The following is a 115,060-nucleotide window of genomic DNA, read 5'->3' on the forward strand; positions in this document are numbered from 1 at the left end:
TTTGAGTTGGGCGGGTTGGTCCAGCTTCATCGACAGAACAGCGCCGGCAACTGCCTGTACCGAGGGCTGAGTGGCGGTTGCGGTCACCTGCGGTGCGCGGGCGCTCGAGGTGGCGTTGAGCGCGGGGCCGACCAGGCTGGCGTACGCCTGCTGGCCGGGGAAGTTCGGGTGGTAGGAGTCGCCGACGGGGAAGCTGAGGCCATTGATCCAGGGAGCCGCAGCGCACGGTGTATGCCCGGTGAACTGCGACCGTGGGTCCACGAAGTCGAAACCGTACGACGTGGCCGTGGTCGTCAGGAGCGCGTCGAGCTGGTCGACGGCCTTGTTCAGGTCGGTGCGGTCCGGGCCGCTGAAGAAGGTGAGCGCGTCACAGTCGCGGGTGCCGAAAAGATGCGGATAGCCCACGATCGTCACTTTTGCTCGTGGTGCCCGACCCCGGATCTGGGCGAAGAGTGATTTCAGACGGCCCGGAAGCTTGGTTTGCAAGGTAGTGCGGCCGCGCGCGATGGCACCGGTGCAGTCACTCAGCCAGGACGGTGCTCCGCAGGTGAAGAGCACGAAGGCGAAGCCGACATCGTTGCCGCCGATGGTCATCGAGACCCGCGAGGTGCCCGCGCCGAGAGTTCCCAGCTGATTGGTCAGCACGTCCTGGGTCATGGCGCCGCTACACGCTTGGTAGCTCAGTTGCAGGCCGTAGTGTGCTGCGACGAGCGGTGCGTAGCCGCGCTGGGACCGGTAGCAGGAGTCGGTGGAACCGCCCGCCCCGACCCCCGCGGAGTAGGAGTCGCCCAGCACGACGTACGACGATGTGCCGGTGGCTGTTCCCGTCCCGGGAGGTATCACCGTGGCGCTGACCGATGATGGCGCGCTGGTCGTACCCGTCGAAGAGCTCGACGAGGGCGTGGGCGAACCGCCCGAGCACCCGGCTACGACGACAGAGGCGCCAAGCACGACGACGGCGCCGAAGCGCAACCGGTGGGGGTTTCGCTTCGGCGCCGTGATCACTGCGTCATCGTGCCTCAGGCAGCTGGCCGATCCGTCAGTGGCATCCGCCCGGCGCCGGCGCGACGTCGATACCGGGGTTCTGGTTGAAGAAGCCACTCGGCTTCAACCAGAAGGACACGATGTCGGAGGCCATGACCGGCCACTCCTCCGGGCGCGGCACGTGGTGGATGCCGAAGGTGTACCAGAGCACCACGTCGGTGTCGGCTATGTTGCGGTCCGCCTTGGTCCACATCGGCAGGCCTTCATCAATTTTGCTCTGGTTGACGAATTCGCCGCAGGGCCAACGTTGTTCGGAGTCGTACGGCGTCACCCACAGGGAGTGCTCGATGACCCCGGCGCGCGCGATGATCGGCGAGCTGGAGTCCATCATGGCCGGAACGGTCGCCCCGGGCGCGAGCTTGTACGCCACCGGGGTGCCCATCTTGTTGAACCGGTTGGGGTTGGTGACCTTCCAGGCGCGTTGCGTGGACCACTCGTAGTCCTGGATGCCTTCGGACTCGGTCTTCAGCGGCACATTGCGCTGGGTGAGCGCGAGGCCATGCGGGTTGTCCGGGCCGATCGGCACCTGGTATGTCTCCGACATCACGACAGTGTTTCCGGCGGTTGCGCGGTCACCATCGGCGTCCACCGACATATCCAGCCGCGCAGTGATGAAGTGCTGGTGGATCGGCGCATAGGTCTGGTGATCCACGACCGTGCCGTACGGCGGGGGAGTGTCGCCGGCGAAGGGCGTGGTGACCATGATGCCGGTGGCGCGCACCTCGCACTCGATGTTGCCGTCCTCGTAGAAACGCCAGTAGGTGAGGTACTCGTAGTTGGCTACGGTGAAATGGCAGGACACAACCATTCGGCGCATTCGGCGTACTTCGGCGCCGGCGCGTTCGTCGACGTGCTTCCAGAGCACAGCCGCATCTTCTTCGTGCAGGCAGATCGCCTTGGGGATGTCGTAGGGCTCGCCCGCCGTGTCGTGCAGCGTCGCGTCCAGGTAGACGATTTCGCCGAGGCAGTCGCACCCCAGCTGCAGGGACTGCGTCATGAAGCCGATGCCCCACTCGCCGATGTCGTATGCCGTGCGCCGGGCGTGATCAGGCGTGGGATCCCGGTAGGGCACCACCATCTCGGCGAACGACATCCGGTCGGCAATCGAGCGGACGCGGGTCTCGCCGTTCTCGTCCACCCCGTCCTCGTAACCCACGCGGTGGATGACCGGACCCTCGCGGTAGTTGAAGCCGAGCCGCATCCGCCAACGCTGCCAGCGCAGTTCGTTACCGATCAACTCGAAACTGACACCCTCGGGTTGGGTGATCTCCAGCGGTTTGCGATCGGTGCGGACCTGGTAGCCCTCGATGTGCTCTGGGACGTATTCGCCGTCCACCGGGGCGAAGCCACCCGGCAGGTCCGGCGCGCCGTGGTCCTCGATCTCCAGCAGCTCCATCGAGTTCATGTCGACGATGAACTTCAGGCCGCTGACCATGTTGGCGTACGGGTTGGACGTCTCTGCCTTGCGGACCCACACGTCGCACCAGCCCAGGCGTCTGCCGCGGTACTTGTCCGGGATCAGGAAATCGCCGTAGGTCCAGAGGTCCATCAGGACCAGCGACAGGTCGTGCAGGCCGCGACCCGCCAGAGCAGCTATCACGTCGGGGTTCTCCCGCAGTGCGGCGTCGCAGTCGTGGAACTCGTCGTTGGTCGCGTTGGGCTGGTGGCCCGGAATCGCGTCCCAGGAGCTCACAGCGTCATCGGTGATCGACACGATCCCCTGATAGGCGATGTTGTCCTCGCGGTTCCACACGACAACGCGTGCGTCGCGCGCGATGGCGTCGCCGGGGGTGAAGTCACGGACGAGCGCTTTGTCGGGCTCACGCAGTTCGATTGAGGCGACACGCCAACCCGGCCCGACGCTCTTGTCTCGCCGCAGGATCGCGGTCACCGCACGGAATTCGTCGCTCGAGAGCGAATCCAGCGGGTGGTCGGTGGGCAGGTTGGTGTCGGTCACGGGGACTCCTTGTAACGCCAATGAGTGTGCTGCATCACAGCATGACACTGCTGCGATTATTTCGAAAGGAAAGTACCAAGTTGACTCCAGGAGGCCGCAAGGAGGTGCCGATGAGTGATCCAGCGCTGGTAATACCGCGGATTTCGCAATGACGCGGTCACGTGCGGTTGGAGCCAAAACCTGAGGTATCAGCTCTAGGGATCAACGCGCGACCGGAAATATCGGTTATCAGCCGCTCGACAGCATGAGGCGATCTTTTCGTAAGCGCCTCGGCGCAATTTGTCACCTCGATGGAGGCGGCCCGTCGGCGGAAGCTTCATATAACGGCCTGCCAGGGGCGCCCGACTATTGTGGTCCCATATGAGCGAGCCAGCGGTGCGACCCCTCGATCGAGTGGCCGCTGCCGGCGTGCACCTTTACACCTCTATCGGGGTGGTGCTTGCTCTGCTCATGGTGCATCTGGCGTACGCGGGCGAGGTCAGGTGGGTGCTGTGGCTCTTCCTCGCTGCAATGGCCGTTGACGGCACAGATGGTTTCCTGGCCAGGCACTTCCGGGTCAAGGAGGTGATGCCCGGCTTTGACGGGGCGCTGCTGGACAACATCGTCGACTACATCACCTACGCATTTGCTCCGATGGTGCTGCTCTGGAGTGCCGGTTACCTGCCGCATGGATGGGGCGGTGGGGCAGTGGCCTCGGTGCCGCTACTTGCGTCCTGCTATCAGTTCTGCCGCACGGATGCGAAGACCGCCGACCATCTCTTCCTCGGCTTCCCCAGCTACTGGAACATCGCCGCGTTCTATCTGATCGTGCTGGGCGCCAATGTGCTGGTCACCTCGGTCCTGCTGATCCTGCTGTCGGTCATGGTCTTCGTGCCCATCAGCTATGTCTACCCTTCCCGCACCGAGACCGCCTGGCAGCTGACGATGGCGCTGACGGTTGTCTGGTTGGGGCTTTACGCGGTACTGCTCGTCCAGTACCCCCATGTCAGCTGGTGGGCGTTGGTGCTGTCCTTGATCTACATCGCCTACTACGTCGGACTGAGTCTCCGCCTCACTTTCAGGCACGGCCGATCCTGGCGCGGCGACCCTCAAAGTTGAGCGGAATGCACTCAACGTCTGAGGCGTTGCACTAGCCAGACGAACGACGGCGCTCGGACCATCCCTTGTGGACGACGCCTTCCGCCAGACACGCGACCAGGGAGATGACGTGGACCTGCAACTCACGACCAAGGCGCAGGAGGCGGTTTCAGCCGCAGTCCAGAACGCCACGACCGCCGGCAATCCGCAGGTAGAGCCTGCTCACCTACTGCTCGCGCTGACTGAGCAGACCGAGACCACCACCGCGCCCTTGCTGGAAGCGGTCGGTGCGACGGCGGCGGCTGCCGGTGCCGCCGCGCGCAAACTCATCGCGTCGCTGCCCGCAGCGCAGGGTCGGTCGGTAGCCCAGCCGTCGATGTCTCGTGCCTTCGTCAACGTGCTGGAGCAGGGCCGCGCAGCAATGACGGCGATGGGCGACACCTTCACCTCCACCGACCACCTGCTGCTCGCGCTCGCCCGAACGGGTGATTTCGGTCTGGATGCGGAAGCCATCGGGGCCGCCATACCGACCACGCGAGGTGGGGCCAAGGTGACGTCTGCCCAGCCCGAGGGCACGTTCGAGGCGCTGGAGAAGTACGGCACCGACCTGACAGCCGTCGCGCGCGAAGGCAAGCTGGACCCGGTCATCGGGCGTGATTCGGAGATCCGCCGGGTTGTGCAGGTGCTGTCTCGGCGTACCAAGAACAACCCGGTGCTGATCGGTGAGCCCGGGGTGGGCAAGACCGCCGTCGTCGAAGGACTCGCTCAGCGAATCGTCGCCGGTGACGTGCCGGAGTCGTTGCGGGACAAGCGCCTCATCAGTCTCGACCTCGGCGCGATGATCGCGGGCGCGAAGTTCCGCGGTGAATTCGAGGAGCGGCTGAAGGCGGTGCTGGAGGAGATCAAGAACTCCGGTGGCCAGGTCGTCACGTTCATCGACGAACTGCACACCGTCGTGGGCGCCGGCGCGACCGGCGAGGGCGCCATGGACGCCAGCAACATGCTCAAGCCGATGCTGGCGCGCGGTGAGTTGCGGCTGGTCGGCGCGACAACGCTGGACGAGTTCCGCGAGCGCATCGAGAAGGACCCCGCACTGGAGCGACGTTTCCAACAGGTGTACGTCGGTGAGCCGAGCGTTCCGGACACGATTGCAATCCTGCGTGGCCTCAAAGAACGCTACGAGAGTCATCACCGCGTCGCCATCGCTGACGCGGCGCTGGTCGCGGCGGCGTCGTTGTCCGATCGCTACATCACCGCCCGTCAGCTGCCCGACAAGGCGATCGACCTGATCGACGAGGCCGCCTCGCGGTTGCGGATGGAGATCGACTCCTCACCCGTCGAGATCGATGAGCTACGCCGCTCGGTGGATCGCTTGAAGATGGAGCAGCTGCACCTGGAGAACGAGACCGATGCCGCGTCCATGGACCGGTTGGAACGGCTGCGAGCCGATCTGGCCGACCGGCAGGAGCAGCTCGCAGCGCTGAACGCGCGGTGGGAGGCCGAAAAGGCGGGCCTGAACAAGGTTGGCGACCTCAAGGCGCAGATCGACGAACTACGCACCCAGGCAGACCGGTTGGAGCGCGAGGGCGATCTGGGCCACGCCTCCAAGATTCGCTTCGGCGACCTGCCCGCAATGGAGTTGCAACTGGCGCAAGCCCAGGCAGCCGAGGCGACATCTTCGACTGCTGGCGCGGCCGGCGAAGGTCTGATGGTGAAGGACGAAGTGGGCGCCGACGACATCGCCGAGGTCATCTCGGCATGGACAGGTATCCCCGCCGGGCGGCTGCTGGAGGGCGAGACCGACAAGCTGCTGCGGATGGAGCAGTTCCTCGGTGAACGCCTCATCGGGCAAGCCGCCGCCGTCGGGTCCGTGTCGGACGCAGTGCGACGTTCGCGCGCGGGCGTGTCCGATCCGGACCGCCCGACCGGGTCCTTCCTTTTCCTCGGACCGACCGGTGTCGGCAAGACGGAGCTGGCGAAGTCACTTGCGGACTTCCTCTTCGATGACGAGCGCGCGATGGTGCGCATCGACATGTCGGAGTACTCCGAGCGGCACGCCGTCGCTCGGTTGATCGGCTCCCCACCCGGCTACGTCGGTTACGAGGAGGGCGGCCAGCTCACCGAAGCGGTGCGGCGTCGCCCGTACTGCGTCGTGTTGCTGGATGAGGTCGAGAAGGCGCACCCGCAGACCTTCGACATCCTGCTGCAGGTGCTGGACGACGGACGGCTGACCGACGGGCAGGGCCGCACCGTCGACTTCCGTAACGTCATCCTGATCATGACCAGCAATCTGGGGTCGCAGTTCCTGATCGACCCGACGCTGTCCGCGCAGGCGAAACACGAGTCGGTCATGACGGCGGTGCGCACGTCGTTCAAGCCGGAATTCCTCAACCGGCTCGACGAGGTGGTCATCTTTGATCCGCTGAGCAAGCCCGAGCTCGCCAGGATCGTCGACCTTCAGGTCGCGGCAATGGGTCGACGGTTGACCGACCGTCGGATCGAGCTGAAGGTCAGCCCGGCCGCACGCGAGTGGTTGGCCGACGAGGGGTACGACCCGGCCTACGGCGCCCGCCCGCTGCGTCGTCTGGTCCAGAAGGAGATCGGGGACCGCTTGGCGCGGGCCCTTCTCTCCGGCGCTGTGCTCGACGGGCAGACAGTGCACGTCGACAAACCCGACGGTGAGTCCGCGCTGACCCTCACCTGAAGCCAAGCCAAGCCGAGTGGCAGGCATATGTTTCGAGCGGCGCACTCATGAGTGCGCCGCTCGAAATTGTCTTATGCCACTCGGCGAGTGGTTATCGACGTCGAAAGACTTTCTTTGCCACGACCTCGACGAACGGGACCAGGGTCCGCACTGATCCAGGGCGGACCGCGCTGTTACCGGTGACGAGGCGCCCGATCACGGAATGCTCACCGTGCCCGAGGCTGATGACGGTCCCTCGTGGACCCTCGATAGCGAGATGAACCCCCATGTCGGACATGGTCTGCGCTGCTCTGCCCACCGAACGTAGCCCGCTGAGGTTGCCGACCTCGTCGGGCAGAGATGCCTGGGTCAGGCTTGACCACATCAGATGAGGGACGTCGCTGCGCAGCACCAGGTGCTGCCCGTGCCCTTCGAGGTGGGCCGAATGACCATCCACGGTGATGTCGAGGTCAGCGGTCACGGAGAGGACCGCTGGGGACGGCAGTCCACTGCCGCCCCCAGGGATGGTCACTCCGTTGATGCGTTCTCAGAAGTGGTGATGCGCAACGTGCCGTGCAGTCGCCACGTGGCCCGCTCCGAGTCGGCGCCGGTGCTCTTCGGGACCTCGACGAGCATGTCGACGAACTGGTAGTTGATTGCGGCCCCCCTACCGGTGAGGTAGGACCACAGTTCTTTACCGAAGTCGGCGAAACTGGTGGGTTCTTTGGTTTCACTGGAGATGTTGCTCGTGTGCTCGCTCAAGGTGTGCTCCTGGTGTGCGGAATCTTGCGACGGAGAACTGCCGAACTGGCGCTTGGTAGCGCCAGTTGTATCCTCCACCACCCCCTGCGGCTGCATGCAGGGCGGGGGGCCACGACCCGGTTGGTCCAGCGCGCCACTTCATCCCGACTCGGGCCCGCCCCGCAGGATCGTGGCCAGCAACTGGGGTACCTCGTACGGCGTCATGTGCCCGACACCCTCCACGACGCGTAGTTCAGCGCCCGGGATGGCCTCTGCAAGGACCGTGCCCAACCGCGTGGAGGTCAGTCGATCGCGGGTGCCCACCACAACCACTACCGGCACCTTCGCAAGAGTTGCCGCTGCTGCGGTCTCGTCGTGCATCATCAGCGCACCGTAGAACGATCCGAACGCCCGCAAGCTGGTCCTCGACGTGACCGCCCGGGACGCTTCGAGTAACGCCGGGTCGGGGTGCTCGCCGTACAAGGTGGCCTGGTTCTTGGGCGTGACCGCCCGCCCGAGCCGCCCCGGGGTATGCGCCAGGATGCGCGTTGCGGTTTTCGCCCCGCGCACCTTCACGCCGTTCAGATTGCTGATCGCGGTTGAGGCCAGCAACACCCGCTGCACGCGGTCGGCGAAGTAGTAGGGATGCGCGCCGGCAAACGCCATCACGCTCATGCCGCCCATCGAATGCCCGCCCAACACCAGGGGCGAATCGTCCGGTACGCATGATGAGATGACCTCAGCGAGGTCGGAGCCGAGGCGGCGTACCGACTCCCGCTGCGGCCTGTCGGCCCCACCGCTGAAGGTCGACGTTCCGTGACCACGCTGGTCATACGTCACGACTCTTATTTCGTCCGGTAACAAACGGGCGACCTGGTCCCAGGACTGGTGCGCCAAGGTCCACCCATGGGAGAGCACCACGGTCGTTGCGGACGATGCACCGGCAGGTTCGCGGATGTATGCCGCCAGCCGGGCCCCGTCGGTGGTGGTCACGGTACGGAGGGCGAAGTGCGATGTGGACATCGCCACAGCACACCACACCCGGTCCGCTGAAATCCCAGCTGACGGAACCCACCATCCTGCGCCACGCGTCCAAGGCTGTGATCCGCACCTACCAGCGCGTATAGGTTGGCCCGCATGCAACGACGTTCGTTCCTCTCCGCCGCAGCTGCCACAACGGTTTCGGCCGCGGTCCTGCTGACCGGCTGCAGCAGCACCAGTGCCAAGAAGACGGCAGCGTCAACCGCGGGTGAGTCACCGACGCAGCGGTTGACGACAGCGAAAAAGGTGGTCGACTCGACAGCGGGCTTCCACCTCGATGTGACGTCCAAGGATGTACCGTCCACAGCCGGTGGCCTGTTGACTGCTTCGGGCGACGGCTCGAACAAGCCCGTTTTCAAGGGCGACCTCACCGTTCAGATTGCGGGCGCGAGTGCCAAGGTGCCAGTGGTGGCCATCGACGGCAAGGTGTACGCACAGCTGCCGATTGCGCCCTCGTTCACGGCTATCGACCCCAGCACGTACGGGGCGCCGGACCCCAACGTGTTGCTCTCCTCAGGTGCCGGCGGGCTCTCCTCGTTGCTGCCGATGACACAAAATGCGAAATCCGGTCCGCCACAGCGCAACGGCAGCGAGACGGTTCAGGTCATCAACGGCACGCTGCCGTCCAGCGCGGTTCGTAAGACCTTGGGTTTCGGCAAGGAGTCCACCGGCCTCAGCTATGTCGTGCAGTACCAGATCGGCAGCGGCAATGAGCTACGTCAGGTGCAGTTGAGCGGTCCGTTCTTTGCGGCGGGCGATAAGACCACCTACGTCTTGAAACTGACCAGGTACGGCGAGAAGGTCAATGTCACCAAGCCGTAGCGTCTCCGCGACATCATCTGCCGAAGTCGCCGGCACGAACCCGCGGGCGCTGCTCGCGGTCGCCTCCATCGCGGTCGCGTTGGCCGCAGCCGACACCTACGTGGTCGTACTGGCGTTGACCGACATGATGACCGGTGTCGGAGTCGGCATCGAATCGTTGCAGAAAGCAACGCCGATCATTTCCGGATTCCTGCTGGGGTATGTCGCAGTGCTCCCGCTGATCGGTCGACTCGCCGATGTGCTGGACCGCCAGCGCATCCTGCTCGCCTGCCTCGCGATCTTCGTGGTCGGCTCGGCGATCACGGCGATGGCCTCGGAGCTGTCCGTCCTCGTAGTGGGGCGGGTGCTGCAGGGCCTGGGCGGTGGCGGTTTGGTCCCCGCGACCCTGGCGCTCGTCGCACAACTTTGGCCGCCGGGGGAGCGCGGCACCCCGCTCGGAATCGTGGGCGCGGTCCAGGAGATCGGCAGTGTGCTCGGCCCGCTCATCGGCGCCCTGATCCTGACGATCTGGGACTGGCGGGCGATCTTCTGGGTCAACGCTGTGGCAGGTGTCGCACTCGCAGTGGCGATCCGCATCGTCGGTGGCGCTCCCGCCCCGACGACGCGGGTGAGGCCCTACTGGTGGCGTCCGGTCGCGGTGGTGACGGCGGTGGCCGGGCTCATCGGCGCAGTTCTGCTCACCCTGGCGCTCACTGCACCCTCGGCATTGACATCCTCCATCCGCTGGGGCGCCCCCTTCGTGCCGTACGGCGCACATACCTCGCGGATGCTGACCCCTATCGGGGTGTGGTCGATGATCGCGCTCGGGATCGCTCTGATGCTGGCGGTGCTCCTGGTCTGGCGCGTCTTCGCAAGCGTCGACCTGCCCGGCGCAGCACTGATCGGGCTCGCCCTCGGCGCGTTGATCCTGACGTTCGCGACGTCCGACCCCTCCCGACAGGTCATCGGTCCGCTCGGCCTGTGGCTGCTCCCGATCGCGGTTATCGCGTCCGGGCTCTTCGCCTGGCGGCAACGGGTGATCGCTGATCCCCTCGTGGCCCGCGGCGTCATTCGCGGCAGGGTCACCCCCGCGCTGGTCTGCTCGCTGTTCGCGGGTACGGCCCTGGTCTCGATCATCGTCGACATTCCGCTGCTGGCTCAGTTGACGATCACCGGCAACACCGAGCGTGACGGGGCCTTGATCCTGTTGCGCTTCCTGGTGGCCGTGCCGGTCGGTGCGCTGGCCGGTGGACTGCTGTTGCGTCGTTTCGGTCCTGGCTTGATCGCGCCGGTGGGCTTTGCGTTGACGGCCGCCGGGCTGCTGGTGATGTCGACCTGGGGCAAGGGATCGCTGCAGAGTGCGTCCGCCTGGATCGTGTTGATCGTGGTGGGGTTGGGCATCGGTCTGTCCATCGCGCCCATCAACGACGCGGCGCTCTACGAGGCCACGCCGGATCAGCAGGGCATCGTTTCGGCGCTGGTCGTGGTCAGCCGGATGATCGGCATGGTCGTCGGCCTCGGCCTGCTTACCGCGATCGGACTGCACCAGTTCTACGAGCGGGTCGCCGGTATTACGAATGCCACGGATCGACAGATTGCCGACGCAGCGATCGTGCAGGTGCAGACAATCTTCCTGGGCGCCGCGATCGCCGGATTCGTTGCGGCCGCAGTAGGAATCGCGCTCGGAGTGCGCAAGATCGCGGTGCACCATGTGCTCGGCGAAAGCGTCCCGCGTGAGTCGGTCGAATCCTGAGGGTCCTCGCTTCGGCACAGGACAGCACGCTGGCGTGGTGCGCAGCAACCAGATGCCGATCGAAGATCAGGCAACCGTCGCGGTGTTCGGCGAGCCGGTGAATTCGTAGTCGATCATCTCCGGACGTCGGGTGCGGCGTTCGTACTCCGGCACCGATCCGGGCCACAGCGTGCGGTTGCGGCCGAGTTCGTCCAGGTACCAGCTGTTGCATCCGCCGATCGCCCACACAGTCGAGGAGGTCCGACGATCCAGGGTCGCGAGGTGCGCCTCGGCAACCGCTTCGCGTACTTCGATGGCCCCTGCACCGCGCTCATCCCGTTCGTCCAGCAACTTCACGGTGAGAGCGATCTGCGCCTCGATCATCAAGACGACCGAGTTGTGCCCGAGTGCTGTATTGGGCCCGAGCAGGAAGAACAGGTTGGGAAAATGCGGCACCGTGACCCCGTAGTAGGAGGTGATGCCGCGGTCCCACTCGTGGGCGAGGTCGTGTCCGCCCGATCCGGTGAATCCGAGGTGCCGGTAGGAGCCGGTGACGTCGAATCCGGTGGCGAGCACGAGCACGTCCAGTTCGTGACGGGTGCCATCGACAGTCGTCAGGCCCATCCCGTCAGCAGTAGCCACGGACTCGGTCTCGACGTGCACGTTCTTGCGGGCAAGCGCGGGGTAGTACGTGCTGGAGAAGGTCACCCGCTTGCACCCCAGGGTGTAGCTGGGCGTGAGCTTCCGGCGTAGCACCGGATCTTTGACGGCCTTGGCGATATTGGCTCGCGCCAGGAGCGAGTAGGCCTTCAGCACTGGAACCGCCCGTGAGAACGCGTATCCGCGGATCTCGTTCCACGTCTGGATCTTTGCCCGGTGCGCTTTCATCAACCAGGGGCGCTTCTCGTATGCATCGTGCAGCGATTCGGGGTACTCAGGGTCGATCTTTGGTAGCACCCACGCCGGGGTGCGCTGGAAGACGGTCAGGTGATCGGCATCCTGCGCCAGGTAGGGAATCGCCTGCACCGCGCTTGCTCCGGTGCCGATGATGCCCACCTTGCGACCGAACATGCTGGCGCCCGGATCCCAGGTTGCGGTGTGCATGATCTCGCCGGCGAAGTTCTCCAGACCCGGTATGTCGGGCAGCGACGGGTCGTGCAGCGCGCCGACCCCCAGGACGACGGCTCCCGCGACGAGATGCTGTTCCTCGTCGTCGGCACCGAGCACGGTGAGGTGCCAGACAGACAGGCTCTCGTCGTAGACGCCCCGGGTGACCTGGGCGTCGAACTGCACGTGCTTGCGGACGTCGTACTTCTCCACCACGTAGAGCAGGTAGTCCTGGATCTCGTCGCTGGTGGCGTAGGCGCGCGACCAGTACGGGTTGGGCTCGAAGGAGAAGGAGTAGAGGTGGCTCGGCACATCGCACGCGCACCCGGGATAGCGGTTGTCGCGCCATGTCCCGCCGATGTCGTGGGCCTTCTCCAGCACCGTATAGCTGCGGCCACTGGCCTGCAGCGCGACGGCCATCCCGATCCCGGAGAAACCGCTACCGATGATGACGACGTCGTAATCAACCTGGGCGTCCATGAGCTGACGGTACCTGCCCTGCCAGACTGGGCGCCTGCCGCGAGTGGCTCGGGACCGGCTCGGAGAGGAAGCGCACCCATGGGCGATACCGGGATGATGATCGGCGCCACCGCGTTGCGGGCACAGTTCGCCCGGCGGCTCTCAGACCTGTACGGGCGCGAGGTCCCGGCGTACACGACGTTGCTCCAGGTGTCCCGCGAGGTGAACGACCAGGTGTTGTCCCGCGATGCCGCAGCGGCCCAGCAGTTCGGCTCGATCGACCGGGTCACGGCCGAGCGGCACGGCGCGATCCGGGTGGGTACGCCCCGCGAACTGCGGCAGGTCACCCGGATCTTCGCGGCCCTGGGCATGTACCCGACCGGGTTCTACGATCTGCGGACTGTCGGGAGCCAGCCCGTGCCGGTGATCTCCACTGCCTTCCGCCCGCACGACCGCGACGAGTTGGCCGCCAATCCGTTCCGGGTCTTCACCTCCATGCTGGTGCCGCAGGACCGCCGGTTCTTCGATGCCGACCTGGAGCAGCGACTGCTGCGATTCCTGGACGCGCGCGAGCTGTTCGCGCCGCAGTTGCTCGCGCTGGCGGATCGCGCCGTAGCCGCCGGTGGCCTGTCCGCGGATGACGCCGGAACCTTCATGGAGTTGGCCGCCGCAGCCTTCGCGTTGTCGCCCGAGCCAGTGGATCGCGGCTGGTACGAGGAACTGCAGGCGGTGTCCGGGGTTGCTGCCGACATCGGCGGGGTGGGCAGCACCCATATCAACCACCTGACGCCGCGGGTGCTGGATATCGACGACCTCTATGCATCGATGCAGACGCGTGGGGTGCAGATGATCGACCAGATTCAAGGCCCGCCGAGGTGGAGCGGCCCGGACGTCCTGCTGCGCCAGACCTCCTTCAAGGCGCTTGCCGAGCCGCGCACTTTTCGTGAGAGCGACGGCCGCGTGACGGGCGGTGCATTGCGGGTCAGGTTCGGTGAGGTCGAGGCGCGAGGAGTCGCACTGACGGCACGTGGCCGTGACAGGTACGAGCGGCTCGGCGCCGAGGTGGACCGCCGCTGCGGAGAACGGCCCGATATGGACCGGTCGCAGGTTGCGCAGGATGTCTGGTCCAACGGCTTCCCGGTGACCATGGCCGGGTTGGCGCGCACCGATCTGGCGTACTTCACCTATGACGTGGCGCAGCGCCCGGGCGACGGGACACAGCCACCGGCGTCGCTGACCCAGCTGTTGGACGGTGGCTGGCTGCGCCCGAATCCGATCGTCTACGAGGATTTCCTGCCACGATCGGCGGCGGGCATCTTTGCTTCCAACCTTGGTGGGGAGGGCGACGACAACGACCGGGTTACCCGAGAGGGCGGTGCTCCCCGTGATCGAGAGTGGCTGGCAGCGGCGATCCGGTCTCCAATCTTGCAGCCGGACTCGGCGTATACGCGTGAGCAGGCAACATCATTGGACAGCGCCGCGCAGGCGCTGGGGCTGGACCCGTCGCTGCTGGGATCGCGGAGATGATGACTGCGTCTCAGGGCAGAACATCGCGGCAGCTACCCACGTCGGCGTCCGTGGTCATCATCGGCGGCGGAGTCATCGGGGTCAGCGCGGCCTACCGGCTCGCGGCGGCGGGTGTTGACGATGTAGTGCTGTTGGACAAGGGTGCGCTGGGGTCGGGCTCGACCAGCAAAGCGGCCGGCGGCGTGCGGGCGCAGTTCTCCGACCCGGTCAATATCGCGTTGGCGGCCCGGGGGTTGGAGACGTTCGAGCACTTCTACGAGATGTACGACCAGGAGATCGACTTCCACCAGGTCGGCTACCTTTTCCTGCTGAGTACGGCGCAGACCGTTGAGGCATTCGAGGCCAATGTCGCGCTGCAGCAGCAGATGGGCGTGCCGTCCCGCATGCTCAGCGTCGCCGAAGCCGCCACACTGTCGCCCCTGATCAGCACGGATGGCCTACTGGCCGCGGCTTACTCACCGACGGACGGGCACTGCACCCCTGAGTCCGTCGTTCTCGGTTATGCCTCGGCGGCCCGGCGACACGGCGCGAATCTCCTGCCGAACTGCGCCGTAACGGGTATCGACGTTCGGGACGGTCACGTTCACGCGGTGCACACGGGCAGCGGGTCGATCCGCACCGACGCGGTCATCTGCGCGGCGGGCGCGTGGTCGGCGCAGGTGGGCGACTGGGCCGGTGTCGCGCTGCCGGTCCAGCCGGTGCGCCGCCAGATCCTGGTCACCGAGCCGATACCGGATCTGGCGCCCGACACGCCGTTCACTATCGACTTCGAGACGAGTTTCTACTTCCACGGTGAGGGCCGGGGCCTGCTGATCGGGATGTCCGACCCCGACCAGCAGGCGGGGTTCGAGATCGGCCGCGACGACAGCTGGCTGACCGGGCTCGGCGAGGCAATGGAGCATCGTGCTCCTGCGCTCGTTCAGGCCGGTATAGCGAGCGGGTGGGCAGGGCTGTACGAGATGACCCCCGACCACAATGCGCTCATCGGGCGGTCCGATCAGGTTGACGGATTCCTGTACGCCACCGGGTTCTCGGGGCACGGTTTTCTGATGGGGCCGGCTGTCGGGGAGGTCCTGCGCGACCTCTATCTGCGACGATCGCCATTCGTCGATGTCTCGGCGCTGCGTGCCGAGAGGTTTGCGAGCGCCGATGTGCGCCCCGAATTGAACATCGTATGAAGCCCGCGGCACCTGTCCGCCCGCCCCGAATCTCACGACGGAGTCAGTCATGACGACCACCTCTCTACCCACTGCCGACGAGCTGGCCGCAGCTGCGCAGCGAGCATCCGTTGCCTGTGGTGTCGACCCGGCATCGCTGCAGGGCAACCACGCCATCCTCTCGCCGGTGAATGGTGAGCAGCTCACCACGGTGTCCTGGAGTAATGCCGGAGACGTCGACGCCGCCGTACAGCGCGCGAAGATCGCTTTTCAGCAGTGGCGCACCGTCCCGGCGCCGGCGCGCGGACAGGTGGTGCGCCGGCTGGCTGAATTGCTGCGCGAGCACAAGGAAGACCTCGCCACGCTGGTGACGCTGGAGGTCGGCAAGATCGGCTCCGAAGCAGCGGGGGAGGTGCAGGAGATGATCGACGTCTGCGACTTCGCGGTCGGGCTCTCCCGCCAGCTGTACGGAAAAACGATCAGTTCCGAGCGTCCCGGTCACCGACTCAGTGAGAACTGGCACCCGCTGGGCGTCGTCGGGGTGATCAGCGCCTTCAACTTCCCCGTCGCGGTGTGGTCCTGGAACACCGCGCTCGCGTTGGTCTGCGGCGACCCGGTCATCTGGAAGCCGTCGGAGAACGCCGCTTCGTGTGCGCTCGCGGCCGCCGCGCTGCTCGACCGTGCGATTGCGGACTGCGACGCCCCGGAGTACCTGAGCCAGGTGCTGATCGGTGGATCAGAAACCGGGCAGGCGCTCGTCGATCACCCAGACGTGGCGTTGGTCAGTGCCACCGGCTCGTCACGGATGGGGCGCGTTGTCGGACCGCGTGTTGCGCAGCGGTTCGGGCGGTCTCTGCTGGAGCTCGGCGGAAACAACGCCGCCATCGTGACGCCGTCGGCCGATCTGACTCTGACCACGCGCGGCATCGTCTTCTCCGCGGCCGGCACCGCCGGTCAGCGCTGTACGACGATGCGCCGGGTCATCGCACACGAGAGCGTGATCGACACGTTGGTGCAGCGGCTCGCTGACGCCTACGGCAGGCTGCCGATCGGTGCGCCGACGCAGCCCGGCACTCTCGTCGGCCCGCTGATCAACAAGGCGTCCTACGACGCGATGCAGGAGGCGCTGCAGGTTGCAGTCGCGCAGGGCGGCGAGATCGTCGCGGGTGGCGGCCGCAGGCTTGCCGATGACGCGCCGGATGCCTACTACGTGCAGCCGGCCATCGTGCGGATGCCGCGGCAGACACAGATCGTGCAGCGGGAGACGTTCGCGCCGATCCTCTACGTGCTGCCCTACCGCGATCTGGCTGAGGCGGTTCGGATCAACAACGACGTACCGCAGGGCCTTTCATCGAGTATCTTCACGTCCGACCAGGCGGAAGCCGAGCGGTTCCTGGCTGCCGACGGATCGGACTGCGGCATTGCCAACGTCAACATCGGCACCTCAGGAGCTGAGATCGGCGGTGCATTCGGTGGTGAGAAGGAAACCGGCGGCGGTCGCGAGTCCGGATCGGATGCCTGGCGCAGTTATATGCGGCGTGCCACGGCGACGGTCAACTACTCCGGTGAGCTACCGCTCGCCCAAGGTGTGGAATTCTCCGTCTGATCCGATGAGTCACCGGGTGCCACCGCGGGCTCTACAACAAGCTCAGCGGTGGTAGCCGGGGCCGTACTGGTGGTTCTGCTGGATCATCACAACTGGCTGCGGTTCGGATGAGCAGGCCATGACCAGCGCGACGACCCAGCCGATGAACGACCAACCCAGGAAGAAGTTCAGTAGCCCGATCGCGCCCTGGTTGGACTTACCGCGCGTTGCGGCTACCGCCCAGGGCAGCATGTACAAGAACGTGAAGACCGCGACGATCCACGCGACCACGACGAGCGCCCCATTGGGTGCCGGCCGCACCAGCGTCGTGGTGGAGGAGTACGACGGGCCGTAGGCCGGCTGCTGTGGGTGGTTGACCGGTGGCTGCCCGTAGCCGTTCACGGGTGGGCCGCCGTACCCCTGCGGATTCTGGTAACCCTGGTGCTGCTGCCTGCCATATCCCTGCTGTTGGGCGGGGGGCGCGTACCGGATCGGCGGTGCTGACGGGGGAGCGGACTGTCCGGGGTAGGGGCGTGGCGCCGGTTCCGGCAGATTCGAGGACGGCTGCCCCGGCTTCGACGGGTGCCCGGGCATTGCCCGGGTGTCCGGTCGCTGCGGGATGGATCGGGTGTTGTCGTCGTCGCTCATCGAAGTCCCCTGCGGTAGTGGCGGTCCCCGAACTGTAGGCCACCGCGCGTAGCAGCGGCCGGTACGAGCGCACTCGGGCAGTCGGCTGAACCGGCTGGGTCTCAGTTCAGGTCGACGATGACAGGTGCGTGGTCGGACGCGCCCTTGCCCTTGCGTTCTTCGCGGTCGATCGATGCGCCGGTCACCCGGGCGGCGAGGGCGGGGGAGCACAGAGCGAAGTCGATGCGCATGCCCTGCTTCTTGGGGAAGCGCAGCTGCGTGTAGTCCCAGTAGGTCCAGGTGCGCGGCTCGGCGGTGTGCGGGCGTACTACATCTGCGTACCCCGCGTCGATCATCGCCTGGAACGCTGCCCGTTCAGGTTCGCTGACGTGGGTCTTGCCCTCGAACAATGACGGATCCCACACATCGTCATCGGTCGGTGCGACATTCCAGTCGCCGGCCAACGCGATCTGCGCCTGCGGGTCCTCCACCAGCCAGCGCACGGCATCGACGCGCAGTTTCTCCAGCCAGTCCAGCTTGTAGTCGTAGTGCGGGTGTCCGAGCTCGCGGCCATTGGGTACGTAGAGCGACCACACCCTCACCCCGCCGCACGTCACGCCGAGTGCGCGCGCCTCGGGCACGATCGGGTCGCCGTACCCCGGCATGTCTGTGAAGCCGATCTGGACATCCTCGATCCCGACACGGGAGATGACGGCCACGCCGTTCCACTGGTTGTAGCCGACCTCCGCCAGCTCGTACCCAGCAGCCTCCAGCTGCATCCGGGGGAACTGGTCGTCGCGGCATTTGGTTTCCTGCAGCATCAGCACGTCGAGGTCGTGTCGCTCCAGCACCCCCACCACGCGGTCGATACGGGAGCGGACGGAGTTGACGTTCCAGGTAGCAATACGCACGGTCCCAACCCTAGATGCCTACCTTCGATGAAGTGAGTCACGCCAGATCCACCCCTGCTCTGCATAGACTCCGAACTCATGAGCAGTCCACGCAAGACCGCACTCGTCACCGGAGCCAGCGCGGGGATCGGTAAGGCGTTCTGCAGCCAGCTCGCCGCGCGCGGTTACGACCTCATCGTGGTTGCCCGTTCCACGGACCGGCTGGAGCAGCTCAAGGCCGACCTGGAGAAGCAGCACCAGATCAGCGTCGAGGTCATCACCGCTGACCTGACCGACAGTCTCGATGTGCAGAAGGTCGCGTGGCGGCTTTCCGAGCCGCGTCGGGCAGTCGATCTGCTGGTGAACAATGCGGGCTACGGCTTGAAGAAGCGTTTTCTGGACAACGACGTGCAGGACGAGATCACCGCTCTCGACATCCTCGTGCGCACAGTGATGGTCCTGTCGCACGCGGCTGCCGGCTCGATGAAGGAACGGGGGCACGGAGCGATCATCAACGTCTCATCGGTTGCCAGTTTCATGGCGTCGGGCACCTACGCCGCAGCGAAGTCCTACGTGACCGTGTTCTCCGAGTCGCTGGCCGGAGAGCTGGCCGGCACCGGCGTCACCGTTACTGCACTATGTCCCGGATTCACCCGTACCGAGTTCCACGAGCGCGCTGGAATCAACCACCAGGGCAGCCCGGATTTCATGTGGCTGGAGGTCGACCGGTTGGTTCGGGACTGCCTCTCGGACGTGGACAAGGGCAAGGTCGTGTCAGTGCCCGGTCTGCAGTACAAGATCATCACCACGCTGCTGCGGGCCGCGCCGCGCCCCCTCATCCGCGGCGGTCGACTCGCCAAGACGCACCGCCCGCAGAAGTAGCATCCGCCTGCCCCTGATTACTGAACTAAACTCGCCCACCGTGACGCACTCTGTGGAAGTCGACCGACACAATCTGCTGCAGGAGATCCGCGAACGTGCGATTGTGCGCGGCCGGGTAACTCTGTCCTCGGGCAAAGAAGCCGACTGGTACCTCGATCTGCGGCGCATCACGCTGTCGGGTCAGGCCGCCCCGATGGTCGGTCGCGTCATGCTCGACCTGACTCGCGAACTCGCCTTCGATGCGGTCGGCGGGCTGACGATGGGCGCGGACCCCGTGGCGACGGCGATGCTGCATGCGGCATCCGCTGACGGTCAGTCGGTCGATGCCTTCGTCGTCCGCAAGACCGGCAAGGCGCACGGTTTGCAGCAGCGCGTGGAAGGGCCCTCGATTCAGGGTCGACGAGTGCTGGTCGTCGAGGACACTTCCACCACGGGTGGCTCTGCCCTGGAGGCGGTCGAGGCTGCGCGCGAAGCCGGTGCCGAGGTAGTCGCCGTCGCCGTCATTGCCGACCGCGCGACCGGCGCCGCCCAGCGCATCGAGGCTGAGGGCGTGCCCTACCTGTGGGCCTACGGTCTGCAGGATCTCGGTATCTCCTGATCACTACGCAGATGCCGCCCCTTGTGCTGTGTGCGCACGGCACGGCGAATGCTGCCGGGCAGCAGGTGGTGCTCGACCTGGTCGCACTGACCCGAGCTGAGTTGCCCGGCACGCGGGTCGAGGCGGCATACGTCGATGTCCAGAGCCCCGGCCCCGGTGAGGTGGTGTCCGGTCTGTACGACGCCGCCGATCCACCGGTCATCGTGCCGCTGCTGCTGTCGACCGGTTTCCATGTCGAGGTGGACATCGAGGAGGTCGTGCAGGCCTACCCCGGAACGTTGGCAACCGACGCGCTCGGGCCGTCGGCGCTGATTGCCGACCTGGTGCTCGACCGGCTGGCAGAGGTAGGTGCCATGTCGACCGATGCGGTCGTTTTCGCGGCGGCCGGTTCCAGTCGCGCCCGCGCAGCGCGCGATGCCGAACAGGCTGCGGGGATGGTCCGTGCACGACGCCCTCGCGACGCCGCGCCGTTGATGCTCGGTTACGGGTCGGCGAGCTCACCGACCGTGCCCGAAGTCGTAGCTCGGTTACGCGAACGGGGAGCGCAACGGGTCGTCGTTGCCTCCTATCTGTTGGGCCCCGGCCACTTCCACGACAAACTCCAGCATGCGGGCGCCGACCTGGTGACCGCACCACTGGGCGCTGATCATCGAATAGTCGCCCAGGCCATCGCCCGCTACCTCGCTGTCCTCGCTCAGGTGTAACCAGCCCGCCGGTCTGCTTCCACGTTTCGGTCGCTGGCGGCCCAAATGCCGCGCCGACGTGTCAATACGCCCCACGTTTGCGCCGCCGGCGGCGCAAACGTTGTATCACCCGCAGGGCTGGAACCCGAGGAAACGGTCAGCATCGGCGCGCATAATCTCGGCGTGCAGTTTCCTCTGGTCAACCTCGGCGCGGCCCTGCTGCTGATCACAGCCGCCGTCCTGGTCCTGGGCGACATCACCTACCAGGCCCAGCTGACAAAAGTCAGGATCCAGTTGGACCCGGACGAGGACATCGCTGCCGCGAGCCAGTATCGGCGCTCCGGCGCGCGCCGCGGCCCACAGCGGTCTCAGCAGCACGCGCTCGAAGCCCGGTTCCGAGACGATCCGCAACGGTGGCTGCGGTACACCTCAGCGCAATCGCAGATAGCTGCCTGGAACTGGATCGGGGTCCTGTGCGCGATGACTCTGATAGCTGCGATGGTCTGGTTCATCGACGCATACCCCGGCTGACAGGTTGCCCGGTCCCCTGGTGCAGCGCCGAGGTCAGGGCCCGGACGACTGCTCACCGGGGGCGTTGATCCAGACGATCCGGCGCCTCTCGGTGGCCTCATCGTCCAGCATGTCCCGGTCGCGGAAATTCTGTAGCAGTTGCGAGATCTGGGCGTTCAACTCATCGTTCGCCCGCTCGGTCAGCGCGATCGTCGACCGGTACATCGTCAGAGAGTCGTCGGAGCCGATGTTGCTGGTAGCGGATTTGACGAATCGCTGCAGCAGCGTCTGAGCCTCGGCAGCAGGTAATGATCCGTCGGTCCCGGAGATGTCGAAGCCGTCGGCGGTTTTACGCCACGGGCGGGTCCGACCGTCCACAGAATCGACGCGCTCGACCATCCCGTACTTCTCCAGCGCCCGTAGGTGGTAGCTCATCGCCGACGGGGTGATGTTGCACTGCGCGGCAGCCTCGGTCGCGGTGAGCGGTCGCTCGGTGGATAGGACGTCCTCGATGAGTCGCTGGCGTACCGGGTGCGCGAGCGCGCGGAAGGCCCCTACGTCATCAAGTTTGCGGTAGGTGCGCGGCTGCCTTGCCATGCTCAATCGACCTGCGGCAGCACGTCGGAGGCAATGACCTCCAGATGATCCAGATCGTTCAGGTCCAGCATCTGCAGATAGACCCGCTGGACGCCTTGCTCTGCGAAGGTGCCCAAGGTGTCGATCAGTTCGTCGGGTGTCCCCGCGAGTCCGCTATCGCGTAGCTCGTCCACGTTCCGGCCGATGGCCGACGCCCGACGTGAAAGATCCCCTTCGGTTCTACCGCAGCAGACGACCTGCGCCGCCGAATAGGTCAATTCATCGGCGTTCCTGCCGTGCGCGGCGCATGCAGCGCGTACTCGGGCATACATCTGAACGGTGTCGGACAGGCTGGCGAAGGGCACATTGAACTCGGTGGCGTAACGCGCCGCAAGTTCGGGCGTGCGTCGTTTCCCGTGTCCGCCGATGATGATCGGCATCGGATGCTGCACCGGCTTCGGCAGCGCTGGCGAATCACTGATGCGCACGTGTTCGCCGTCGAAGGAGTAGCGCTCGCCGAGCGGGGTGCCCCACAGGCCGGTGATGACCTCGAGGTGTTCTTCCAACCAGTCGAAGCGCTCCTTGACGGGTGGGAACGGGAGCCCATATGCGGCGTGTTCGGCAGCGAACCAGCCTGCGCCATAACCTAACTCGACCCGCCCACCACTCATCTGGTCCACCTGGGCGACGGCGATTGCCAGCGGTCCGGGGTGTCGGAACGTCGCCGAGGTGACGAGTGTGCCGAGTCGGATGCGCGACGTCTCGCGCGCCAGTCCGGCAAGAGTGATCCACGCATCGGTGGGGCCCGGTAGGCCGTCACCGTCGCCCATTGTCAGGTAGTGGTCGCTGCGGAAGAAGGCGTCGAAGCCCAGTTCTTCAGTAGCTCTGGCTACTCGCAGCAGATCGTCGTAGGTCGCGCCCTGCTGCGGTTCAGTGAAGATGCGTAGATCCATGTCGCAACTGTTGCAGATCAAGATGTGGAGCACTACCTTCATAATATGAAGCAAATGTTTCACGATTCTGTATGGCAGGTCCGCGACTTCCGTCGGCTGGCGCTGGGTCGCTCTGTGGCTGCAGCGGGCACCGGCCTGGTCACGGTCGTGCAGCTGTTGAGGGCACATGGGGGCGGGCCGGACGTCATCATGCTGTTGTTACTGGCCGAGGCAATACCTCCGATTCTTTTCGCGGGCCTTATCGGACAGATTGCGGATCGGCGCGATTCCCGGTCGGTGCTTGCCATCGGCATCGCGGCCCAGACGGCTGCGTGCCTTCTGCTGGCAACGAATCCGAATCTTGCGCTGACCTGCGCAGCGATGGCGTGCCTCAGTGCGGGTGCGGCTCTGTCCGGTCCAATCTGGATGGTGCTGGTGCCCATGGTGGTCGGCGAGCGACGGGTCGGTGCTGCAATTGGTGGCCAGCAGGCTCTCAGGGCGGCTCTCGCCCCACTGGGAGCAGGCGCTGGTGGGCTGCTCTTCTCGGGGGTGGGCACGGGTGTCGCGATGCTGGTGTCGACTGCGTGTTATCTGCAACTCGGTGTCGTGGCATTGCGGCTCGGCGTGCGACGGCGCGGTGAACCGGGTGTCGCATCGACACCGTCGTCATCGGTGCGGTCCCGCCTGCAGCGCTCCCTGGTTCCCGACCTGTCGCTGCTGCGCCGGGACCGGTTCGTCTGGCGGCTCACCCTCAGTGTTGTGCCGTTGATCGTGGTCGTCCAAGGCGTCAACGTGCTGGAGGTCTTATTGGCCAGAAACGACATCGGGGTCAGTGCTGCGCAGTTCGGTGCCTCTGAGGTCGCGGCGGGAGTCGGCGCGGTCCTCGGCGCGGGCGTCGCGGGACGGGTCGTCGGGGCGCAGGGGCGCGGCTGGAGCATTCTGGGTGGGTTCGGTGCGTGTTCAGCCGCGATCGGGGCACTCGGCGCGACGCGCACCGTCGGCTGGTACTTCGCGTTGCTCGTGATCGTCGGCTTCGGGGCAGGGGTGGCAAATGCCTGCTTCGGGGCCCTGTTCATCGGCCGTACGCCCGCTGCAGAACGGGGCCGGGTGTCGGCGTCCATCAACGGCCTGATGTTGACGGCGGCCACCAGCTCGATTGCGCTCGGCGGTGTCTGCGGTGTGCTGATCGGCGTGCGAGCGTCATTTGTGGCAGCCGGTCTCGCCGGTCTTGCGGTACTCGCCGTCGCAGCAGCCTTCCTACCCCGCACCCCGACCACTGCGCACACCCCGTCGCTCACACCCGCCCACTGAGCGATTGGGACGAGCAGGTGGATCTGCACCGTGCAATCTGGCGCGCCGTGGTAGACCCTGGGTCGTGAGTACTCACCGCGCGGAGCCGCAGCTCGGCGGCACCCTGCCGATCTGGCGGGCCGCACAGATCTTCCGGGTCGCGACCATGGGCTACGCGCTCGGCGTGCAGATCGTCCAGGACAAGCACTACGACCACGTACCGCTGAGCTGGGTGATCATCGGGGCCCAACTGCTGTGGTCGGCCTACCTCGGTGTCGAGTATTTCTTCGTGCGCACCCGACGCACCCCGCTGGTCGTGGCCGAGGTCGTAGTCACGATCCTGCTGATCCTGAGCACCCGTCTCGTCGTCCCGCACCACTTCTATGTGCATCAGCAACCGCTGCCCACCTCGTTCTGGGTAGCGAACGCCGTCGTTTCGGTGGCCCTGCTCCGCGGCCGGATGGCGGGCCTGATTGCCGGCCTGGTGCTCGGCGTCATCGCTCTGGCGGGGCTGAATCAGCTCGGAAACTGGTTTTACGACGCAACGTTGCCGATCATGGGCACCGTCGGGCTCGCAATCGGGGCGGGCGCCTACATCGCGCGCAGCGCACATACGGAGCTCGAGGCCGCGATCCGTATCCAGGCGGCGACGGACGAGCGGGACAGGCTGGCCCGCGAGGTGCATGACGGCGTACTGCAGGTACTGGCCCTGGTGCGCCGCCGTGGCCGTGAGATCGGCGGTGAGGGTGCCGATCTGGCGAAGCTCGCCGGCGAGCAGGAGGACGCGTTGCGGGTGCTGCTCAGCCGCGCCCGGTCAGTACCGGATCAACGAACCGACGCAGGTGGTGTCGACCTGCGCGATGCAGTCCGTGCCGTGCTTCCGGCGAGCGCGACATTCGCGGCGCCCGCCGACCCCATCGAGGTGAGCGGTCATCAGGCTGACGAGCTGGTGGCGGTGGTACGCGCCGCTCTGCACAACACCCAGCAGCACGTCGGGCCGGATGCCGTGTCCTATGTGTTGTTGGAAGACCTTGGCGGCGAGCTGGTCCTCACGGTTCGCGATGACGGTCCGGGCATCCCGCAGGGTCGTCTCGCGCAGGCTCGTGCACAGGGACGGATGGGCGTTGCGGATTCCATCGAAGGCCGTGTCCGGGCCCTCGGCGGCACCGCAGTGCTGGAGACTGGGCCCGACATGGGCACTGAATGGGAGATCCACCTGACCAAGGGGAGTTGATGAACGACAACGCTGCGATCACGGTGATGGTGGTCGACGACCACCCCATGTGGCGTGACGGGGTCAGCCGCGATCTGGCTGCCGCAGGGTTCGATGTGGTGGCGACCGCCGATTCGGTGGCCGCCGCAAGAAGGCGCGCTGCCGCGACCAGACCCGCGGTCGTGCTGATGGACATGCATCTGCCCGATGGCACCGGCGTCGAGGCGACGGCAGCAGTGCGGGAGGTATCTGCGCACACGCACGTACTGGTGCTGTCCGCATCCTCCGAGCGCGACGACGTCCTCGAGGCGATCAAGGCCGGCGCGGGCGGTTACCTCGTCAAGAGCGCGTCGGCCGCCGAACTCATCGATGCCGTGATCCGCACCTCGCAGGGCCAGGCCGTCTTCACCGCCGGTCTGGCCGGTCTCGTACTCGGTGAATACCGCCGGACCGCCAACGAACCCGACGGCTCGGCCGACCCCGCAAAGCCCCGCCTGCCGGCCCTCACGGAGCGCGAGACCGAAGTACTCCGGCTGGTTGCCAAGGGACTGTCCTCGCGCCAGGCCGCCACCAGGCTCGGCATCAGTCACCGCACGGTGGAAAACCATGTGCAGGCAACGCTGCGCAAACTGCACCTCGGAAATCGGATCGAGTTGACCCGATACGCGTTGGAGCAGGGGCTGGACTGAGGTCATCGACTCGGGCCTGCAGGTAGTGGAGGCTGGACTACCTGAGTAGAAGTACCCACCCTGATTGAGTAACTGTGCGGATCTGGAAAATGCGCACATTCAGCAGGCTGGGGGCATGAACACACCAACCCCCTCCCCTTACTCAGATCCGCGTCACGCACCGCCGGTCGGCCCCCGCCCACCGGCGGTTCCCTATGTGCGGGCCGGTCAGCCGCAGAACCCGTACGCCCAGCAGGAACGCAACCCTTACGCCCAGCAGGCCAACTTCCAGCAGGGTGGCGAGCCCCAGTGGCGAGGCCCCCAGCAGCCGCGGGGCCACGTCCCACCTACCCTGCCGCGCAATGTGGCGCCCACCGAGCCGCGGACCCCTTGGTGGCAGCGCGACGGCGTCATCAGCAAGCTTCTTGCTGGTCTCGGTGTATTCATCACCCTTATCGGTGTCGTGATGATGCTGGTGCTCGCCGCACAGGCAGGTTTCTTCGGCCCCGCTGCCCGGGTCGGTGCGGGCGCCACGCTGTCGATTCTGCTGATCGCGGGCAGCACCTGGCTCTACACCCGTGAGGGCGGCCGCACCGGCGCCATTGCGTTGGCAACCACCGGCTTTGCCGGCCTCTTCGTGGTCGTGGTCTCGATGACGAGCTACTACCACTGGCTGCGCCCCGCCACTGGCCTGGTCGTCGCCGGTTTCATCGCCGTCGCCGCGGTCGCTCTCTCGACCTACTGGCGCTCCCAGCCGATGACGATCATGGCCTTCGCCGCAATCGCCGGTCTGGCTCCGTTCATCACGCAGGGCGTGACCCCCATGCTGCTGGGCTTCCTGCTCCTGCTGCAGGCCGCCGGCATCGCGCCGGAGAAATTACGCGGCTGGACGGCTGTCGCCCCGGTCCGCACCGTGCCCGTGGTCCTGGCGTTGCTCGCCGCCCAGCTCGGGGAATTGGACGGTTCCTTCCAGCTCCGCCTTGGCGCCGCCGCGGCATGCGCGCTGCTTGGCCTGGTGTCTGCCCTCGTTCACATCGACAAGGATGAATGGGCAACCGCCATCGTGTATGTCGTTGCTTCGCTGCCGATCGTGGTTGCGCTGCCGACCCTCGAGCGTCCCTACAGCATCGTGGCCGCAGCTCTGGTCGCAGTCCTGACCATTGTCGCGATGGTCGTTGCTCGACCGCTCGGCACTGTGACGATGTCCGCCGGTGCCGTCATTGCCAGCTTGGCTGCGCTCGCGGCCTGTGTCTCCACCACCCGCGGACACCTGCTTCCGGCCATGATCGCGATCGTCGCACTCGGCCTGTTGTCGGCCGCACACCAGCAGCGGTCGCTGCCGGTATGGGGGATCGGGGTGTTGTTCACCGCCATCGCCGCCCTGGTCCAGGTAGCTCACCTGCGGGTATCGGTCATCGCCGATTCGACCTACGCCGTGAACACTGTCGGCGCGCTCGATGCAATCTCGGGCCTGGCCGTGGCGGCAGCAATACTCGCCATCCTGTGGTCCGCCCGGCGGGTTCTGCCGGCCAGCGCCCAGGTGCCTGCCCTTGTCCTGGCCCCGCTGCCCGGCCTCTGGAGCGTTCTGGTTTCACTCCTGTCCGCCGGGGTGGCAATCGGCGGACTTGATGGATACCACGCAGCGCAGTTGCTCATCTCCGCCTTGCTGATGGCCGCAGCGATGGTCGCCCTGAACGCCGGGCTTCGTCCCGAGAGCAACACCGGGGCCTGCACGGTCGTCGGCCTGGCCCTGGTGGCCGGCGCGCTGGCCAAGCTGTTCCTCTACGACCTGGCCGCCCTGGACGGTCTGATCCGCGCCGGTTCATTCATGGCCGTCGGTCTGCTGCTTCTGGCAGCCGGCACCCGATACGCCCAGGCGGTCGCCCGCCGTACCCGGACTGCGCCTGCCGCTGAAGGGACGGCAACGAATCAGCCGATCGGCTGAGCGAAGACCCGTGGGAGGGGGAGCACAGGGCCGGTGACCATTGGGTCACCGGCCCTGCTGTGTGGTGCGGGGGCTGCGTTGTTGTGCGGCAGGATCAAGGGGTGACGAGCGACGTGCTGGAGCAGCTGACCGGGTTGGGTCCGTTCTTCGCGCTCGACTCACATCAGTCTGCGTGCACATCGCCGTGGCAACCCCTGGCATCGTTGCTGGAGGCTGCGATGCTCGAGCGCCGCACCGCGGTTGTCGCTCGAAGTCTGGCCTCTGGGGCGGGGCTCGATCCCGAGCAGGTAGAGGCACGGGTCGCCGGCTCGGTGTCTCAGCTGGGTTTGATGGCACGCCTGGTGGCGCCGTGGCTGGGTCTGGCGGCCCTTGGTTCGCCACCGCCGATGCAGCTGGCCGATCTGCGCTGGATTCCAGCGGCTGGTAGCGGGTTTGCACTGTCGATGGACTCAACGGTGCTCCGGTCGGGGCGCACCTTGTCGCTGGCGGATTCGGTGGTGGTGGTCACCGAGGCGCTGCTCGCGCCCGTGGTGCAGGCGATCGGCGGGTCACCCCAGGTGCTGTGGGGCAATGTCGCGTCGGCCGCCAACGGGGCGGTGTCCGCGTCCCGCTCTACGCGGCCGGACCTGACCGCAGCAATGCGGCGCGCAGCAACGGTGCTTATCGAGGCGCTGCCGCTTGCGCAGATGTACACCGGCGAGGTCGGAGGGGCCGGCTTCAGGCGCCGTAGCTGCTGCCTGCTCTACCGGGTGGGCGCCGCCTCACCCCGGGCGGTGTGCGGCGACTGCGTGCTGATGCGGCGTGGCCCGCGATTCACCTGATGTCTATCGCGGGGTCCTGCTCCAGGACCGCCGGGTAGTCCCTTCCGTCTTAGTCCTTACCGACGACGTCATGAGCGGCCTCGCCGGCCTCCTGCGCAATGGCCTTGCTGGCTTTGCGGTGCCGCATCCACTCGAACGCGACCGGCAGCAGCGACAGCAGCACGACCGCCATGATCGCGACGTCGATGTTCTTGCCCAACCCTGGGAAGGTCTTTCCCAGGGCGAGTCCGGCAAGCATGACAACGGCTACCCAGAGCACAGCGCCCACGGCGCTCCAGGTGAAGAAGCGTTTGCGATCCATTCGCGAAGCACCGGCGACCAGCGTGATGAAGGTACGCACGATGGGTACGAACCGGCCGATGACCAGCGCTTTGTTGCCGTGATGGTCGAAGAACGCACTGGTCTGGTCGAAGTATTTGCGCTTGACGATCCGCCCGTCGCGCTCGTAGAGCCGCCCACCGGCCAAGCGGCCGATCTCATACCCTGCGACGTTGCCCGCGAACGCCGAGATCATCAACAGCGGCATGGTCTGCCAGATCGGCAGGTCGAAACCACTGGTCGCCGAGGTGGCCGTGAACAGGCCGATGGAGAAGAGCAACGAGTCACCAGGCAGGATCGGGAAGAGCACTCCGCACTCGATGAAGACGATCAACATGCAGATCCAGAAGAACGCGCCGCCGAAGTTGGCGAGCAGGTAATTGGGGTCCATGAACGCTGGGCCGAGGGAGTGCATCACGCCGCCAAGGTTACGGGCTGCGGGCTGTGCCGGGGCTGTGCCGACTGCGCACCCGAGGCGGGTCAGTCAGCCGGCGTGCCACTCAGAAGTGGTCGGGGCAGTGCGGCGCCCGGTCCCATTTGAAGGCTGCGGACGCAGTTCGCACCGCTCCGGGCGAATGCTCGGTAACCCGACCGGCGCGCTGCAGGTCCACGAAGGACGTGCCGCCGAGGTAGCAGGACGCGAGCTCGCACGCCCCCATCGACAGGTCGGGTGCGTCATCGGTGCGGTTGACCTCGGCCCGTCCGTCCGCGATCCGCACCCGGTAGCGCCCTGCCAGGTCGGCCAGGATGGGATCGGACAGCTGCAGGACGACATCGGCGTCTGTGGAGTACGCCCGTGCTGCCAGAGCCGTGTGCACGTCGAGGATGCGCAGGTACAGGCCGTCGACCGGTCGAGTCTGCAGGGCTCGGGGGTCTGCGAGCAGATGCAGCAACGGTTCGTCGACGGCTGCCGACGGACTGCTGAACGACTGGGCCAGATCGACATCGAGCTGGTGGCGCCACAGACCGGCGTACGCCGAGGGGGTAATCGCGAGGACCGGTCCGATCTTCACCTCGCCGTCCGGTCCGGAGGTCGACCAGTGCGGTTTGACCGCAAACGAGCCGACGCCGTCGACCTGACCGCCACCGTCGTAATGCACCACGTAGCGCCGTGCGGCGAACCCTGCTCGATCCTTCTCCGGATCCCAGGTTTCCAGGTCCCACCAGTCGCCCGCTCGATCGAACATGCCGGGTTGCTGGGCACGGACAACTTCCCAGACCGGTTTCGCGGCGGCGAGCCACTGGTCGGCATCGACCTCGACGGTGGACCCGGAGGTGGGAACCTCCGGGACGAATGAGCTACGCGCGGTCTGCCCGCCCAGTTCAGCACTCCAGGCGGCCACCCCGTATCCGAAACGGCCGTAGATGGATGATTCGCTCGCCCACAGGGCCGCCATCGGCGCACCCTGTCCCGCGACGGTCTCCAATTGGTGGCGCATCATCGTCCGTAACAGACCCCGGCGCCGGTATGAGGGTGAGACAGTCACGTCCGAGACGGCTGCACAGCGCAGTTGCCCGTCGCCCGGGATACCCAGCATCCGGTCGGTACTCGACGCGGTGGAGACCCACTCGTCGCCGACCCGCATACCGAAGCAGCCGGCGCGGGGGAAGAGGCGGCGGCCGAGGTCGGCCCAGTCGGGATTGACCGCTTCATGGAACCCGTGTTGAACGTGCTCCTGCCAGGCACCCCAGGTGTCCTGCGCGACGTAGGTCAGTTTGGGATCAGCCAGGTGCGGGGGTTCGGGCAGTGCAGCGGCGCGGGGCGTGGTGGCGGCGGACATGGGACCATCTCAGTGGTTTCGAGCACTGCGCGCCACTTTGCCTGTCCGCCGGCATCCGCACAGGAGTTGTGTGAACGGGTGCGCCCTATTGAGCGCGCCCGTTCACACAACTTCTGTGCGGCAGGTCAGGCGAGAGCCTTGCCGTCGACGTCGGGGAACTTGCGCACCGCAATCAGGATGATGTCGACGATGTGCCAGATTCCGCACCCACCGCAGGTCAGCAGTTTGGCCACGCCGAGTCCGGTCTGCCCGACAAAGAATCGGTCCACCCCGAGGCTGCCCAGGAAGATCGACAGCAGAAGAGTCGTCAACCACTCACGCTGGGAGAACACGCCGGGGATCTGCCGGGCGGCGAGTTGCACGCCGTTGCCCGTCCGCACGATCGTGTCGCCGCGCAGTGTGCCGTCGGTTGCCAGACGCTGGCAGTCTGCCGGGCTCAGCGGCCCGCGCTCAGCTCCATCGATGAACGCGAAATACACCTCGCTGTAGCCACCCTGCTGGCCATAGCCACCCTGCCCGTACCCATCCTGTTGCGGCCCGTCCTGTTGCGGCCCGTGCGCATACCCACCTCGTGGCGGCCCGCCCTGTTCATACCTGCTCCGGTCCTGCCCACCCCGGTCGGGCTCGCCCTGTCCGGAGGGCTTGTTCAGGTCCGGGCCAGATGGCCCGCCGTAGGGATCATCGCTGCTCATCTGCTGTCCTTCGGTACTCGAGGGGATGTCGCCTACGTCCGATGGGCGGGGGCAGCCATGCGTTCCCTGGTTTTGACGGGCAAGCATGGCACGCTTCGGGCGTGAGCGAAGCGGCGGAAATACCCGAAATCGGAGTAGGGCCGTGGGCGGATTCGCCGCCGGTCACCCCAGATGGTGCGCCGGACCCCAGATACGACCCCGATCTGCTGCGGGATGGTGATCGGCGCAATGTCGCGGACCCCTACCGGTACTGGACGATGGCCGCCATCGTGGCCGACCTGGACAACCGGCGTCATGACTTCCATATAGCCATCGAGAACTGGGGCCACGACTTCAACATCGGGTCCGTGGTGCGCACTGCCAATGCGTTCAACGCGAGCGCCTTCCACATCGTGGGCAAACGGCGCTGGAACAGGCGCGGAGCCATGGTCACCGATCGCTACCAGCACGAATTCCACCACGTTGATGCACCCGAGCTTGCTCGCTGGGCGCGTGAGGACGCGGGCGGCATCCCGTTGATCGGGATCGACAATCTGCCCGGGTCGGTGCCTTTGGAAAGCTATGACCTGCCGCGGGCCTGCGTGCTGGTGTTCGGACAGGAGGGGCCCGGGTTGAGTGCGCCGATGCGCAGCCATTGCGAGGCGGTTCTGCACATCGAACAGTTCGGGTCGACCCGCTCGATCAACGCCGGCGCAGCAGCCGCGATCGCGATGCACGCCTGGGTCCGACGGCACGTCTTCGACCAGCACCCCCGACTCGTGACCGTGCAAGACTGACGAAGAACCGGCAGGTAGCGACATCGCCGGAAATTCAACGTCGCCATTCGACACTGGGAGTGATCAGATGCCTATCGCAACGCCCGAGATCTACGCCGACATGCTGGACCGTGCCAAGAAGGGCGGATTCGCCTACCCGGCGATCAATATCTCCAGCAGTCAGACCTTCAATGCCGCCATCAAGGGATTTGCCGACGCCGGCAGCGACGGCATCATCCAGGTCTCGACCGGCGGGTCGGAGTACTTTTCCGGCCAGGGCGTGAAGGAGATGGTGACCGGCTCATTGGCGATGTCGGCGTTCGCGCACGAGATCGCCAAGAAGTACGACATCAACATCGCGCTGCACACCGATCACTGCCCGAAGGACAAGTTGGACGGCCTGGTCCGCCCGCTGCTCGAGGCCTCGATCCAGCGGGTGAAGGAGGGCGGTCTGCCTTATTTCCAATCGCACATGTGGGACGGATCGGCCATCCCGTTGGATGAGAACCTGCAGATCGCCGAAGAACTGCTCGAGAAGTGCAAAGCCGCCCGCATCATCCTGGAGATCGAGGTGGGTGTCGTCGGGGGTGAAGAGGACGGCGTCGAGGGCGGCGGCGGCGAGCAGCTCTACTCCACGACCGAGGACGCGATCGCGACGGCTAAGGCGCTCGGCCTCGGCGATGACGGCTACTACATGACCGCGCTGACCTTCGGGAACGTGCACGGCGTCTACAAGCCGGGCAACGTGAAGTTGCGCCCGAAGGTGCTGCGCGACGCGCAGGCTGCGGTCCACAAGGAGTTCAAGACGACCGATGACAAGCCGTTCCACCTGGTCTTCCACGGCGGCTCCGGTTCGGCCAAGGAAGACATCGAGGAGGCCGTGTCGTACGGCGTCGTGAAGATGAATGTCGACACTGACACCCAGTACGCCTTCACCCGCCCGGTCGCGGGCTGGATGATCGGCAACTACGACGGTGTCCTGAAGATCGACGACGAGGTCGGCGACAAGAAGAAGTACGACCCACGAGCTTGGGGCAAAGCCGGTGAGGCCGGTATGAGCGCGCGGGTCATCGAGGCCTGCGAGAGTCTGGGCTCCGCGGGCAAGCACGTCTGACCGCTGTCGGTAGCAGCTGCGCGCTCGACGGGGCGCGCGGCTGCTACCGACGTTTCGGCGCGGCGCGTCTGGTGAGTGAAGATAGGCAGGTGACTGACAACCTGCTCGGTATCCCCGAGACCCGTTTGCCGCTCGACCCGGCCGCTGCTCTGCTTGACAGCGGAGCCGACCCCACCGAGGTCGCGCGCGCCCACCCCACGTCGTCCCTGGCGTGGGCCGAGCTCGCCGAGCGCGCCCTCGATGCGGGTGAGACGGTGCAGGCTTACGCCTATGCGCGCACCGGCTACCACCGCGCGTTGGACGCGCTGCGTAAGTCCGGTTGGCGCGGGCAGGGTCCGGTTCCGTGGGAGCACGTACCGAACCGCGGCTTCCTACGCGCACTGGCTGCCCTCGCGCGGGCTGCGGGGATCATCGGCGAGGTCGACGAGCAACGCCGTTGCGCCGACTTCCTACGCGACTCCAGCGCATCCGGTGCTCGCGAGTTGGGCCTGTAGCGGCTAGACCCTCAGCACAGTCGGTAGCACGGCGCGCTCTATACAGCGCGCCTGTGCTGCCGAGGTTACTTAGCTACAAAGGTGGCTCAGACGAGGCCGCGGGCCACCAGGCCTTCGTACACTGCGGCGCCCAGCGCGTCTGCGGCGGAACGGGGCCGGATCATCACGGTGAATGTCTCGATCGTGCCGTCATCGCCCAGCTCGATCAGATCGATCCCGTGGATCTGGGTCTTGCCGATGCGCGCCCGGAACTCCAGTGTGCCGGCGTGGGCCACGTCTCCGGTTCGAGATGTACTCGTGCCGCGCTGGTCACCGACGTAGCGAAAGTCCTCGAAGATCGAGCCGACAACGCTCAAAAGCCCGGCCACCATCTCGCGTCCGGTGAAGGGGTGGAACTTCACCGGACTGTTGAACTGCACGTCCGGGGCCAACAGAGCCGCGATGCCGGAGTGTTGCCCGGCTTCGACGAAACGCCGGAACTCGTCGATGGCCGATGGTGAGGGCGTCTGGTCCATGCAGCAACGTTCCCACAAGGTGTGTCGTAGTCCTCCGTTACGCTCAGCTCGCGCCATTACCGACTACGGACAGGGAAATCGATGCCAGCGATCGTGCTCGTCGGCGCCCAATGGGGCGACGAAGGCAAGGGCAAGGCCACCGACCTGCTGGGTAGTCGGATCGACTACGTGGTGAAGTTCAACGGCGGTAACAATGCCGGGCACACCGTCGTGATCGAGCAGCCGGACGGCAGCCGCGAGAAATATGCGCTGCATCTGTTGCCTAGCGGAATCCTGACCCCGGGCGTCGTGCCGGTCATCGGCAACGGGGTCGTTATCGACCTGGGAGTGCTCTTCGAGGAGATCGACGGGCTCAATGCGCGCGGCATCGACACCTCGCGGCTGCGGGTCAGCAGCAACGCGCATGTGATAGCCGACTACAACCGCACGTTGGACAAGGTGACCGAGCGGTTCCTTGGTTCGCGCAAGATCGGTACGACGGGCCGGGGCATCGGCCCGACCTATGCCGACAAGATGAACCGGGTCGGTATCCGCATCCAGGATCTCTTCGACGAGTCGATCCTGCGGCAGAAGGTCGCTGCCGCACTGGACGTCAAGAATGAGCTGCTGGTCAAGCGGTACAACCGTCGGGCGATCGAGGTCGAGGACGTCGTCGCCGACCTGACCCAATACGTCGAGCGGCTGCGCCCGATGGTCACCGACACCTCTTTGGAGCTTTCGAAGGCCCTGGACCGCGGTGACATCGTGCTCTGCGAAGCCGGGCAGGCGACCCTGCTGGACGTGGACCACGGCACCTATCCATACGTCACCTCCTCCAGTGCGATCTCGGCCGGCGCGTGCACCGGCGCGGGTATCCCGCCGACTCGCATCGACTCGGTCATCGCGGTCCTGAAGGCCTACACCACCCGCGTCGGTGAAGGCCCGTTCCCGACCGAGCTGCACGACGACGATGGCGAATTCCTGCGCACGACAGGCGCCGAATTCGGTACCACCACCGGACGCCCGCGTCGCTGCGGATGGATGGATACCGTGATCGGCCGCTATGCGACCCGGGTGAACGGGGTGACCGACTTCGTACTCACCAAGCTGGACGTGTTGACCGGTATGGAGCGCGTGCCGGTGTGCGTGGCGTACGACGTCGATGGTGTACGTCACGATGAGATGCCGGTCTCGCAGTCGGACTTCCACCACGCCACCCCGATCTACGAAGACCTGCCCGGTTGGTCCCAGGACATCTCCGATACCCGCCGATACGAAGACCTGCCCGAGCGTTGCCGGGAGTACGTCGAATTCGTGGAGCAGCAGATCGGCGCCCGGATCAGTGTGATCGGGGTGGGTCCCGGCCGGGACGAGGTCATCGTCCGGCATGATCTGCTGGAAGCACGGTGATCACCCGCACCATCAGCGGCAAAACGCCGCCGACGCAGTTTCTTTTCACCCTATGGGCCCTGACCGCCTTTTTCCTCTTGCTCACCGTATTTGCGGTGGTTGCCGGGTGGCGACTGCGCAAGTCGTCGCAGCGGCAGGTCGACCCGGACAGAAAGGGCGGTCAGGCCACCCAGTCCGGGTGCCTGATCGCCGGCGGTGTGCCGTCATTACTCATCGGGGTCTTCTTGCTTGTCTGGGCGATCCAGGTCACCTGACCCCACTGCACCACCCCCAATTCACGCGTTTTTGGACATGCTCAACGAGTCAGATATGCCTCATTCAGCATGTCCAAAACGCGAGATGGGCTACCGATAAGTCGGACCAAAGCTCATCCGGCTGTCGGTCCGAAGGACAACCGAACGGCCGCCATGTCGTCGCCACCGTGCCCGGCGTCGGAGGCAACGGCGAAGAGCTGTTGCACCGCGTCGACCAGGTCGGTGCGCAGCCCGGCGCCCGCGATGGCATCGCGGATCAGACCGGTGTCCTTGCCGACACCATCGACCGTGAATGACGGCTCGTAGGAACCGGACATCATGGCGCGACCCTTCATCTGGGCGTAGGCCGAATCGGTCGGCCCTCCTTCGATCGCAGCGAGGAAGAGCGCGGGGTCGACTCCGAGGCCCTCGGCAAGAGCTACGGATTGCGCGGTGGCCGCCGTGATGGCGCCGATCCAGGCATTGCACGCCAGCTTCAACGCACTTGCGGCCCCGATCTCAGCACCGGCGGACACAGTGCGCGAGGTCATCGCGGCCAGGGCGGGTGCTGCAGCGTCGAGCAGCATCTGCGGGCCCGACAGTAGAGCGACGAGCTTGCCCTGCTCGGCCGGTGCCTTGGTGCCCAGCATCGGGGCATCCACGAGCTGGGTGCTCTTGCTGTGTGAGGTGATCCGGGACATCCCGGCTGGGCCCACGGTCGAGCACTGCAGCCATACAGCGTCCTGGCCGAGCGCGGCCACCAGCTCATCGGTGACGGCCAACACGGCGTCGGTATCGAAGAGGATCGTCACGACCACATCGGCGCCATCGACCGCTTCGGTCACGGTGTCGGCGACGGTGATGCCGTCGTCGGCGAGTGGTTCCGCCCTGGCACGGGTGCGGTTCCAGACCACCGTGTCGTGTCCGCCTCGCTGCAGAGATCGGGCCATCCCTGCGCCCATCGTCCCCGTGCCGAGCAGTGCTACCCGTTGTGTCGTCGCTTCAGTCATACCGAGGTCAACCACATTCGGCCTCCAGTCCTTCCTGACGACGAGTGGCCTAAACTCGGGCCTCGTGACTGCGCCTCTGGATGACTGGGTTTCCCGCCTCGCCGATGAAGTTGTCGAGGAGGCGAAACGACGGGGTACCAAGGTCGTCTGCGCCTCGGGGATCTCCCCATCCGGGCCGGTCCACCTCGGCAACCTGCGTGAGGTGATGACGCCGCATCTGGTGGCGGATGAGGTCAAGCGCCGCGGAGTCGAGTGCGAGCACATCATCAGCTGGGATGACTACGACCGCTTTCGCAAAGTACCGGACTACCCCGGTGTCGACCAGTCATGGAGCGAGCACATCGGCAAACCGCTGACGTCGGTCCCGCCGCCCACCGGATCGTCGTACGGCTCGTGGGCCGAGCATTTCCGGGTCCAGTGTGAGCAGGGCCTGGCCGAACTGGGCATCGAGTTCCGCGGGATCAGCCAGACGGAGCAGTACACCTCCGGTGCCTACACCGAGCAGGTGCTCTTTGCGATGAGCCAGCGCCACCAGATCGACAAGGTGCTCGATCAGTACCGCACTCTGCCGGCCCAAAAAGATGAGAAGCGCTCGCAGCAGAAGGTTTCCGAGGATGACGCGGTGGCTGCTGCACAGGCCGAAGCCGGATCGGGCGCGGCCTCCGAAGACGACGGCGGCAGTGGCGGCAGCTATTTCCCCTATCGTCCCTACAGCCCGACGACCGGCACTGACGAGACGACCGTCACCGCGTACGACGATGAGACGGGGTTGTTGACCTATCTCAGCGATGGCACCGGGCACACCGCCGATCTGCATGCCGACCACCAGGGCAAATTGGTGTGGAAGGTCGACTGGCCGATGCGCTGGGCCTACGAGAAAGTGGTCTTCGAGCCCTCCGGCGTTGACCACCAGTCGCCCGGTTCCTCCTACGTCGTCGGCAAGGACCTCGCACCGATCTTCGGGTGGGAGCGCCCGATCGGCCCGATGTACGCCTTCGTCGGAATGAAGGGGATGGCCAAGATGTCCTCCTCTCGTGGCGGAGTACCCACGGCGAGCGATGCGATGCAGATCATGGAGCCCGCGTTGTTGCGCTGGTTGTATGCCCGCCGCAAGCCGAATCAGTCCTTCAGCGTCGCCTTCGATTCCGATGTGCAGCGGATGTATGACGAGTGGGACGCGCTGTGTCGCAAGATCGCAGCGGGTGAGGGTAAGCCCGGTGATGTCGCTGCCTGGACCCGGGCGACCTCGACGGCGGACGGCCCCTTGGTGAGCACTCCGGAGCCGGTCGCCTACCGGACTCTCGCCTCGATCGTCGACATCACCACGGGGGACCCGGAGCAGACACTTCGGATCGTGCAGCAGCTCGACCCGTCGCGTCCGTTGGACGACCTGGATCAGCTGCGACCGCGACTGGACTGCGTCGAGCGTTGGGTTGCCACCCAGATGCCCGAGCAGGATCGCACCGTCGTGCGCGACGAGCCCGACTCGGCGGGGCTGACCGCGTTGAGTGAGCAGGAGCGTGCAGGGCTGCGGATGCTGTTGGACGGCAACGGGGTCGACCTGCCACGTTTGGAGGACGGCTGGTCGCTGAACTCACTCACCCATCAGGTCTATGGGGTGCCCAAGGTGCAGCGGGGACTTGCGCCGGATCAGATCGTGAAGGGCGACAAGGAGCTGGGTGCCGCGCAGCGGGCGTTCTTCACCCTGCTCTACAACCTGTTGATCGGCAAGGACACCGGACCCCGGTTACCCACCTTGTTGCTGGCCATCGGCCCCGACCGCGTACGGGGACTACTGACCGTCTGACCACCCCTCCGGTTCACCCGGCGTAGGTCCCGAAACTCCAGGAGTTGCCTTCGGGATCGCGGATGGTGAAACCGCGCGAGCCGTAGTCGGGTCCGAGCGCTCCGACACCATGACGCGGCCACCTTCGGGCCACAGCATCTCGCTGTGCCGAACACCGCCGGCATCGTCGAACACGAGCGTGCCCTCCTGGAAACCCAAGGCCACGAGCCAGGCGCGTGCTGCCAACGGGTCGTCGTATGTGGTGTTCGGCCAGATGTTGTGATCACTCATCAATCGATCATGGCGCCATCTCGGCCAGGCAGCGCAGGGTGGGGGGAAACCTGGCGGGCTCAGGTGAAGACGACCGTGCGAGCGCCGTTGCGCAATACCCGGTTCTCGGCGTGCCAGCGCACTGCGCGAGCCAAGGCCACGTTCTCCATATCGCGACCGAGCGCGACGACATCGTCGGCGCTCATCGAGTGGTCGATGCGGGCGATCTCCTGCTCGATGATCGGCCCTTCGTCCAGAGCTGCAGTGACGTAGTGCGCGGTCGCTCCGACGAATTTCACGCCGCGGTCGTATGCCTGGTGGTAGGGCCGGGCGCCCTTGAAACTGGGCAGCATCGAGTGGTGGATGTTGATGATCCGCCCGTCATAGTCGGTACAAAGACCGTCCGAGAGCACCTGCATGTAGCGGGCGAGGACAACCAGATCGATATCGCGGTCCGCGAGGATCGCGCGCAGCTGTAGTTCGGCGACGTCCTTGCTGGCGGTGGAGACCGGAATGTGTACGAACGGCACATCGTAGTTGCCGGCCAACCGCTCGAATTCCGTGTGGTTGGACACGACGGCGGCGATATCGATCGGCAGGGCGCCGATACTGCACCGGAAGAGGAGGTCGTTCAGGCAGTGCCCGAAGCGACTGACCATCAGCACGGTGCGGATGCGTCGGCGGCTGTCCGACAGTCGCCAGGTCATCGCAAACGGCTCGGCGACGGGCGCGAATCCGTCGTCCAGCGTGGCCGGGTCGAGGGTGTCGGGCGCGGTGAATGCCACCCGCATGAAGAAGGTTCCCGGATCGGGATCGCCGAACTGTTGACTGTCGGTGATATTGCAGCCCAGTGAGGCCAGGTGGGCAGCCACGGCTGCGACGATGCCCGGCACGTCCGCGCAGGACAGCGTGAGAACGTACCCGCCGCGGACGAGTGACGTCATTCCTCGCGCAATCGCTCGTGGTGGTGAATGACCTCGTCGATCACGAAGCGCAGGAACTTCTCGCTGAACTCCGGATCCAGGTGCGAAGCGACCGCCAAGCCGCGCAACCTGGCTACCTGGCGATCTTCGCGTGCAGGGTCAGCGGGTGGCAGATCGTGCTGCGCCTTGTAGACGCCAACGGCCTGGGTGATCTTGAAACGCTCCGCGAGGAGGTGGATCAGGGCTGCGTCGATGTTGTCGATCGACTCCCGGTAGGACGTCAGCACGCTGTCCTTGGCGACGTCACCCACTTCGGTGGACGCGTGGAGCTCGGTGGCTGAGCTGTCGTCACTCATGAGGGCTCCGTTTCGCTCAGACCGATGACGGTCATCCGGTGTGCTGCCCGGGTCAGGGCGACGTAGAGCACACGAACGCCGCCAGGAGATTCGGCGGTGATCTCATCGGGGTCGACCACGACTGTGGCGTCGTACTCCAGGCCCTTGGTGGACATGGGGTCCACGAGGACGATGCGCGGATGAGGCCGCAGCGCGGCGGTCACCCGTGCGCGATGGCGCTCCGGTGCGATGACTGCAACCAGACCGTCGACCTCATCGAGCAGGCCCATCGCCGCGTCATGTGCCGCGACACCGATGTCGGCGGCCGCAACATGCAGGACCTGCGGATCGATGCCCGTCTCACGCACTGCTTCAGGAATGTCGGCGTCCGGCACCTGGGCACGTACGACGGCTGCGGCGTAGTCGAAGATCTCGCGGGCGTTGCGATAGTTGGTGCCCATGTGGAATCGCTGACGGGGAGCCTGCCCGAACGCCTCGTCGCGGGCCCGCGCGGCTTCCTCCTGCACCGGCCAGGAGCTCTGCGCGGCGTCACCGACGACCGTCCAGGACGCGCGGTGACCACGCCGCCCGATCATTCGCCACTGCATCGGTGAGAGGTCCTGCGCCTCGTCGATCAGGATGTGCGCGTATTCCTCGACTTCCCCGAGGTGACCTCCCAAAAGGCGCTGTGCCGGGTCGGGGATCGATCGCTGCGAGCGGTTGTCCGACGCGACACCTCGACCTCCCGAGCCGACCTCGGTGACGCCGTATCGCTGCACGTCCTCCAGCTCCTCGATCTCGTAGAAGCCGCGTTCTTCCTTCGGGGCCTCGGGGATCGGACCCAATCGGGCGGCGATGTCGTCGATCAGGGCGACGTCGGCTACCGACCACGTGCCATCCGATGCGGCGTAAGCCATCGATGCAGCCAGCGCAGCGTGGTCGGCCTCTGACAGCACGCCCTCGGTGTAGGCGACGAGCCGCTCGGGGATCGCCAACCAGCTCAACACCGCTCGGGCGTCCAGCGGCGCCCACCATTGCGCCAGGAAGGACTCGACCACGCGGTGTTCGTGGAACTCCACGACGAACTCGGCTTTCTCCCCGCTACGGACCTGGGCCCAGGCGGCATCGGTCAGCGCGTCGAGCGCAACTTTTCGCGCGGTGTTGTGGTGATGACCGCGTAGCACCTTGCGACGCAACCGGGTCAATTCGGCAGCCTGGATGCGCACGGGAGAACCCGCAACCATCGTCCGCAACTCCATCGGCGCGTCCGGTGGGAGGTCGCGGGCCGCCCGTGCCAGCACCTGCCGGATATTCAGTGAGCCCTTGACGCGGGCGGCGGACGGCGTGTCCAACCGGTGCGCCGTGATACCCGCGACAACATCGCCGAGCGAGCGCAACGAGACGCTGTCCTCGCCGAGCGAGGGCAGCACGCGTTCGATGTACGCGGTGTAGGAGCTGGACGGTCCGACCACGAGGATGCCGCCGTTTTCGAACTTGCGCCGGTTGGAGTACAGCAGGTACGCCGCCCGGTGCAACGCCACCACCGTCTTGCCGGTGCCAGGACCTCCGGTGATCTCGGTGACCCCGCGACTGCTGGCCCGGATCGCCTCGTCCTGATGCTGCTGGATCGTCGCAACGATGTCCCGCATCCGGCCGCCGCGCGACCTGCTCAGCGCTGCCATCAGCGCGCCGTCTCCGACCACGACCATCCCGTCGGGAGCCTGCGCGACCATGAGGTCGTCCTCGATCCCGATCACCTGGGCGTCTCGACACCGCAGCACACGGCGTCGCACCACCCCCAGCGGATCGCCCGGAGTGGCGCGATAGAACGGCGCCGCGGCGGGCGCCCTCCAGTCGATGACCAGCGGCTCGTACTCGTCGTCGCGCACCCCGAGGCGGCCGATGTAACGCACGTCCTCGGCGAGGTCGAGACGGCCGAAAACCAGCCCCTCGTACTGGGTTTCCAGGGCTTGTCGACGTCGTCCGGCGTTGAATACCAACGCGTCGCGCTGGAAGAGGTTGGTGATCTCGTCGTCGCGGATCGCCCCGCCTCGATCGCTGAACCCGCGGTGCAGCCCTTCAGCCTCCACGAGGCGCGCGCGCTCACCCGCTTTGATCAACTCGGCATACACCCGGTCGACGTAGGCCTGCTCATGCGCGATCTGCTCGGCGACATGCGGCGGGATCGGTGGTGCCGGGCGTTTGGTCACGCTGCGTTTGCTCCCCTTGGAGGCCGGTGGCGATGCTGCACGCTCACGGTGCAGAGCCGGTGGTGATGACGGTGTGGGCAAGGACAGATAACTGTAGTCATGCACTGTTCGCCGTGGTTACCTGTATCGGTCGGCGGCCGCGCCTGGTCCGGAGGCGCCGAGGTGAGGTCGGTCAGGTTCAGGCATGGTCAGAGCAGATTGTTGCGCGCTGCCAGTACGCCCGCCTGAAATCGGGTCGTGGCGTTGAGCCGGTCCATGATCGCTCGCACCCGGCGTTCCACGGTGCGTTGGGAGATCTTCAGATGGCGGGCGATGGCGGCATCGGAGGCGCCGGCAGCCATCATCCGAAGAATGTTCCGGGCCTGTGTTTCGCCGTCGGTGCGGTCGGTAGCGGCAGCTCCCGGGTGCCAGTCGATCCCGATATGCCAGGCCCATCGACACACTTCGCGGATGGCGAGCGAGAGGGCCCTGTCGGCGATCATCAGGCCGTGTGGGGCGCCGTTCTCGTCCTTGAGGTGCACCAGAGACATTCCGGTGTCATTGACCATGCAGGTCATTCGCAGACCAGGAGTGACCCGTTGCTCCTCGCCGGCATCTGCCCGCCATTGCATCAACTCCGGAAACCCGGGGTCATTCAGGAGCACGCTGGAGTAGTTGGCCTGGACTTCGATCGGGTCGCCCGAGCTGTTGACCAGGACGCGCTCGTGGATATCCCGCGTAGCGGCCAGCAGCTCCCGGGAGACCGGCGAATCGGCGTAGGCGGTCATGACCTGCGTCTGAGCCGTTCCGAGGACCCGCACGATTGCCTCGCGGACGTCTGCGAGCGTCGTCATGATGCGAATGCCTTCGAACGACTCGAGGCCGCGAGAGCTTTCCGTGTGCTGCTGGAATACCTGGGTCATTGCCGCAACCGTCGATCGCACCGCGCGGGCCCGGTCCTCCAATCGGGTCGCAAAGGCGGGCAGGGCGATATCGGGAGGTAGCACTCGCCAGCTGGAGGCATCCAGGCGCCGGATCATCCCCCGGGCTTCGAGTACGGGAATGGACTCGCTGATGTCTGCCTCGTTGAACCCGGTCGTGAGCAGGTCATCGCGGCGCAGGACGGGGTGGGCCAGCGCGGCCAGATAGATTTCGCTGAGGTCGTTGTCGCCAGGGATGGCGGCCGCTGCGCCGGGCCTGCTGGGGCCCTCGAAATCGAAGGCGTTGTCGTCGGCGGTGTTGGGGGCTGGCATCGATGGGGTCCCTCAGGGGTGGTTTCCAGGCCGTCGACAGGAGTCGCGACACCGGCGAATTGGCGGACTTACGACAATGACGATATTCGACACGAGTCGACTTGAATACGCACCTGAATGGTCGCATAGTTGGCGTTGCAACCTTCGGGTTGTGAGAGCACCGGAAGTGTCGCCGACCCCCCTTGGCAGACCACCGGTCCTCTCGGTGGGATCCTCCCGAAAGACCTCCCCCCTGACTTTCGGGAGGTTCCCACCACCACCCCGCCATCTTGCGACTGGTCGCACTGGCGCGCTCCCCCTGCACCGCGGCCTAAACTTGGCGACCGTGAAGGTCCTCATTATCGGCTCAGGTGCGCGCGAACACGCGCTCGCGCTCAGCCTCGCCCGAGACCCCGAAGTCACTCAACTGCTGGCGGCACCGGGCAACCCCGGCATGGCGGCCATCGCTCGGTGTTGCGCTCTGAAGGACAGCCGCGATGCCGTAGAGGTGACCGATCTCGCACAGGCCAACGGTGTCGACCTCGTGGTGATCGGCCCGGAGATCCCCCTGGTGGCGGGGGTTGCCGACGCGCTGCGCGATGCCGGGATCGCGGTGTTCGGACCGTCGAAGGCCGCCGCGAAACTGGAAGGTAGCAAGGCGTTCGCCAAGGAGATCATGGCTGCGGCCGATGTGCCGACGGCCCGGTGTCACGTCTGTCGGAACGAGGCGCAGGTTCGCGACGCGCTGGATGCGATCGGCGCGCCGTACGTCGTGAAGGACGATGGGTTGGCCGCCGGTAAAGGCGTCGTGGTGACCGGTGATCTGCATCAGGCCGTTGAGCACGCGATCGCCTGTCTGGCCGGGGGCAGTGACGTCGTGATCGAGGAGTTCCTTGCCGGTCCCGAGGTCTCCTTGTTCTGCGTCACCGACGGCGACGTGGTGCGGCCGCTTGCGCCGGCGCAGGACTTCAAGAGGGCACTCGACGGTGATCACGGCCGTAATACCGGTGGAATGGGGGCTTATTCGCCCCTGGAATGGATCCCGGACGGTCTCGTGCAGGACGTCGTGGCTCGAGTCGCTCAGCCCACAGTCGATGAGATGCGTCGTCGCGGCACGCCGTTCGTGGGCGTGCTGTATGTGGGTCTCGCGCTGACTCCTGCAGGACCGCGCGTCATCGAGTTCAATGCCCGGTTCGGCGACCCCGAGACCCAGGTTGTCCTGGCCCGACTACGCAGCCCACTGGGTGCGCTGCTCCATGCAGCAGCCACCGGTGGACTGGCCGATCAGCCTCCTCTGGTGTGGCGAGACGAGGTAGCGGTCGCGGTGGTCATTGCCGCCGAAAATTACCCGGGACCACCGGTCACGGGAGATGCGATCACCGGTATTGAGGACGCCGATGGGGTGACCGTGCTGCACGCGGGCACCGCGCTGCGTGACGGAGAGCTCCTTTCGGCGGGCGGCCGGGTGCTCTCGGTCGTGGGGACGGGTGAGTCGCTCGCCGCGGCGCGGGCCAAGGCCTACGCAGCCGTGGACCAGATCGTGTTGCGGGGCAGCCAGCACCGCACGGACATCGCGCTGTCGGCGGAGCGCGACGAGATTCAGCTAACGCGGTGAGCTGACCGCTCAGCTGCGTGGGCTGACTGCGCGCGTCCCACCCCGTCTGAGTCGCGCATCACCTGCGCCTGTGGTCGCGCTGGCGGTTAGCCAGCTCTGCAGTTATCCACAATGTTCGGTCCGGGCATGAAGAAGCCCCCCACCAAAGCTGGTCGGGGGCTTCGACACATGACTCAGTGGTCGAAGGCGTCCTTCGCGTCGGATGCGGCGCCCTTGAGGTCGCCGTCCTTCACGTTTTCGCCGGCCTGCTTCATGTCGGCGCCGGACTGGTTGCCCTTGCCCTTGGCCACCTGCTCGTCGTCACCGGTGGCCTTGCCGGCGCCTTCCTGCATCTTGCCCTTGGCGTCCTGCGCGAGGTTCGAGATCTTGTCGCCAATACCCATGATGAAATCCTCCGTAGTAGATAGTTGGACTGCCTACAGCAGACCAGAGACATTCAGTTTGTGCAACGACCGGGGGAGCGAACTGGGTTCCCGATCCGCGAGAATGACCCCATGACGATGTCGCTACCCGGATTCGCCCACGTGTACTCCGGCAAGGTGCGCGATCTGTACGCACCGTTGGACAGCGGCGGTCAGCCGCGTGCAGATCAGCTGTTGCTGGTGGCCTCCGATCGCATTTCAGCCTTCGATTTCGTGCTGCGTACGCCGATCCCGGACAAGGGTGCGGTGCTCACCCAGCTCTCGCTGTGGTGGTTCGAACAGTTGGCGGATCTGGTGCCGAATCAGATTGTGTCCACCGACGTGCCGGCGGAGGTCGTCGGGCGGGCTGTCCTCGTGGAGCGATTGGGGATGGTGCCCGTCGAGTGCGTTGCTCGCGCCTACCTCACGGGGGGCGGGCTGCGGGAATACCAGCAGGACGGAACGGTCAGCGGAGAGGAATTGCCGGTCGGACTGGTCGATGGGGACCGGTTGCCGACGCCGATCTTCACCCCGAGTACCAAAGCCCCGGTGGGCGAGCATGACGAGCCGATGACCTACGACGAGGTGGTGTCGCTGGTGGGCGCCGGCCTCGCCGGCCGTCTGCGAGACCTCACCGTGCAGATCTTGTCTCGTGCCAATGAAATCGCGACGCCGCAGGGGATTTTGATCGCGGACACCAAAGTGGAGTTCGGGGTGCGGGCAGATGGTCAGATCGTGTTGGCTGACGAGGTACTCACCCCGGATTCGTCACGGTTCTGGCCGGCGGCGTCCTGGGAACCGGGCCATCCGCAAATGTCCTACGACAAGGAGTTCGTCCGCGAGTGGCTCACCTCTGCGGCCTCTGGTTGGGACCGCGCGTCGGGCCAGGAGCCGCCCGAGCTGCCGCAGGACGTCGTCGATGCCACGCGGGCCAAGTACATCGATGCCTACCAGCAGTTGACCGGACGCACCTTCCATCCAGCGCGCGCCGGTACCATTTAACCCGTTCAGCCAGGCCTGAGCCAGACGCTGTCTCGCGCCACCACCCGCCGCGCCACCAGGAGACTTAACGATGGGATACGTCGTCGTCGACGTCATGCTCAAATCCGAGATCCTCGACCCGCAGGGGCAGGCCGTCGCTGGGGCGTTGCCCAGGCTGGGCTTCGACGGCTTCACCGACGTACGGCAGGGCAAGCGGTTCGTCCTCGCCGTCGATGGCCCGGTGACCGAGACCGTGCTCGCGCAGGCCCGCGAAGCTGCCGACAAGCTGTTGTCCAACCCGGTCATCGAAGACGTGGTGAGCGTGCATGCACTGGCGGCAAACGAGTCGGAGACCGACGCGTGAAGATCGGCGTCGTCACCTTCCCCGGATCGCTGGACGATCACGACGCTCGGCGTGCGGTGCGTTTCGGCGGCGCCGAGCCCGTCGCGCTCTGGCACGCTGACGCCGATCTGCACGGGGTCGACGCCGTCATCCTGCCGGGTGGTTTCTCCTACGGCGACTACCTGCGGGCCGGCGCCATTGCCCGTTTTGCGCCGGTGATGGACAAACTGGTGCCTGCAGCACAGGGTGGACTGCCGGTGCTCGGGATATGCAACGGTTTTCAGGTGCTGTGTGAGTCTCACCTGCTGCCCGGCGCGTTGATCCGCAACGATCACCGTAAATTCGTCTGCACCGACCAGTGGCTGCGTGTCGAGAACGCCGAGACCGCCTGGACCAGTGAGTTCGAGCACGGCCAGAAGATTCTGGTCGCACTCAAGAACGGCGAGGGTAGTTATGTCGCTGACGAAGCCACCCTCGATCAGCTCGAAGGTGAGCGACGCGTCGCGTTCCGATATCTGGGCGGTAACCCCAACGGTTCCTACCGGGGCATCGCCGGTGTTACCAACGATCGCGGCAACGTGGTCGGTCTGATGCCGCACCCCGAGCACTGCGTCGAGCCCGGTTTCGGCCCGAGTAACGATGGTCTCGCCTTCTTCACCTCTGTGCTGCACTCCCTCGTCAACGCGTGAGGAATCTCCGAAGTCTATGAACGACAACATTATTCAGGCACCTTCAACCGAGTCGCTCGACACTGTCGCCCGTGCTGGGCAGGACGCGGACGCGGTACAACCGTGGGCTGCGCTGGGGCTCAAGGAGGATGAGTACGCGCAGATACGCGAGATTCTCCGGCGTCGTCCGACCAGCGCTGAGCTGGCGATGTACTCGGTGATGTGGAGTGAGCATTGCTCCTACAAGTCCTCCAAGGTGCATCTGCGCCGGTTCGGTGACCTACCGCAGGAGACGCCGCTCGGCAAGCAGCTCGCGGGTATCGGTGAGAACGCCGGCGTCGTCGACATCGGGCAGGGCTGGGCTGTCACCTTCAAGATCGAGTCGCACAACCACCCGTCGTACATCGAGCCCCACCAGGGCGCTGCCACCGGTATAGGTGGCATCGTGCGCGACATCATGGCGATGGGCGCACGTCCGATTGCGGTGATGGATCCGCTGCGATTCGGCGCGATCGACCACCCGGACACGCTGCGGGTGTTACCCGGTGTCGTATCGGGGATCGGCGGCTACGGCAACTGTCTGGGTCTGCCCAATATCGGTGGCGAGGTCGTCTTCGATCCCTGCTACCAGGGCAATCCACTGGTCAATGCACTGTGCGTAGGCGCGTTACGGCACGAAGACCTGCATTTGGCGGCAGCCACGGGAGTCGGCAACAAGGTCGTTCTCTTCGGCGCGAAAACCGGCGGTGACGGCATCGGCGGAGTCTCGGTGCTCGCATCGGAGACCTTCGATTCGGCCGGCCCGACGAAGCGGCCCTCGGTGCAGGTCGGCGACCCGTTCGCGGAGAAGGTACTCATCGAGTGCTGCCTGGACCTGTACGCGGCGGGCGTCGTGGACGGCATTCAGGACCTCGGCGGCGCCGGGTTGTCGTGCGCCACCAGCGAGCTCGCCTCTGCCGGTGACGGCGGTATGACGATCGAGCTGGACCGGGTACCGCTGCGCGACGCGACGTTGCGACCTGAAGAAATCCTGATGTCCGAATCTCAGGAGCGGATGATGGCCGTCGTCGAGCCCGCGCGGCTCGATGAGTTCATGGCGATCACCGATCGCTGGGACGTCGAGGCCACTGTGCTCGGCGAAGTCACCGACGGCACCCACCTGATCATCACCTGGCGTGGCGAGGTCATCGTCGATGTGCCGCCGCGTTCGGTCGCGCACGACGGCCCGGTCTACGAGCGTCCGCTCGCCCGACCGGAGTATCTCGACGCATTGCAGGCCGACAGCGCCGCGTCGCTGCTGCGCCCTTCGACGTCGGGTGAACTCCGCGAGCACCTGCTCGCGGTCCTCGGCTCACCGAACATCTGCGACAAGTCGTGGATCACCGACCAGTACGACCGCTACGTGCGCGGCAATACTTCCCTGGCGATGCCGGACGATGCGGGCGTGGTGCGGGTCGATGAGTCCACCGGTCTCGGTGTCGCGCTCTCAACGGACTGCAACGGCCGGTTCGCTCAACTCGACCCGTATGCCGGGGCGCAGCACGCGCTCGCGGAGTCCTACCGCAACGTCGCGACGACTGGCGCGCTGCCTATTGCGGTGTCCGACTGCCTCAACTTCGGCTCGCCGGAAGACCCGGGTGTTATGTGGCAGTTCTCCCAGGCGGTCGACGGGATCATCGATGGTTGTAGGGCTTTCGGGATCCCGGTGACCGGCGGAAACGTGTCGTTCTACAACCAGACCGGCGAAACCGCGATCCACCCGACCCCGGTGCTCGCCGTCCTCGGTGTCATCGACGACGTCGCCCGGCGGACGCCGTCCGCGTGGGCCGCGAGCGGTCTGTATCTCTTCCAGCTCGGCGCGACGCGCGAGGAACTGGACGGGTCGGAATGGTCACTGGTGGCGCACCGGCATCTCGGTGGCGTCCCGCCCGTGGTCGATCTGGACGCCGAGCGGGCGCTGGCATCCGTGCTGATCGACGGTGCACGCGGCGGCGTGTTCGCCTCGGCACACGACCTGTCACAGGGTGGACTCGCGGTCGCGCTGATGGAGAGTGTGTTGCGGCACGGGATTGGCGCACAGATTTCGTTGTCCGACGACGTATTCGTTGATCTCTTCGCCGAGTCGGCTGCTCGGGCAGTGGTTGCGGTAACGCCCGGGCAGGCCGATGCGCTCGCCTCGCTCTGCGAGACGCACGGCGTGGAGATGGCAGCGATCGGGGTGACCTCGGACGAGGTCGACGGCTTGATCATCGAGGGCGTCGACGACCTGTCGCTCGCCGATCTGAGTTCTGCGTACACAGCGACATTGCCGGCCATTTTCGGCTGACCCCGGTGGTCAGGCGGCCCCGTAGACATGCGTGATGTGCAGGGTGAGGGGCTGGCGGCGCTCGCGGATCATCGCTGCGCGGTAGTCCGCCCAATCCGCATGCTCGCCTTGTAACGCGCGGTAGAGCGTGACCAGGGCCTCCACCGATTCGTCGTGCGGATCTGCGCAGACCGGTCCGAGTTCGGCGTCGGCCTCAGCGACGGCGTACCTCCAGCCGCCATCGGCGTTGACAAGCATGCTGGCACGCGGATCGCGCTGCAGGTTATGGGTCTTCGCGCGGTCGGCCGTGACCGAAATGCGGATTACGTCAGGCTCGCGATGGTAGGCATAGACAACGTTTGACAGTTGCGGACGACCGTCTTTCTTGATGGTGGCCAGACCTCCCATCCGGCCAGCGGCAATCAGGTCACGAAGTATGTCGTCGCTCATCCGGACCACATTGCCGTACGTCGTCCTGTCGCGCCAGGGTCGACGGCGCGGTCATTTCGGGCAGTGTGGTGCCGATATGCCCGAATTGGCGGAGCCGGTCATTGCCGGATGTCAGACTTCGGTGAGCTGAGGCCACCCCGGCCTCGCACCCGATGGAAGGTGTCCCCGTGTCCGATCTGGATGTCATCGCTGTGATCGAAGCCAAGCCCGGCAGCGAGGACGCGGTCAAGGCCGCACTGCTGGACCTGGTGACAGCGACACGCGCGGAGGAGGGCTGCATCAGCTACGACCTCAAAGTCGCCGCCGACAAGCCCACCACTTTCATCACTGTCGAAAAATGGCGCTCGCAGGCCGACCTGGAAGAACACATGAAGTCAGCCCATATCGCCAAGGCATTTGAAGTCGCCGGTGAGCAGATGGCTGGAGCGCCGGCGATCTACCCCCTGGCTGACGCCTGAACGAACACCGAGTGCGCCTGGTAGCTGCGCAGAGCCTCTAGGCTCAGCGCAGCCGCCAGGCTCCCGGGTCGGGCGGCTGCGGTGACTGTTCACCGAGCTGACCGAACGGCTGGATGCTGCGCAGCAGTGCCGTCACCTCGGCGCCCAGTCGCACGCCGGTCGGGAAGTTGGCGCGCGCCGCCGCTCGACGCAGCGCGGCGTGGTCGAGTGGGGCAGCTGACGCAGCGACCACGAAATTGCCGAACCGCCGCCCCTTGAGAACCTCGTTCGTCGCTATCACGGCCCGCTCGCACAGAGCGTCGGGCACGGTTGCCAGGAAGCGTCGTACGAAGTGCAGACCCGGCTCGTCGGCCAAGTTGGCGAGTAGGACGCCGGTCGGCGCCAACACGCGCGCGCACTCATTGAGGAACCCGGTGCCGGTGAGGTCGGCGGGCACTCGGCCATCCGCGTACGCATCGAGCACGATCACGTCCGCGCTCGCGTCGCGCAGCGCACCGATACCGGCGGCGCCTTCAATGGGCCGCACCCGGATGCGGTGACGGCGCGGCAACGGGATCTCCCGGCGGACCTGCTCGGTCAGTTGGACGTCCGGCTCCAGCACAATTTGCGGCGACCCCGGGCGGGTTGCTTCGATGTACCGGGGCAGGGTGAGACCTGCGCCGCCGATGTGCGTCACCCCCAACGGTCCGGTCGGCAGGGTGTCCAGGACCAACGCGAGGTGCTGGATGTATTCGAAGACCAGCAGTCGGGGATCCTCCGGTTGCACGTGCGACTGCGGATGCCCGTCGCGCATGACGGTCACCCCGCCGCGCTCATCCGTCACGAATTCGATTTCGGCCACCCGCTCATCCAACCCTGTGGTGACTCACTTCCAGAACCTGTACGACCTAGCGCGCTCAATAGGGCGCGCCAGGTCACACAACTCGGGCGCAGAGGTCTGCAGAGTGCCGTGGTGGGATGTGGGTATGCCGCGCCGACGAATCGATCCCGTCGCAGGCGCTGCCGCCCTGCGGGCCTGGATGGCCGACCCCTCGGCGCTCGACAGGTCAACCAGGGCGACTGCGGTGCGCTACACGCTGGAGGAGCTGTCCCTGCAGGCTCCGGGCCGCAGCGTCGAGGTGCGGGTGCCGCCTTACGGCGCGGTGCAGGTCATTTCCGGCACCACTCATCGGCGCGGGACTCCACCGAACGTCGTTGAGCTGGAATCTGATTCATGGTTGGCGCTAGCAGTCGGGGACATCTCGTGGGCGGTGGCCGAGCAGAGCGGCCGATTGTCGGCATCGGGTGGGCGAGCTGACCTGTCGGCATATCTGCCGCTGGTGCCCCGCTCGTAGGGTGAGGCCATGCGATTCGGAATCACCATCCTGCCCGAGCACCGCTGGTCTGACGCCGAGCCGCTGTGGCGAGCTGCAGAGGAATTGGGTTTCGACCATGCGTGGACCTACGACCATCTGACCTGGGCAGGGCTGCCGGATTCGCCGTGGTTCGGGACGATGCCGACACTGACGGCCGCGGCGATGGTTACCTCGCGGATCCGGTTGGGCACCTTTGTGGCCTCGCCGAATTTCCGCGATCCGGTGACCTTCATGCGTGACATCCTGGCAGTTGACGACATCTCCGGGGGTCGGTTCATGACCGGCCTGGGCGTCGGCGGTGACCGCGACGCGGCGGTCATCGGTCAACCGAAACTACCGACGCGGCAGCGAGTCGATCGCTACGAGGAGTTCGTTCGACGGCTGGACACGCTGCTACGAGAGGACCACGTGTCCTACGACGGGGATTATTTCCGGGCTGACGACGCGCGGACACTGCCCGGTCCGGTACAGCGACCTCGGCCGCCGTTCATCCTGGCCGCAAACGGCCCGCGCAACATCCGCTTCGCGGCGGCCCACGGTGACGGCTGGGTGACCACTGGCAAGCGAGGCGACGAGGCGCAATGGTGGGCCGGGATTGCCGAGAGCTCGGATCGGGTGACGAATGCGCTGGCAGCCCAGGATCGGACGGGTCCCTTCGAACGGCACCTGAGCCTGGACAGTGGTGGGTATGCGTTGTCGAGCGTCAGCCGTTTCGAAGACGCGGTCGGTCGAGCCGGGCAACTCGGATTCACTGACGTCACTACGCACTGGCCGCGCGCCGATGGCCCGTATGCCGGCTCACGCGACGTGCTCGAAGAAGTGGCCGCCCGCTTCTTACCCGACCGTCCGTGATTTGGACATGCTCAGCGGGGCACCTGTGCCCCGCTGAGCATGTCCAAAATTTGAGACGTCAGCGCTTGCTGGGGTCCCAGTGACGGAAGCCGGCGTTACGAGCGGTCGACTCGTCCTTGAACCAGACACTCGCCTCCGCGTCGTCGAAACCGGGGGAGTCCAAGGAGTGGAACGACATGTCGTTGTCGTCTCCCTTTACCCATCCCGCCGGTCCTGAGCCGTCGTCACCCGGTTCAGCGGAGCCGGGTCCGAGCGGACCGTCGTCGTCGGTGGTGTCACCTTCGGATGCGGCGTCGCGTTCTTCGATGCGCGCAGCCGCCTGATCGTCGTCGGTGTCCTCGCGTTGTTCGGCAATGTCCGGTTCCACGGCAGGAACAGGCTGCCTGACGGACGCGGACTTCGCCGCAGGCTCGGGGGCCGGCGGTTCGGCTGCTTTGGCAGGTGCCGTGTCGTCCAGGGGTGGGGGTGGGGTGGCCCAGTCGTCTGCGCCGCCCGTGGCGGGCGCGTCGGCTGCGGGTGTGCCTGCTGGTGCGGGTTCGCTTTTCGCGTCGGGGCCGGGTGTGTTGCTGACGTTGTCCGCGCCGCGTATGTGTTCGGACTGGTCCTGCTCGACCGTGGTCTCGGATTGCTCGCCGGTGGCGGGGGCTGGCGACGTGGTGGCGTCGGGTGAGTCATTCAAGGCTGGGGGTGGGGTGGCCCAGTCGTCGCCAGCAGGGGCGACCTGCGGTGCGGCTGTTTTGGCGGGTGTCGTGTCGTTCTTGGCGGGCTTGGGCGGTGTTGTTGCCGGGGTGTCGTCCAGGGGTGGGGGCGGTGCGTCCCAGTCATCGCCACTGCTTGTGATGGATGCCTCGGGTGTTTTTGCAGGCGCGGTGTTATCGGTTGCGGGGGCTGGCGACGTGGTGGCGTCGGGTGAGTCATTCAAGGCTGGGGGTGGGGTGGCCCAGTCGTCGCCAGCAGGGGCGACCTGCGGTGCGGCTGTTTTGGCAGGTGCCGTGTCGTTCTTCGCAGGCTCGGGCGATGTTCTTGCCGGGGTGTCGTCCAGGGGTGGGGGCGGTGCGTCCCAGTCGTCGCCACTGCTTGTGACGGATGCCTCGGGTGTTTTTGCAGGTGCGGTGTTATCGGTTGCGGGGGCTGGCGACGTGGTGGCGTCGGGTGAGTCATTCAAGGCTGGTGGTGGTGCGTCCCAGTCGTCGACAGCAGCAGCCGTAGCTGCGCCAGCCGCATCCGCAGTCACAGCAGTGACTGGCGCGGCGCCCGCAGGCTCGCCTTCGTCGGGTTCCGGAGTGGCCTTCGGTGATCCCGCCTCATTCACCGCTGCTGGTGGTGCATCCCAGTCATCGCCACCGTTCGCAGGCGAGTCGTCCTTCTCATCCGGTGCTCGGGCGGACTCTGGCTGCGCCTTGGCGACTTCCTCGTCCTGCATGGCCACGGCCTGCTGCTCGGCCTGCGGTTGGTGCTCGACGGGCCTTTTCGCAGGCGTGGCAGGAGTTGCCGCACCGGCTTTGATCGATTCCGGCTCAGACCTCGGCTCGGATTCAAGCGTCGGCTCGGGATCGGGTTTCGACTCAATTGCAGGCGTCGGATCAGCGCTACTGACCTTGCGATCGCTGGAAACGCCATTGATGCCGATCGATCCACCGCGCTTCGGGTCGCGCAACAGAATGTAGAGACCCTCGGCTACAACGAGGATCGCCAGCACGAGCACAGCCCAGATCATGGCAACTCACTTCTACGGATGTGGTGTGGGACGTGGCAACCCTAACGAAACCTCGCCTACGGTTGAGGGGTGTCCGACCAGTCGCCCAACCGCATGCGCCCGGTCCGCCGCGCGCCAAACATCGTTGCCTTCCTCGCCAGCGGCGCTCTGATCGGTTTGCTGGTCGGCGGGTTCATCGGTATCCGGGCCAACACCGGCAACTACACACAGAGCACTGCCATTGCCCTGTTGGCGGTGATCGGGGCGATCGTGGGCGCCGTCGTCGGCGGGGTCGCGGTCGCGCTGATCGAGTACCGCTCCCTGCGATAACCGGGTCGCCGCATACGTGGGAGACTTAACCCTGTGAAGCGCGGCGACGGCAGGCTTTCGCACGATCTCTTGCAAGGCGAGAAGGGTCCACAAGATGCATGTGGAGTGTTCGGGGTGTGGGCGCCCGGCGAGGAAGTCGCCAAACTGACCTACTTCGGCCTGTACGCGCTGCAGCACCGCGGCCAGGAATCCGCCGGTATAGCGACCAGCGACGGACACAGCATTCTGATCTACAAGGACATGGGCCTGGTTTCCCAGGTGTTCGACGAATCCAGTCTTGCGTCCCTCCGCGGACACCTGGCGATCGGGCACAGTCGGTACTCCACTACCGGTGGTAGCACCTGGGAGAATGCTCAGCCCACACTTGGCGGGAGCGAAGACCGCACGGTCGCGCTGGCGCACAACGGAAACCTGATCAACACCGCCGAGCTGCGCGAGATGGTTGAAGAGCGGCATGCCGGTCGTAAGGTCACCGGTGAAATTTCGCGCGGAAACACCTCCGATACGGCCCTCGTGACCGCGTTGTTGTCTGAGGATCCGGAGCGTTCGCTGGAGGACGTCGCCATGGAGGTGCTTCCAAAGCTTCGTGGTGCCTTCTGCTTCGTCTTCATGGACGAAACGACGTTGTACGCCGCTCGCGATCCTCAGGGGGTGCGGCCGCTGGCCCTCGGCCGCCTCGAGAACGGCTGGGTGATCGCCTCGGAGACCGCTGCGCTGCAGACCATCGGGGCAAGCGTCGTGCGGGAGATCGAGCCCGGCGAACTGATTGCCATCGACGGCGACGGGTTGCGCTCGCACCGCTTTGCCGAGGCCGATCGCAAGGGCTGCGTCTTCGAGTACGTCTACCTGGCGCGCCCCGATGCCGTGATCAGCAAGCGGGTCGTGCATGAGGCGCGGGTGGCGATGGGGCGCCAACTGGCGCGCGAGCACCCCGTCGAGGCCGACCTGGTCATCGGTGTACCCGAGTCCGGGGTGCCTGCAGCGACCGGGTACGCGCAGGAAGCCGGGATCCCGTTCGGCCAGGGCTTCGTGAAGAACGCGTACGTCGGACGCACGTTCATCCAACCCAGTCAGACCCTGCGTCAGCTCGGTATCCGACTCAAACTCAACCCGCTGGAGCACGCGATCCGTGGGAAACGCATCGTGGTGATCGATGACTCGATAGTGCGCGGCAACACCCAGCGCGCGCAGATCAGAATGCTGCGCGAAGCCGGCGCCTTGGAGATCCACGTGCGTATCTCCAGCCCGCCGGTGCGGTGGCCGTGTTTCTACGGCATCGACTTCGCCACCCGCGCCGAGCTGATAGCAACCGGGTTGGACACCGAGGCCATCCGCGCCTCGATCGGCGCCGACTCGCTCGGCTATATCTCCGAAGCAGGCATGATCGGCGCGACCGGGCAACCCGCGGACACACTGTGCGCCGCGTGTTTCACCGGGGAGTACCCGATCCCGCTCCCCGAAGACGGGCGGATCGGTAAAAATCTGCTGGAAACGTTGCCCATCGACCTGGCCACCGGTCACGACGCGTCCATTCAGCACACCGAGGCTGATCGCCGCTCGCCTGTGGGCCTCCGGGACGCTGACGGGGTCGGCACCGGGGTGTCCGGCGGCGGTAGCGGCGCTCTGTCGCACCCGTGAAGTCTCGCGAACTTCCGCGGCCAATCGCTTCAGGACGACCGCGAAGCGCTCGTGCCTTGCCTAGCCGCCGACCCGAATGCCTGAGGACACCATGAGTGAAGCCCCGATCACCTACGCAGGCGCTGGAGTTGACGTCGAGGCCGGTGACCGGGCCGTGGAACTGATGAAGGCTTCGGTCCAACGGGCGCAACGGCCCGAGGTGATCGGCGGACTCGGCGGCTTCGCCGGGTTGTTCGACGCGTCCGCTCTGGTCGGGATGACCCGCCCCGTGCTGGCCACCTCCACGGACGGCGTCGGCACCAAGGTCGCTGTCGCACAGGCGCTGGACAAGCACGACACGATCGGGTTCGACCTGGTCGGGATGGTCGTGGACGACATCGTCGTGTGCGGCGCCGAACCACTCTTCATGACCGACTACATCGCAACCGGCAAAGTGGTGCCGGAACGGGTCGCTGCCATCGTGTCGGGAATCGCAGCAGCGTGTGCTCAGGCAGGCGTCGCGTTGATCGGCGGGGAGACCGCCGAGCACCCGGGGTTGCTGGAACCCGACGAGTACGACGTGGCGGGTGCCGCAACCGGGGTGGTCGAGCATTCCGACCTGCTCACGCCGGACCGGATCCAGGCCGGTGACGTGGTACTCGCTGTGGGTTCCTCGGGGTTGCACTCCAACGGGTTCTCGCTCGTGCGAAGAGTGGTCGCGGCCGCAGGCTGGTCCTGGGAGCGGCAGGTCGAGGAATTCGGACAGACCCTGGGCGAGGAGGTTTTGACACCCACCCGCGTCTACGCGGCCGATCTGCTGCGCTTGATCCGCACCGACGGAATCGATGTGCACGGCCTGTCGCACATCACCGGGGGTGGGTTGGTCGCCAATGTGGCCAGGGTGCTGCCTGCAGGCCTGCTAGCGACGCTGAACCGCGATACGTGGACCCCGCCAGCCGTCTTCAGTGTGATCGGCGAACTGGGGCGCGTCCCGCAACCGGATCTGGAGCGCACCCTCAACATGGGCGTGGGCTTCACTGTGATGCTGCGGCCAGAGCACGCGGATACCGCCATTGCAGCACTTGGTGCGATGGGACTGTCCGCGTGGGCACTCGGCGAGGTGCAGGTCGACGCCGGCTACAAAGGGTCCCGCGGCGACGTGGTCAGTGGAGCGAAGGGCTCACAAGGCGGCTCAGCGGTCCTCCTCGGCTCGCACCGGAACTGAGCCGGTAGGTCTCCCGCCGTCAGCTCTGCAAATTGGCGGTTGACGGGATGCGCCCACTGTTCCGACGCGCCGCACAGGCACAGCGGGCGTTTCCGGCACAACGAATCAGTGGGATGACGGCGAGCCGCGCCGCGGATCAGCACAGTGACGACTGCGTGCTCTCGACCATTGGTTGGGAGCACGCAATCAGTGGTGATGATCCGGTGGACGCTGAGCGGCCCGGTCATCGAGCTGTTCGCTCGTTGACGACGTAGGGTCAGAGCTGCTCGGAAGCCCACCGCGAGTAGTCGCCGTAGCCTTCCTCGTCGCTGTCTTCAGGCTCAACGGCAGCAGGTGGCGCCGGTGGCGGCGTCCCATGCGAGCGCAACTCGCGCTGCAGTGCGTTGAGGTCGGTGTCGGGAGAGTAGTACTTCAACTCCCGGGCAACCTTGGTCTGCTTGGCTTTCGCCCGGCCACGCCCCATGGCGCAACCCCCTCATGTCGTTACGTGTGGTTTCTCGTGCGTTCCAAGATACCCCAGGATTGATCCGACACTGGTGACCACCCGTCGTGTTGGGAGTCCCGGCGTGGTCGGTCGCCCGAAAGAGAGCGGTATCGCGCCAATTTGTCACTCTTCGCGGTCGGCGGGGCCGTCCTGTGGTTCATCGTCAGTGAGGCGTTTTCGTGAGATCGCCACGGCCGCAACGATGGCCAGCACGGCTACGCCGACAGCGCCGAGGACCCAACCGGGCTCGTTGTTGGTCGAATTGGTCGGCACCCGCTGGGTGGGTGTGGCGCTCGCGCTCGCGACCGAGCCTCCGGTGGCGCTCGTCGTATCGGACGTGGCCGAGCCCGTTGCACTGGAACTGCCTGCGGCGGAGGTACTGCTGGACGAAGTGGCCGCAGCAATCGCGGTGAAGGCGAACTTGCCGCTGACCGGGTGACCATCGGCTGAGGTGACGCGCCACACCACCTTGTACTGTCCGGCCGGTAGCGCGGCCGGGAGGGCAACCGAAACGCTCGTCGCCGACACCGCCGGTGTCCCTGCAACGAGCGCGCCGGACGAGTTGCGGATCTCGATCCTGGTGCCGGTCGCGATCACCGTGTCGGAGAAGGTCAGGCGTACTGATTTCGGCGCCGTCACGTTGGAGTCAGCAGAGGGCGTCGTACTGACCAACTGGTCGTGCGCAGAGGCGGGACCGGCTGAGATCCACCAGAAGAGCGGTAGCAGGAGTAGGAGCAGACTTCGGTAGCGGCGCACGCCCCAATCCTCGGACATCGAGGTGGTTGCGGCGTACTCGGGCCCGCGCGGAACGAAAAACCGCCCCTGGCGCGAACCGGGGGCGGTCTTCAGTGCTGGTGGCCAGAGACGGGGTCGAACCGCCGACCTAGCGATTTTCAGTCGCTCGCTCTACCAACTGAGCTATCTGGCCGAGAAGGGCTACTTTCGCAACCCGGTACAACTCCGTACAAAAATAAAGCGACCCCGACGGGACTCGAACCCGCGACCTCCGCCGTGACAGGGCGGCGCGCTAACCAACTGCGCTACGGGGCCTTGCATGCAAGGCCATGAAGAGTGACTCTTGAACGTTTGTTGCTGGTACTGCGTATCCCCAACGGGATTCGAACCCGTGCTGCCGCCGTGAAAGGGCGGTGTCCTAGGCCGCTAGACGATGGGGACCCGACTTCTACGAGACCGTCACCGCGTGTCGCGATCTCGGACCCGTTGAGGACTTGCGCAACTATAGAGGTTGCTCCGCCGGTGTCCAAAACCGACGTCAGCCGGCCGCCCATTCCAGCAGCCGGTCGGCCTCCCATGTCGTGAGGATCCGCTCAGGCGGCACCCGGAGTCGTTGAGCGCGTGCGGCTCCGTAGACCAGGAAATCAAGCTGCCCTGGGGCGTGAGCGTCGCTGTCGATGGAGAAGAGGCAACCGACCTCCATCGCCAGCTCGATGAGTTCGTCCGGTGGGTCGCACCGCTCCGGACGCGAGTTGATCTCCACTGCGGTGTCGTGCTCTGCGCATGCTTCGAAGACGGCGCGGGCATCGAAGACGGACTGATCGCGCGTACCCCGACCGCCTTCGACCAGCCGGCCGGTGCAATGGCCGAGAATATTGGTGCGGGGGTTGGTGACCGCGGCGATCATCCGGCGTGTCATCGCGTCCCTGCTCATCTTCAGTTTCGAATGCACCGACGCGACCCGGACATCGAGTCGCGCGAGCATCTCCTCGCTCTGGTCCAGTGAACCGTCGTCGAGGATGTCGACCTCGATGCCACGCAACAGCCTGAACCCGTCGACATGTCGGTTGATCGTGTCGATGACCTTGAGTTGCTCCGCGAGGCGCTCGGCAGTGAGTCCGTGTGCGATCTTCAGCCGTGGCGAATGATCAGTCAGGACGATGTACTCGCGGCCGAGTTCCATTGCAGTGGCGACCATCTCGGGGATCGGCGAACCTCCATCGCTCCAGTCGGAGTGGCAGTGGCAATCACCACGCAGTAACGCGGCGTACTCCTCGCCGCCCTCCACGAGGGGCCCCGCGCTCTTGTCCTCCAAGGCGCTCAGGTACTCAGGTCGCTTTCCCGCCAAGGTCTCGATCAGCACCGCTTCGGTTGCCTTGCCGATGCCGGACAGTTGTTGCAGTGTGCCGGCGTCGGCTCGTCGGTCCAGTTCCTCGCGGGGGGTCGCGATGACGGTGTCGACTGCGTTGCGGAACGCCTGGACGCGGTAGGTCCCGGCGCGCGACCGTTCCAGCAGGAAGGCGATCCGCCGAAGTGCGTCGACGGGTTCGATGGACTCTTCACTGCTGCCGGCCATGTCTGCAGCCTGCCCTAACGTGACCGTCGCGCGAAAGTGCCGCTGGAGCGCCGGACGGCTAGGGTCTGGTCCCGTGAAGATCCCCGCAGTGATCGCCGCCTTTGCGATCGTGCTGGGCCTGGTGTGGTGGGTACGGCACCGATTCCAGGAGCGGCACCTGCTCTGGCTGGTGCAGCGGTCCAGGGGCACTCCGAAGCGGGCGCAGGCGGTCACTCTCCTGCCTGAGCTGGCTGCCCTGCTCGCTGCCTGCGCAGCGCTCGTTGTCGCAGTGCTCAGCGAGCAGTTGTGGGGGCTGTTCTGGCTGCGCATCCCGCTGGCGATCCTGGTGCTGCTGCTCTATGTGCCTTATGCCGCGATGCTGGCGCCAGTGCGCGCGATTCCGAAGATGCGGCGTACCCCGAGTCAGCGGATGGTGGATCAGGGAGCCTCACCGCAGGTCGCCGAGGCGATCGCACGCACCGGTCGGCCGTTCGCGGTCACCGGAACTGTGCTGATGCTGGCGGCCGTCTATGTGCTGTTCTGGCACCACATCTCAGGCTGACCCCACCCCGGTCGGCGGCACTGCACTTGCGCTGCCAGGGGTCAGGTGGCGAGCAACGCGGCGTAACGGTCGAGGTCGATGTTGCCGCCGGAGATGATGACACCGACCCGCATACCCGCCAGCCGGTCGCACAGGATACGGGCTGCGGCATAGGCGAGTGCTCCGGTGGGCTCCACCACGGCCTTGTACGTCGCAGCGAGCGACCGCATCGCCTCGATCAGCTCGGCGTCGGTCACCAATACGATGTCGGTGACTTCCCGCTGAATGATCGGGAAGGTCAGGGTGCCCAGCGCAGTGGTCTGCGCACCGTCCGCGAGAGTCTCCGGCACGTCGATGGACACGATGTGGCCGGCTTCCAAAGACTGTTTGCCGTCGTCGCCCGCCGCCGGCTCGGCCCCGAAGATCAGCGCCTCCGGGCACGCCGCCCGCACCGCGAGACAGGTGCCCGCCAGTAGACCCCCACCGCCGAGGGGCACGATCACCGCATCAAGTGGCCCCGCCTGCGCGATGAGTTCTCGGGCCGCTGTGCCCTGACCGGCGATGACATCGCGATGATCGAACGGCGGCAGCAGCATTGCCCCGGACCGATCGGCAATGCCGGCAGCGATGGCAGCACGGTCCTCGGTGCGGCGGTCATAGAGCACGACGTCGGCTCCGTACCCGCGGGTTGCCGCGAGCTTGGTCGCCGGAGCGTCGGTGGGCATCACGATCGTCGCGGGTATGCCGAGCAGTGCCGCAGCCTTGGCCACTGCCTGCGCATGGTTTCCGGAAGAAAATGCCACCACGCCTGCCGGACCTGCGTGTTGGCTGATCGCGTTGTAGGCACCGCGGAACTTGAACGCGCCCACCCGTTGCAGATGCTCACCCTTCAGGAAGAGATGCATCCCCATGTCAGCGTCGACGCGTGACGAGGTCAACACCGGAGTCCGGTGGGCGACGCCCGCCAACCGTTCGGCAGCGCCAGCAACGTCAGTGGCATCGGGGGGCAGGGGGTGCTGAGCCACTGTCAGCCCTTCTGCTTCTTCTCCAGCTGTTTGCGCGCCGCTTCCTCGGCTCGTTTTCCGGCGTAGTCCTGCGCCTGCTTCACCGCGAAGAGCACGACGACGGTGCCGACGGCCATCCAGATGCGGGGGTGCCTGATGCCCTTGCCGATCAGATATCCCTCGACCTTTGCATCGACCTTCAGGCCGATACCGGAGCTGACCAGGGTGATTCCGCCGGTTGCGATGGCCAGAGCTGAGCTCGCTGTGGCGACCGTCTCAGCTTTGGTGCGGGTCGGCTCGACACCGAAATCGCCGGCCGGGTTGCCCTTGCTGCGGGTGGACATGAAGACCGAGCTCACGGTGCCGGCCGTATTGGCGAACTTCAAGGCGCGCCGACCCCATTTGGGCAGCCGTGCAGGCTGCAGGAAGACGCCCGCCCCGGCGGCCACTGCAGCTGCGGCGTTCTGGGCTATCGGGGTGCGAAAAAGGTCAGTAGAAGCCATGACCTCAGCCTATGCCGGGACGGATGCCGCGTCTTTCACCTGCGAGGAGGCGCGCAGCAACGGGCGTCGAGTGCCGACAGCCAGTGCGGCGCCCAGAACGCAGGCGGTAACCGTGACGGCGAAGGCACCCGTGGCGCCGTGCTCGTCGGCGAAGTACCCGCTGATGGTGGTGCCGCAGGCGTACCCCAGCCCGGTCGCGGCCGCGAGCAACGTCATCGCGGCACCTACCCGCGGCATCGGCGTGATGACCTCCGCCAACGTGAAGGTGGTGATCATGTAGGGCGCGACGCAGCAGCCGAGAATGAGGAGCACGGGGATGAGTGTCGCGAGTGAATCCACCAGCAGGAGCGGCGTCGACAGGGCAAAGAGGGCCAGCGCGGCCAACCGCAGCCGGTCGGCATACGCGAAGGTCGCCGGCACGGCAGCCATCCCAACCCCTGCGAGCACACTTCCGACACCCAGCAATGCGTGGAACAGGCCGGTGATGGAGGCGTAACCGGCGTTCGTCGCGATGACGGTGGTGCCCGTCTGCACCGAGCCGAAGACCGAGCCGATGAGCAGCTGCGCCACGCACAGGATCCCGATGGCAGGAGTGAGCAGCCGAGCGGGTGCCCCTTGTGTCAGGGAGGTGCGCTGAATCAGGGCCGCAGTGGGATGCACGGCAAACCACACACCGAAGACCGCCAACACGACGGCGGCGATCTCGAGCGCGAACTGTGGCCCGCCGAAGGCGCCGAAAATGCCTACGAATGCCGGGCCGAGGACAAAAGAGGCTTCATCGGCAGCGCCTTCGTAGGAGAACGCCGTGTCCACGAGGCGCACCGGCTGGTCACGGTGGGCGATGATCGGCCGCCAGCGCACCCGGGCGAGCGGGCCGACCTGCGGCAGCATGAGCCCGGTTGCGGCGCACATGGCCGCAATCAACGGCCACGCAACTGCGGACTGCGAGAGCGCGACGATTGCGATGAGGCCGGCGGCGCCCGAGATCGACTGGGTGAGAGCTATCGGCCGCTGGCCGATGCGGTCGGCAGCGTTGCCGAACAGCGGGGCGCCGATGGCGTTGGCCAGAGCCAGCGCGCCGGCGCAACCACCACCGATCGCGTAGCTACCGGTGCGCTCGGCCACCAGGAGCAGGACGCCGAGCTGGCTCATTGCGAGTGGGAGACGGGCGAGGAAGGCGATGACGATGTAGCGGCGACCGCTGATCGCGAACAATGCCTTGTAAGAGGTCGTGGGGGACATCAGTGACTCCGAGCATGCGAGCGATGCGCGACGTCCCACCACACGTTCCGCGCCTGTCCCTGAGCTGTAGAACCAGTCTAGTGCAGTGAATCAGAAGTAGGCGGGTGCGGACATCCGCACTGGTAGCTACGGCGCGGTGTCCGTTCCGGTGTCTAGGGTCAGGGCGGTAGAAGTTGGACGGCGACGACGAAGGGTGCACACGATGGCCAAGGGTTACTGGGTCGGACGGGTCGAGGTCAACGATCCGGAGCAGTACGCGAAATACGTTGCGACGAACGGGCCCGCCTACGCCGCTTACGGCGGACGGTTCTTGGTGCGCGGTGGTGATTACGAGACCGTCGAGGGCGAGAGCCGATCGCGTAACGTCGTGATCGAGTTCCCCTCGTACGATGACGCGCTCGCGTGTTTTCGGTCTGATGCCTACCAAGCCGCACGCGAGCACCGGCTCGGGGCTGCAGATGTCGACATGATCGTGATCGGCGGCTACGACGGTGCTCAGCCGGGCGAGTAGCCACGCTGTGCTACTTCGACGATTTCGGGTCGATCGGGGCTGATTGATACGCGGTTCGCGAAAGTGCCCAACCGGTGTGGTCGATCTGTCGTCATATGTGGCATGGAGTCAGGCCAGGCATGAACTCGCGATACGTGGTCGTTGTCCTCGTCGCTGCTGCAGGCGTGAGCGGATGCAGCAACGGGGGCAGCCGGTCCAGCTCGGTGCATATCGGATTGTCGTCCTCTCACGGTGTTCCTTTTTTCCGCGAGGTCCAGGTGCAGCACCCGAAACGTCTGCACGGCTCTTGCAGCGCACCCCCGGTGCCGGTGCCGGTGGCGAAGGCAAAAGATGCGCCGGCGTTCATCGACCCAGATCCGAGCGGTGGCACCGCTGTGTGGCAGCCGGGCCTGAACAGCGCACGATGTCAGGCACTCACCACCCAGTTGACGGCAGCGCGCGCGACCGCGCTGGCCCACGAGGTCGACCACGACAGGGTCATCCCCGCCACCGCGAGTTTCGCCTGCCCGGCCGACGACGGTTCGCGTGTCGACATCTACTTCAGCTACGCCGACACGCGGACCGAGCTGATCGACATTGCTCTGAATGGCTGTCGGTTCGTGTCTGCTCCCGGTCGGAGCGCGCGGTACGCGCCGGAGTGGACCGGCGGCACGTCGGTGCTGAGCGCGGTGACGCCCCGCGGGTGGGTGTTGCGGAACTCGGGGCACTGACCCGGTCGCCTGATCATCAAGAAAAGGTGACTGGCAGACTGAGAAGCATGAGTGTTTGGGACGGTCTCAAGACGCGCACCCAAGGGTGGCTCAACAGTGCGAGCAAGCACTCGTGGCTGGTTCCCATCGAACGCGATCACTGGCAGACGAAAGAGGAGTTCCGTCGTCGCCAGTGGGTGACCGCAGTCACTATCGTGGTCGGCACCCCGCTGCTGCGCAAGGCGCTGAACCAACAGCCGGGCAGCCGCGCGTTCTACTCCCACACCGTTGCCCTGGCATCGGTATGGGCGGGGGGAGCCTTCGCCTCGGGTCCGCTGCACGCCGGTTGGAGCAGCACCCGGGTGCCCGACAAGAAGGCTCGACCTGTCATCCGTCCGATGACGATCGGTGCCGGTGCGGTGGTCGGCTTCGCAGCGATCGCCGCCGTGGTGGCGCCCTACCCAGTCTTTCGGCGACCCATGCTCAAGGTACTCAATCACGCCCGTTTCGGGTCGTTGCCCGTCGTCATCCCGCTGACCATCCTCACCGGCGTCGGCGAGGAGCTTTTCTTCCGCGGCGCGTTGTACGCGGGCACCAAGAATCCGCATCAGATCATCGTCACGACCACCGCCTATGCGGTCATCACGGCTGCGACCGGTAACCCGATGCTGGTATTGGCGGCTGCCGCGCTCGGTGTCCTCGTCGGTATCGAGCGTCGCACGACGGGCGGCGTGCAGGGTCCGATCGTGATCCATATGACCTGGTCGACCGGCATGCTGCTCGTGCTGCCGCCGATCATCGAGGCGCGTCGCTGACGTGAACGGTCTGCCGCGGTGCCAAGGGCAATCCGGGGAGCGGGCATGACGCCCACTTCACCGGGGCGCGCCCTGGTGCTCGGAGCGACCGGGTACGTCGGTTCGCGCCTGGTGCCGCAACTGTTGCAGGCCGGATGGGCCACCAGGGTGCTGAGTCGGCGCCCCGAGCGGTTGGCCGACCGTGACTGGGCCGCTCGCGCGGATATCCGGGGCGGTGACGCGGGAGATGCCGCAGATCTTGCCGCCGCCTGCGATGGCGTCGACGTCATCTACTACCTGCTGCACTCGATGGACGGGGCAGGTGACTTTGCCCAGCGTGATGCCGTGCTGGCGCGGTTGTGCGCGCAGACGGCAGCAGCCGCGGGCGTCCGCCGAATTGTGTATCTGGGGGCGCTGCACCCGGAAGGCCCGCTGAGTGAGCACCTGGCGTCGCGGGTCGAGGTGGGCGACATTTTGCTTGCCGGGGAGGTACCCGCGACGGTGTTGCAGGCCGCGGTCGTGTTGGGAGCGGGGTCGGCATCCTTTGAGTTACTGCGTCATCTCAGTCGTCGGCTGCTGATCGCGCCCGCGCCGAGTTGGGTACGCAACAGGTTGCAGCCCATCGCCATCCGCGATGCGCTGCGTTACCTCGTGCAGAGTGCCGCGATGGATCCGAGCATCAACCGAACCTTCGATATCGGCGGACCCGACGTGCTCGACTACCGCGAGATGGTGATCAGGTACGCCAAGATCGCGGGCCTGCGTAGGCGGCACCTGTTCACCGTGCAGGCCCCCGAGGTGTTGACCGGAATCGCCGGTGAGGTCATCGGCGTCCTGACTCCCGTGCCGCGCGGCGTCGCTGCCCCACTCGTCGGCAGCCTGGTGCACGAGGTGATCTGCCGCGAGCACGACATACAGGAACTGATCGAGCCGGAACTGGGCGGTCTGCTCAGCTTTGAGCTGTCGGTGGTTGCTGCCCTGGAGAATGAGGGCCGTACGCACGGGCGGCTACCCGAGCCGGGAGCCAGTGACCCGGCATACCGCACGGCGGCCGACCCGACCTGGGCCGGCTGAGCGCAGCGCACCCCGCCAAGAGGAAGCCATGACTCAGTTCAAGGCCCACAACCACTCCGAAGCCGACGTCGAAGCGTCGCAGGAGCAGATCTGGGCGGCCCTCACGGATCCGGACCTGCTGACAAAGCTGACACCGTTCCTGAACAAGATCGAAGCTCACGGCGACCGGTGGATCTGGACCCTCACCTCGATCCCGGTCTTGAACAAACAGTTCTCGCCCACGTTCACCGAGGTGATGACCTACGAGCCGATGAAGCGGATCAGCTTCAGTCACGATCCGGCCCAGACCGAGGACAAGGCCGGTACCGAGGGCTACTACCTGCTGACGCCGAAAGCTGATGGCACCACCCACCTCGTGATCGACCTGGAGGTTTCGGTGGATCTGCCGCTGCCCAGGCTCGCCAAGATCCCTGTCGTGACGGCGATGAACGCGGTGATGGCGGGGATGGGCGTCCGGTTCGCAGCGAACCTGCTCGCGCACCTGCAGGAGACGTGAGATTTGGACATGCTGAGCGGGGCATATTTGCCCCGCTCAGCATGTCCAAATCGTGAGAACTAGGGGGTGGCAGCGATCAGGATGTCGCGGGTGATCTGGTCGATCGAAGTCACTCCGGCGACCGCCATGTGCAGGTCCAGCTCGGCCTGGAAATTACGCAGCACTTCGGCTACGCCCTGCTGCCCGGCAATTGCCAGGCCGTAGATGTAAGGCCGGGCGAGACAGACGGCGGTGGCTCCCAATGCGATTGCCTTGATGGCATCGGCGGCGCAACGGATCCCGCTGTCGAAGAGGATCGGCACCTGACCGTTCACTCGCTCAACCACACCGGGCAACGCATCCAGCGACCCGATCGCACCGTCCAACTGGCGGCCACCGTGGTTGGACACGATCAGTCCGTCCACGCCGTATTTCAGCGCGAGCTCGGCGTCGTCGGCCGATTGGATGCCCTTGATGAGGATCGGTAGATCGGTCAACTCCCGCAGCCAGGCCAGCTCGTCCCAGGTAAGTGAGGGGCGGCCGAAGAGCTCCTGGAAGGTGCGGATCGAGGCCATCGGTACTTTCGAGCGCAGGTTGTCCCTGAACCCACCGGGGTGGGCGCGGGACATCGTCGCGAGTGACCGCATCGCGGACGGCGTCGGCCGGCGTTCGACCGCGGCAATCTGCCCGTCGGCCAGTCGCGCGCGGACGATCTGTTGGAAGACCGGGTCAGACGTGTAGTTGGCGATGCCGAGCCCGCGCGCGAACGGTGAGTAGCCACGGTCCAGATCCAGGGTGCGCCAGCCGAGCAGCATCGTGTCGATCGTGACGACGATGGCGCCGGCGCCGATTGCCTCCGCGCGGCGCACGAAGCTGCGCGCCAGATCATCCTCAGCGCTCCAGTACAGCTGGAACCACCGCTCGTGCTCGCCCAGCTCGGCGGCGATCGCCTCCATCGGGCGCGATGCCTGCGAGGAGATGATCATCGCAACGCCACGCTCTTCTGCGGCCCGGGCAAGCGCGAGGTCCGCGTCCGGGTGGCACATCTCGAGCACTCCGACCGGGGCGGTCAGGAACGGGCTGGGGTGACGCACCCCGAACAGCTCGATCGACTGGTCACGTTGCGACACGTCGCGTAGTGCTCGCGGGACGATCTGCCACCGGTCGAACGCCCGTCGGTTGTTGATCATCGTCGTGCCCGAGCCGGCGCCGGTCTCGACGTAGGAACGGGCCGTGCCGCTCATCGCGTTGAGCCCCCTCTTCTCCAGCTCACGGGCAGTTGCGGGCACCAGAGGCTTGTCGCCGAAAACACCTGCCTGATAGATCTGGCCCTGCACGGTGCGACCGACGTCCCGCAACGAGATGCTCATGGCCTCAGGTTGGCACAGCCGGACCTCGGCCGGTGTCAGTTCGGCGGCGTACGGTCGGGGTCGTGATGGATTCAACGTTCCCCCTTGCCGGCCACGACGTGCACCGGATCGGCTTCGGCGCGATGCAACTGCCCGGCCCGGGTGTGATGGGCCCGACGCGTGACCGCGACGTCGCGATCGCAGTACTGCGCCGGGCTGTCGAGCTGGGCGTCGACCACATCGACACCGCCCAGTTCTACGGCCCCGATGTGTCCAACGAGCTGATCCGCGAGGCGCTGTACCCCTACGGGGACCACCTTGTCCTGGTCTCCAAGGTCGGCGCGCGTCGCGACACCGAGGGCGGTTGGATCTCGGCACAACGCCCGCAGGAGCTGACCGAGGACGTCGAGGCCAATCTGCGCGCCCTCGGTGTTGAACGACTCGGTGCGGTCAACCTGCGGATGCACGGCCCGTCAGCTGAGGGCGGCACCGCAGAAGTGGCGCTCGCCGACCAGCTCGTCGCTATGCAGCAGCTGCGCGATGCGGGCAAGATCGCCGGGATAGGCATCTCGACCGCCACCCTTGATCAGGTGCGTGAGGCGCACGAGAGCGTGGGCCTGGTGTGTGTGCAGAACGCATTCAGCTATCTGGATCAGTCCGACGCCGATGTGCTGGCCTACTGCACCGGGCAGGGCATCGCCTACGTGCCGTACTTCCCACTCGGTTCGGCGTTCCCGCACATGCCGAAAGTCACCGAGGACGAGCAGGTGCTCGCCGTGGCCGGGCGCCTGGGTGCCTCGCCCGCGCAGGTGGGACTGGCCTGGTTGCTGCGACGCGCAGCGAACGTGCTGCTGATTCCCGGAACCTCCTCCGTCGCGCACCTGGAGGACAACATCGCCGCGGGCGACGTCGTCCTCCAGTCCGGGGACCTTCCGGGCTGATGCAGCGGTCATCAGTCACCCCTTCACCTAGCGGTAACGCGCCTTCCCCACTTCGCAGAAATGAGTACGACAGATGACTACCTCAACACGCACTCTCGGCACCACCTCACCCTTGATCGTCTCTGCTCTCGGGCTGGGCTGTATGGGAATGTCGGAGTTCTACGGCACGGGCGATGAACAGGGTGGCATCGACACCATCCATCGCGCACTCGACCTGGGCATCACCTTCCTGGATACCGCCGACATGTACGGCCCGTTCATCAACGAGCAGCTGGTGGGAAAAGCGATCGCCGGTCGCCGCGATGAGGTCCAGCTCGCGACGAAGTTCGGGAATGTGCGTGGCGCGGACGGCTCGCGGCTCGGCATCGACGGCAGTCCCGACTATGTCCGCAAGGCCTGCGACGCGAGCCTGCAGCGACTCGGTGTCGAGCACATCGACCTCTACTATCAGCACCGCGTCGATCCGTTGGTCCCCATCGAAGAGACCGTCGGCGCGATGGCGGAACTGGTCGTAGCCGGCAAGGTCGGCCATCTCGGACTGTCCGAAGCATCTGCGGCGACGATCCGCCGCGCTCACGCTGTGCACCCGATCACTGCGCTGCAAACGGAATATTCACTCTTCACCCGCGACTTGGAGCAGGACATCCGGCCGACGATTCTCGAACTGGGAATCGGGCTGGTGCCCTACTCGCCGCTGGGCCGCGGCATCCTGACCGGGGCGATCACGTCACAGGCGTCGCTGCAGGAGGGCGACTCGCGGCGCACCGCATACTTCCCGCGCTTTCAGGGACCAGCCCTGGACGCCAACCTTCTCATCGTGCAGAAGTTGGGCGAGATCGCAGTCGGGAAGAACTGCACCGTGGGCCAACTCGCGCTTGCCTGGGTCCTCGCGCAAGGCACGGACGTCGTACCGATTCCCGGCACGAAACGAGTGCGCTATGTCCAGGAGAACGCAGGCGCGCGAGACGTGGTGCTCACACCCGAGGACCTCGCTGCGCTCGCGGACGCCGTGCCAGCGGGCGCAGTCGTCGGAGAGCGGTACGGCGACATGTCCTCGATCGATAAGTGAACTAGGGGATCGAAGCAGGCGGCACCGTACCGGGCGCGCTGCGACGCGCCCGGTCGGTGTGCAGCAGCTACCCGGTGTGCGGCATGATCGCGTCCGGTGGGACCACCCCGAGGCGACCTTTCTGGTAATCCTCCATCGCCGTCATCAACTCCTGGCGGGTGTTCATCACGAACGGGCCGTACTGGAACATCGGCTCACCGATCGGTGCCCCACCGAGCACGATGACCTCCATCGCGGTGGTGCGTGAGTCCTGGTGCGCATCGGCGGTCAGGCTGATCCGCTCACCCTTTCCGAGGACGGCCAGTTGGCCTTCTCGGATCGGGCGACGCTCAGCACCCACGGTGCCCGATCCGGCCATCACGTAGACCAACGCGTTGTAGTCGGCCTGCCACGGCAGGGACAGCGCTCCGTCCGGGCTGATCGATGCATGCAGCACGGTGATCGGGGTACGCGTGGACCCGGGCCCGCGGTGCCCGTCGATGTCACCGGCAATCACGCGGACGAGAGATGCACCATCGTCGCTGGACAGCAGCACGATCTGGTCGGCCTCCAGTCCCTGGTATGCCGGTGTCGTGAATTTGTCCGATGCGGGCAGGTTCACCCATAGCTGGAAGCCGTGGAACAGTCCACCGGAACGCACCAGCGATTCTGGCGGCGTTTCGATGTGCAGCAGTCCTGAGCCGGCAGTCATCCACTGGGTGGCGCCCTCGGTGATGACACCGCCACCGCCGTGGCTGTCCTGATGGATGAACTGGCCCTCGACCAGATAGGTCACGGTTTCGAACCCACGGTGCGGATGCCATGAGGTGCCCTTGGGCTCACCGGCCTGGTAGTCGACCTCACCCATGTGATCCATCATGATGAACGGATCCAGGTGCTGGTAGTCGATGCCGGCCATTGTGCGGCGTACCGGGAATCCTTCACCTTCGAAACCGGCCGGGGCTGTGGACACTGCGAGTACGGGCCGTTCAGCCTGTCCGAATCGGGCAGAGCCGATTCGGGGCAGGGTCATCGTGTCTGCAGTTACTGCAACCATTTTCATCACCTCATGTAATTGACGCATCAACTATACAGCTCAACGAGGTGGCGGGCGTCGGTATTCCCCGTGGCGGCGCGCCGGCTCTCACAGCGGGCACATTCACGGTTCACATCGTTCTGTCTGGCGGATGTCGCCTAATGGTGTTGTCGTCAAAGCCCGTCAGGGGGGGCCGGCGGCCGGACCAGCAGCTTTGCCTGCATCCGTACTTGTTTCAGATTCACTGCACCAGGAGGCCATGATGGATCAGTTTTCGCACGACGCTCGCGATGAGCAGGCGGCTCCTCAGGGGGCCGATGGATGGTCCGGCCGGCAGTCGGTTGACGGATCCTGGAACGTCCAGAACCCTCCCGTCGGGGGCGCCATCTACCGCGCGCCGCAGCACGCTCCGGCCCGCCGACACCGGGGTTGGGCGGTGGCAGGCGGCGCGTTGGTCGTCGCCGGATCCCTGGCGGTTGGCGCGGGTTTCGGTGCCACGGTGCTGGGTCAGAATGTCGCGGGTGCGCCTCCGGTCGTCGTGCCGAGCAGCGCCACGGGTAACTCAGTAGGCAGCGGGCCCACCGGCGGTGGGTCGGGCATCAATGGGTTCGGAAATGGGTCGAGCGGTTCCGGCAATACTGCTGCCAGATCCACACTGCCTCGGGCTACGCCCGCAGAGGAAGTAGGCGTGGTCGACATCAATACCGTCCTTGGTTATCAGGGCGCTGAAGCTGCCGGCACCGGCATGGTGTTGACCGCTGATGGGCAGGTGTTGACCAACAACCACGTCGTCGACGGTGCGACGAGCATCAGGGTCACCGTGGTCGCCACCGGCCGCACCTACCTGGCCAAGGTGGTGGGTACGGACCCGACGCAGGACGTCGCCATCATTCAACTGCAGGGTGCGTCCGGGCTGAAGACGGTGCGCACCACCGCATCTGCGGCCACTGTCTCGCAGAAGGTGACCGGGGTGGGTAACGCCGGTGGGGTCGGTGGAGCGCCGAGCGCGGCGGCTGGTCGGATCACCGCGACGGACGCCACGATCACCGCCACCGACGAGGGGGGAGCAAACCCCGAAACGTTGCACGCGTTGATCCAGACCAGCGCCGACATACAGGCCGGTGACTCCGGTGGTCCGCTCTACAACAGCACCGGGCTGGTGGTGGGTATGGACACTGCCGCCCAGGCCACCGCGTCCGGTCGGGGCACGGGCACCGGGTACGCCATCGCGATCAGCACGGCACTGAATGTCGCCCACCAGATCGAGTCCGGAGTCACGAGTAACACGATCCACCAGGGTTATCCGGCGTTCCTCGGCATCTCGGTGGTCAGTGACCAGTCGGGCTCTGCGGCAGGCGCCGACGTGCAGCAGACGCTCGCGAACAGCGCTGCCGCAGCGGTCGGTATCACCGCGGGTGACGTGATCACCGCAATCGGCACGACTCCGATCACCAGCCCAGCGGCCCTGACAACCAGGCTTGCTGCTGATCGGCCGGGACAACACGTCAGCGTGACCTGGACCGATTTACAGGGACAGCCGCATGTTGCGACAGTCACGCTCGGCGCGGGGCCCGCAGCCTAGGCAGTGAATCGAGAGTGGGCCGGTTGCCCACCGCCCCAGGTCGGGCAAAAGTCCTCATCGGTCACGGGTGCGGGCAGGTATGCCGCCCATCACCCGTACGCCCGAACCGAGGAGGTTCAGCCGCGCACGGCGTCCGAGGCCGAGGTGAGGTCCTGCAGTTCCTGCGAGGTCAGATCCAACGTCGCCGATGCCATCAGCGGCGTGAGTTGCTCGACCGTGCGGGCGCTGGCGATGGGCGCCGAAACGGTGGGTCGGGAGCCCAGCCAGGCCAGCGCGACGGCGGCAGGCGCCGTTGCATGCGCCTCGGCAATTTCGTCCAGCACGCGCAGTAGTGCGTCGGCTCCCGGCGTGCGCAGATACGAGGCAGCCTTCCCGCTCGCGGAGATTCAACCGATTGTCCAGGCCGGTATTTTCCGGTGAGAAAGCCGCTGGCTAGTCCCGAGTAGGGCAACTGCGCGAGGCCGTTGGCTTGCAGCGTTGGCAGCAGAGTGGTTTCAACGCCACGCTCGACCAGGTTCCACTGGTCTTGGGTAACCGTGAACGGGGTCAGGCCGTGAGCGTGGGCGAGGTCCAGTGCACCCTGCAGCCGTTGCGCGGTGAAGTTGGACGCGCCCACGGCGCGCACCTTCCCCGCGGTGACCAGGGTGTCGAATGCGGCGACGTATTCGCTCTGGTCGACGTCCATGTCGTCACGGTGCGCGTAGTAGAGATCGATGTGGTCCGTCCCCAGTCGGCCGAGCGAATCATCAACTGCAGCAGCGATATTGGTAGCGCTCAGTCCTGGGCGTGACGACAGCATCGACACCTTGGTGTGGATCTGTACGTTGTCGCGGTGACCGCGCGAGGCCAGCCATTCGCCGATGAGGCGCTCGGACTCGCCGCCGCTGTGATCCGGTACCCATGAGGAGTAGACATCTGCGGTGTCGATGGATCGCCCGCCGGCGGCGACGAATGCGTCCAGGACAGCGAAGCTGGCGTCGCGGTCGGCGGTCCAGCCGAATACGTTGCCGCCAAGGACGAGTGGGCCGAAATCAAGAGATGACATGCCGACATACTCGCCGATGATGCTGGGGCCCAGTCCATCCGGGCCCCAGCATCATCGGTGCGGTTGGGTCAGCGCGAACGACGGCTGAAATTGGCCGCCGAATGGTTCCCGGTCGATCCGGAGCCCGCGCTACGAGTGCCTGTACCGGTTCCGTTGCTGCGGGAGCTCGAGCCCGCACCGTTACGGCGAGCGCCCGAGCCTGATGCGGTGTTACCTCCGCCGCCCGAACCCGCCCCGGCGCGGCGCGCACCCGAACCCGGGCTGCTGTTGCGTGCTCGACCGTTGGCAGCTCGGTTGGACGGTGCCTTCCTGGACTGACGTTGCGGGGCCGCCACCGGAGCGGCGATTCCCTCGACCAGGACGCGTTCGCCCGGCGCAAGCTCACGCAGCACCGGGTGCTGGGTGTCCGAGAGGTGAGTCGTCGTCGGGTGGATACCCGCGGCCCTGGTGAGGCTGCGTACATCGGCGCGCTGATCGGGAGTCATCAAGGTGATGACGGTGCCCTCGCGGCCGGCCCGCGCAGTGCGACCCGAGCGGTGCAGGTAGGCCTTGTGCTCGGCCGGCGGGTCAGCGTGAATGACCAGCGCGATGTCGTCGACGTGGATGCCGCGTGCTGCAACGTCGGTGGCAACAAGGGTGCTGACTGCGCCGGAGCTGAAGGCCTCCATGTTGCGGGTGCGGGCGTTCTGACTCAGGTTCCCGTGCAGGTCGACGGCCGGTACTCCGCGACTGTTGAGCTGGCGGACCAGAGCCTTGGCGCCGTGTTTGGTGCGGGTGAAGATCACGGTGCGTCCCGGCGCCGAGGTGAGGTCGATGAGCACCGGCACCCGAAGGTCCTTTTCGACGCCCAGGACGTGGTGGGACATGGCAGCGACGGGGGACTGGGCCGAATCGGCTTCGTGCGTCACCGGTTTGGTCAGGAACTCGCGGACCAGGACGTCGATCGCCTTGTCCAACGTCGCAGAGAACAACAACCGCTGGCCGGTCTTCGGCGTCTGTCGCAGCAGTCGGCGCACGCCGGGCAGGAAGCCCAGATCGGCCATGTGATCAGCTTCGTCCAGGACGGTGACCTGCACGGCGTCCAGGCGGCAGTGGCCCTGCGTGATGAGGTCCTCCAGCCGCCCCGGACAGGCAATGAGAATGTCGACGCCGGCATCCAGTCCGCGTACCTGCGGGTTCTGGCCCACTCCGCCGAACACCGTCAGGGTGTTCAGGCCCATTGCTCTCGCGAACGGCTTGATCACGGCATCGATCTGCGTGACCAGTTCGCGGGTCGGCACCAGAATGAGGGCACGGGGCTTGCGGCGCGTACGCGGGCTCTTGCTGTCGGCGAGGCGGGCCACGAGCGGCAACGCGAAGGCAAGCGTCTTACCGGATCCGGTGCGGCCCCGGCCCAGGACATCGCGGCCCGCGAGGGAGTCCCGCAGGGTGGCGGCCTGGATAGGAGTTGGTTCGCTGATGCCTTGCCCGGTCAGGATGTCGACCAGGACAGTGGGCACGCCGAAGTCATGAAAAGTTGCAGAAGAAGTCATCGAATCGCGATCTGTGAAGCGTCTCACCGTCTGGCTGATTCTCCAGGTTGGAGAGCCGCGCATGGAGCGAACTCAACATGCGGATCAACCCGTGGCGAGAGCTACGACGAATTGACGCTCCACAGGCTACCGTGCCCGGTGCTTCCTCACCGAATCGTGAGCCGGGGGTGATGCTTTGGTGGGCCCTGTGGGACTCGAACCCACAACCTACGGATTAAAAGTCCGCAGCTCTACCAATTGAGCTAAAGGCCCTTGCGACGTGGCGCCCGGACAGCCTAGTTGCCACGGAGCCAGCCGGTGAAACGGGACCGGTTTCTCGTGGGTGGTGGTCCGATTGCCGTCGTTGGTCCAGACTAGGCGGCAGCGCGCCTATGTCGAACATCCAGGACGTCGCGCAAAGATGGCTGAACCGTCACGCAGTGTCGCATAGGCCGAGTCCCCGGGGGGTGACTATGTTCGGACCAGCCAGTGATCTGGTCGTGGGCGCCCTCTGGTTTGCGGCCCTCGCGGCCCTAGTCGGCGTCGCCGTGTGCTGGCACCGGCTCAATGGTCACGGGCTGAAAATGATTTTGGCCCGCTTGGGCACCCAGGTCGGCGCGTCGATGCTTGTCGTGCTCGCAGTCGCTTCGCTGCTCAATCAGCAGAACGGTTGGTACGGGAGCTGGTCCGACCTCGGGCGTGACCTGTCGGGCGCGTCGCCATCCGTGCAGCGCACCGCCGTGAAGGGGCAGGCCCAGGTCGAGCAGGAATACGACCCGCGCGGCGCGCAGGCAGCCGACGATGCGGCGCAGTTGCGGTTCGGGGCGCAGCGATCGACCTTCCAACAAAAGACCCCGCTGCGCCCGAACCCCGCTCCTACGGGCCAGTACATCCGCGTCGTCGTGCCCGGGCTCGGACCGGCGGCCGGTAAGAGAGCGGGCAAAGTCCTGATCTGGTTGCCGGCGGAGTACTTGACGGGCCCCCACGACCGAACCTTCCCGGTGATCCAGGCCTACGCCGGGGTGCCCGGTGGGCCAGATGACTACGACAAGCGCATGCAGCTGCAGAAGATGATCGTGACCGCGACGCAGACGTCCGGGCTGCTGAGCCCGATCGTGGTGATCCCCGACTACACCCCGTCCAAGCTGGACACCGAATGCACAGACTCCGCCGCGATCGGGATGGAAAGCTGGTTGAACAAGACCGTGCCGGACTGGGTGGTGGCCCACCTACGGGTCCGACCGGACAGGCAGTCCTGGGCCGTGATGGGCTACAGCGCGGGCGGCTACTGCGCCGCCATGAGCGTGTTCCTGCATCCGCAGCGATTCGGTGCGGCGATGCTCTTCGGCAGCTACAACAGCCCGATCCTGAGCAATTGGCACCCCTGGGGCAGTTACCCGAAGTGGCCCGCCCGATACAACCTGCTCGACACGGTGCGACACCGTCCACCCCCCGTGGACGTCTGGATCGAAGTGTCTACCGGAGACCGGTTCAGTGAACCGGCCAGCGCCGCGTTGATCCGCGCTGTCCGCACCCCCACGTCCTTGACGGCTGTCTACCTGCGTGGCGCGGGCCATCGATTCGACGTGTGGGCAAGCGCTATGCCCAGGTCGTTGGCGTGGTTGGCGCGCACGCTGCCCGGCTTCGGCGCCCACACGGGCGTCGCGGTCAGCTCGCCGACACTGCACGGGCCACACCGCTTCAAACAGGTCGTCGCGGGGATCGCCAAGCGTTCACCTACGGGCTGACCCCGGCCGTTGCCGGCACATCGGATTTTCTGAACCGTGCATGGCAGCGGACATCGTGGTCCGGTGGCCGTGACGGGTAAGGGAAACTTGGGGCAATGAATCTTCTGGACGCGCTGCCCGACAAGGCCGGGCCCGACGACGTCTACGCCGCGTTCACCGGCTGGGCCACCGAGCAGGGCCTGACGCTCTATCCACATCAGGACGAAGCGGTGGTGGAGATCCTCGCAGGCGCAAATTTGATCCTGTCCACGCCGACCGGATCCGGTAAGTCCCTCGTCGCCACCGGTGCACTGCTGGGTGCCATTGCCGAGGACCGGGTGTCCTTCTATACGGCGCCGATCAAGGCCCTGGTGTCGGAGAAATTCTTTTCGCTGTGTCAGATCTTCGGCGCGGATCAGGTCGGAATGTTGACCGGGGACGCATCGGTGAACGGTGATGCGCCCATCATCTGCTGCACCGCGGAGATCCTCGCCAACATCGCGTTACGCGAGGGCGCAAAGGCCGACGTCGGCATGGTCGTGATGGACGAGTTCCACTTCTACTCCGAGCCCGAACGCGGCTGGGCCTGGCAGGTGCCCCTGTTGGAGCTGCCGCAGGCCCAGTTCGTGCTGATGTCCGCCACATTGGGCGACGTCGAACTCTTCGAGCGCGAGCTGACCGCCCGCACCGGGCGACCGACGGCTGTCGTTACCGGCGTCGACCGGCCGGTGCCGCTGTCGTTCACCTGGGCGATGACCCCGATCCACGAGACGATCGAGGAGCTTCTGGCAACGCGAGAGGCGCCTATCTACGTCGTGCACTTCACCCAGGCCTCGGCATTGGAGCGCGCTCAGGCGCTGCTGAGTCTGACCGTCGTCAGCAAGTCGGACAAGGAGAAGATCGCCGAGACCATCGCCCATTTCCCCTTCTCCGCAGGGTTCGGCAAAGCTCTCAACAAGCTGGTACGCAACGGAATCGGTGTGCATCACGCCGGCATGCTGCCCAAGTACCGCCGGCTGGTCGAAACCCTCGCCCAGGCCGGTCTGCTGCAGGTCATCTGCGGTACCGACACCCTCGGAGTGGGCATCAACGTGCCCATCCGCACGGTGCTCTTCACCGGCCTGACCAAGTTCGACGGGTCGCGCCAGCGGGTGCTCAAGGCGCGCGAGTTCCACCAGATCGCCGGCCGGGCCGGACGGGCGGGATTCGACACCAGTGGCTCGGTCGTCGTGCAAGCCCCCGAGCACACCATCGAGAATGCGCGCAACATCGCCAAAGCCGGCGACGACCCGAAGAAACTCCGCAAGGTGCAGCGCAAGAAGCCCGCGGACGGATTCATCAACTGGACCGAGGAGACCTTCGATCGGTTGGTCAACGCCGAACCGGAGGCCCTGCAGTCGCGGATGCGGGTCACCCACTCGATGCTGCTCAATGTCATCGCCCGCGAAGGCGACCCGTTCGGCGGCATCCGCCGCCTCATGCGGGAGAACCACGAAGACCCCAGGCGTCGGGCGCGACTGTCCCGCAAGGCGATCGACCTGTACCGCGAATTACTCGCCGCCGGTGTCGTGCAGCGCCTGGACACGCCGGAGGCGGATGGTCGCCAAGTGCGTCTGACCATCGACCTGCAGGACAACTTCGCGCTCAACCAGCCGATGGCACCGTTCGCGCTCGCCGCACTGGACCTGCTGGATCCCGAAGCCGACGACTATGCGCTCGACGCCGTGTCGGTCATCGAGGCGGTGCTGGATGACCCCCGCCCAATTCTGATGGGACAACGTTTCAAGGCGCGCGGTGAGGCGGTGTCCCGGATGAAGGCGGAAGGCATCGAATACGACGAACGGATGGAGCTGCTGGAGGAGGTGACCTGGCCACGGCCGCTCGCCGAACTGCTCGACGCGGCCTTCGAGACCTACCGCAGCAACCAGCCGTGGGTCGGCGAGAACGCCCTGTCCCCGAAGGCAGTGGTGCGTGAAATGTATTCCTACGCGTGGTCTTTCACCGACCTGGTCAAGCAGTACGAGCTGAGCCGGTCCGAAGGCGTCGTGCTGCGTTACCTCACCGATGCCTACCGGACCCTGCGCCAAACCGTCCCCGATTCCCGCAAGACCCCTGAGCTTGCGGACCTGATCGAGTGGCTCGGCGAGATGATCCGGCAGACCGACTCCAGCCTGATCGACGAGTGGGATCGTCTCAACGACCCGGCCGCGCAGCAGGGCAGCGCTCTTGCCGGGCCGCCCCAGCGCCGGTCCATTACCGATAACCCCCGCGCGTTCCGGGTGCAGATTCGCAATGCAATGTTCCGGCGGGTCCAGCTGGCTGCGCGCCGCGACATCATGTCGCTCGCAGCGCTCGATCGGGACGCCGCCGCATCCACCGAGCCGCCCACCGAGATCGTGATGGACGAGCCGGCCTGGGTGGAGGACCTCGCGGCGTACTTCGCGGAACACGACGTGATCGGCGACGGTTCCACGGCCCGAGGGCCTGCATATCTGCAGATCCAAGAGGGTAAAGAGACCTGGGAGGTGCGTCAGGTCATCGAAGATCCGGCCGGCGACCACGACTGGGGTATTGACGCCCAACTGCCGATCGCCGCGTGCGACGATGCCGGGACTGCCGTCGTCGTCGTACTCGGTCTGAATCGACTCGACCACTGATCTGCCCGTACGACTCCCGGCGTGAGGCAACTCCGGGGTGCCAGCAGTACGAAGCGACCGAACTGGAGAACCTGTGAGTCCGAACCTGACTGCGACCTACCGCCTGCAACTACACGCCGGCTTCACCTTCGCCGACGCGGCGGCCCAGACCGGCTATCTGCGATCGCTCGGTGTCTCCCACCTCTACCTATCCCCGATCCTGACCGCGGTCGAGGGTTCGATGCACGGGTATGACGTCGTGGACCACACCCGCATCAACGACGAACTCGGCGGCATCGCCGGGTTCGAGGAACTGGTCCAGGCCGCCCACGCAGACGGCCTCGGGATCGTCGTCGACGTGGTGCCCAATCACATGGCGTTCGTCGCCCCGGAGTACCGCAACCGCCCGGTCTGGGAACTGCTGCGCAACGGACGTGACGCCCCGACCGTGGACTGGTTCGACGTGGACTGGAAGGCCGGCGGCGGGCGTATCGGGCTGCCGATCCTCGGCTCGACGCTGCCGGAGGCCATTGAGGCCGGTGAGATCACCCGTGACGAACTGGACGGCGAACCGGTGCTGCGCTACTTCGAGCACGTGTTTCCGTTGGCGCTCGGCTCGGAGCACATCGAAGACCTGGCAGCTCTGCTGGACCGCCAGCACTACCGGCTCGCGAGCTGGCGCGAAAAGGATGAGGTGCTCAACTACCGCCGGTTCTTCGAGGTCGACGGCCTGATCGCGGTGCGGGTGGAGTTGCAGGAGGTCTTCGATGCCACCCACGAACTCTTGCTGGATCTGCACCACCGCGGGTTGATCGACGGCTTCCGTATCGACCACCCGGACGGTCTCGCCGATCCCGCGGAGTACCTGGAGAGACTGACCAGGGCCTGTCGCAACGGCACCCCTATCTGGGTGGAGAAGATCCTCGAGGGCCCAGAACGGTTACCGCGCAGCTGGCAGTGCGCCGGCACCACGGGGTACGACGCGCTGCGAGTCGTACAGTCCGCGCTGACCGACCCTGCCTCGGCCGATGTCATCGAGCGGGAGTGGGAGGCGACCGGGGGTGACGCGGACTTCGAGGAGGAAGTACGGGCCGCCAAACGGCAGGTCGTCGCGCAGTCGCTTGCCCCCGAGGTGGAGCGACTGACCAGGCGGGCCCGCGAAGCGCTACCCGACCTCGAGGGTGAATTGTTGCGCGACGCCATCATCGAGTTGCTCGTCGCAGGCGAGGTGTACCGCGCGTACGTGCGGCCCGAACACCGGATGAGCCGGACCGCGCAGGTGCGTCTCGCGGAGGCGTTCGGTCGGGCGATGGAGGCTCGTCCTGACCTGTCTTCGACCCTGGAGGCGCTGGTGCCGATGACGGTGCTGGCCGACGAGGACGATGAGGCCGCAACGGACTTCGCCGTGCGTCTGCAGCAGACGTGGGGGCCGGTGATGGCCAAGGGCATCGAGGACACCACCTTCTACCGCTGGCACCGGCTGATCGCGCTCAACGAGGTCGGCAGTGACCCGACCGTGCTGCGGAATGCCTCACCGCAGAGTCTGCACGATTGGTCACAGTGGCAGCAGGAGCATTGGCCGCTGACGATGACCGCGTTGTCGACGCACGACACCAAACGTAGTGAGGACACCCGGGCCCGGATTCTCGCTGTAGCCGGTGATCCGCAGGCGTGGGAGCAGTTGTCACGGGTAACGCGAGAGCTCGCCGCCGACGCGGGCGTCGACCTACCGACAGCGCACCTGGTGTGGCAGACCCTGCTCGGGGTCGGCGAGATCAGTCCGGAGCGACTGTCGGAATACCTGCAGAAGGCGCTGCGCGAAGCCAAAGAACACACTGCCTGGGTGGACGGCGACGAAGACTACGAGCGTCGAATCATCGACTTCGCGATCTGCGCTACGCAGGGCGGTCCGTTGTACGACGCGTTGCACGACGCCTTGGAGAACAACCGCTACGCCGTGCGGGCGCTCACGCTGGGAGCCAAACTGCTGCAGCTGACGATTCCCGGGGTGCCGGACACCTATCAGGGCTGTGAAGGGATCGACCTCTCATTGGTCGACCCGGACAATCGCCGGCCCGTCGATTACGCGGTGCGCGCCGTCACGTTGGCCAACGGATCGGGCCCCCAACTCGACGGATTGAGCGCCGAGAAGCTGCAGTTGGTGATGACCGTGTTGGCGGCTCGCGAGCGGGAGCCGGCTGCATTCGGAGCTGATTCGTCGTACACACCCGTGGAGTCGACCAGCGAGCATGTCGTCGGGTTCGTGCGAGCCCATGCGCCGGGACGTGTCTCCGGAGTATTCAACCGCGGCAGGCGCGCGACGTTCGCCTCGCTGGTGCTGCGCGCGCCGTCCCGGTGGGAGGCCACCGGCGGTTTCACCGACGAGACGGTCGCCCTGGATTCGGGCAGCTGGACCGATCTGTTGACCGGTCGGTCTTTCGATGTCGATGAGCAGATCCACGCGAGCGAACTGTTCGCGGACGAACCGGTCGTCTTTCTGGAAGAGGTGGGTTGATGCAGGATTTTGATGTGTGGGCACCGTCGGCGCAGGACTCTGTCGAGCTGGTGCTCGGCCAGGAGACGGTGGCCATGACGCGCAGCGGGCAGTGGTGGCGCACCGACCGCCCGGCCACGGCCGGCCAACGGTACGCCTTCCGGATCGATGGCAACGGCCCGTTCCCGGATCCACGCTCGCGCTACCAACCTGACGGGCCGAACGGTGCGTCGCAGATTGTCGATCCGCGGTCATTCACCTGGACCGATGACGCGTGGGTAGGCGTGCCCTTGCAGGGTGCAGTCATCTACGAGCTGCACATCGGGACGTTCACCGAGGGCGGCACACTCGACTCTGCGATCGAACGGCTGGACTATCTGGCCGACCTCGGCGTGAGTGTCGTCGAACTGATGCCGGTCGCCGCGTTTCCCGGGGAACGCGGCTGGGGTTACGACGGCGTCGACCTCTACGCGGTGCACGAGGCTTACGGTGGGCCCAGCGCTCTCGCCCGATTCGTCGACGCTGCCCATGCGCGCGGTCTCGGCGTATGCCTCGACGTGGTCTACAACCATCTCGGGCCCAGCGGCAACTATCTGTCCGAATTCGGTCCCTATTTCACCGATCGCCACCACACGCCCTGGGGATCCGCGGTCAATCTGGACGCTCCCGGCAGTAACGAGGTGCGCCGATTCATCGTGGACAACGCGTTGATGTGGTTCCGGGACCTGCACATCGATGCTCTACGACTGGACGCCGTGCATGCATTGGTCGACGAACGCGCGGTGCACGTGCTGGAGCAGCTGGAGATCGAAACCGAGGCGCTGGCAGCGCAACTGGGCCGATCACTACTGCTCATCGCGGAGTCGGACCGCAACGATCCCGCCACCGTGTCTCGGCGCGCACCGGGTGGCTCCGGTGGGCTCGGGCTGACCGGACAGTGGGCCGACGACGTGCACCACACCCTGCATGTGCTGCTCACGGGAGAGACCGCGGGCTACTACGGCGACTTCGCCGACAACGGGGCCTTCGCCAAGGTCGCTCGTACCCCGTTCTTCCACGACGGCACCTGGTCCACCTTCCGTGGTCGTGACCACGGAAGAGCGGTAGTGCCGTTGCTGACCCCCGGGTGGAAGTACGTCGCATCTCTGCAAACCCACGATCAGGTCGGGAACCGGGCCACCGGAGAGCGTCTGTCCCAACTGATAGGTCGTGACAGATTGGCAGCCGGCGCCACATTGCTACTCACGCTCCCGTACACACCGATGCTCTTCATGGGAGAGGAATGGGGTGCCTCCACAAAGTGGGCGTACTTCACTGACCATCAGGAACCGGAGCTGGCGACAGCTGTGTCGAAGGGGCGCCGTGCGGAGTTCGCCGAGCACGGCTGGGGAGATGACGTCCCGGATCCGCAGGCGTCGTCGACAGCCGACAGCTCAACCCTGCGGTGGGAGGAGTTGTCGCAGGAACCTCATGTGCGCCTGCTCGGCTGGTATCGCACGCTCATCCGTCTGCGTCGCACCACCCCAGAGCTCGCTGACCCATCCCTCGGCGTGACGCAGGTACACCGCGACGGCGATGTGCTCGTCTACCGACGCGGTGCCTGCACCGTGGTGGTGAACCTCTCGAACGAGCCGGTGACGCACCGTATCGAAGACCGCGTGGCTGACGGCAGCGGGGTGGACGGCAGCGTGGCTGATGCCGGCGTCGAGGTGCTCGCCGGGTGGGAGGCCGTGCACGAGGGCCACGAGATCCGAGTGGCGCCCGACGGCTCGGTGATCTATCGGGTAACCGCAGAAAAAGCGAGGAAGTGAACGCCCTTGTCGGACAGCATTGAACGGCCGCCGCGACGACCTGCCCTGCGTACTCTGAACCAGTTGGAGGCCCTGGGAGGTTCCAGCGATCCCGCCCAGTTGTCCGAGGCCGCGCATGAGACCGCCGCGGTCCTGGTCGGCACCGGACGCTCGCTGCACGATCCGCAGGTGACCACCCGGCTCGTTCAGCTGGTCGACGAACTCGGCATCGCGACCCTCGCCGAGCTGTGGGCCGACCGCCCGGCGAACAGCCTGCCCGGTGCGCTCTGGCGGCTCTACACCCTGCGCGAATGGGTGCGCCGGGATCCGGTGGGCGCTGCGCGTGACTACGACGCCGGCCGGACCAGCGCCGAGGTGGCGCACGCGATCGCCGGCTCGGCCGAACCGCCGACACCCGCCGCCATTCAGTACCTCGTGGACGAGATTCTGACCGGTGTTTTCGAAGACGACTTCGCGGTGGCCCTGGAGCGCGCGTCGGCGTTCTGCCGGGTGGTATCGGTCGGGCGCGCCCACCGTCTGGACGACGCCGACAGCGGCGCGTCGCAGTTGGCGGCGCGCGCTGCTGCGTTGCTCACCACCGCACAGGACCTTTCCCGTTGCGCGACGCTCTGGCGGGCCGGGAAGCTCGACTGAAGACCGTCAGAGTGCCACGCCGTCAGGATCGTGATGCCTCTTTGATGGTGGACGGGTCCCCGGGGCGGTCCAGCGCGATGACCTGCGGCGGTAGGCCCCACTCGTTGATTCCCAGGCGGCTCATCGGGGCAAGACCGGCCATGGTGGGGTGATCGCCGTCCATCACGTCAGGGTCGATCGCGAAGGCTGTGACGCGTCCGATGATCAGCGTCGAGTCGCCGAGCTGAATGGCGGAGTGCAGCACGCACTCCATTGCTGCGGGGGAGTCCGCAACGCGCTTCGGACGAACGGTCTCGCTGTCCTCCATCGTGATACCGAGCGCGAGTGCCTCGTCGTCGGCCGCGTCGAAACTCGCAGAGCTGTTGTTGATGGCGTGCAGCAGGTGCTGCGGTGCGATGTTGACCACGAATTCGCGGGTCGCGCGGATGTTACGCAGCGTGTCTTTCTCCCCGACGGAGGAGAACACCACCATGGGCGGGTTTGCGCAGGCCACGTTGAAGAACGAGTGTGGAGCGAGGTTGCCTACCCCGTCTGCGGACACCGTTGACACCCAGGCGATCGGGCGCGGCACGACGAGAGAGTTCAGCAACGGATAAGGCTCGACGCCGTCGGCGCCCGGCAGCAGGATTCTTCGCATGTCGCCACCGTAAGGCGCCAGTGACCGGTCCAACTCCACGGGCCCCCGCGGCCCAACTGATCGGCACGGAGGGTCATCCAGGAACAACTCGGGATGCGGTGCGGTTAGGGTTAGTGTGCGTCGGACCGCGGCAGCCCCGGGTCCCAAATAAAGCCGCTACGAGCGGCCACGCGCCGTGAGGCGCTCCCGGTCCGGCGCACCTACTTCGAGCAGGGTTTTGCTCAGTCGCGGTGATCCGTGGTCTTGAGTTTCACCTTGTGGTCGCCGTCGCAGGACTTCGTGTGGTCTTTCGCATCGGAGCGGGCCTTGTCACGCGAGCGCCGGGCGCGGCCCCGCCACGCACAACTCTTGCAGGAGCCGTAGGTGAAGCTGCCCTCGTCCCTGGTCGACTCCTCGGGCTCCGGGGGCGCCGGTTCCGCAGCCTTCGACTTCTTCTTGTCCTTGTCCTTCTTGTCCTTGTCCTTCTTATCCCGGGCCACGCCCATATTGTGCACGCGCCGCCCATCCATGGCTCGCGCGCTCCCACCTTCAGGTACGTGTGCAACTCCTAACCGAAGCGCCCGGAGATGTAGTCCTCCGTCGCACGCACCTCGGGGTTGTTGAAGATCTTCTGCGTGTCGTTCATCTCGATCAGGTGCCCCGGTTTGCCGGTCGCTGCCAGATTGAAGAATCCTGTCTTGTCCGACACCCGTGAGGCCTGCTGCATGTTGTGGGTGACGATGACGATCGTGTATTCGTTCTTCAGCTCGGCGACCAGGTCTTCGATCGCGAGCGTCGAGATCGGGTCAAGCGCTGAGCATGGCTCATCCATCAACAGCACCTGCGGCTCCACTGCGATGGCCCGCGCGATACACAACCGTTGTTGCTGACCGCCAGAGAGGCTTGCGCCGGGCTTGCCCAGCCGGTCCTTGACCTCGTTCCACAAGTTCGCGTGCTTCAGCGACTGCTCGACCTTCTCCTCCAACGCCTTCTTGTTCTTGACCCCGTTCAGGCGCAGGCCGGCCGTCACGTTGTCCCGGATCGACATGGTGGGGAAAGGATTGGGTCGCTGGAAGACCATGCCGACCGTCCGGCGGACGCCGACAGCGTCGACACCGGGTGCGTAGAGATCGACATCATCCAGCAGCACCGTGCCTTCCACGCGACCGCCGGGCGTCACTTCGTGCATCCGGTTCAAAGTGCGCAGGAAGGTGGACTTTCCGCAGCCCGACGGACCGATGAACGCCGTCACTGAGCGTGGCTCGATCGTCATCGTGACGTCTTCGACCGCCTTGAAGTCGCTGTAGTAGACGCTCAGATCCCGGACGTCGATTCGCTTGCCCATAAGTTCTCGATATCGCTTTCAGAAAATGGAAGGAAGACGCGGGTCAGCTCTTGACCCGTGTGAGCCGCCCGAGGAGGCGGCCCAGCAGGTTGATGGCGAGCACGATGATGATGAGAGTAAGCGCAGCGCCCCACACCCGGTCGGCGGAGATCGGCACGCCCGACATGTAGCTGGCCTGCCCGAAGATCAAGGTAGGCAGCGACGCGATGCCCGACGGGGCGAGCGGGTTGTAGGTCAGGTAGGCGAAGTAGGTGGTGAGGAACAGCCAGGGCGCGGTCTCGCCGAGCACCCTCGCGAGGCCCAGCAATGCGCCGGTGATGATGCCGGAGATGCTGGTAGGCAACACCACCCGCACCACCGTCTTCCACTTCGGCACTCCGAGCGCGTAGGCCGCCTCGCGCAACTCGTTCGGCACGAGCTTGAGCATCTCCTCGGTGGATCGCGTCACGACCGGGATCATCAGCATCGTCAGCGCGAGCGACACGCAGATCGGGATCAGACGCTGATGCAGCGTGGTCACCCAGACCGCGAAGACGAACAGTGCCGCGACGATTGACGGGATCCCACTGAGGATGTCGACCATGAAGCTCACCAGCCGCGCGATCCGGCGGTTGGCCGTGCTGCCCGTCCGGCCGTACTCCACCAGATAGATCGCGGTGAAGACTGCGATCGGGATAGCGATGAGAGCGGTGATCAGACCTATCTCCACGGTCCCGACGATGGCGTGTCGGGCGCCGCGGACCTGGGTGTCGCCGATCGGCAGGGCACCGGACTGGTCCTTCTGCCACCAGGTGATCGAGGCCACCGAGTGAAAGCCTTTGGAGGTGACCTCCCAGAGGATCCAGATCAGCGGAATCAGGGCTATCAGGAAAGCCAGCCAGACCAGGGCCGTGGCGAAATTGTTCTTGAACGCCCGTGAGCCGGACCGGCCCGCGGCAAGGCTCGGCAGCGTGTCAGCCGACGGTGTGTCGGCAATCGAGGTGCTCGTGTCGCTCGTCATTCGGAGAACTCCTTGCGGCGCTCGATGATGACCCGGGCTATTGCGTTGACGACGAAGGTCAGGACGAAGAGCACCAGGCCCGCAGCTATCAGCGCGCCCATCGAGTTCGCGTCGTTCTGGTCATTGGGCGCGTCGCTGGCGATCTGCGAGGCGAAGGTCGAGCCGCCGTTGAACAGAGAGAAGGTCCACTTCGTGGTACCAGGCAACGCCGTGAGGATGAGCAGCACGGCGACCGTTTCCCCGAGCGCCCGGCCCAGGCCGAGCATGGATGCGCTGATGACACCGGGTCGTCCGAAAGGCAGCACTGCGGTGCGGATCATCTCCCATCGAGTGGCGCCCAGCGCAAGTGCGCCTTCCTTGTGCTGCAACGGTGTCTGCGCGAAGACCTCGCGCGACAGTGCGGTGATGATCGGCAGGATCATGATCGCCAGGACCACCCCGACCATCAGGATGGTCGATCCTCCAGTCACGCTCGGCACACCGGAGAAGAGCGGAATCCAGCCGAGGACGGACTGCAGGACGTTCTGCACGGGGACGAACTTCGGAGCCACGATGTAGGCACCCCACAGGCCGTAGACGACGGAGGGCACCGCAGCGAGCAGGTCGATCAGCGCCGCACCGATGCGCGCGAACCACGGCGGTGCGTAGTGGGTGAGGAACAATGCGATGCCGATGGCGAACGGCACAGCGAGCGTCAGGGCGACCAGCGAGGACGTCACCGTCGTCCAGAGCAACTGCAGGATGCCGAAGCGTAGATTGTTCGATTCCCACACCCGAGAGGTGAGGAAGTTCGCCTTGTCCTTGCTGATCGCGGGAACTGCCTGCACCAGCAGGAACACCGCGACAAGAGTCACCAGAACGACGACGAGGAGCCCGGCGCTCATCGCCAACCCACCGAATACCCGGTCACCTCTGGTGCCGGTGGACGCACCGGAACTCTTCTCCGGGCCGTCAGAAGGATGAGGGAGATTACTATCGCCGACGGATACTCCGGTGATCGATGACATTGCCGGGTCAGGAAATCGCGTTGATCGCCGCGACGACCTTGGTCTGGATGGGCGCCGGCAACGGAGCTGAACCTACCGTCGACAGCTTGCCCTGGAATTCTGGTGATGCGGTGTAGGACAGGAACGACTTGACCGCCTTTGCGGTGCTCGCGTCGGAGTACTTGCTGCAGACGATCTCATAGGTCACTAGCACGATCGGATAGGTGCCTGCCGCTTTGGTCCCGTAATCGATCTTCAACTTCAGATCATTTCCGGTACCGGAGATCGTGGCCGCTTCTGCAGCTTTGCTGGCTGTTGCAGCTGTCAGCTCCACCGCGCCACCGCCGTTGTCGACCTGCGCCATCGAGAGCTTGTTCGTAATCGCGTAGGACCACTCGACGTAGGTGATGGCGCCGTCGGTCGATTTCACGGCCGACCCGACGCCGGCGCTCCCCGCCTTGCCCTGGCCGACCTTGCCGGCCCACTGCTTCGCGTGATCGGCGGTCCAGTCAGCGGGGTCGGTGGTGTGCATGTAGTTGGTGAAGTTGTCCGTGGTGCCCGAGGAGTCGGAGCGGAAGAAGACCGAGATCTTCGTGCTGGGCAATGTCACGCCCTTGTTCGCCGCGGCAATGGCCGGGTCGTTCCAGGTGGTGATCTTGCCGCTGAAGATCTTCGCGGTCAGGTCCGGTGTCAGCGTCAATTTGCCGACGCCCTTGAGGTTGTAGGAAATCGCGATCGGTCCGACGACCATCGGCAGGTCCCACGCCTCAGAACCGCAAGCAGCCTTGGCCTTTGCCGGCTCGCCCTTGGCGGAGTTCAGCGCAGAGTCCGAACCGGCCCAGCCGACCTGCTTGGCGAGGAAAGCGGTGATGCCCTGCCCGGACGAGGTAGGTGCGTAGTTCACCTTCGCGCCGGAGCACTTGGTTGCGAAGTTGGTGGTCGCCAGTTGCATCGCGTTGCCCTGCGCCGTCGAACCCTGGCCGCTGAGGCTGCCGCTGAAGCAGCTGGCATCGGCCGATGCGGTGCTGCCGGCCTTGGTGCTGGTGGCGTCGGTGTTGGAAGCGCTCCCACAGGCGGTCAGTGCAAGAGCTGCGGCAACGGTGACGCCGCTGACGCGGCCGATGGACGAAATCTTCACTTCGGGAGACCTCTCGAAAGGTAACAAGATATGTGCGCGTTGAACCCGATTGGCTCGACAGGATCGAAGTTAAGGACGTTGGATGGCGTAGTTGTCGCCAGCGGGTGAACGATGGATGAACGACGTCAGTCGATCTAGCGGTAGCGGTCAACGACAACTGAGAGCGTTAGCATCAGCCCGATGTCGGTCCGGCAACCAGGATCTGAGGTCATCCACGTGTCGTCCATGCGATGTGCGCCTTCATCAGGCAGGGTCTGGCAGATGCAAGCGGCCACCTCTCCCGGACTTCCGAGGTGACCCTGCTGCGCGCTGAGCGGGCGCCGGATCCGCGAACGCTTATCGACATCTTCCAGGAGACAGTCGAGGCCTATCCCGATCGAACCGCCATCGACAGCGGCGCCGAGATGCTGACCTATACGGAGTTCAGCGACTCGGCTGACGCCCTCGCGGCTGAACTGAACGCACTCGGTGTCGGGCGCGGTGACACCGTCGGTGTGCGGGTCAGATCGGGCACCACTGACCTCTATGTGGCGATCATGGGCGTGCTGACTGCCGGTGCCGCCTATGTACCGGTCGACGCCGAGGATCCCGACGAGCGGGCCAGGATCGTCTTCGACGAGGCGGGCGTGGCAGCCATCGTTGGCAACGGGCTGGCTGTTGCAGCACGTCGCACGCTGCCCGGTCCGGCTACGCCTCGTGAACCCGAGGAGCCCGAGTCCGGCGATGATGCCTGGATCATCTTCACCTCGGGATCGACCGGTTCCCCCAAGGGGGTAGCAGTCTCCCACCGCTCGGCGGCGGCGTTCGTCGACGCCGAAAGCCGACTCTTCCTCACCGACGCGCCGCTGGGCAGCTCCGACCGGGTGATGGCGGGTCTCTCGGTTGCCTTCGACGCCTCCTGCGAGGAGATGTGGCTCGCCTGGGCACACGGGTCGTGCCTGGTGCCGGCGCCCCGTTCTCTGGTTCGCAGTGGCGTCGATGTCGGTCCCTGGCTCATTGCCAATGAGATCACCGTGGTGTCCACTGTGCCGACGCTCGTAGCGCTCTGGCCGACCGAGTCTCTGGATGCTGTGCGGTTGCTCATCATGGGCGGTGAGGCCTGCCCGCCGGAGATCGGTGCTCGCCTGGTGCGCCCTGGCCGGGAGGTCTGGAACACCTACGGACCGACAGAGGCGACCGTGGTGGCCTGTGCAGCGCAGCTCGACGGCAGCGACCCGGTGCGTATCGGTCTTCCCCTGGACGGCTGGGACCTCGCTGTCGTCGACGGGCAGGGACGCCATGTCGCGCCCGGGGAAACCGGTGAGCTGATCATCGGCGGTGTCGGTCTGGCCCGCTACCTCGATCCGGACAAAGACGCCGAGAAGTACGCGCCGTACCCCTCGCTCGGCTGGGACCGCGCCTATCGCAGCGGCGACCGGGTGGTGTGCGACCAGGCGGGCCTGGTCTTCGCCGGCCGGGGCGATGACCAGGTCAAGCTCGGCGGGCGGCGCATCGAACTGGGGGAGGTGGACAACGCGTTGCTCGCGCTCGACGGCGTCCTCAGCGCCGCCGCAGCGGTTCGACGAACCCGCTCGGGCAATCAGCTCCTCGTCGGTTACGTGAGCGTCGAGGAGGGTTTCGACGCACGCGTCGCCGCTAGGAGGTTGCGCACGGTACTGCCCGCTGCGCTCGTCCCCAGACTCGCCGAGGTTGCTTCGCTGCCGACGCGGACCTCCGGCAAGATCGACCGCGACGCACTGCCCTGGCCGCTACCGGGGTCCGCCACGGAAAAGGGCTCGGCCCCGGTCTTCGACGGCACCCGAGGCCGGCTCGCCGAGCTGTGGCTGGAAGTTGTGGGCGCAGTGGTGACCAGCGAGCGCGACGACTTCTTCGATCTCGGGGGTAGCAGTCTGACCGCCGCGCAGATGGTGTCGCGGTTGCGGGCCGGCTACCCCGAGGTTACCGTCGCCGACCTCTACGAGCAGCCCACCATCGGCGCTCTGGCGGACCTGTTGGACCGGATGTCAGCACCCGTGAGCCGCGCCAACCGCGCCGTCCGGCCGACGACGTCGAAGACCCAGATCGGCCAGCTCGTCTGCACCGTCCCCGTGCAGATGCTGTCGGGTCTGCGGTGGCTGACCTGGGTGGCCGCCGGCAACAACCTCGCGGCGGATCTCCTGGGTCTGAACTTCCTACCCACGGTGTCGTGGTGGTGGGTCGCGGTCGGCTGGCTGGCGTTCGTCACGGCTCCAGGGCGGATGGCCCTGAGCGCGACGGCTGCCCGGATCCTGCTGAGGGACGTGAGCGCCGGTGACTATCCCCGTGGCGGCAAGGTGCACCTGAGGTTGTGGCTGGCCGAGCGGATAGCCGACGAGCTGGGAGCCACCAAACTGTCCGGTGCTGCCCTGATGACGACGTACGCCCGGGCGCTCGGCGCCTCGGTCGGCCGGCAGGTCGACCTGCATTCGGTTCCGCCGATCACCGGGATGCTGACCTTGGGTCGGGGATGCTCGGTCGAGCCTGAGGTCGACCTGACCGGTCACTGGCTCGACGGTGACGTGTTGCACATCGGCACCATGTCGGTGGCCGCCCGAGCCCGGATCGGGACGCGCTCGACGCTGTGCCCCGGGGCCCGGGTCGGCGAGGCAGCCGAGGTAGCTCCCGGTTCGGCGGTGGTCGGGAATGTCTCCTCCGGAGAGTTCTGGAGTGGGTCACCCGCTGAATCCACCCGCGCGGAGCGCGGTCCGTACGGTCCGTGGTCCGATACGCGACCGCCCCACAAGCCATGGTGGGGTGCGGCGTACGCGGCCATCGCAATCATCATCTCGCTGTTGCCCATCTTTGCGACCGTGGCGGGGTTGGCCGTCGCGTGGCCGGTGATTCACCGGGCGAGCTCATTGGGAGAACTCGCGATGCGGCTGTTCGCGGTGCTGCCCCTCGCGCTGCTCGTGGGCCTGATGGTGCTTGCTGCTCTGATCGCGACCCTGGTGCGGTTACTCGGAACGGGACTGACCGCCGGGGTATACCCGATGCACAGCCGGCGGGCCTGGCAGGCCTGGGCGACGATCCGGGTTCTTGACGAGGCCCGGGACTGGCTCTTCCCGTTGTACTCCAGTGCTCTGACACCGGCATGGCTGCGTCTGCTCGGGGCCCGGGTGGGCACCGGCGTGGAGGCGTCGACCGTGCTGCTCATTCCGAGGTTGACCGTGATCAACGATGAAGCCTTCCTCGCCGACGACACCCTGATCGGCGGGTATGAGCTGGGTGGCGGCTGGTTGCGGGTGGAGCGGACCAAGATCGGCAAGCGCGCGTTCGTCGGTAATTCGGGGATGACCGCGCCGGGCCGCAAGGTGCCCAAGCAGGCGCTCGTCGCGGTACTGTCGGCGGCCCCAAGACGCAAGAAGGCGAAGGCCGGCTCGTCCTGGCTCGGCAGTCCGCCGGTCCTGTTGCGTCGTCCCACGGAGACGGGTGACACCAGCCGGACCTATCACCCCTCCCGGCGACTACGGGTGGCCCGCGGACTGGTTGAGGTGTGTCGGCTCTCGGCGGTGCTCGCCTCCTGGGCACTGGGCGTCGGCGTCGTGGTGTGTATCGAGTCGGTGCTCGCGAGCGGCTATCCGTTTGCCGCCCTGGTGCTCAGTGGTCCGATCCTGCTGGTGGCCGGCGCGGTGGCTGCAGCACTGACCTCGGTGGTGAAATGGGGACTTGTCGGACGGATCCCCGTCAGGGAGTACCCGCTCTGGAGTTCGTTCGTATGGCGCAGCGAGCTCGCGGACACCTTCGTCGAGGTGCTCGCCGCCCCCTGGTTCGCGCGCGCCGCCACTGGATCGGTTGCGCTGAACGTCTGGCTGCGATCGATGGGTGCCGAGGTGGGCCGCGGCGTGTGGTGCGAGACCTACTGGCTGCCCGAGGCCGACCTGGTCACGCTGGCCGACGGTGTCACCGTCAACAGGGGCTGCGTCGTGCAGACCCACCTGTTCCACGACCGGGTGCTCAGCATGGATCGGGTCACCCTCGAGGAGGGGTCGACGCTGGGTCCCAACAGTGTGATCCTGCCTGCCTCGCGGCTCGGGCCGCACGCTACGGTGGGCCCCGTGTCGCTGGTGATGAGGGGGGAATCGGTGCCGGCCAAGACCCGCTGGACGGGTAACCCGATCGGCCCGTGGGCCGATGAGGCGGCACCGGTCAACGGGCCGGAAGGCAGAGCCTCGCGTTGACCCGGGCCGCCGAACTCAGCCGCTACACCCCCGGCCACGGCGACACCTCCTACCGGGTCGCGCACTACGAGCTCGACCTCGCCTACCAGGTCGACGGCAACCAGCTCACCGGACGAGCCGTGCTGCACTGTGTCGCGGTCGAGGACCTGCTGCAGTTCAAGGTCAACCTGTTCGGGTTGCGGGTTGCCAAGCTCACCCTGGATGGACGTCGGGTGAAGTACGAGCACGGCAAGCGTGGCATCTCGGTCCGCACCGTCGACGCGATCGCTGCCGGCGAACCGTTCACTGTCGAGGTCCGCTACTCGGGTAAGCCCCGCGCCGTGCCCAGCAAGACGCTGGGACCAACGGGTTGGGAGGAGCTGGCCGACGGCGTGATCGTGTGCGGACAACCGCACGGCGCTCCCTCCTGGTTCCCCTGCAACGACCGTCCCGGCGACAAGGCGAGTTACTCGATCTCGATCTCGGCGCCCAGCGGTTACCGGGTCGTCAGCAACGGTCGCCTCGTCTCGACCCAGCGGCGGGCGGGTTCCACAACCTGGGCCTTTCACCAGCCCGAACCGATGGCGACCTACCTCGCCACGGTCCAGATCGGACGGTACTGCGTATTGGATCTCGACGCGGTCGTTCCGCTGCAGGCCGTCCTACCGGGATCGCTGATTCCTGCGTACGAGGATGTGTTCGGCAGGCAGCCGCAGATGCTGGCGTTCTTCAGCAGAGTTTTCGGCGACTACCCGTTCGGGGCCTACACGGTCGTCATCACCGAGGACGACCTCGAGATACCGCTGGAAAGTCAGGGACTTTCGACCTTCGGTGCCAACCACCTTGTGCAGAGTTGGGACACCGAGCGGCTGATCGCCCACGAGATGTCGCACCAGTGGTTCGGCAACAGTCTGACTCTCGCGGACTGGGCCGACATCTGGCTGCACGAGGGATTTGCCTGCTACTGCGAATGGCTGTGGTCAGAGGAGTCGGGCGGGGTCACGGCCCACCAGCACGCCGCCGCGCACTGGTACCAGCTCGCCGTGCTCAACCAGGACCTGATTCTCAGTGATCCCGGGCCCCAGCTGATGTTCGATGACCGGGTCTACAAGCGCGGAGCCCTGACCCTGCACGCCGTTCGCCTGCGCATCGGCGATGATGCCTTCTTCTCACTGCTACGGGGGTGGGTCGGCGAATATGCCCACGGCACCGTGACGACCGCGATGTTCGCGACTTTCGCCGAGCAGCACACGGGCGTGCCGCTCGCGACGCTGTTCCACGCCTGGCTCAACGAGGCGGCTCTGCCTGAACTGCCGCCTGCACGCTGAGCTGCGGGGACGCAACGCCGAGAACCGTGACACAGGTGACGAAGTCCGGATCCAACGACAGGTCTGCCAGCCACGGCTCGCCCGTGGGCGGGTGCGGTGCGGCCCACTGCAGGAGACGCGGGGGATCAATGGGTGCACTCATTTCCAGCTGTCGCGGATCGATCCTCAGTCCGTGTCCGGTCGCCTTCAACAGTGACTCCTTGCGCGTCCAGGTGATCGCCCGCTCCCGCACAGTGCGGGCGCGCTCGCGCTCGTGCAGAGCCACCTCGTCGAAACCGCAGAACGCCGGTGCGTCGACTCGTTCGACATCGATCCCGACCGGCCCGGCCGTCGAGATGGCGACGACGATTAGGTCGTCCGCGCGCGCGAGGCTGACGAACGGTGCGCCTGGACCCGAGTTGCTGAGCACCAGCGGCCGCCCGTGCGCAGCGCTGCCGCAGCTGGGGCAGAGCCGGGACACCGTGAAATCGGTGGGCGACACGCCCAGGACCGAGGCAACGGTGCGGGCCAGCAGCAGGTCGGCCGAATTGTGCTCGTCGGAAGTTCGCGTCCACGCGACGACCACCGCATCAGGGGAAGGCACCCAAAGGACCTTCCGGGAGGCATCGACCTTCCTCGCCGCAGCAGACATTCGGGCACGCTATTGCATCTGGAGGCGGGTGCATCGCCCAGGCGCCCCGTTCGAACTGGTGCTGAGAGCAACGACATAGAACGCGCCCGGGTCAATGCGATGCGCTATTTCCACTTCTGCTTCCCCTCGTCGGGCGAGCTCAGGGGCGGTTGCGTTCTACCGATACGACCCGCGCAGCATCGCCTACGTCGACCATCTGACAGATGAGGGCCTCACCCTTGTCCATGCCTTGGATCGCCCGCTCCGTCAGGGCGTTACGGGCCGCACCCTCAGTGGTCTGCTCTGCGAGCCGGTGCAGCAGTCCAGGCAGGAGCGGACCGTGGGTGCACAGGGCAACGAATTCACCGTCGTCCAGCGCCCGTTCGAGCTGGCGCACGGCGCGGGCCGGCGATCGCTCGTAGGTCTCCTCGGTGAGCGCGGCCTTCTTGTGCATCGGTAGTTTTGCTGAGTGGGCGTACGGCTTCACCGTTTGTGCGCAGCGAGCCGAAGAAGATGAGACGACGCGCGTCACGCCATAGGCCCCGAGTATCGGCACCAGTGCCTCGGCCCTCTGATGGCCACTTTTGCTCAACGGCCGCTTGCCGTCGTCCCCATGCCAGGAGGAACGGGACACCGAATCTGCGTGCCGCACGATGACGATTGCCCAGGTTCGCAGGGCCCCCCGGCGATCAGCATCGACCAACGCCTGCACCTGGAGCGCGTCACGGGTGTAGGACAGCCGGTCACGTGCCGCGGCAGGAGCAAGCCATTCGACTGCGTCGATCTCGTTCTCCAGATGACCAGTACCACCGACGGCTTCGGCGGCCCAGTAGCGCACCTCCTTGGAGCTGCCGTCACGGATCGGATAGACCGATCGGGGCAACGGGATGCCGAGACGTGGCTCCAGCCCCGTCTCCTCCAGCACCTCCCGAGCCGCAGCACCGCTCCAGCACTCACCTGGGTCGAGTTTGCCCTTGGGCCACGACCAGTCGTCGTAACGTGGTCGATGGACCAGTGCGACCTGAAGTACCCCCTTGTCGCGGCGCCATACCAGTGCACCGGCAGCGGGGGGCGCGCCGAGACAACTTTTCACCGACGGCGCGCCTTCTTGCGTCGCTTGGCGTACCCGGTGATGAGGTGCTGCTGCAGGTCGGTGAGCAGTTCACCCTGTTCGTTGACGCGGTGACGCTCCCAACGGCCATCCCCGTGCAACGCCCACGACGAGGTCTTGTCCGCCATCCCGAGGTCCAACAGCCGACCGAGACTCTCCACGTGTCGAGGCGTCGTGATGCGAATCAGCGCCTCGACCCTTCGGTCCAGGTTGCGGTGCATCATGTCGGCACTGCCGATGTAGACGACGTCGTCCTCGCCCTCGATCTGGAATCGGAAGACGCGCGAGTGCTCCAGGAACCTGCCGAGCACCGAGTGCACCCGGATGTTCTCCGACAGGCCCTCGATGCCGGGGCGTAGCGAGCAGATTCCACGTACCCAGATGTCGACCTGCGCGCCGGCCTGCGAGGCGCGGTAACAAGCGTCGATGATGCCCTCGTCGACCAGGGAGTTGACCTTGATCTGAATCCGGGCGGGCCGTCCCTCCCTGGCCGCCTCAGCGACCTTGTTCATCCGCTCGGTCAGGCCGGTGCGCATCGATCGAGGAGCGACCAGCAGCCGCCGGAACTTGCTGCGCGGCGCCATCCCGGACAGCTGATTGAACAAGCGGGACAGGTCTTCGCCGACCTCCGGGTCGCAAGTCAACAGGCCGAGGTCTTCGTACAGCCGGGCGGTCTTGGGGTTGTAGTTTCCGGTGCCCACGTGGCAGTAGCGTCGCATTGCTTCGCCCTCCTGACGGACGACGAGGCACAGTTTGGCGTGGGTCTTCAGCCCGACCATTCCGTAGACGACATGCACACCCGCGCGTTCCAGTTTGCGCGCCCAGGAGATGTTGTTCTGCTCATCGAACCTGGCCTTGATCTCCACCACGGCCAACACCTGCTTGCCGGTCTCGGCGGCCTCTATGAGGGCATCGATGATGGGGGAGTCGCCCGAGGTCCGGTACAGCGTCTGTTTGATCGCGAGGACCTTGGGATCGGCGGCGGCCTGCTCGATGAAGGCCTGTACCGAGGTGGAGAACGAGTCGTACGGGTGGTGCAGCAGGACATCTCCGCTGCTCATCGCGCCGAGCACGTCGGCCTGAGCAGAGCGCTCCACGGGCGCGAGATCGGGGTGGGTCATCGCGACGAACGAGGGCCACCGCAGTGCGGAACGGTCGAGGTCGGCGATGGCTTCCAGTCCGCGTAGATCCAGCGGCTCGGGCAGCCGGTAGACCTCCCGGGCGTCCACAGTGAGCTCGCGCACGAGCAGATCCAGGACGTGGTCGTCGACGTCGTCAGCGATCTCCAGGCGCACCGGCGGCCCGAACCGGCGCCTGGTCAGCTCGCGTTCCAGCGCGGTGAGCAGGCTCTCGACGTCGTCCTCCTCGACCTCGAGGTCCTCGTTGCGGGTAACCCGGAAGGTGAAGTGCTCACGCACCTCCATACCTGGAAAGAGCACTTCGAGGTGCTCGGCGATGACGTCCTCGATGGCGACGAACCGGGTATTGAAGAGGGGGTCCTCACCCTCGTCCGGTGGCAGTTCGATCAGCCGGGGCAACAAGGGCGGGACCTTGACCCGGGCGAAGTGCTCGCGCTCGGTCTTCGGGTTGATCAGGATGACCGCGAGGTTCAGCGAGAGCCCGGAGATGTACGGGAAAGGGTGCGCGGGATCAACCGCGAGCGGAGTGAGAACCGGGTAGATGCGAGCCCGGAACAAATCGCCGAGATGGTCACGGTCGGCCTCGGTCAGCTCCACGGGACGCAGGATCCGGATGCCTTCGTCCTGCACAGCGGGCCGCAGCTGTTTCTGAAAGAGCTGGGCGTGCACATCCATCAGCTTGTGCGCTGCATGGGATATCTCGTCCAGGACCTCGCGTGGCTCGAGTCCTGAGGCAGACCGGACGGCGAGCCCGGTAGCGATGCGACGCTTCAGCCCGGCAACCCGCACCATGAAGAACTCGTCCAGATTGCTGGCGAAGATAGACAGGTAACGGGTGCGTTCCAGCAGTGGCACCGTCGGATCCGCCGCAAGTTGCAGTACCCGCTCATTGAACTGCATCCAGGAGATCTCGCGGTCCAGGAAGCGGTCTTCGGGCAGTTCGTCGTCCTGCGGGTCGAATTCCAGCTCGGGCGCCACCCGGACGAACCGACCGTTCGCGGCGCGCGCAGGCTCCTCGGAAGATCGACGGGCCAGGCGTACGAGGGTCGCGCTGCTCGACGTTGTCCGTCCCAGGGCGGTGGCGTCGTCAACGGCGTCGTTCTGCTCGGTTTCCCCCGTCGTCTGTGGCTCGGAAGGGTGCTCGGCAGTTGCTGCGGAATGAGCGTCCATGGCTTCATGTTCCCACGAACAGCGCAACGGGTAGAGCTCCCCGAAGAGCGCGTTCCCAACTTCTGCCGACCCGGTGTTCAGGACGGGCTGTGCGGCCCGTACATCACGTCGGCGCTGACTTTCTGGAAACCCCAGCCTCGGTAGGTGGCAATAGCGGCGGCGTTGTCACCCTCGACGTACAGGTCGATGCTGTCGACGCCGGCGGCGGCCAGATAGGCCAGCCCGAGTGCGGTCACGCTTCGCCCGAGGCCTTGGCCCTGATAGTCAGGGTGGACCGCGACGACGTAGACCTCGCCCTCGGTTGACGCGTGCCCCGCGGTGTCGGCGCCGCCGTCAGTGTGGTCACCCGTGTTGCCCACGTCAGCGACCTCGATCTTGGTCCAGTGCGATGCAACCAGAACTGGATCCGGGCCACTCACGTCCTCGATGAGCAGCAGACCCTGCGGATCGAACCAGTCCTGCGACATCCGCTCGTCCAGGTCGGTGGAAGTCATCCGGCCCTGCTCAGGGTGGTGGGCGAAGGCCCGGGCGTTGAGGTTCAGCCATGCTTCCTCGTCCTGACCGGGCACGAAGGCACGAGCGGCGAAACCGTTCGGGATGCGCGGCTTCTCGATAGCCGGGTCACTGAGCACAGGTCGCGACATCCGCCACATCTCGCGCACACTACGTAACCCGTGGCTGGTCGCGAGGGCCTTTGCGGCAGCGAGATCGCCGTGCGCCCAGAACCGCGCATCGGGATTGCGTTGGTTGATGATCAGATCGAGCACGCTGGCGCCGTAGCCGTGTCGGCGATGGTCGGGGTGCACGACCAGTTCGTAGGACGCGCCCGTTTCGTCCGGAACCGCGACAACGCTCAGCTGCCCATCCACGTCGTGCCAGACCATCTGTTCCATTCCACCGCTGCGGGTGGTCGATCCGGCCTCGGCCGGCCGCCCGGCGGCCAGCAGCGCCTGCTCGGACAGTGGCGCGACGCCGTCCGCAACCTGTGCCGCGCGGGCCAGGCCCGGGAGTTGGGCGCGCACCGACTGCGGGGAAAGGGTCATACCAACGATTGCATCACATCGACATGGGGTTTCTGGCTGCGCGACCGGGCGCAGCACGCCGACAGCACGAGGTCACGCGGAGTTGGCTGCCTCTTCGAGCGAGCGCTGCTCCTGGGAGCTGACAAAGCGGTAGCCGACATTGCGCACGGTGCCGATGAGTGCCTCGTTGTCGGTACCGAGTTTCGCGCGCAGCCGCCGCACGTGCACGTCGACCGTCCTGGTGCCCCCGAAATAGTCGTAACCCCAGACCTCCTGGAGCAGTTGGGCCCTGGTGAAGACCCGGCCGGGGTGCTGCGCGAGGTATTTAAGGAGCTCGAATTCCTTGTAGGTCAGGTCAAGTGCGGTGCCTCGCAACCTCACGCTGTAGGCGTCCTCGTCGATGACCAGGCCGCCGGCCGAGATCTGGCTGTTCTCCGGTTCGGTTGCCGAGACCGAGCGGGTCATCGCCAGGCGAATGCGGGCCTCGACCTCGGCGGGGCCCGCCGTGTGCAGCAGCACGTCGTCGACCTGCCATTCGTTGGTCAGCGTCGTCAGCCCGCCTTCGGTGAAGATCGCGATCAGCGGGGTCGACAGTCCGGCGGCCCGCAGCACCCGGGCCAACCCGCGGGCGTTGACCAGGTCCGAGCGTGCATCCAGCAGCACAACGTCGCTTTCGGGGGGGTCGACCAGCGCGCGAGGCTCGGTCGGCAGAATGCGCACGCGGTGGCCCAACAGGCCCAGCGCCGGAAGAACCTCGACACTGGCGCCGCGGGCGTCGGTGAGGAGGAGCAACCGTGCCATGCTGAACGAGAATACGGCGTATATCGATCGCGTGAGGTCGATGCTGGTCGCAGTGACCAGCGCCACGCCCGAGCGCGAAATGCGTGAAGACCCTGGCCGCTGTCTGCGGCCCATGTTGCAAGATCAGAGAAAGGCGTGCCGATATTCATGTCGCAAGTGACTGTTCGCTACTGGGCGGGCGCCCAGGCTGCCGCCGGAATCGCCAGTGAAGAACTGGAGGCCCGCACCGTAGGTGAGCTGCTGGACGTCGCCACAGCCCGTCACGCGGCCCTCGGTCCGGTCCTTGGGCTCTGCGCGATTGTTGCCGATGGCCGACGCCTGGACCTGCAGGATGACGTGCCGGCCGGTGCAACTGTCGAGGTCCTTCCGCCCTTCGCCGGTGGCTGAGCTGCGCCGGTGGATGGCAGGATTCAGCGGATGAACCAGCAAACCGACCAGCGTACGCAGGACGGCGGGGGCCCCGGGTCGGAAGCGGTGAGCATGCCCACTTCGTCCTCATCGTGGTCGATCGCGGCAGCTGCGGTGCTGAGTGCTGCGGTCCTCGCGGTGTCGGTGTACGCCGGGTCGGTGGTGCTCGCGGGAGCATTTCTGCTGGTCAGTGCCCTCTTGGTGGTTGGCTGGCCGGTCCTGTTCGGTCTGCAGCGGGAGCGCTCCAGTATTCTCGTCCTGGGCATCGGGGCAGTTGCCCTGGCTGTCGTTGTCGGACGTTCCGGCAGCGCGGACGGCATCAGGTGGGTGACGGCGGCTCTCGCGATATCGCTGGCCCTGGTCTTCCTGCAGTCGCTGGTCAGCCGAGGCGGTCGCGAGAACGTTGTCGTGGCGCTCGCCGGTATGACGATGGGCCTGGGGGTACTGGCCAGTGGGGCGTTCGTTGCGGACGCCGCCTTGCGACCGGGGGGTCGGGAAGCGGTGGTCGCCGCGCTGTCAGCAGCAGCTGCGGGTGCCGTCATCGACGCCCTGCTCCTGCGTCGCCCGACACTGCGCGAGTGGGGTCTGCCGCTGTCCCTCGTGATCGGTATCGCTGCCGGCGTGCTGACAGCGCGCGTTGCCGACGTGGCATGGAACGCACCACTGGTTGCCGGGTTGCTCGGCGCGGGTGTTGCCCACAGTCTGTGGACGATCCTGCGCGGCCTACCCGATCAGGCCGGCTCGGTGCGCGCTTCCCTCTCGATGGGAGCAGCCGGCGTGCTTTTCGCGGGTGTTCTACCGACCGCAGCGGTCTGGTTGTTCGAACACCTCAACTGAGCGTTTCTCAGCTGACGCGTTTGCACTCCGCCGACGCGTAACTCTGCAGTGGCTGACCGAACGCGGCCATGTCCATGGCCCACATCAGATTTGAATTGACATATCCGTAGAGGCGGGTTGCGGCCGAGTACTCGGTCGCCGTCGGGCTGCGCAGCACCCCATCGGTGCGGAGCTCGATCTTGGCCGGTGTGGTGTTGCCGTAGTACATCTCGATGATCCCCGTGGGGTGGGCGAGTACGAACTCCACCTCGCCGTCCGGCAGCGGGCGCCAGTAGCCGACTTCGCTGGTCAGCGGTTCGACCTGGTTCCCGGCCTCGTCCAGCAGCCACGTCGTGCTGCGCCATTCCAGGAACGGTCGATCGTCGTGGCTGCAGATGATCTCCTGACCGAAGTTCACCGACGCGATACCGGGATCACCGGGGTACCCCAACACCCCTGCGCCTTCCCACCGACCGATCAACCAGGCCAGGGGGGCCAGTTCGCGGGGCATGTCCGTGTCGAGTTCGAAAGGCATACGCCAGATCGTACGGCGGTCAGCCGACAGTGTTGCGGGCCAATCCGGCCCCGAGGACAGAGTCGGTGCGCAGGTGCGTGCCGATCTGCCGGAGTTTCGCGAGGTCGACGATATCGACGTCGCCGACCGCATTGGTGGTGAAACCCTTGATGGGAGCGCTGTAGTAGGTCACGTCGCTCTTGTTGATATTCCGCATACTGACCGCGAGTTTGAGCAGATCGGTGGTCGACATATCGACGAGAAGGTACGGAGCGATGGCCGAAATCATGTCGAGGGCACGTTTGGGGTTCTGCAGCGTGCCCCGACTAAGTGCCTTGACGACCATTGCATCTATCCACTGCTGCTGATCGACCCCACGGTCCAGGTCACCGCGCGGGAGCTGGTGGCGTTCCTGGGAGAACCCGAGGGCCTGGGCCCCGTTCATATGGTGGTAGCCCTTGGTCCACGACCCGTAGCCCTTCTCGTTGAAGGCGATCGGCACGTAGATCTCGACCCCGCCCATCGCATCGGTGAGTTTTGTGAAGCCGTCGAAGCCGATCTGCGCGACGTGGTCGATGTGCAGGTTGAGCAGGTTCTGCACGGTGGTGACCAGCAGCTTGGAGCCGCCGAAGGAATAGGCGGCGTTGATCTTGTTCATCCCGTGGCCCGGAATAGCGACATACATGTCACGAGGGAAGTGGATGACCTGAATCGTGCGTTGGCCTTTACTGATGTGCATCAGCTGAATGACATCGGAGCGGCCGTTATCGCGCAGATTGGTACCGCGGGAGTCCGATGCGAGCAGCAGGATGTTCTGCGCGTCACCGGCGGCAAGGTCTTTGGCGGGTCCGGTATCCGGAAGCAGCGCTTGAGAGTGCTGGACCTTGCCGAGCTCGTGGTTGACGTAGAGCGCCAGCCCGCCGACGGCGAGCGCCACGATGACAAACATCGACAGCAGCGTCAGGCAGCCGACCTTGAAGCAACCCGGTCGCTTCTTCGCCACCGCGGCGTCGTGGCGGGTACCGGGCTGCCCGGAGTCAGCGGAGTCGGCCCTGTCGTCGCCCGTCGCGGGCACATCGGCCTGCCCGTCGGGCGATGTCGGATCCGACGGCCCGTTCTCCTGCGTCATGGCGGTCAGTGTAGGTGGGCCCGCAGTGAGCACAGGCTGACAGGCCGCCACCGCGAGGACCGCGAAATTCCGCGGTCCGCGCGCTCCGGCGTACTGTCGAACAGGTGAGTACGACATGGGCGAACCCCGCAATGGCACGCTCCGGCGCGGTCGAGGGACACGGTGTGGACGCGGGTGTGTCTGCGCACTACGGCGATCCGATGACCGAACAGCGGCTGCTGGTCAGCGGAGCAGGGCTGGTGGACCTGTCGCACCGCGGGCTGGTTCGGATCAGTGGGGCCGACCGCCTCACCTGGTTGCACTCGATGACCACTCAATGGCTCAAAGACCTGGCGCCACACGTAGCGACCGAGACCCTCGTCCTGGACCCGCACGGGCGCGTCGAGCACGCGCTGCATGTCGTTGACGACGGTTCGGCGGTGTGGCTGGGCGTCGAACCTGGTACGGCCCCGGCGCTCACCCAGTGGCTGACGTCGATGCAGTTCATGCTTCGGGTACAGGTCGAGGACGTCAGCGCCGACTACGCGCAGTACGGGGAAATATCGGACGTGCCGGGCAGCGCGGAGCAGTTTGCGGCAGACGGCACGTTGGTCTGGGTCGATCCGTGGCCGACGATGGGCCCGGACACCGCCTCCTACTCCGGTGCTGCTCCCCATCCGGCCCAGGGTCGTCGTTGGCGAGAGCTGATCGTGCCGCGCGAGCGTGCCAGCGAGGTCATCGCCGACCGGCCGTTGGCAGGCATGTGGGCGGCGGAGGCGCTACGGGTGGCGGACTGGCGCCCGCGACTGCTGGCCGACACCGACCACCGGGCCATCCCGCATGAGCTGGACTGGTTGCGCACTTCCCTGCACCTGCACAAGGGGTGCTATCGCGGACAGGAGACCGTGGCGCGGGTACACAACCTGGGTCGCCCCCCACGGCGCCTGGTCTTCCTGCACCTGGACGGTTCGGGGCATGTGCTGCCCGAGGCGGGGGACGCGTTGAACGTGCCGGGAACCGAGCGGCCGGTCGGGCACCTGACCACAGTCGTCCGTCATCACGAGGACGGCCCGATCGCGCTGGCGCTGATCAAGCGCAACACCCCGGTCGATGTCGAGTTGGTGTCGGGGGAGTGCGCAGCGGCGCAGACGGTGATCGTCACCCCGTAGGAGTGGGTACGCGTGAGTAATTCCCTTTGCTACTTGTGAGTAGGATCACGCTTGCTCCAGCTTGCATTCCGCTAACCACAGCAAGCATAATGGAGACATGAAACCGAGCCCTGTCACTGATCTGGGCGGGTTCCTGAAGGAACAACGGCAACAGGCGCAGCTGTCCCTGCGGCAGCTCGCCGAGCGGTCCGGGATCAGTAATCCGTATCTGTCGCAGATCGAACGCGGCCTGAAGAAGCCCAGCGGTGAGATCCTGCAGTCCCTCGCCAAGGGCCTGCGCATCTCCGCCGAGCAGTTGTACGTCCACGCGGGACTGCTGGATGCAGATCCGTCCGGGGGCGAACGCAGCGCACTGGACGTCCGAAGCGCGATCAGGACCGATCCGCTGCTGACCGACCGGCAGCGCTCAGTGCTGCTGGACCTCTACGCCTCGTTCGTCGACGACGAACCCCAGGCATCGCGCTGATCTCCAGAAAATTTTGCACACCTTGTAGAGCGTTTCCAAGAGCTCCGAACAGAAAGGCACGAATCATGGCTGGCAAGTCATCGAAGAAGACCGAGAACAACACCCCCCTCTACGCACTTGTCGGTGCCGCAGATGCTGCGGTGGCCAATGTGCTCGAGCTGCTGGACCAGGCCGGCGAGCGCGCCGAGTCACTACGTAACGAGGCTGCCCCCAAGGCCGTGCAGGCCCGACTGGCCGAGACCCAGTCCCGGTTGACCGCCGCCGTCAACGACCTCGTCGCCCAGATCGAGGCGCTGCCGCAGACGGCAACCACCACCTACAGCCAGGTGCAGAACGACCTGGAGAGTTCCTACAACGAGCTGGTCTCCCGTGGTCAGCAGGTCGTGGAAGACCTGCGGAACCAGCCGGCCAGCAAGAAGCTGCAGGCTCAGGCGGACACCCTCACCGGCCGCGCTCGTAAGCAGGCCGACGATGTCCGCAAGCAGGCCGACGGCGTCCGCAAGCAGGCTGACGACGTCCGTAAGCAGGCGCGTAAGACGGCCGAGGACACCACCTCTAACGCGAAGTCCGCGGTATTCGCCGGTCGCAAGGAAGTTGCCCGTGCCGCTTCTGAGGCCGCATCCAGGGTGGCCAGGGGGAGCTCGCGTCTGAGCCGGGCCGCCGAGCGTGACGAGCGCAGCGCTGCCGCCAAGGAAGGCAACGCCAAGCCGACCGCAAAGAAGCCTGGTCCCAAAAAGGCTGCGACGAAGTCGACCGCCACGAAATCGACGACTGTCAAGAAAGCGACTCCGACCAAGAGCGCTGCTGCCAGGTCGACACCGACCAAGGTGACTGCCACGAAGTCGACGACTGTCAAGAAGGCGACTCCGACCAAGAGCGCCGCCACCAAGGTGACCGCGACCAAGGCGACTGCCACCAAGGCGACGACTGCCAAGAAGGCGACACCGACCAAGAGCGCCACCGTCAAGGCGACGGCCACCAAGGCGACCGCCACCAAGGCGACGGTTAGCCCCGCCACGGCCGCCGCTCCCGCTGCGAAGACTGCGGCGCCGGCCAGCACCTCGGCCGCCAGCACCCCGGCCGCCAGTACCTCGTCTAACGCCACCCCGGCCGGCACCAGCCCTGCCCCGACCACCGGCAGCAACGCCTGATCGATCCAGGATCGTCGATAGTGCGCCGCACCTGACGGCGGCTGATTCACGCAACCAGATCGGACTCCCCGCCGCACCCGTTGAACGGTGCGGCGGGGAGTTCTGTTCTCCGGGCTCCGGCCCCGTAGCGACAGATGTCGCGGAAGGCGATTGGACGCGCCGCCTATCGTGGCTCGGGTGAGTTCGGTCCAAGCCTTGTCCGGTGCGCCCGTGGTGGCGCACGTCCTACGAAACGGATTCGTCGAATCGGTGCATCACGGGTGTGCAGTGATCACCGGCGCCGATTCTGGCGTCGTCCGTCAATGGGGGGATGCGTCCGCACCGTGTCTGCCGCGCTCATCGAACAAGCCGATGCAGGCCGTTGCGATGGTGCGCGCGGGTCTGAAGCTCAACGCTCCGCTGCTCGCGCTCGCCTCGGCAAGCCACTCCGGTGAGCCTTTCCACCTGGACGGGGTGCGGCAGATCCTCACCACGCACGGTTTCACCGAGGACGACCTGCAGAACACACCGGACCTTCCCTACGATGCACAGGCTCGCGACGCCTGGCTCGCAGCGGGGAACGGGCCCACGTCCCTGGCGCAGAACTGCTCAGGCAAACATGCCGGAATGCTTGCCGCCTGTCGTTCGGCGGACTGGGATCCATTGACCTACCTGCACGTGGACCACCCGTTGCAGCGTGAGATGGCGGCCACCATCGGCGACCTGGCCGGCGAGCCGATCGCCGCGACCGCCGTCGATGGTTGCGGCGCGCCCGTCATGGCGATCTCGCTCGCTGGTCTCGCACGGGCGTTCGGCCGCATCGCCGCTGCGGCCGACTCCACCCAGGAGGGTCAGGTGGCACACGCGATTCGGGCCTACCCCGAGTACCTCGGAGGTACCCGCCGCGATGTCACCGCCCTGATCCGGGGCCTGCCGGGAGCAGTTGCCAAAGACGGCGCCGAGGCGGTGTACGCCGTCGGGTTGCCCGACGGCCGTGGGTTTGCTGTGAAAATCGCCGACGGTGGCGGGCGGGCCCGGCAGGTCGTGATGGCGGCATTGCTGCGTTGCGAAGGTATCGAGGCGGCCGTGCTGGACGAAGTGGGGACGGTGCCGGTTCTCGGCCACGGTGAACCCGTCGGTGCGGTGCAGGCGATCGGCTTCTGAGCCGGTCGTGCGCGCTGTGCTCCAGCGTGTCACGTACGCCCGGGCGGACGTTGTGGGCCGGTGAGTCGGGCGCATCGTAAGTCGGGGATCTTTGCGCTCATCGTTGTGACACAACAGGATTCATAGATCCAGGCGGACCTTCTCGCCGCGCAGATTGCCCACCTTCGCCTCACGGTGGGTGAGAAGTCAGTGTCAGACCCGGGCGCCCCGGTACTGGTCGTATCCCAATTCACGTTGTCCGGCGACGCCCGGCGGGGGCGCGGACCGTCGTGGTCCGTAAGGGCTCGTAGCCGCCCGGCCACCCATGCCGAACCGTTGATCCACGCGTCGACGACAACCTGCGGGGGATGGGGCTGGCGGTGGCCACCGGACGCTTCGGCACGTCCCTGCAGATCGCGATGACGGCCGACGGTCCAAGCGCCATGCTGGTTGATTGATAGGCCCCGGTAGACTTTTGTCATGAACCCGTTCAATGGTCTCTTCGTCATCCAGTACTGGGTCGCGCTGGCCCTGGGACTGGCCATGTTGGGCGTCGAGGTCGTCGCATTCGTGGACTGTCTGCGCCACCGCGACAATGCATATACGGCTGCGGGCAAGCTGACCAAGAACAAATGGATGCTGATCACGGGGATCGCGCTGGTTGTCGGCTTCCTCACGGTCCGCAACCCCATCGGGTTCATGGGGGTCATCGCGATCGTCGCGTCGTCCGTCTACCTCGTCGATGTGAAGCCGGCGCTACGCCAGGTGCTCACCCGCTCGCAGACCCGTAGTGACGGCCCCTACGGCCCCTGGTAGTCGCCCCGATGGATCGATTGTTCGGCACGGTGCAGGAGTACGCCTGGGGGTCGCATACCGCACTCGCCGAACTGACCGGCCGACCTGCGCCCACAGAACAGCCCGAGGCCGAGTTCTGGCTCGGTGCGCACGAGGCGGCCCCGTCCCGTACGGCAGGCGGCGGGCTCGATGAGGTGGTCGCAGCGGATCCGCAGGGCGTGCTGGGGGCATCTTGCGCCCAGCGGTACGGGAACCGGCTGCCTTTCCTGCTGAAGGTCCTGGCGCCGCAGCGGGCACTGTCGATCCAGTGTCATCCCGACGCGGCGCAGGCACTCGACGCGCCGGCCGGCACCTACGCCGATCACTGGCCCAAGCCCGAAGCCGTCGTACCGCTCACTCCGCTGGAGATGTTCGCGGGAATGGCGTCGTTCGAGCAGATCGTGGTCCGACTGGACAGCCTCGGCGTACCCGAGTTGCAGTCCGTGGTGCGCTCCGCACGTAACGCCCGCGAGCTGTTGGCCGGGATCCTCGCAGTCCCGACGCAGCATCGACCTGCCGTCGTGGGGCGCGCGCTGGCGGCGTTGGACGGGCAACACGCCGTCCCGCAGGACGAAGCAGATGCGATACGCCGGGTGGCGCACGACTACCCCGGGGATATCGGCCTGATCGTGCTGATGACCATGCACTACCGCGTCGTGCTACCCGGCAGCTATCTTTTCGTGCCCGCCGGAGTGCTGCACGCGTACGTGCGCGGGGTGACGGTCGAGATTCTTGCCAACTCCGACAACGTTGTCCGTGCTGGTCTGACGCCGAAGAAGATCAACGTCGCCGAGCTTCTTCGGATTGTTGCCGTCGACGGGCGGATGGTGGCCGAAGCGGGGCACCGCGATGGCCGGATCGTGCGGTTCCCCGTGTCTGCGCCGCAATTCCGGCTGCTGCGCATCGATCCGGGTGACGAGCCGGTCGGTGTGGACGTGACCGGGCCGCGCATCGTGCTGGCGATCGATGGGCCGGTGCAGGTCATCTGCGACGGACAGTCGCAGCAGCTGGACCCCGGTGGAGCTGTTTTCGTCTCCGACGGCGAAGGCGAGCTGCAGATCAGCGGCGTCGGGACGGCCTACCTCGCGGCTCCCGGTCACTGAACAACCGTCCGACCTGCCCCGTTCTGACAGCTCTGCCCGCTCCAACGGCCCGCTGGGGCCGACAAATCGGGTTTTACAACGTCCCAATCGACGGTCAACTCCCCGAGCCGCCAACGCTTGTACGAGCCGCGCACCGGCCACCCAGCATCGCGTAGGTCCTGGGCAACCTTGACGAACCGTTGCCGGGGACCGTATGCCGACAGAGGCGCCGCGCGTTCCCACGCCTGATCGAGGGCGGCCAGGAAGGTGTGGACGCGTTGGCCCGGCACGTTGTGGTGGATGAGCGCCTTGGGTAACCGTTCGGCGACGATCGAGGGCGTGCACAACCCCGTCAGCCGCAGCGAGATCGTCAGCGAGAGCGGTCCGCTCGCGTCGACGGCCACCCAGCTCGCGACGCGACCGATCTCATCGCAGGTGCCGTCCACAATCAACCCGTCGGGAGCCAGCCGCGACTGCATGCGCGACCACGCGTCGGCGACCTGCGACTCGTCGTACTGGCGCAGCACGTTGAATGCCCGGATCAGATGCACCGGCCCGGCGACGGGGATCTCGAAGCCACCGCGAACGAACTGCACCCCTGACCGGGCCAGGTGTTGTGCGGCGGCGACGCGCGCGGGTTCGATCTCCACCCCGACGACACGGACGTGCGAGTTGACGGCACAAAGTCTGGTGTGCAGCTCCAAGGTGGTGACCGGGTTGGCGCCGTAACCCAGATCCACAACCACTGGCGCGCGGATGCCGCGCAGCCGCCGGCCCTCTGGACCGGTCAGCCAGCGGTCGCCGCGGCGCAGCCGATTGGGATTCGTCGTGCCGCGGGTCACCAGCCCTACTGGTTTCATCGCCTGCATCGAGTGCAGGTTACCGACCGGGCCCGTGGGTGTCGTCCCGCGTGGCGCCCGGCGATCGTCGACTGAGCAGTGTCGCTGCCGCGTGCCACAGTTGGCCGTTATACCGGCGTGCCAGACTGAAGGGTGATGTCTTCACTCCATGAGGTCCCCTCCCCGGTGCGCCGGGTGGCGATGATCAGCGTGCACACGTCGCCACTGGAGCAGCCCGGTACGGGGGATGCGGGAGGGATGAACGTCTATGTCCTGGAAACCGCCAAGCGTCTCGGCGAGCGGGGCGTCGAGGTCGAGATCTTCACCCGTCGTACGAGCGCGGTGTCGGCCGAGGTGGTGCCTGTCGCACCCGGTGTCCTGGTGCGACACATAGACGCAGGCCCCTACGAGGGTCTTTCCAAGGATGACCTGCCGGGGCAGCTGTGCGCGTTCGCTGCCGGGGTGATGCGGCTGGTGGCGATCAGCCCGGAAGGCCACTACGACCTGGTGCATTCCCACTACTGGCTCTCCGGTCAGGTCGGCTGGTTGGCCGCCGAGAGGTGGAATGTGCCACTTGTGCACACCATGCACACCATGGCCAAGGTCAAGAACCGTTCGCTGGCCGCCGGCGACCGCCCGGAACCGTTGGGCCGCGAGATCGGCGAAGAGCAGGTCGTGCGTGCCGCGAGCCTGTTGGTGGCCAACACCGAGATCGAAGCGGCCGACCTGGTGCAGTTGTACGACGCCGAGCCGGCCAGGGTGCGGGTCGTGGAGCCAGGGGTGGACCTGTTGACCTTCTGTCCCGGTGATCGACAGACCGCCCGGACTGCATTGGATGTCCCGACCGAGGCCGAGCTGGTGCTCTTCGTCGGCCGAATCCAGCCGCTGAAGGGCCCCGACGTGCTGTTACGCGCCGTGGCCGAGATGGTGCGCGCCGATCCTGGTCGGCGCCAACAGCTGATGGTGGTGGTCCTCGGCGGGCCGAGCGGGTCGGGCCTGGCCAAGCCGAGGGCGCTGCAGACGTTGGCTCGCGAGCTGGGCATCTGTGATGTCGTGCAGTTCCTACCACCGGTGCCGCGTGCCGAGCTGGCTCAGTGGTTCCGCGCGAGTGACGCGGTCGCTGTGCCGTCGCGATCGGAGTCTTTCGGCCTGGTCGCTCTGGAAGCTCAGGCGTGCGGGGCAACGGTGGTCGCAGCCGACGTCGGCGGTCTGCCCAGGGCTGTCGGTGACGCGGGAGTTCTGGTGCCCGGGCACGAGCCGCAGGTGTGGGCCAGCGCGCTGAAGGCAGTCCTGGACGCTCCGGATGAGCGTTCGCAGCGCAGCGTCCGCGCAGCCGCGCATGCCGGCGCGCACGGCTGGGAAACTACCACCGGTGAACTGCTGGAGGTCTACGAGCAGGCATGCCGCGACGCGAGACAGGACATCGACAGTGGCGCGCAACTGCTGCGACTTCCCCTGACCGATGCAGTGATCCCGTGATGGAGTCCGGGGCTCTGGTCGAGCGGACACACAGCGTGATCAGGGAATTCCTCGCCGACTCGCAACTGGAGTGGGAGGGCGGTGCTCGCGACGGCGAATACATCGTCACCCTGCCGGGCGAATGCAAGCTGCGGACCGTCACGTCCCTACTGGTGGGTGCGAAAGCGCTCACGACCACTGCCTTCGTGATCCGGCACCCCGATGAGAACACCGCGAACTTCTATGCCCACCTGTTGCGTCGCAATCTGAAGATGGCCTCGGTTGCCTACTCCATCGACGGAACCGGCGATGTGTATGTCGGCGGACGGGTGCCGCTGGCCGGCGTGGACGCCACCTACCTGGACGACGTCCTCGGCGCGGTGCTGGACGCCGCAGATACCCCGTTCAATGATCTGCTGGTCCTCGGTTTCCTGTCCTCGATGCAGCGCGAATGGGACTGGCGGGTCAAGCGGGGTGAGTCAACCCACAACCTCGAGGCGTTCACGCACCTGCTCGACACCTGAGCGTCTTCTAGGATGGCCGCCATGACCTACACCCTGGTGTTGCTGCGGCACGGCGAATCGGACTGGAACGCGAAAAACCTCTTCACCGGGTGGGTTGACGTACCCCTCACCGAGAAGGGTTGGGGTGAGGCGATCCACGGTGGTGAGCTCATCAAGGACGCCGGCCTGCTGCCGGACGTGGTGCACACCTCGCTACTGCGCCGCGCGATCATGACCGCGAACCTCGCACTGGACGCCGCGGACCGGCACTGGATCCCCGTGCACCGCTCCTGGCGGCTGAACGAACGGCACTACGGCGCGCTGCAGGGCAAGGACAAGAAAGCGACGCTCGAGGAGTTCGGGCAGGAGCAGTTCATGACGTGGCGCCGCTCCTTCGACGTGGCGCCGCCCGCGATCGAGCCCGATTCGCAGTTCAGTCAGGCCGGTGACCCGCGTTACGCCGATCTGGGTGCGGACGCGCCGCGCACCGAATGCCTCAAAGATGTCATCGCGCGCTTCCTGCCCTACTGGGAGTCCGACCTCAAACCGGACCTGGTCTCGGGCAAGACGGTGCTCGTGGCTGCGCACGGAAACAGCCTGCGCGCCATGGTCAAGCATCTGGACGGCATCAGCGACGACGACATCGTGGGCCTGAACATCCCTACCGGTATGCCGCTGGTCTACCGCCTCGACGATGACTTCAAGCCCCTGGTGGCCGGCGGGGAATACCTGGACCCGGAGACCGCGAAAGCTGCTGCTGAAGCAGTCGCCAACCAGGGCCGCTAGCTGCAGCATGTCCGATGTCAGGCGGGTGGGTAGTTACACGTTGGAGCGCATGATCGGGTCGGGCGCGACGGGGCAGGTATGGGAGGCGACCGACGGCACCGGTAAGCGCTGGGCCTTCAAGATGCTGCGGAGCGACCTCGCTGACGACGAAAACATCGTTCGGCGATTCATCACAGAACGTCGGGTGCTGCTCGGCGTCCACGATCCCCATGTCGTCCAGATGCACGACCTCGTCGTGGAAGGTGGGCAGGTCGGGATCGTGATGGACCTGGTCGACGGCGGGAGTCTGCGCGAGCTGCTGGCGCGTACGCGGGTTCTCGCACCCGAAACGGTCGCTTCTCTGGGCGCGCACATCGCGTCGGGGCTCGCTGCTCTGCACACCGCAGGCATCGTGCACCGGGATATCAAACCTGAGAACGTCATGCTCGAGTACGTCTCGGATCGCATGGTTCCGCGCATCACGGATTTCGGCATCGCCTCGACCCTGGACACCGGCCCGAACGCCGCGGCGAATACCGCGCTCGTGGGCACCCCTGCGTACATCGCTCCGGAGCTCGGGCAGGGTCACCGCCCGACTGCCCAGAGCGATTTGTACGCGTTGGGCATTCTGCTCTACGAGCTGACCTGCGGCGCCACCCCGTTCAAGGCGTCGAACCCGCTGGCGGTATTGCGACAGCACATGGATCAGATGCCCGACCGGCCCGACGATATGCCTGATGAACTGTGGGTGACCATCGCCGCGCTGCTGCAGAAGTCCCCGCAGCGACGGCCGCAGTCGGCTGCCCAGGTTGCCGATGAGCTCGGCGAAATGACCTCGAGTCTGCGGGGAATACCGCCGGCCAGGGTCTGGGCAACCCCGACCGGCGAGCGCAGAATGACCCACCAGATCAGTATCGAAGAGTCACCGACCGTGCACAATCCCATGAAAGCGCAGTCGTTGAGCGGTTGGACACCGCCACCCTTCACATCGCCGAACGCCCCTGTCGATCACGGCAGGAGTCGAAGGGTGCCCGTCATCGCGGGTGTCCTCGCGCTGTGCGCTGCGTTGGTGATCGGCGTGTTGGC

The 115,060-nt window shown here is 66.1% G+C and carries 110 protein-coding genes, 4 tRNA genes and 1 pseudogene (2 of these 115 cut by a window edge); 62 read left to right on the plus strand and 53 right to left on the minus strand.

Annotation, left to right across the window (positions count from 1 at the left end):
• A protein-coding gene (locus V3G39_04225) for an SGNH/GDSL hydrolase family protein (protein ID XAS77262.1) crosses the window boundary here: on the minus strand, positions 1-1,005 show its 5' portion. 141 nt of this gene lie to the left of the window's left edge; the window shows 1,005 of its 1,146 coding nt (coding positions 1-1,005); the start codon lies at positions 1,003-1,005; its stop codon lies off the left edge, out of view.
• A 34-nt stretch (positions 1,006-1,039) separates the two neighbouring features.
• On the minus strand, positions 1,040-3,001 hold the full coding sequence (locus V3G39_04230) for a primary-amine oxidase (GenBank protein ID XAS77263.1): 1,962 nt from the start codon (positions 2,999-3,001) through the stop codon (positions 1,040-1,042).
• Between the two features lie 360 nt (positions 3,002-3,361).
• Between V3G39_04230 and V3G39_04235 the strand changes: the two genes are divergently transcribed.
• Positions 3,362-4,099, plus strand: coding sequence for a CDP-diacylglycerol O-phosphatidyltransferase (locus V3G39_04235; GenBank protein XAS77264.1), 738 nt, complete (start codon positions 3,362-3,364; stop codon positions 4,097-4,099).
• Positions 4,100-4,208: 109 nt separating this feature from the next.
• Positions 4,209-6,782 carry an ATP-dependent chaperone ClpB gene (gene clpB / locus V3G39_04240; protein ID XAS77265.1) on the plus strand — a complete coding sequence of 858 codons (2,574 nt, stop codon included), beginning with the start codon at positions 4,209-4,211 and terminating at the stop codon, positions 6,780-6,782.
• A 91-nt stretch (positions 6,783-6,873) separates the two neighbouring features.
• Here clpB and V3G39_04245 read toward each other — a convergent pair whose 3' ends face one another.
• The 3 genes from V3G39_04245 to V3G39_04255 form a co-directional block, all read right to left on the minus strand.
• Complete coding sequence (locus V3G39_04245; protein ID XAS77266.1) at positions 6,874-7,242, minus strand: hypothetical protein; 369 nt, start codon at positions 7,240-7,242, stop codon at positions 6,874-6,876.
• Positions 7,243-7,289: 47 nt separating this feature from the next.
• Positions 7,290-7,523: a hypothetical protein gene (locus V3G39_04250; GenBank protein XAS77267.1), complete on the minus strand. Its 234-nt coding sequence runs from the start codon at positions 7,521-7,523 to the stop codon at positions 7,290-7,292.
• A 138-nt stretch (positions 7,524-7,661) separates the two neighbouring features.
• Positions 7,662-8,525, minus strand: coding sequence for an alpha/beta hydrolase (locus V3G39_04255; GenBank protein ID XAS77268.1), 864 nt, complete (start codon positions 8,523-8,525; stop codon positions 7,662-7,664).
• A gap of 114 nt (positions 8,526-8,639) precedes the next feature.
• On the opposite strand from V3G39_04255, the gene V3G39_04260 reads away from it, so the two are divergent.
• Together V3G39_04260 and V3G39_04265 are read left to right on the plus strand one after the other, a co-directional pair.
• Positions 8,640-9,365 carry an LppX_LprAFG lipoprotein gene (locus V3G39_04260; GenBank protein XAS77269.1) on the plus strand — a complete coding sequence of 242 codons (726 nt, stop codon included), beginning with the start codon at positions 8,640-8,642 and terminating at the stop codon, positions 9,363-9,365.
• A complete protein-coding gene (locus V3G39_04265; protein XAS77270.1) occupies positions 9,349-11,097 on the plus strand; it encodes an MFS transporter in 1,749 nt (582 codons plus the stop codon). The genes V3G39_04260 and V3G39_04265 overlap by 17 nt, the downstream gene beginning before the upstream one ends.
• Positions 11,098-11,163: 66 nt before the next feature.
• Here V3G39_04265 and V3G39_04270 read toward each other — a convergent pair whose 3' ends face one another.
• A complete protein-coding gene (locus V3G39_04270) occupies positions 11,164-12,663 on the minus strand; it encodes an NAD(P)/FAD-dependent oxidoreductase (GenBank protein XAS77271.1) in 1,500 nt (499 codons plus the stop codon).
• Between the two features lie 78 nt (positions 12,664-12,741).
• Between V3G39_04270 and V3G39_04275 the strand changes: the two genes are divergently transcribed.
• From V3G39_04275 to V3G39_04285, 3 genes are read left to right on the plus strand one after another with little or no spacing between them, the layout of a single operon-like run.
• Positions 12,742-14,169 carry a DUF1338 family protein gene (locus V3G39_04275; GenBank protein ID XAS77272.1) on the plus strand — a complete coding sequence of 476 codons (1,428 nt, stop codon included), beginning with the start codon at positions 12,742-12,744 and terminating at the stop codon, positions 14,167-14,169.
• On the plus strand, positions 14,166-15,347 hold the full coding sequence (locus tag V3G39_04280; GenBank protein XAS77273.1) for an FAD-binding oxidoreductase: 1,182 nt from the start codon (positions 14,166-14,168) through the stop codon (positions 15,345-15,347). Before V3G39_04275 ends, V3G39_04280 begins: the two co-directional genes overlap by 4 nt.
• Positions 15,348-15,396: 49 nt before the next feature.
• Positions 15,397-16,932, plus strand: coding sequence for an aldehyde dehydrogenase family protein (locus tag V3G39_04285; GenBank protein ID XAS77274.1), 1,536 nt, complete (start codon positions 15,397-15,399; stop codon positions 16,930-16,932).
• A 42-nt stretch (positions 16,933-16,974) separates the two neighbouring features.
• On the opposite strand, the gene V3G39_04290 is transcribed toward V3G39_04285, so the two are convergent.
• Both V3G39_04290 and V3G39_04295 read right to left on the minus strand, forming a co-directional pair.
• The gene (locus V3G39_04290; GenBank protein ID XAS77275.1) at positions 16,975-17,559 is read right to left on the minus strand and encodes a superinfection immunity protein; all 585 of its coding nucleotides are present in this window, start codon (positions 17,557-17,559) and stop codon (positions 16,975-16,977) included.
• Between the two features lie 101 nt (positions 17,560-17,660).
• A complete protein-coding gene (locus V3G39_04295; GenBank protein XAS77276.1) occupies positions 17,661-18,449 on the minus strand; it encodes an exodeoxyribonuclease III in 789 nt (262 codons plus the stop codon).
• Positions 18,450-18,527: 78 nt separating this feature from the next.
• On the opposite strand from V3G39_04295, the gene V3G39_04300 reads away from it, so the two are divergent.
• From V3G39_04300 to V3G39_04315, 4 genes are all read left to right on the plus strand, one after another.
• Positions 18,528-19,310 (plus strand): SDR family oxidoreductase, encoded by a 783-nt coding sequence (locus V3G39_04300; protein ID XAS77277.1) that lies wholly within the window; start codon positions 18,528-18,530, stop codon positions 19,308-19,310.
• Positions 19,311-19,350: 40 nt separating this feature from the next.
• A complete protein-coding gene (pyrE, locus tag V3G39_04305) occupies positions 19,351-19,908 on the plus strand; it encodes an orotate phosphoribosyltransferase (GenBank protein ID XAS77278.1) in 558 nt (185 codons plus the stop codon).
• An 11-nt stretch (positions 19,909-19,919) separates the two neighbouring features.
• Complete coding sequence (locus V3G39_04310; protein ID XAS77279.1) at positions 19,920-20,612, plus strand: CbiX/SirB N-terminal domain-containing protein; 693 nt, start codon at positions 19,920-19,922, stop codon at positions 20,610-20,612.
• Between the two features lie 162 nt (positions 20,613-20,774).
• Positions 20,775-21,122, plus strand: a complete 348-nt coding sequence (locus tag V3G39_04315) for a hypothetical protein (protein ID XAS77280.1) — start codon at positions 20,775-20,777, stop codon at positions 21,120-21,122.
• A 33-nt stretch (positions 21,123-21,155) separates the two neighbouring features.
• On the opposite strand, the gene V3G39_04320 is transcribed toward V3G39_04315, so the two are convergent.
• Entirely contained in the window at positions 21,156-21,698 is a 543-nt protein-coding gene (locus V3G39_04320) for a helix-turn-helix domain-containing protein (GenBank protein ID XAS77281.1), read from the minus strand.
• Positions 21,699-21,700: 2 nt separating this feature from the next.
• Complete coding sequence (locus tag V3G39_04325) at positions 21,701-22,630, minus strand: LLM class F420-dependent oxidoreductase (GenBank protein XAS78171.1); 930 nt, start codon at positions 22,628-22,630, stop codon at positions 21,701-21,703.
• Positions 22,631-22,675: 45 nt separating this feature from the next.
• Between V3G39_04325 and V3G39_04330 the strand changes: the two genes are divergently transcribed.
• From V3G39_04330 to V3G39_04350, 5 genes are all read left to right on the plus strand, one after another.
• Positions 22,676-23,920 carry an MFS transporter gene (locus tag V3G39_04330; protein ID XAS77282.1) on the plus strand — a complete coding sequence of 415 codons (1,245 nt, stop codon included), beginning with the start codon at positions 22,676-22,678 and terminating at the stop codon, positions 23,918-23,920.
• Between the two features lie 64 nt (positions 23,921-23,984).
• Positions 23,985-25,133: a DUF5931 domain-containing protein gene (locus V3G39_04335; GenBank protein ID XAS77283.1), complete on the plus strand. Its 1,149-nt coding sequence runs from the start codon at positions 23,985-23,987 to the stop codon at positions 25,131-25,133.
• Positions 25,133-25,801, plus strand: coding sequence for a response regulator transcription factor (locus V3G39_04340; protein XAS77284.1), 669 nt, complete (start codon positions 25,133-25,135; stop codon positions 25,799-25,801). The genes V3G39_04335 and V3G39_04340 overlap by 1 nt, the downstream gene beginning before the upstream one ends.
• 115 nt (positions 25,802-25,916) lie before the next feature.
• Complete coding sequence (locus V3G39_04345) at positions 25,917-27,725, plus strand: DUF2339 domain-containing protein (GenBank protein ID XAS77285.1); 1,809 nt, start codon at positions 25,917-25,919, stop codon at positions 27,723-27,725.
• Positions 27,726-27,826: 101 nt separating this feature from the next.
• Positions 27,827-28,546: a hypothetical protein gene (locus V3G39_04350; GenBank protein XAS77286.1), complete on the plus strand. Its 720-nt coding sequence runs from the start codon at positions 27,827-27,829 to the stop codon at positions 28,544-28,546.
• 49 nt (positions 28,547-28,595) lie between these two features.
• On the opposite strand, the gene V3G39_04355 is transcribed toward V3G39_04350, so the two are convergent.
• From V3G39_04355 to V3G39_04365, 3 genes are all read right to left on the minus strand, one after another.
• Positions 28,596-29,279 carry a VTT domain-containing protein gene (locus tag V3G39_04355; protein ID XAS78172.1) on the minus strand — a complete coding sequence of 228 codons (684 nt, stop codon included), beginning with the start codon at positions 29,277-29,279 and terminating at the stop codon, positions 28,596-28,598.
• A gap of 85 nt (positions 29,280-29,364) precedes the next feature.
• The gene (locus V3G39_04360; GenBank protein XAS77287.1) at positions 29,365-30,645 is read right to left on the minus strand and encodes a GNAT family N-acetyltransferase; all 1,281 of its coding nucleotides are present in this window, start codon (positions 30,643-30,645) and stop codon (positions 29,365-29,367) included.
• A 125-nt stretch (positions 30,646-30,770) separates the two neighbouring features.
• The gene (locus V3G39_04365) at positions 30,771-31,337 is read right to left on the minus strand and encodes a TM2 domain-containing protein (protein XAS77288.1); all 567 of its coding nucleotides are present in this window, start codon (positions 31,335-31,337) and stop codon (positions 30,771-30,773) included.
• 101 nt (positions 31,338-31,438) lie between these two features.
• Here V3G39_04365 and V3G39_04370 point away from each other — a divergent pair, with 101 nt between their 5' ends.
• From V3G39_04370 to V3G39_04380, 3 genes are all read left to right on the plus strand, one after another.
• Positions 31,439-32,113, plus strand: coding sequence for a TrmH family RNA methyltransferase (locus tag V3G39_04370; GenBank protein ID XAS77289.1), 675 nt, complete (start codon positions 31,439-31,441; stop codon positions 32,111-32,113).
• 67 nt (positions 32,114-32,180) lie between these two features.
• Positions 32,181-33,206: a class II fructose-bisphosphate aldolase gene (gene fbaA / locus V3G39_04375; GenBank protein XAS77290.1), complete on the plus strand. Its 1,026-nt coding sequence runs from the start codon at positions 32,181-32,183 to the stop codon at positions 33,204-33,206.
• 89 nt (positions 33,207-33,295) lie between these two features.
• The gene (locus tag V3G39_04380) at positions 33,296-33,700 is read left to right on the plus strand and encodes a DUF3151 domain-containing protein (protein ID XAS77291.1); all 405 of its coding nucleotides are present in this window, start codon (positions 33,296-33,298) and stop codon (positions 33,698-33,700) included.
• An 86-nt stretch (positions 33,701-33,786) separates the two neighbouring features.
• Here V3G39_04380 and V3G39_04385 read toward each other — a convergent pair whose 3' ends face one another.
• Entirely contained in the window at positions 33,787-34,215 is a 429-nt protein-coding gene (locus tag V3G39_04385) for a nuclear transport factor 2 family protein (GenBank protein ID XAS77292.1), read from the minus strand.
• An 81-nt stretch (positions 34,216-34,296) separates the two neighbouring features.
• On the opposite strand from V3G39_04385, the gene V3G39_04390 reads away from it, so the two are divergent.
• Positions 34,297-35,604 (plus strand): adenylosuccinate synthase, encoded by a 1,308-nt coding sequence (locus tag V3G39_04390; GenBank protein ID XAS77293.1) that lies wholly within the window; start codon positions 34,297-34,299, stop codon positions 35,602-35,604.
• The gene (locus V3G39_04395; protein XAS77294.1) at positions 35,601-35,858 is read left to right on the plus strand and encodes a hypothetical protein; all 258 of its coding nucleotides are present in this window, start codon (positions 35,601-35,603) and stop codon (positions 35,856-35,858) included. Before V3G39_04390 ends, V3G39_04395 begins: the two co-directional genes overlap by 4 nt.
• 113 nt (positions 35,859-35,971) lie before the next feature.
• On the opposite strand, the gene V3G39_04400 is transcribed toward V3G39_04395, so the two are convergent.
• Positions 35,972-36,988 carry an NAD(P)-dependent oxidoreductase gene (locus V3G39_04400; GenBank protein XAS77295.1) on the minus strand — a complete coding sequence of 339 codons (1,017 nt, stop codon included), beginning with the start codon at positions 36,986-36,988 and terminating at the stop codon, positions 35,972-35,974.
• On the opposite strand from V3G39_04400, the gene lysS reads away from it, so the two are divergent.
• The gene (gene lysS / locus V3G39_04405; protein ID XAS77296.1) at positions 36,912-38,654 is read left to right on the plus strand and encodes a lysine--tRNA ligase; all 1,743 of its coding nucleotides are present in this window, start codon (positions 36,912-36,914) and stop codon (positions 38,652-38,654) included. The two genes, V3G39_04400 and lysS, sit on opposite strands and share 77 nt — an antisense overlap.
• On the opposite strand, the gene V3G39_04410 is transcribed toward lysS, so the two are convergent.
• The 5 genes from V3G39_04410 to V3G39_04430 form a co-directional block, all read right to left on the minus strand.
• Entirely contained in the window at positions 38,640-38,924 is a 285-nt protein-coding gene (locus V3G39_04410; protein ID XAS77297.1) for a hypothetical protein, read from the minus strand. The genes lysS and V3G39_04410 overlap by 15 nt on opposite strands.
• A 59-nt stretch (positions 38,925-38,983) precedes the next feature.
• Positions 38,984-39,847 (minus strand): formyltetrahydrofolate deformylase, encoded by an 864-nt coding sequence (purU, locus tag V3G39_04415; protein ID XAS77298.1) that lies wholly within the window; start codon positions 39,845-39,847, stop codon positions 38,984-38,986.
• Positions 39,844-40,182, minus strand: coding sequence for a chorismate mutase (locus tag V3G39_04420; protein ID XAS77299.1), 339 nt, complete (start codon positions 40,180-40,182; stop codon positions 39,844-39,846). Before V3G39_04420 ends, purU begins: the two co-directional genes overlap by 4 nt.
• Positions 40,179-42,371, minus strand: coding sequence for a UvrD-helicase domain-containing protein (locus V3G39_04425; GenBank protein XAS77300.1), 2,193 nt, complete (start codon positions 42,369-42,371; stop codon positions 40,179-40,181). Before V3G39_04425 ends, V3G39_04420 begins: the two co-directional genes overlap by 4 nt.
• Positions 42,372-42,559: 188 nt before the next feature.
• Positions 42,560-43,603, minus strand: a complete 1,044-nt coding sequence (locus V3G39_04430; GenBank protein ID XAS77301.1) for a LuxR C-terminal-related transcriptional regulator — start codon at positions 43,601-43,603, stop codon at positions 42,560-42,562.
• A gap of 325 nt (positions 43,604-43,928) precedes the next feature.
• On the opposite strand from V3G39_04430, the gene purD reads away from it, so the two are divergent.
• Positions 43,929-45,197, plus strand: a complete 1,269-nt coding sequence (purD, locus tag V3G39_04435) for a phosphoribosylamine--glycine ligase (protein ID XAS77302.1) — start codon at positions 43,929-43,931, stop codon at positions 45,195-45,197.
• Between the two features lie 173 nt (positions 45,198-45,370).
• Here the strand turns inward: purD and V3G39_04440 are convergent, their stop codons facing one another.
• Positions 45,371-45,580 (minus strand): CsbD family protein, encoded by a 210-nt coding sequence (locus V3G39_04440; GenBank protein ID XAS77303.1) that lies wholly within the window; start codon positions 45,578-45,580, stop codon positions 45,371-45,373.
• A gap of 111 nt (positions 45,581-45,691) precedes the next feature.
• Between V3G39_04440 and V3G39_04445 the strand changes: the two genes are divergently transcribed.
• The 4 genes from V3G39_04445 to purL all read left to right on the plus strand — a co-directional run bounded on the left by V3G39_04445 (position 45,692) and on the right by purL (position 49,916).
• Positions 45,692-46,600: a phosphoribosylaminoimidazolesuccinocarboxamide synthase gene (locus tag V3G39_04445; protein XAS77304.1), complete on the plus strand. Its 909-nt coding sequence runs from the start codon at positions 45,692-45,694 to the stop codon at positions 46,598-46,600.
• 70 nt (positions 46,601-46,670) lie between these two features.
• Positions 46,671-46,943, plus strand: coding sequence for a phosphoribosylformylglycinamidine synthase subunit PurS (gene purS / locus V3G39_04450; GenBank protein ID XAS77305.1), 273 nt, complete (start codon positions 46,671-46,673; stop codon positions 46,941-46,943).
• Entirely contained in the window at positions 46,940-47,611 is a 672-nt protein-coding gene (gene purQ, locus V3G39_04455) for a phosphoribosylformylglycinamidine synthase subunit PurQ (GenBank protein ID XAS77306.1), read from the plus strand. The genes purS and purQ overlap by 4 nt, the downstream gene beginning before the upstream one ends.
• A gap of 16 nt (positions 47,612-47,627) precedes the next feature.
• A complete protein-coding gene (gene purL, locus V3G39_04460) occupies positions 47,628-49,916 on the plus strand; it encodes a phosphoribosylformylglycinamidine synthase subunit PurL (GenBank protein ID XAS77307.1) in 2,289 nt (762 codons plus the stop codon).
• Between the two features lie 9 nt (positions 49,917-49,925).
• On the opposite strand, the gene V3G39_04465 is transcribed toward purL, so the two are convergent.
• Positions 49,926-50,345, minus strand: a complete 420-nt coding sequence (locus tag V3G39_04465; protein XAS77308.1) for a PPOX class F420-dependent oxidoreductase — start codon at positions 50,343-50,345, stop codon at positions 49,926-49,928.
• A 167-nt stretch (positions 50,346-50,512) separates the two neighbouring features.
• Between V3G39_04465 and V3G39_04470 the strand changes: the two genes are divergently transcribed.
• The gene (locus V3G39_04470; protein XAS77309.1) at positions 50,513-50,803 is read left to right on the plus strand and encodes a putative quinol monooxygenase; all 291 of its coding nucleotides are present in this window, start codon (positions 50,513-50,515) and stop codon (positions 50,801-50,803) included.
• Positions 50,804-50,846: 43 nt separating this feature from the next.
• On the opposite strand, the gene V3G39_04475 is transcribed toward V3G39_04470, so the two are convergent.
• Complete coding sequence (locus tag V3G39_04475) at positions 50,847-51,644, minus strand: fused MFS/spermidine synthase (protein ID XAS77310.1); 798 nt, start codon at positions 51,642-51,644, stop codon at positions 50,847-50,849.
• Between the two features lie 124 nt (positions 51,645-51,768).
• Here V3G39_04475 and V3G39_04480 point away from each other — a divergent pair, with 124 nt between their 5' ends.
• Positions 51,769-52,137, plus strand: coding sequence for a sterol carrier family protein (locus tag V3G39_04480; GenBank protein XAS77311.1), 369 nt, complete (start codon positions 51,769-51,771; stop codon positions 52,135-52,137).
• 9 nt (positions 52,138-52,146) lie between these two features.
• On the plus strand, positions 52,147-53,010 hold the full coding sequence (locus tag V3G39_04485) for an LLM class flavin-dependent oxidoreductase (protein XAS77312.1): 864 nt from the start codon (positions 52,147-52,149) through the stop codon (positions 53,008-53,010).
• 58 nt (positions 53,011-53,068) lie between these two features.
• On the opposite strand, the gene V3G39_04490 is transcribed toward V3G39_04485, so the two are convergent.
• Positions 53,069-54,727, minus strand: a complete 1,659-nt coding sequence (locus V3G39_04490; protein XAS77313.1) for a hypothetical protein — start codon at positions 54,725-54,727, stop codon at positions 53,069-53,071.
• A 69-nt stretch (positions 54,728-54,796) separates the two neighbouring features.
• On the opposite strand from V3G39_04490, the gene V3G39_04495 reads away from it, so the two are divergent.
• The 3 genes from V3G39_04495 to purM all read left to right on the plus strand — a co-directional run bounded on the left by V3G39_04495 (position 54,797) and on the right by purM (position 57,878).
• Positions 54,797-55,036, plus strand: coding sequence for a hypothetical protein (locus V3G39_04495; protein XAS77314.1), 240 nt, complete (start codon positions 54,797-54,799; stop codon positions 55,034-55,036).
• 33 nt (positions 55,037-55,069) lie between these two features.
• Complete coding sequence (gene purF / locus V3G39_04500; protein ID XAS77315.1) at positions 55,070-56,674, plus strand: amidophosphoribosyltransferase; 1,605 nt, start codon at positions 55,070-55,072, stop codon at positions 56,672-56,674.
• A gap of 91 nt (positions 56,675-56,765) precedes the next feature.
• Positions 56,766-57,878, plus strand: a complete 1,113-nt coding sequence (gene purM, locus V3G39_04505) for a phosphoribosylformylglycinamidine cyclo-ligase (protein XAS77316.1) — start codon at positions 56,766-56,768, stop codon at positions 57,876-57,878.
• Positions 57,879-58,134: 256 nt separating this feature from the next.
• On the opposite strand, the gene V3G39_04510 is transcribed toward purM, so the two are convergent.
• The 6 genes from V3G39_04510 to V3G39_04535 all read right to left on the minus strand — a co-directional run bounded on the left by V3G39_04510 (position 58,135) and on the right by V3G39_04535 (position 60,673).
• Complete coding sequence (locus V3G39_04510; GenBank protein XAS77317.1) at positions 58,135-58,341, minus strand: DUF3073 domain-containing protein; 207 nt, start codon at positions 58,339-58,341, stop codon at positions 58,135-58,137.
• Positions 58,342-58,485: 144 nt separating this feature from the next.
• Positions 58,486-59,118, minus strand: a complete 633-nt coding sequence (locus tag V3G39_04515) for a copper resistance protein CopC (GenBank protein ID XAS77318.1) — start codon at positions 59,116-59,118, stop codon at positions 58,486-58,488.
• 96 nt (positions 59,119-59,214) lie between these two features.
• Positions 59,215-59,290 (minus strand) — tRNA-Phe (locus V3G39_04520).
• A gap of 48 nt (positions 59,291-59,338) precedes the next feature.
• Positions 59,339-59,412: transfer RNA gene (locus V3G39_04525), tRNA-Asp, on the minus strand.
• A 53-nt stretch (positions 59,413-59,465) separates the two neighbouring features.
• A tRNA-Glu gene (locus V3G39_04530) sits at positions 59,466-59,538 on the minus strand.
• Positions 59,539-59,635: 97 nt separating this feature from the next.
• A complete protein-coding gene (locus V3G39_04535) occupies positions 59,636-60,673 on the minus strand; it encodes a PHP domain-containing protein (protein ID XAS77319.1) in 1,038 nt (345 codons plus the stop codon).
• 73 nt (positions 60,674-60,746) lie between these two features.
• Here V3G39_04535 and V3G39_04540 point away from each other — a divergent pair, with 73 nt between their 5' ends.
• Positions 60,747-61,214 carry a hypothetical protein gene (locus V3G39_04540; GenBank protein XAS77320.1) on the plus strand — a complete coding sequence of 156 codons (468 nt, stop codon included), beginning with the start codon at positions 60,747-60,749 and terminating at the stop codon, positions 61,212-61,214.
• 41 nt (positions 61,215-61,255) lie between these two features.
• Here the strand turns inward: V3G39_04540 and V3G39_04545 are convergent, their stop codons facing one another.
• From V3G39_04545 to V3G39_04555, 3 genes are read right to left on the minus strand one after another with little or no spacing between them, the layout of a single operon-like run.
• Positions 61,256-62,218: a pyridoxal-phosphate dependent enzyme gene (locus V3G39_04545; protein ID XAS77321.1), complete on the minus strand. Its 963-nt coding sequence runs from the start codon at positions 62,216-62,218 to the stop codon at positions 61,256-61,258.
• Positions 62,219-62,220: 2 nt separating this feature from the next.
• Entirely contained in the window at positions 62,221-62,700 is a 480-nt protein-coding gene (locus tag V3G39_04550; protein ID XAS77322.1) for a hypothetical protein, read from the minus strand.
• 9 nt (positions 62,701-62,709) lie between these two features.
• On the minus strand, positions 62,710-63,942 hold the full coding sequence (locus tag V3G39_04555; GenBank protein ID XAS77323.1) for an MFS transporter: 1,233 nt from the start codon (positions 63,940-63,942) through the stop codon (positions 62,710-62,712).
• A gap of 202 nt (positions 63,943-64,144) precedes the next feature.
• Here V3G39_04555 and V3G39_04560 point away from each other — a divergent pair, with 202 nt between their 5' ends.
• The 5 genes from V3G39_04560 (at position 64,145) to V3G39_04580 (ending at position 67,506) form a co-directional block, all read left to right on the plus strand.
• Positions 64,145-64,453 (plus strand): DUF1330 domain-containing protein, encoded by a 309-nt coding sequence (locus tag V3G39_04560; GenBank protein ID XAS77324.1) that lies wholly within the window; start codon positions 64,145-64,147, stop codon positions 64,451-64,453.
• Positions 64,454-64,572: 119 nt separating this feature from the next.
• Positions 64,573-65,163 (plus strand): hypothetical protein, encoded by a 591-nt coding sequence (locus V3G39_04565; GenBank protein ID XAS77325.1) that lies wholly within the window; start codon positions 64,573-64,575, stop codon positions 65,161-65,163.
• Positions 65,164-65,210: 47 nt separating this feature from the next.
• On the plus strand, positions 65,211-65,957 hold the full coding sequence (locus V3G39_04570; GenBank protein ID XAS77326.1) for a type II CAAX endopeptidase family protein: 747 nt from the start codon (positions 65,211-65,213) through the stop codon (positions 65,955-65,957).
• A 45-nt stretch (positions 65,958-66,002) separates the two neighbouring features.
• Positions 66,003-67,010, plus strand: a complete 1,008-nt coding sequence (locus V3G39_04575) for an NAD(P)H-binding protein (GenBank protein ID XAS77327.1) — start codon at positions 66,003-66,005, stop codon at positions 67,008-67,010.
• Between the two features lie 28 nt (positions 67,011-67,038).
• Complete coding sequence (locus V3G39_04580; GenBank protein ID XAS77328.1) at positions 67,039-67,506, plus strand: SRPBCC family protein; 468 nt, start codon at positions 67,039-67,041, stop codon at positions 67,504-67,506.
• Positions 67,507-67,565: 59 nt separating this feature from the next.
• On the opposite strand, the gene V3G39_04585 is transcribed toward V3G39_04580, so the two are convergent.
• Positions 67,566-68,855, minus strand: a complete 1,290-nt coding sequence (locus V3G39_04585) for an alpha-hydroxy-acid oxidizing protein (protein ID XAS77329.1) — start codon at positions 68,853-68,855, stop codon at positions 67,566-67,568.
• 65 nt (positions 68,856-68,920) lie between these two features.
• Here V3G39_04585 and V3G39_04590 point away from each other — a divergent pair, with 65 nt between their 5' ends.
• On the plus strand, positions 68,921-69,775 hold the full coding sequence (locus tag V3G39_04590) for an oxidoreductase (protein XAS78173.1): 855 nt from the start codon (positions 68,921-68,923) through the stop codon (positions 69,773-69,775).
• Positions 69,776-69,848: 73 nt separating this feature from the next.
• Positions 69,849-70,844 (plus strand): aldo/keto reductase, encoded by a 996-nt coding sequence (locus V3G39_04595; GenBank protein XAS77330.1) that lies wholly within the window; start codon positions 69,849-69,851, stop codon positions 70,842-70,844.
• A 67-nt stretch (positions 70,845-70,911) separates the two neighbouring features.
• On the opposite strand, the gene V3G39_04600 is transcribed toward V3G39_04595, so the two are convergent.
• Complete coding sequence (locus V3G39_04600; protein XAS77331.1) at positions 70,912-71,856, minus strand: pirin family protein; 945 nt, start codon at positions 71,854-71,856, stop codon at positions 70,912-70,914.
• Between the two features lie 262 nt (positions 71,857-72,118).
• On the opposite strand from V3G39_04600, the gene V3G39_04605 reads away from it, so the two are divergent.
• Entirely contained in the window at positions 72,119-73,441 is a 1,323-nt protein-coding gene (locus V3G39_04605; GenBank protein ID XAS77332.1) for a trypsin-like peptidase domain-containing protein, read from the plus strand.
• Positions 73,442-73,557: 116 nt separating this feature from the next.
• On the opposite strand, the gene V3G39_04610 is transcribed toward V3G39_04605, so the two are convergent.
• The 4 genes and pseudogenes from V3G39_04610 to V3G39_04625 all read right to left on the minus strand — a co-directional run bounded on the left by V3G39_04610 (position 73,558) and on the right by V3G39_04625 (position 76,270).
• The gene (locus tag V3G39_04610; protein XAS77333.1) at positions 73,558-73,764 is read right to left on the minus strand and encodes an aldo/keto reductase; all 207 of its coding nucleotides are present in this window, start codon (positions 73,762-73,764) and stop codon (positions 73,558-73,560) included.
• Between the two features lie 113 nt (positions 73,765-73,877).
• Positions 73,878-74,486, minus strand: a pseudogene (locus tag V3G39_04615) (aldo/keto reductase).
• A gap of 68 nt (positions 74,487-74,554) precedes the next feature.
• Positions 74,555-76,018 (minus strand): DEAD/DEAH box helicase, encoded by a 1,464-nt coding sequence (locus V3G39_04620; GenBank protein ID XAS77334.1) that lies wholly within the window; start codon positions 76,016-76,018, stop codon positions 74,555-74,557.
• Positions 76,019-76,194: 176 nt separating this feature from the next.
• Positions 76,195-76,270: transfer RNA gene (locus V3G39_04625), tRNA-Lys, on the minus strand.
• Positions 76,271-76,470: 200 nt separating this feature from the next.
• Between V3G39_04625 and V3G39_04630 the strand changes: the two genes are divergently transcribed.
• From V3G39_04630 to V3G39_04650, 5 genes are all read left to right on the plus strand, one after another.
• Positions 76,471-77,745, plus strand: a complete 1,275-nt coding sequence (locus tag V3G39_04630; protein ID XAS77335.1) for an alpha/beta hydrolase-fold protein — start codon at positions 76,471-76,473, stop codon at positions 77,743-77,745.
• A 95-nt stretch (positions 77,746-77,840) separates the two neighbouring features.
• Positions 77,841-80,381 carry a DUF3516 domain-containing protein gene (locus V3G39_04635; protein XAS77336.1) on the plus strand — a complete coding sequence of 847 codons (2,541 nt, stop codon included), beginning with the start codon at positions 77,841-77,843 and terminating at the stop codon, positions 80,379-80,381.
• Positions 80,382-80,454: 73 nt separating this feature from the next.
• Positions 80,455-82,875, plus strand: a complete 2,421-nt coding sequence (gene treY / locus V3G39_04640; GenBank protein XAS77337.1) for a malto-oligosyltrehalose synthase — start codon at positions 80,455-80,457, stop codon at positions 82,873-82,875.
• A complete protein-coding gene (treZ, locus tag V3G39_04645) occupies positions 82,875-84,665 on the plus strand; it encodes a malto-oligosyltrehalose trehalohydrolase (protein XAS77338.1) in 1,791 nt (596 codons plus the stop codon). The genes treY and treZ overlap by 1 nt, the downstream gene beginning before the upstream one ends.
• Before the next feature lie 63 nt (positions 84,666-84,728).
• Positions 84,729-85,298 (plus strand): hypothetical protein, encoded by a 570-nt coding sequence (locus V3G39_04650; GenBank protein ID XAS77339.1) that lies wholly within the window; start codon positions 84,729-84,731, stop codon positions 85,296-85,298.
• 22 nt (positions 85,299-85,320) lie between these two features.
• Here the strand turns inward: V3G39_04650 and V3G39_04655 are convergent, their stop codons facing one another.
• The 6 genes from V3G39_04655 to pstS all read right to left on the minus strand — a co-directional run bounded on the left by V3G39_04655 (position 85,321) and on the right by pstS (position 90,383).
• Positions 85,321-85,935 (minus strand): flavin reductase family protein, encoded by a 615-nt coding sequence (locus V3G39_04655; GenBank protein ID XAS77340.1) that lies wholly within the window; start codon positions 85,933-85,935, stop codon positions 85,321-85,323.
• 221 nt (positions 85,936-86,156) lie between these two features.
• Positions 86,157-86,414, minus strand: coding sequence for a DUF6349 family protein (locus tag V3G39_04660; GenBank protein ID XAS77341.1), 258 nt, complete (start codon positions 86,412-86,414; stop codon positions 86,157-86,159).
• Between the two features lie 68 nt (positions 86,415-86,482).
• Positions 86,483-87,259, minus strand: a complete 777-nt coding sequence (gene pstB, locus V3G39_04665; GenBank protein ID XAS77342.1) for a phosphate ABC transporter ATP-binding protein PstB — start codon at positions 87,257-87,259, stop codon at positions 86,483-86,485.
• A gap of 43 nt (positions 87,260-87,302) precedes the next feature.
• On the minus strand, positions 87,303-88,259 hold the full coding sequence (gene pstA / locus V3G39_04670) for a phosphate ABC transporter permease PstA (protein ID XAS77343.1): 957 nt from the start codon (positions 88,257-88,259) through the stop codon (positions 87,303-87,305).
• Positions 88,256-89,266, minus strand: coding sequence for a phosphate ABC transporter permease subunit PstC (gene pstC, locus V3G39_04675; protein ID XAS77344.1), 1,011 nt, complete (start codon positions 89,264-89,266; stop codon positions 88,256-88,258). The genes pstA and pstC overlap by 4 nt, the downstream gene beginning before the upstream one ends.
• Positions 89,267-89,273: 7 nt before the next feature.
• The gene (pstS, locus tag V3G39_04680) at positions 89,274-90,383 is read right to left on the minus strand and encodes a phosphate ABC transporter substrate-binding protein PstS (GenBank protein XAS77345.1); all 1,110 of its coding nucleotides are present in this window, start codon (positions 90,381-90,383) and stop codon (positions 89,274-89,276) included.
• Between the two features lie 293 nt (positions 90,384-90,676).
• Here pstS and V3G39_04685 point away from each other — a divergent pair, with 293 nt between their 5' ends.
• Both V3G39_04685 and V3G39_04690 read left to right on the plus strand, forming a co-directional pair.
• Positions 90,677-94,579: a Pls/PosA family non-ribosomal peptide synthetase gene (locus V3G39_04685; protein ID XAS77346.1), complete on the plus strand. Its 3,903-nt coding sequence runs from the start codon at positions 90,677-90,679 to the stop codon at positions 94,577-94,579.
• A complete protein-coding gene (locus tag V3G39_04690) occupies positions 94,576-95,886 on the plus strand; it encodes a M1 family metallopeptidase (GenBank protein ID XAS77347.1) in 1,311 nt (436 codons plus the stop codon). Before V3G39_04685 ends, V3G39_04690 begins: the two co-directional genes overlap by 4 nt.
• On the opposite strand, the gene V3G39_04695 is transcribed toward V3G39_04690, so the two are convergent.
• The 5 genes from V3G39_04695 to V3G39_04715 form a co-directional block, all read right to left on the minus strand.
• Positions 95,846-96,469 (minus strand): 4'-phosphopantetheinyl transferase superfamily protein, encoded by a 624-nt coding sequence (locus tag V3G39_04695; GenBank protein ID XAS77348.1) that lies wholly within the window; start codon positions 96,467-96,469, stop codon positions 95,846-95,848. The genes V3G39_04690 and V3G39_04695 overlap by 41 nt on opposite strands.
• 187 nt (positions 96,470-96,656) lie before the next feature.
• Positions 96,657-97,589: an NUDIX domain-containing protein gene (locus V3G39_04700; protein XAS77349.1), complete on the minus strand. Its 933-nt coding sequence runs from the start codon at positions 97,587-97,589 to the stop codon at positions 96,657-96,659.
• Entirely contained in the window at positions 97,586-99,916 is a 2,331-nt protein-coding gene (locus tag V3G39_04705) for an RNA degradosome polyphosphate kinase (protein XAS77350.1), read from the minus strand. The genes V3G39_04700 and V3G39_04705 overlap by 4 nt, the downstream gene beginning before the upstream one ends.
• A gap of 77 nt (positions 99,917-99,993) precedes the next feature.
• Entirely contained in the window at positions 99,994-100,959 is a 966-nt protein-coding gene (mshD, locus tag V3G39_04710) for a mycothiol synthase (protein XAS77351.1), read from the minus strand.
• Between the two features lie 72 nt (positions 100,960-101,031).
• Positions 101,032-101,739, minus strand: a complete 708-nt coding sequence (locus V3G39_04715) for a response regulator transcription factor (protein XAS77352.1) — start codon at positions 101,737-101,739, stop codon at positions 101,032-101,034.
• A gap of 147 nt (positions 101,740-101,886) precedes the next feature.
• On the opposite strand from V3G39_04715, the gene V3G39_04720 reads away from it, so the two are divergent.
• Complete coding sequence (locus V3G39_04720) at positions 101,887-102,126, plus strand: MoaD/ThiS family protein (protein ID XAS77353.1); 240 nt, start codon at positions 101,887-101,889, stop codon at positions 102,124-102,126.
• Positions 102,127-102,156: 30 nt separating this feature from the next.
• Positions 102,157-102,984 carry a hypothetical protein gene (locus V3G39_04725; GenBank protein XAS77354.1) on the plus strand — a complete coding sequence of 276 codons (828 nt, stop codon included), beginning with the start codon at positions 102,157-102,159 and terminating at the stop codon, positions 102,982-102,984.
• Between the two features lie 7 nt (positions 102,985-102,991).
• Here the strand turns inward: V3G39_04725 and V3G39_04730 are convergent, their stop codons facing one another.
• Together V3G39_04730 and V3G39_04735 are read right to left on the minus strand one after the other, a co-directional pair.
• The gene (locus tag V3G39_04730) at positions 102,992-103,498 is read right to left on the minus strand and encodes an FABP family protein (protein XAS77355.1); all 507 of its coding nucleotides are present in this window, start codon (positions 103,496-103,498) and stop codon (positions 102,992-102,994) included.
• 19 nt (positions 103,499-103,517) lie between these two features.
• Positions 103,518-104,606, minus strand: a complete 1,089-nt coding sequence (locus V3G39_04735; GenBank protein ID XAS77356.1) for an LCP family protein — start codon at positions 104,604-104,606, stop codon at positions 103,518-103,520.
• A 131-nt stretch (positions 104,607-104,737) separates the two neighbouring features.
• Here V3G39_04735 and V3G39_04740 point away from each other — a divergent pair, with 131 nt between their 5' ends.
• The 7 genes from V3G39_04740 to manA all read left to right on the plus strand — a co-directional run bounded on the left by V3G39_04740 (position 104,738) and on the right by manA (position 110,430).
• Complete coding sequence (locus tag V3G39_04740; GenBank protein ID XAS78174.1) at positions 104,738-105,754, plus strand: folate-binding protein; 1,017 nt, start codon at positions 104,738-104,740, stop codon at positions 105,752-105,754.
• A 97-nt stretch (positions 105,755-105,851) separates the two neighbouring features.
• Positions 105,852-106,220, plus strand: coding sequence for a helix-turn-helix transcriptional regulator (locus V3G39_04745; GenBank protein XAS77357.1), 369 nt, complete (start codon positions 105,852-105,854; stop codon positions 106,218-106,220).
• A gap of 65 nt (positions 106,221-106,285) precedes the next feature.
• Positions 106,286-107,371: a hypothetical protein gene (locus V3G39_04750; protein ID XAS77358.1), complete on the plus strand. Its 1,086-nt coding sequence runs from the start codon at positions 106,286-106,288 to the stop codon at positions 107,369-107,371.
• A gap of 177 nt (positions 107,372-107,548) precedes the next feature.
• On the plus strand, positions 107,549-108,514 hold the full coding sequence (locus V3G39_04755) for an asparaginase (protein ID XAS77359.1): 966 nt from the start codon (positions 107,549-107,551) through the stop codon (positions 108,512-108,514).
• 189 nt (positions 108,515-108,703) lie between these two features.
• Complete coding sequence (locus V3G39_04760; GenBank protein ID XAS78175.1) at positions 108,704-108,916, plus strand: D-aminoacyl-tRNA deacylase; 213 nt, start codon at positions 108,704-108,706, stop codon at positions 108,914-108,916.
• A 57-nt stretch (positions 108,917-108,973) separates the two neighbouring features.
• Positions 108,974-109,309, plus strand: a complete 336-nt coding sequence (locus V3G39_04765; GenBank protein XAS77360.1) for a DUF2516 family protein — start codon at positions 108,974-108,976, stop codon at positions 109,307-109,309.
• An 8-nt stretch (positions 109,310-109,317) separates the two neighbouring features.
• Positions 109,318-110,430: a mannose-6-phosphate isomerase, class I gene (gene manA, locus V3G39_04770; GenBank protein XAS77361.1), complete on the plus strand. Its 1,113-nt coding sequence runs from the start codon at positions 109,318-109,320 to the stop codon at positions 110,428-110,430.
• On the opposite strand, the gene V3G39_04775 is transcribed toward manA, so the two are convergent.
• Complete coding sequence (locus V3G39_04775) at positions 110,424-111,278, minus strand: class I SAM-dependent methyltransferase (protein XAS77362.1); 855 nt, start codon at positions 111,276-111,278, stop codon at positions 110,424-110,426. The genes manA and V3G39_04775 overlap by 7 nt on opposite strands.
• 126 nt (positions 111,279-111,404) lie before the next feature.
• On the opposite strand from V3G39_04775, the gene mshA reads away from it, so the two are divergent.
• The 4 genes in view from mshA to V3G39_04795 are tightly spaced (at most 21 nt apart) and all read left to right on the plus strand, a layout consistent with a single transcriptional unit that may run on beyond the window.
• A complete protein-coding gene (mshA, locus tag V3G39_04780; GenBank protein XAS77363.1) occupies positions 111,405-112,727 on the plus strand; it encodes a D-inositol-3-phosphate glycosyltransferase in 1,323 nt (440 codons plus the stop codon).
• Positions 112,727-113,230 carry a YbjN domain-containing protein gene (locus V3G39_04785; protein XAS78176.1) on the plus strand — a complete coding sequence of 168 codons (504 nt, stop codon included), beginning with the start codon at positions 112,727-112,729 and terminating at the stop codon, positions 113,228-113,230. Before mshA ends, V3G39_04785 begins: the two co-directional genes overlap by 1 nt.
• 21 nt (positions 113,231-113,251) lie before the next feature.
• Positions 113,252-113,995: a phosphoglyceromutase gene (locus V3G39_04790; GenBank protein ID XAS77364.1), complete on the plus strand. Its 744-nt coding sequence runs from the start codon at positions 113,252-113,254 to the stop codon at positions 113,993-113,995.
• Between the two features lie 7 nt (positions 113,996-114,002).
• A protein-coding gene (locus tag V3G39_04795) for a serine/threonine-protein kinase (GenBank protein ID XAS77365.1) crosses the window boundary here: on the plus strand, positions 114,003-115,060 show its 5' portion. Its footprint extends 418 nt past the window's final position; 1,058 of the gene's 1,476 nt are visible here — the first part of the coding sequence; the start codon lies at positions 114,003-114,005; its stop codon lies off the right edge, out of view.

The sequence above is a fragment of the Dermatophilaceae bacterium Sec6.4 genome (assembly GCA_039636865.1).
Taxonomy (GTDB): Bacteria; Actinomycetota; Actinomycetes; order Actinomycetales; family Dermatophilaceae; genus Allobranchiibius.

Coding starts and splice junctions, on each gene's coding strand:
- V3G39_04235 (XAS77264.1), top strand. CDS start 3,362: ATGAGCGAGCCAGCGGTGCGACCCCTCGATCGAGTGGCCGCTGCCGGC.
- V3G39_04255 (XAS77268.1), bottom strand. CDS start 8,525: ATGTCCACATCGCACTTCGCCCTCCGTACCGTGACCACCACCGACGGG.
- V3G39_04260 (XAS77269.1), top strand. CDS start 8,640: ATGCAACGACGTTCGTTCCTCTCCGCCGCAGCTGCCACAACGGTTTCG.
- V3G39_04265 (XAS77270.1), top strand. CDS start 9,349: ATGTCACCAAGCCGTAGCGTCTCCGCGACATCATCTGCCGAAGTCGCC.
- V3G39_04270 (XAS77271.1), bottom strand. CDS start 12,663: ATGGACGCCCAGGTTGATTACGACGTCGTCATCATCGGTAGCGGTTTC.
- V3G39_04275 (XAS77272.1), top strand. CDS start 12,742: ATGGGCGATACCGGGATGATGATCGGCGCCACCGCGTTGCGGGCACAG.
- V3G39_04280 (XAS77273.1), top strand. CDS start 14,166: ATGATGACTGCGTCTCAGGGCAGAACATCGCGGCAGCTACCCACGTCG.
- V3G39_04285 (XAS77274.1), top strand. CDS start 15,397: ATGACGACCACCTCTCTACCCACTGCCGACGAGCTGGCCGCAGCTGCG.
- V3G39_04290 (XAS77275.1), bottom strand. CDS start 17,559: ATGAGCGACGACGACAACACCCGATCCATCCCGCAGCGACCGGACACC.
- V3G39_04300 (XAS77277.1), top strand. CDS start 18,528: ATGAGCAGTCCACGCAAGACCGCACTCGTCACCGGAGCCAGCGCGGGG.
- V3G39_04310 (XAS77279.1), top strand. CDS start 19,920: ATGCCGCCCCTTGTGCTGTGTGCGCACGGCACGGCGAATGCTGCCGGG.
- V3G39_04320 (XAS77281.1), bottom strand. CDS start 21,698: ATGGCAAGGCAGCCGCGCACCTACCGCAAACTTGATGACGTAGGGGCC.
- V3G39_04325 (XAS78171.1), bottom strand. CDS start 22,630: ATGGATCTACGCATCTTCACTGAACCGCAGCAGGGCGCGACCTACGAC.
- V3G39_04330 (XAS77282.1), top strand. CDS start 22,676: ATGAAGCAAATGTTTCACGATTCTGTATGGCAGGTCCGCGACTTCCGT.
- V3G39_04340 (XAS77284.1), top strand. CDS start 25,133: ATGAACGACAACGCTGCGATCACGGTGATGGTGGTCGACGACCACCCC.
- V3G39_04345 (XAS77285.1), top strand. CDS start 25,917: ATGAACACACCAACCCCCTCCCCTTACTCAGATCCGCGTCACGCACCG.
- V3G39_04355 (XAS78172.1), bottom strand. CDS start 29,279: ATGCACTCCCTCGGCCCAGCGTTCATGGACCCCAATTACCTGCTCGCC.
- V3G39_04360 (XAS77287.1), bottom strand. CDS start 30,645: ATGTCCGCCGCCACCACGCCCCGCGCCGCTGCACTGCCCGAACCCCCG.
- V3G39_04365 (XAS77288.1), bottom strand. CDS start 31,337: ATGAGCAGCGATGATCCCTACGGCGGGCCATCTGGCCCGGACCTGAAC.
- fbaA (XAS77290.1), top strand. CDS start 32,181: ATGCCTATCGCAACGCCCGAGATCTACGCCGACATGCTGGACCGTGCC.
- V3G39_04385 (XAS77292.1), bottom strand. CDS start 34,215: ATGGACCAGACGCCCTCACCATCGGCCATCGACGAGTTCCGGCGTTTC.
- V3G39_04390 (XAS77293.1), top strand. CDS start 34,297: ATGCCAGCGATCGTGCTCGTCGGCGCCCAATGGGGCGACGAAGGCAAG.
- V3G39_04410 (XAS77297.1), bottom strand. CDS start 38,924: ATGAGTGATCACAACATCTGGCCGAACACCACATACGACGACCCGTTG.
- purU (XAS77298.1), bottom strand. CDS start 39,847: ATGACGTCACTCGTCCGCGGCGGGTACGTTCTCACGCTGTCCTGCGCG.
- V3G39_04420 (XAS77299.1), bottom strand. CDS start 40,182: ATGAGTGACGACAGCTCAGCCACCGAGCTCCACGCGTCCACCGAAGTG.
- V3G39_04430 (XAS77301.1), bottom strand. CDS start 43,603: ATGCCAGCCCCCAACACCGCCGACGACAACGCCTTCGATTTCGAGGGC.
- V3G39_04440 (XAS77303.1), bottom strand. CDS start 45,580: ATGGGTATTGGCGACAAGATCTCGAACCTCGCGCAGGACGCCAAGGGC.
- V3G39_04445 (XAS77304.1), top strand. CDS start 45,692: ATGACGATGTCGCTACCCGGATTCGCCCACGTGTACTCCGGCAAGGTG.
- purS (XAS77305.1), top strand. CDS start 46,671: ATGGGATACGTCGTCGTCGACGTCATGCTCAAATCCGAGATCCTCGAC.
- purL (XAS77307.1), top strand. CDS start 47,628: ATGAACGACAACATTATTCAGGCACCTTCAACCGAGTCGCTCGACACT.
- V3G39_04465 (XAS77308.1), bottom strand. CDS start 50,345: ATGAGCGACGACATACTTCGTGACCTGATTGCCGCTGGCCGGATGGGA.
- V3G39_04480 (XAS77311.1), top strand. CDS start 51,769: ATGCCGCGCCGACGAATCGATCCCGTCGCAGGCGCTGCCGCCCTGCGG.
- V3G39_04485 (XAS77312.1), top strand. CDS start 52,147: ATGCGATTCGGAATCACCATCCTGCCCGAGCACCGCTGGTCTGACGCC.
- V3G39_04490 (XAS77313.1), bottom strand. CDS start 54,727: ATGATCTGGGCTGTGCTCGTGCTGGCGATCCTCGTTGTAGCCGAGGGT.
- purM (XAS77316.1), top strand. CDS start 56,766: ATGAGTGAAGCCCCGATCACCTACGCAGGCGCTGGAGTTGACGTCGAG.
- V3G39_04510 (XAS77317.1), bottom strand. CDS start 58,341: ATGGGGCGTGGCCGGGCGAAAGCCAAGCAGACCAAGGTTGCCCGGGAG.
- V3G39_04535 (XAS77319.1), bottom strand. CDS start 60,673: ATGGCCGGCAGCAGTGAAGAGTCCATCGAACCCGTCGACGCACTTCGG.
- V3G39_04550 (XAS77322.1), bottom strand. CDS start 62,700: ATGGCTTCTACTGACCTTTTTCGCACCCCGATAGCCCAGAACGCCGCA.
- V3G39_04555 (XAS77323.1), bottom strand. CDS start 63,942: ATGTCCCCCACGACCTCTTACAAGGCATTGTTCGCGATCAGCGGTCGC.
- V3G39_04560 (XAS77324.1), top strand. CDS start 64,145: ATGGCCAAGGGTTACTGGGTCGGACGGGTCGAGGTCAACGATCCGGAG.
- V3G39_04565 (XAS77325.1), top strand. CDS start 64,573: ATGAACTCGCGATACGTGGTCGTTGTCCTCGTCGCTGCTGCAGGCGTG.
- V3G39_04570 (XAS77326.1), top strand. CDS start 65,211: ATGAGTGTTTGGGACGGTCTCAAGACGCGCACCCAAGGGTGGCTCAAC.
- V3G39_04575 (XAS77327.1), top strand. CDS start 66,003: ATGACGCCCACTTCACCGGGGCGCGCCCTGGTGCTCGGAGCGACCGGG.
- V3G39_04580 (XAS77328.1), top strand. CDS start 67,039: ATGACTCAGTTCAAGGCCCACAACCACTCCGAAGCCGACGTCGAAGCG.
- V3G39_04585 (XAS77329.1), bottom strand. CDS start 68,855: ATGAGCATCTCGTTGCGGGACGTCGGTCGCACCGTGCAGGGCCAGATC.
- V3G39_04590 (XAS78173.1), top strand. CDS start 68,921: ATGGATTCAACGTTCCCCCTTGCCGGCCACGACGTGCACCGGATCGGC.
- V3G39_04595 (XAS77330.1), top strand. CDS start 69,849: ATGACTACCTCAACACGCACTCTCGGCACCACCTCACCCTTGATCGTC.
- V3G39_04600 (XAS77331.1), bottom strand. CDS start 71,856: ATGACCCTGCCCCGAATCGGCTCTGCCCGATTCGGACAGGCTGAACGG.
- V3G39_04605 (XAS77332.1), top strand. CDS start 72,119: ATGATGGATCAGTTTTCGCACGACGCTCGCGATGAGCAGGCGGCTCCT.
- V3G39_04620 (XAS77334.1), bottom strand. CDS start 76,018: ATGACTTCTTCTGCAACTTTTCATGACTTCGGCGTGCCCACTGTCCTG.
- V3G39_04630 (XAS77335.1), top strand. CDS start 76,471: ATGTTCGGACCAGCCAGTGATCTGGTCGTGGGCGCCCTCTGGTTTGCG.
- V3G39_04635 (XAS77336.1), top strand. CDS start 77,841: ATGAATCTTCTGGACGCGCTGCCCGACAAGGCCGGGCCCGACGACGTC.
- treZ (XAS77338.1), top strand. CDS start 82,875: ATGCAGGATTTTGATGTGTGGGCACCGTCGGCGCAGGACTCTGTCGAG.
- V3G39_04655 (XAS77340.1), bottom strand. CDS start 85,935: ATGCGAAGAATCCTGCTGCCGGGCGCCGACGGCGTCGAGCCTTATCCG.
- pstB (XAS77342.1), bottom strand. CDS start 87,259: ATGGGCAAGCGAATCGACGTCCGGGATCTGAGCGTCTACTACAGCGAC.
- pstA (XAS77343.1), bottom strand. CDS start 88,259: ATGACGAGCGACACGAGCACCTCGATTGCCGACACACCGTCGGCTGAC.
- pstC (XAS77344.1), bottom strand. CDS start 89,266: ATGTCATCGATCACCGGAGTATCCGTCGGCGATAGTAATCTCCCTCAT.
- V3G39_04705 (XAS77350.1), bottom strand. CDS start 99,916: ATGGACGCTCATTCCGCAGCAACTGCCGAGCACCCTTCCGAGCCACAG.
- mshD (XAS77351.1), bottom strand. CDS start 100,959: ATGACCCTTTCCCCGCAGTCGGTGCGCGCCCAACTCCCGGGCCTGGCC.
- V3G39_04715 (XAS77352.1), bottom strand. CDS start 101,739: ATGGCACGGTTGCTCCTCCTCACCGACGCCCGCGGCGCCAGTGTCGAG.
- V3G39_04720 (XAS77353.1), top strand. CDS start 101,887: ATGTCGCAAGTGACTGTTCGCTACTGGGCGGGCGCCCAGGCTGCCGCC.
- V3G39_04725 (XAS77354.1), top strand. CDS start 102,157: ATGAACCAGCAAACCGACCAGCGTACGCAGGACGGCGGGGGCCCCGGG.
- V3G39_04730 (XAS77355.1), bottom strand. CDS start 103,498: ATGCCTTTCGAACTCGACACGGACATGCCCCGCGAACTGGCCCCCCTG.
- V3G39_04735 (XAS77356.1), bottom strand. CDS start 104,606: ATGACGCAGGAGAACGGGCCGTCGGATCCGACATCGCCCGACGGGCAG.
- V3G39_04740 (XAS78174.1), top strand. CDS start 104,738: ATGGCACGCTCCGGCGCGGTCGAGGGACACGGTGTGGACGCGGGTGTG.
- V3G39_04745 (XAS77357.1), top strand. CDS start 105,852: ATGAAACCGAGCCCTGTCACTGATCTGGGCGGGTTCCTGAAGGAACAA.
- V3G39_04750 (XAS77358.1), top strand. CDS start 106,286: ATGGCTGGCAAGTCATCGAAGAAGACCGAGAACAACACCCCCCTCTAC.
- V3G39_04765 (XAS77360.1), top strand. CDS start 108,974: ATGAACCCGTTCAATGGTCTCTTCGTCATCCAGTACTGGGTCGCGCTG.
- manA (XAS77361.1), top strand. CDS start 109,318: ATGGATCGATTGTTCGGCACGGTGCAGGAGTACGCCTGGGGGTCGCAT.
- V3G39_04775 (XAS77362.1), bottom strand. CDS start 111,278: ATGCAGGCGATGAAACCAGTAGGGCTGGTGACCCGCGGCACGACGAAT.
- mshA (XAS77363.1), top strand. CDS start 111,405: ATGTCTTCACTCCATGAGGTCCCCTCCCCGGTGCGCCGGGTGGCGATG.
- V3G39_04785 (XAS78176.1), top strand. CDS start 112,727: ATGGAGTCCGGGGCTCTGGTCGAGCGGACACACAGCGTGATCAGGGAA.
- V3G39_04790 (XAS77364.1), top strand. CDS start 113,252: ATGACCTACACCCTGGTGTTGCTGCGGCACGGCGAATCGGACTGGAAC.